Annotated in this window: 107 protein-coding genes and 1 tRNA gene (2 of these 108 running past the window's edge); 41 read left to right on the top strand and 67 right to left on the bottom strand. The window is 61.7% G+C overall.

Annotation, left to right across the window (positions count from 1 at the left end; genetic code table 11):
- On the top strand, positions 1–1,536 hold the 3' portion of the coding sequence (locus U873_RS0118225) for a TonB-dependent receptor (RefSeq protein WP_025129601.1). Its footprint begins 504 nt before the window's first position; the window shows 1,536 of its 2,040 coding nt (coding positions 505–2,040); its start codon lies off the left edge, out of view; the stop codon is at positions 1,534–1,536.
- Positions 1,537–1,600: 64 nt separating this feature from the next.
- On the opposite strand, the gene U873_RS0118220 is transcribed toward U873_RS0118225, so the two are convergent.
- Positions 1,601–2,989, bottom strand: a complete 1,389-nt coding sequence (locus U873_RS0118220) for a PLP-dependent aminotransferase family protein (protein ID WP_025129600.1) — start codon at positions 2,987–2,989, stop codon at positions 1,601–1,603.
- A 320-nt stretch (positions 2,990–3,309) separates the two neighbouring features.
- On the opposite strand from U873_RS0118220, the gene U873_RS0118215 reads away from it, so the two are divergent.
- The 6 genes from U873_RS0118215 (at position 3,310) to U873_RS0118190 (ending at position 10,604) form a co-directional block, all read left to right on the top strand.
- Positions 3,310–4,512: a benzoate/H(+) symporter BenE family transporter gene (locus U873_RS0118215; protein WP_025129599.1), complete on the top strand. Its 1,203-nt coding sequence runs from the start codon at positions 3,310–3,312 to the stop codon at positions 4,510–4,512.
- Between the two features lie 227 nt (positions 4,513–4,739).
- Positions 4,740–6,113 carry a carbohydrate porin gene (locus U873_RS0118210; RefSeq protein ID WP_025129598.1) on the top strand — a complete coding sequence of 458 codons (1,374 nt, stop codon included), beginning with the start codon at positions 4,740–4,742 and terminating at the stop codon, positions 6,111–6,113.
- A 117-nt stretch (positions 6,114–6,230) separates the two neighbouring features.
- Positions 6,231–8,651, top strand: coding sequence for a glucose/quinate/shikimate family membrane-bound PQQ-dependent dehydrogenase (locus U873_RS0118205; protein ID WP_025129597.1), 2,421 nt, complete (start codon positions 6,231–6,233; stop codon positions 8,649–8,651).
- A 383-nt stretch (positions 8,652–9,034) separates the two neighbouring features.
- A complete protein-coding gene (locus U873_RS0118200; RefSeq protein WP_029978483.1) occupies positions 9,035–9,334 on the top strand; it encodes a hypothetical protein in 300 nt (99 codons plus the stop codon).
- A 228-nt stretch (positions 9,335–9,562) separates the two neighbouring features.
- The gene (locus U873_RS0118195; protein WP_025129595.1) at positions 9,563–9,856 is read left to right on the top strand and encodes a hypothetical protein; all 294 of its coding nucleotides are present in this window, start codon (positions 9,563–9,565) and stop codon (positions 9,854–9,856) included.
- Between the two features lie 100 nt (positions 9,857–9,956).
- Positions 9,957–10,604 carry a carboxypeptidase-like regulatory domain-containing protein gene (locus tag U873_RS0118190; RefSeq protein ID WP_025129594.1) on the top strand — a complete coding sequence of 216 codons (648 nt, stop codon included), beginning with the start codon at positions 9,957–9,959 and terminating at the stop codon, positions 10,602–10,604.
- Here the strand turns inward: U873_RS0118190 and U873_RS0118185 are convergent.
- Positions 10,582–12,240: a hybrid sensor histidine kinase/response regulator gene (locus U873_RS0118185; protein WP_025129593.1), complete on the bottom strand. Its 1,659-nt coding sequence runs from the start codon at positions 12,238–12,240 to the stop codon at positions 10,582–10,584. The two genes, U873_RS0118190 and U873_RS0118185, sit on opposite strands and share 23 nt — an antisense overlap.
- A 146-nt stretch (positions 12,241–12,386) precedes the next feature.
- Here U873_RS0118185 and U873_RS0118180 point away from each other — a divergent pair, with 146 nt between their 5' ends.
- Positions 12,387–13,004, top strand: a complete 618-nt coding sequence (locus tag U873_RS0118180; RefSeq protein ID WP_025129592.1) for a response regulator transcription factor — start codon at positions 12,387–12,389, stop codon at positions 13,002–13,004.
- A gap of 205 nt (positions 13,005–13,209) precedes the next feature.
- Positions 13,210–13,641, top strand: a complete 432-nt coding sequence (locus tag U873_RS0118175) for a hypothetical protein (RefSeq protein WP_025129591.1) — start codon at positions 13,210–13,212, stop codon at positions 13,639–13,641.
- 51 nt (positions 13,642–13,692) lie between these two features.
- Here U873_RS0118175 and U873_RS0118170 read toward each other — a convergent pair whose 3' ends face one another.
- Entirely contained in the window at positions 13,693–16,035 is a 2,343-nt protein-coding gene (locus U873_RS0118170) for a bifunctional diguanylate cyclase/phosphodiesterase (RefSeq protein WP_025129590.1), read from the bottom strand.
- Between the two features lie 469 nt (positions 16,036–16,504).
- Between U873_RS0118170 and lon the strand changes: the two genes are divergently transcribed.
- From lon to cmoB, 5 genes are all read left to right on the top strand, one after another.
- Positions 16,505–18,925, top strand: a complete 2,421-nt coding sequence (gene lon / locus U873_RS0118165) for an endopeptidase La (protein WP_025129589.1) — start codon at positions 16,505–16,507, stop codon at positions 18,923–18,925.
- Between the two features lie 158 nt (positions 18,926–19,083).
- The gene (locus U873_RS0118160) at positions 19,084–19,476 is read left to right on the top strand and encodes a protease inhibitor I42 family protein (RefSeq protein ID WP_025129588.1); all 393 of its coding nucleotides are present in this window, start codon (positions 19,084–19,086) and stop codon (positions 19,474–19,476) included.
- Position 19,477: 1 nt separating this feature from the next.
- Entirely contained in the window at positions 19,478–20,113 is a 636-nt protein-coding gene (locus U873_RS0118155; RefSeq protein WP_025129587.1) for a lysoplasmalogenase, read from the top strand.
- Positions 20,114–20,283: 170 nt separating this feature from the next.
- Entirely contained in the window at positions 20,284–21,027 is a 744-nt protein-coding gene (gene cmoA / locus U873_RS0118150) for a carboxy-S-adenosyl-L-methionine synthase CmoA (protein ID WP_025129586.1), read from the top strand.
- On the top strand, positions 21,024–21,980 hold the full coding sequence (gene cmoB, locus U873_RS0118145; RefSeq protein WP_025129585.1) for a tRNA 5-methoxyuridine(34)/uridine 5-oxyacetic acid(34) synthase CmoB: 957 nt from the start codon (positions 21,024–21,026) through the stop codon (positions 21,978–21,980). The genes cmoA and cmoB overlap by 4 nt, the downstream gene beginning before the upstream one ends.
- Before the next feature lie 160 nt (positions 21,981–22,140).
- On the opposite strand, the gene tadA is transcribed toward cmoB, so the two are convergent.
- The 7 genes from tadA to treP form a co-directional block, all read right to left on the bottom strand.
- Entirely contained in the window at positions 22,141–22,629 is a 489-nt protein-coding gene (tadA, locus tag U873_RS0118140; RefSeq protein WP_025129584.1) for a tRNA adenosine(34) deaminase TadA, read from the bottom strand.
- Positions 22,629–24,005, bottom strand: coding sequence for a multicopper oxidase family protein (locus U873_RS0118135; RefSeq protein ID WP_025129583.1), 1,377 nt, complete (start codon positions 24,003–24,005; stop codon positions 22,629–22,631). The genes tadA and U873_RS0118135 overlap by 1 nt, the downstream gene beginning before the upstream one ends.
- 182 nt (positions 24,006–24,187) lie before the next feature.
- On the bottom strand, positions 24,188–24,484 hold the full coding sequence (locus tag U873_RS0118130) for a PTS transporter subunit EIIB (protein ID WP_025129582.1): 297 nt from the start codon (positions 24,482–24,484) through the stop codon (positions 24,188–24,190).
- Between the two features lie 2 nt (positions 24,485–24,486).
- Positions 24,487–27,030 carry a phosphoenolpyruvate--protein phosphotransferase gene (gene ptsP / locus U873_RS0118125; protein WP_025129581.1) on the bottom strand — a complete coding sequence of 848 codons (2,544 nt, stop codon included), beginning with the start codon at positions 27,028–27,030 and terminating at the stop codon, positions 24,487–24,489.
- A gap of 60 nt (positions 27,031–27,090) precedes the next feature.
- Positions 27,091–28,314 (bottom strand): carbohydrate porin, encoded by a 1,224-nt coding sequence (locus U873_RS0118120; protein WP_025129580.1) that lies wholly within the window; start codon positions 28,312–28,314, stop codon positions 27,091–27,093.
- A gap of 134 nt (positions 28,315–28,448) precedes the next feature.
- Positions 28,449–30,098 (bottom strand): alpha,alpha-phosphotrehalase, encoded by a 1,650-nt coding sequence (gene treC, locus U873_RS0118115; RefSeq protein ID WP_025129579.1) that lies wholly within the window; start codon positions 30,096–30,098, stop codon positions 28,449–28,451.
- 83 nt (positions 30,099–30,181) lie between these two features.
- Positions 30,182–31,624, bottom strand: a complete 1,443-nt coding sequence (gene treP / locus U873_RS0118110) for a PTS system trehalose-specific EIIBC component (RefSeq protein ID WP_025129578.1) — start codon at positions 31,622–31,624, stop codon at positions 30,182–30,184.
- Between the two features lie 229 nt (positions 31,625–31,853).
- Here treP and treR point away from each other — a divergent pair, with 229 nt between their 5' ends.
- Complete coding sequence (treR, locus tag U873_RS0118105) at positions 31,854–32,558, top strand: trehalose operon repressor (protein WP_015636868.1); 705 nt, start codon at positions 31,854–31,856, stop codon at positions 32,556–32,558.
- Between the two features lie 16 nt (positions 32,559–32,574).
- Here treR and U873_RS0118100 read toward each other — a convergent pair whose 3' ends face one another.
- The 7 genes from U873_RS0118100 to U873_RS0118070 all read right to left on the bottom strand — a co-directional run bounded on the left by U873_RS0118100 (position 32,575) and on the right by U873_RS0118070 (position 39,474).
- The gene (locus U873_RS0118100) at positions 32,575–33,096 is read right to left on the bottom strand and encodes an AlpA family transcriptional regulator (protein ID WP_025129577.1); all 522 of its coding nucleotides are present in this window, start codon (positions 33,094–33,096) and stop codon (positions 32,575–32,577) included.
- Between the two features lie 5 nt (positions 33,097–33,101).
- Complete coding sequence (locus U873_RS0118095; protein WP_025129576.1) at positions 33,102–33,380, bottom strand: hypothetical protein; 279 nt, start codon at positions 33,378–33,380, stop codon at positions 33,102–33,104.
- A 264-nt stretch (positions 33,381–33,644) separates the two neighbouring features.
- A complete protein-coding gene (locus tag U873_RS0118090) occupies positions 33,645–34,529 on the bottom strand; it encodes a M24 family metallopeptidase (protein WP_025129575.1) in 885 nt (294 codons plus the stop codon).
- Between the two features lie 148 nt (positions 34,530–34,677).
- Entirely contained in the window at positions 34,678–36,255 is a 1,578-nt protein-coding gene (gene guaA / locus U873_RS0118085; protein WP_025129574.1) for a glutamine-hydrolyzing GMP synthase, read from the bottom strand.
- A gap of 104 nt (positions 36,256–36,359) precedes the next feature.
- The gene (guaB, locus tag U873_RS0118080) at positions 36,360–37,829 is read right to left on the bottom strand and encodes an IMP dehydrogenase (RefSeq protein ID WP_025129573.1); all 1,470 of its coding nucleotides are present in this window, start codon (positions 37,827–37,829) and stop codon (positions 36,360–36,362) included.
- A gap of 192 nt (positions 37,830–38,021) precedes the next feature.
- Positions 38,022–38,570: a hypothetical protein gene (locus U873_RS0118075; RefSeq protein ID WP_025129572.1), complete on the bottom strand. Its 549-nt coding sequence runs from the start codon at positions 38,568–38,570 to the stop codon at positions 38,022–38,024.
- Between the two features lie 133 nt (positions 38,571–38,703).
- Positions 38,704–39,474 carry a sulfite exporter TauE/SafE family protein gene (locus U873_RS0118070; RefSeq protein WP_025129571.1) on the bottom strand — a complete coding sequence of 257 codons (771 nt, stop codon included), beginning with the start codon at positions 39,472–39,474 and terminating at the stop codon, positions 38,704–38,706.
- A gap of 102 nt (positions 39,475–39,576) precedes the next feature.
- Between U873_RS0118070 and U873_RS0118065 the strand changes: the two genes are divergently transcribed.
- The 4 genes from U873_RS0118065 to leuA all read left to right on the top strand — a co-directional run bounded on the left by U873_RS0118065 (position 39,577) and on the right by leuA (position 44,907).
- The gene (locus U873_RS0118065; protein ID WP_025129570.1) at positions 39,577–40,473 is read left to right on the top strand and encodes a LysR family transcriptional regulator; all 897 of its coding nucleotides are present in this window, start codon (positions 39,577–39,579) and stop codon (positions 40,471–40,473) included.
- Positions 40,474–40,623: 150 nt separating this feature from the next.
- On the top strand, positions 40,624–42,003 hold the full coding sequence (xseA, locus tag U873_RS0118060; protein WP_025129569.1) for an exodeoxyribonuclease VII large subunit: 1,380 nt from the start codon (positions 40,624–40,626) through the stop codon (positions 42,001–42,003).
- A 3-nt stretch (positions 42,004–42,006) separates the two neighbouring features.
- Positions 42,007–42,828, top strand: a complete 822-nt coding sequence (locus U873_RS0118055) for a M23 family metallopeptidase (RefSeq protein WP_025129568.1) — start codon at positions 42,007–42,009, stop codon at positions 42,826–42,828.
- A gap of 399 nt (positions 42,829–43,227) precedes the next feature.
- On the top strand, positions 43,228–44,907 hold the full coding sequence (leuA, locus tag U873_RS0118050; protein WP_025129567.1) for a 2-isopropylmalate synthase: 1,680 nt from the start codon (positions 43,228–43,230) through the stop codon (positions 44,905–44,907).
- Positions 44,908–45,022: 115 nt separating this feature from the next.
- On the opposite strand, the gene U873_RS0118045 is transcribed toward leuA, so the two are convergent.
- From U873_RS0118045 to trmJ, 22 genes are all read right to left on the bottom strand, one after another.
- Positions 45,023–45,433 (bottom strand): hypothetical protein, encoded by a 411-nt coding sequence (locus U873_RS0118045; RefSeq protein ID WP_025129566.1) that lies wholly within the window; start codon positions 45,431–45,433, stop codon positions 45,023–45,025.
- 95 nt (positions 45,434–45,528) lie between these two features.
- Positions 45,529–46,320: an amidohydrolase gene (locus tag U873_RS0118040; protein ID WP_029978492.1), complete on the bottom strand. Its 792-nt coding sequence runs from the start codon at positions 46,318–46,320 to the stop codon at positions 45,529–45,531.
- The gene (locus U873_RS0118035) at positions 46,308–47,456 is read right to left on the bottom strand and encodes a pyridoxal phosphate-dependent aminotransferase (RefSeq protein ID WP_025129565.1); all 1,149 of its coding nucleotides are present in this window, start codon (positions 47,454–47,456) and stop codon (positions 46,308–46,310) included. Before U873_RS0118035 ends, U873_RS0118040 begins: the two co-directional genes overlap by 13 nt.
- 186 nt (positions 47,457–47,642) lie before the next feature.
- Positions 47,643–49,115: a ribosome biogenesis GTPase Der gene (der, locus tag U873_RS0118030; RefSeq protein ID WP_025129564.1), complete on the bottom strand. Its 1,473-nt coding sequence runs from the start codon at positions 49,113–49,115 to the stop codon at positions 47,643–47,645.
- A 141-nt stretch (positions 49,116–49,256) separates the two neighbouring features.
- The gene (bamB, locus tag U873_RS0118025; RefSeq protein WP_025129563.1) at positions 49,257–50,408 is read right to left on the bottom strand and encodes an outer membrane protein assembly factor BamB; all 1,152 of its coding nucleotides are present in this window, start codon (positions 50,406–50,408) and stop codon (positions 49,257–49,259) included.
- Entirely contained in the window at positions 50,401–51,042 is a 642-nt protein-coding gene (locus U873_RS0118020; protein WP_025129562.1) for a tetratricopeptide repeat protein, read from the bottom strand. Before U873_RS0118020 ends, bamB begins: the two co-directional genes overlap by 8 nt.
- A gap of 40 nt (positions 51,043–51,082) precedes the next feature.
- On the bottom strand, positions 51,083–52,372 hold the full coding sequence (gene hisS / locus U873_RS0118015) for a histidine--tRNA ligase (RefSeq protein ID WP_025129561.1): 1,290 nt from the start codon (positions 52,370–52,372) through the stop codon (positions 51,083–51,085).
- A gap of 22 nt (positions 52,373–52,394) precedes the next feature.
- A complete protein-coding gene (gene ispG, locus U873_RS0118010; protein WP_025129560.1) occupies positions 52,395–53,504 on the bottom strand; it encodes a flavodoxin-dependent (E)-4-hydroxy-3-methylbut-2-enyl-diphosphate synthase in 1,110 nt (369 codons plus the stop codon).
- A 3-nt stretch (positions 53,505–53,507) separates the two neighbouring features.
- Positions 53,508–54,527, bottom strand: coding sequence for a RodZ domain-containing protein (locus tag U873_RS0118005; RefSeq protein ID WP_025129559.1), 1,020 nt, complete (start codon positions 54,525–54,527; stop codon positions 53,508–53,510).
- Positions 54,527–55,285, bottom strand: coding sequence for a type IV pilus biogenesis/stability protein PilW (gene pilW, locus U873_RS0118000; RefSeq protein ID WP_025129558.1), 759 nt, complete (start codon positions 55,283–55,285; stop codon positions 54,527–54,529). Before pilW ends, U873_RS0118005 begins: the two co-directional genes overlap by 1 nt.
- 12 nt (positions 55,286–55,297) lie before the next feature.
- A complete protein-coding gene (rlmN, locus tag U873_RS0117995) occupies positions 55,298–56,446 on the bottom strand; it encodes a 23S rRNA (adenine(2503)-C(2))-methyltransferase RlmN (protein WP_025129557.1) in 1,149 nt (382 codons plus the stop codon).
- Between the two features lie 27 nt (positions 56,447–56,473).
- The gene (ndk, locus tag U873_RS0117990; RefSeq protein WP_025129556.1) at positions 56,474–56,899 is read right to left on the bottom strand and encodes a nucleoside-diphosphate kinase; all 426 of its coding nucleotides are present in this window, start codon (positions 56,897–56,899) and stop codon (positions 56,474–56,476) included.
- A gap of 94 nt (positions 56,900–56,993) precedes the next feature.
- Positions 56,994–57,194 (bottom strand): Fe-S cluster assembly protein IscX, encoded by a 201-nt coding sequence (gene iscX, locus U873_RS0117985; RefSeq protein ID WP_025129555.1) that lies wholly within the window; start codon positions 57,192–57,194, stop codon positions 56,994–56,996.
- Between the two features lie 15 nt (positions 57,195–57,209).
- Complete coding sequence (gene fdx / locus U873_RS0117980; protein ID WP_025129554.1) at positions 57,210–57,551, bottom strand: ISC system 2Fe-2S type ferredoxin; 342 nt, start codon at positions 57,549–57,551, stop codon at positions 57,210–57,212.
- A 3-nt stretch (positions 57,552–57,554) separates the two neighbouring features.
- A complete protein-coding gene (gene hscA, locus U873_RS0117975; RefSeq protein ID WP_025129553.1) occupies positions 57,555–59,417 on the bottom strand; it encodes a Fe-S protein assembly chaperone HscA in 1,863 nt (620 codons plus the stop codon).
- Between the two features lie 51 nt (positions 59,418–59,468).
- Positions 59,469–59,990: a co-chaperone HscB gene (gene hscB / locus U873_RS0117970; protein WP_025129552.1), complete on the bottom strand. Its 522-nt coding sequence runs from the start codon at positions 59,988–59,990 to the stop codon at positions 59,469–59,471.
- Between the two features lie 8 nt (positions 59,991–59,998).
- Positions 59,999–60,322 carry an iron-sulfur cluster assembly protein IscA gene (gene iscA / locus U873_RS0117965; protein ID WP_020298469.1) on the bottom strand — a complete coding sequence of 108 codons (324 nt, stop codon included), beginning with the start codon at positions 60,320–60,322 and terminating at the stop codon, positions 59,999–60,001.
- Positions 60,323–60,364: 42 nt separating this feature from the next.
- Positions 60,365–60,751, bottom strand: a complete 387-nt coding sequence (iscU, locus tag U873_RS0117960; RefSeq protein ID WP_007929523.1) for a Fe-S cluster assembly scaffold IscU — start codon at positions 60,749–60,751, stop codon at positions 60,365–60,367.
- A 94-nt stretch (positions 60,752–60,845) separates the two neighbouring features.
- Complete coding sequence (locus U873_RS0117955; RefSeq protein WP_025129551.1) at positions 60,846–62,060, bottom strand: IscS subfamily cysteine desulfurase; 1,215 nt, start codon at positions 62,058–62,060, stop codon at positions 60,846–60,848.
- A gap of 50 nt (positions 62,061–62,110) precedes the next feature.
- A complete protein-coding gene (iscR, locus tag U873_RS0117950; protein WP_011063217.1) occupies positions 62,111–62,602 on the bottom strand; it encodes a Fe-S cluster assembly transcriptional regulator IscR in 492 nt (163 codons plus the stop codon).
- Positions 62,603–62,821: 219 nt separating this feature from the next.
- On the bottom strand, positions 62,822–63,598 hold the full coding sequence (cysE, locus tag U873_RS0117945) for a serine O-acetyltransferase (protein WP_025129550.1): 777 nt from the start codon (positions 63,596–63,598) through the stop codon (positions 62,822–62,824).
- On the bottom strand, positions 63,598–64,371 hold the full coding sequence (gene trmJ / locus U873_RS0117940; RefSeq protein WP_025129549.1) for a tRNA (cytosine(32)/uridine(32)-2'-O)-methyltransferase TrmJ: 774 nt from the start codon (positions 64,369–64,371) through the stop codon (positions 63,598–63,600). The genes cysE and trmJ overlap by 1 nt, the downstream gene beginning before the upstream one ends.
- 246 nt (positions 64,372–64,617) lie before the next feature.
- Here trmJ and suhB point away from each other — a divergent pair, with 246 nt between their 5' ends.
- A complete protein-coding gene (gene suhB / locus U873_RS0117935; RefSeq protein ID WP_007929514.1) occupies positions 64,618–65,433 on the top strand; it encodes an inositol-phosphate phosphatase in 816 nt (271 codons plus the stop codon).
- Between the two features lie 135 nt (positions 65,434–65,568).
- Here the strand turns inward: suhB and U873_RS0117930 are convergent, their stop codons facing one another.
- The 6 genes from U873_RS0117930 to queA all read right to left on the bottom strand — a co-directional run bounded on the left by U873_RS0117930 (position 65,569) and on the right by queA (position 71,680).
- On the bottom strand, positions 65,569–66,123 hold the full coding sequence (locus tag U873_RS0117930; protein ID WP_025129548.1) for a glycine zipper 2TM domain-containing protein: 555 nt from the start codon (positions 66,121–66,123) through the stop codon (positions 65,569–65,571).
- Positions 66,124–66,244: 121 nt separating this feature from the next.
- Positions 66,245–67,159: a protein translocase subunit SecF gene (gene secF / locus U873_RS0117925; protein WP_025129547.1), complete on the bottom strand. Its 915-nt coding sequence runs from the start codon at positions 67,157–67,159 to the stop codon at positions 66,245–66,247.
- A gap of 9 nt (positions 67,160–67,168) precedes the next feature.
- Entirely contained in the window at positions 67,169–69,037 is a 1,869-nt protein-coding gene (gene secD / locus U873_RS0117920; protein WP_025129546.1) for a protein translocase subunit SecD, read from the bottom strand.
- 62 nt (positions 69,038–69,099) lie between these two features.
- On the bottom strand, positions 69,100–69,438 hold the full coding sequence (gene yajC / locus U873_RS0117915; RefSeq protein WP_011063224.1) for a preprotein translocase subunit YajC: 339 nt from the start codon (positions 69,436–69,438) through the stop codon (positions 69,100–69,102).
- A gap of 47 nt (positions 69,439–69,485) precedes the next feature.
- A complete protein-coding gene (tgt, locus tag U873_RS0117910) occupies positions 69,486–70,601 on the bottom strand; it encodes a tRNA guanosine(34) transglycosylase Tgt (protein WP_177330287.1) in 1,116 nt (371 codons plus the stop codon).
- Between the two features lie 14 nt (positions 70,602–70,615).
- Positions 70,616–71,680, bottom strand: coding sequence for a tRNA preQ1(34) S-adenosylmethionine ribosyltransferase-isomerase QueA (gene queA / locus U873_RS0117905; protein WP_025129544.1), 1,065 nt, complete (start codon positions 71,678–71,680; stop codon positions 70,616–70,618).
- 108 nt (positions 71,681–71,788) lie between these two features.
- Here queA and U873_RS0117900 point away from each other — a divergent pair.
- From U873_RS0117900 to U873_RS34800, 3 genes are all read left to right on the top strand, one after another.
- A tRNA-Leu gene (locus tag U873_RS0117900) sits at positions 71,789–71,873 on the top strand.
- Between the two features lie 174 nt (positions 71,874–72,047).
- A protein-coding gene (locus tag U873_RS0117890; protein ID WP_371261318.1) for an IS3 family transposase occupies positions 72,048–73,204 on the top strand; the annotation gives its coding sequence in 2 pieces (ribosomal slippage) (positions 72,048–72,308 and positions 72,311–73,204; 1,155 coding nt in all).
- Between the two features lie 101 nt (positions 73,205–73,305).
- A complete protein-coding gene (locus U873_RS34800) occupies positions 73,306–74,232 on the top strand; it encodes a DUF4062 domain-containing protein (protein WP_051586093.1) in 927 nt (308 codons plus the stop codon).
- A gap of 1,486 nt (positions 74,233–75,718) precedes the next feature.
- Here U873_RS34800 and U873_RS36720 read toward each other — a convergent pair.
- From U873_RS36720 to U873_RS0117865, 5 genes are all read right to left on the bottom strand, one after another.
- Positions 75,719–75,862, bottom strand: coding sequence for a hypothetical protein (locus U873_RS36720; RefSeq protein WP_157838102.1), 144 nt, complete (start codon positions 75,860–75,862; stop codon positions 75,719–75,721).
- A gap of 1 nt (position 75,863) precedes the next feature.
- Positions 75,864–76,382, bottom strand: a complete 519-nt coding sequence (locus U873_RS36715; protein WP_157838101.1) for a hypothetical protein — start codon at positions 76,380–76,382, stop codon at positions 75,864–75,866.
- Between the two features lie 121 nt (positions 76,383–76,503).
- Positions 76,504–77,193, bottom strand: a complete 690-nt coding sequence (locus tag U873_RS36710; RefSeq protein WP_157838100.1) for a hypothetical protein — start codon at positions 77,191–77,193, stop codon at positions 76,504–76,506.
- Between the two features lie 1,209 nt (positions 77,194–78,402).
- The gene (locus U873_RS35300; protein WP_081818679.1) at positions 78,403–79,941 is read right to left on the bottom strand and encodes an RNA-directed DNA polymerase; all 1,539 of its coding nucleotides are present in this window, start codon (positions 79,939–79,941) and stop codon (positions 78,403–78,405) included.
- 353 nt (positions 79,942–80,294) lie between these two features.
- Positions 80,295–80,960 carry a M35 family metallo-endopeptidase gene (locus U873_RS0117865; protein ID WP_025129541.1) on the bottom strand — a complete coding sequence of 222 codons (666 nt, stop codon included), beginning with the start codon at positions 80,958–80,960 and terminating at the stop codon, positions 80,295–80,297.
- Positions 80,961–81,381: 421 nt separating this feature from the next.
- Here U873_RS0117865 and ppk2 point away from each other — a divergent pair, with 421 nt between their 5' ends.
- Positions 81,382–82,278, top strand: a complete 897-nt coding sequence (ppk2, locus tag U873_RS0117860; protein ID WP_177330286.1) for a polyphosphate kinase 2 — start codon at positions 81,382–81,384, stop codon at positions 82,276–82,278.
- Positions 82,279–82,360: 82 nt separating this feature from the next.
- Here ppk2 and U873_RS0117855 read toward each other — a convergent pair whose 3' ends face one another.
- The 4 genes from U873_RS0117855 to U873_RS0117840 all read right to left on the bottom strand — a co-directional run bounded on the left by U873_RS0117855 (position 82,361) and on the right by U873_RS0117840 (position 86,741).
- Positions 82,361–83,266 (bottom strand): DMT family transporter, encoded by a 906-nt coding sequence (locus tag U873_RS0117855; RefSeq protein ID WP_025129539.1) that lies wholly within the window; start codon positions 83,264–83,266, stop codon positions 82,361–82,363.
- Positions 83,256–84,578: a diaminobutyrate--2-oxoglutarate transaminase gene (gene ectB / locus U873_RS0117850; protein WP_025129538.1), complete on the bottom strand. Its 1,323-nt coding sequence runs from the start codon at positions 84,576–84,578 to the stop codon at positions 83,256–83,258. The genes U873_RS0117855 and ectB overlap by 11 nt, the downstream gene beginning before the upstream one ends.
- A 68-nt stretch (positions 84,579–84,646) precedes the next feature.
- A complete protein-coding gene (locus U873_RS0117845; RefSeq protein WP_025129537.1) occupies positions 84,647–85,990 on the bottom strand; it encodes a SidA/IucD/PvdA family monooxygenase in 1,344 nt (447 codons plus the stop codon).
- Positions 85,991–86,117: 127 nt separating this feature from the next.
- Positions 86,118–86,741, bottom strand: coding sequence for a glutathione S-transferase family protein (locus tag U873_RS0117840; protein WP_025129536.1), 624 nt, complete (start codon positions 86,739–86,741; stop codon positions 86,118–86,120).
- A gap of 84 nt (positions 86,742–86,825) precedes the next feature.
- Between U873_RS0117840 and U873_RS0117835 the strand changes: the two genes are divergently transcribed.
- Positions 86,826–87,671 (top strand): AraC family transcriptional regulator, encoded by an 846-nt coding sequence (locus U873_RS0117835; protein ID WP_025129535.1) that lies wholly within the window; start codon positions 86,826–86,828, stop codon positions 87,669–87,671.
- A 48-nt stretch (positions 87,672–87,719) separates the two neighbouring features.
- The gene (locus U873_RS0117830) at positions 87,720–88,457 is read left to right on the top strand and encodes a hypothetical protein (protein ID WP_025129534.1); all 738 of its coding nucleotides are present in this window, start codon (positions 87,720–87,722) and stop codon (positions 88,455–88,457) included.
- Between the two features lie 45 nt (positions 88,458–88,502).
- On the opposite strand, the gene U873_RS0117825 is transcribed toward U873_RS0117830, so the two are convergent.
- Positions 88,503–89,843: a cell wall metabolism sensor histidine kinase WalK gene (locus U873_RS0117825; protein WP_025129533.1), complete on the bottom strand. Its 1,341-nt coding sequence runs from the start codon at positions 89,841–89,843 to the stop codon at positions 88,503–88,505.
- Positions 89,840–90,550: a response regulator gene (locus U873_RS0117820; protein ID WP_025129532.1), complete on the bottom strand. Its 711-nt coding sequence runs from the start codon at positions 90,548–90,550 to the stop codon at positions 89,840–89,842. Before U873_RS0117820 ends, U873_RS0117825 begins: the two co-directional genes overlap by 4 nt.
- A gap of 166 nt (positions 90,551–90,716) precedes the next feature.
- Between U873_RS0117820 and U873_RS0117815 the strand changes: the two genes are divergently transcribed.
- From U873_RS0117815 to U873_RS36705, 3 genes are all read left to right on the top strand, one after another.
- Entirely contained in the window at positions 90,717–91,505 is a 789-nt protein-coding gene (locus U873_RS0117815; RefSeq protein ID WP_025129531.1) for a VacJ family lipoprotein, read from the top strand.
- Positions 91,492–91,767, top strand: coding sequence for a hypothetical protein (locus U873_RS0117810; protein ID WP_025129530.1), 276 nt, complete (start codon positions 91,492–91,494; stop codon positions 91,765–91,767). Before U873_RS0117815 ends, U873_RS0117810 begins: the two co-directional genes overlap by 14 nt.
- Positions 91,768–91,920: 153 nt before the next feature.
- Positions 91,921–92,088, top strand: coding sequence for a hypothetical protein (locus U873_RS36705; protein WP_157838099.1), 168 nt, complete (start codon positions 91,921–91,923; stop codon positions 92,086–92,088).
- A 109-nt stretch (positions 92,089–92,197) separates the two neighbouring features.
- Here U873_RS36705 and U873_RS0117805 read toward each other — a convergent pair whose 3' ends face one another.
- A complete protein-coding gene (locus tag U873_RS0117805; protein WP_025129529.1) occupies positions 92,198–92,875 on the bottom strand; it encodes a MarC family NAAT transporter in 678 nt (225 codons plus the stop codon).
- Positions 92,876–93,239: 364 nt separating this feature from the next.
- On the opposite strand from U873_RS0117805, the gene U873_RS0117800 reads away from it, so the two are divergent.
- Positions 93,240–93,725 (top strand): acyl-CoA thioesterase, encoded by a 486-nt coding sequence (locus tag U873_RS0117800; RefSeq protein ID WP_025129528.1) that lies wholly within the window; start codon positions 93,240–93,242, stop codon positions 93,723–93,725.
- A gap of 74 nt (positions 93,726–93,799) precedes the next feature.
- Positions 93,800–95,461: an FMN-binding glutamate synthase family protein gene (locus tag U873_RS0117795; RefSeq protein WP_025129527.1), complete on the top strand. Its 1,662-nt coding sequence runs from the start codon at positions 93,800–93,802 to the stop codon at positions 95,459–95,461.
- On the opposite strand, the gene U873_RS37600 is transcribed toward U873_RS0117795, so the two are convergent.
- A complete protein-coding gene (locus U873_RS37600; RefSeq protein WP_371261316.1) occupies positions 95,356–95,655 on the bottom strand; it encodes a DUF3077 domain-containing protein in 300 nt (99 codons plus the stop codon). The two genes, U873_RS0117795 and U873_RS37600, sit on opposite strands and share 106 nt — an antisense overlap.
- Positions 95,656–96,129: 474 nt before the next feature.
- Here U873_RS37600 and U873_RS0117785 point away from each other — a divergent pair, with 474 nt between their 5' ends.
- The 3 genes from U873_RS0117785 to U873_RS0117775 are packed head-to-tail and all read left to right on the top strand — an operon-like array spanning position 96,130 to position 98,939.
- Positions 96,130–98,055 (top strand): alkaline phosphatase D family protein, encoded by a 1,926-nt coding sequence (locus U873_RS0117785; RefSeq protein ID WP_025129526.1) that lies wholly within the window; start codon positions 96,130–96,132, stop codon positions 98,053–98,055.
- Between the two features lie 35 nt (positions 98,056–98,090).
- The gene (locus U873_RS0117780; RefSeq protein ID WP_025129525.1) at positions 98,091–98,549 is read left to right on the top strand and encodes a hypothetical protein; all 459 of its coding nucleotides are present in this window, start codon (positions 98,091–98,093) and stop codon (positions 98,547–98,549) included.
- A 24-nt stretch (positions 98,550–98,573) separates the two neighbouring features.
- The gene (locus U873_RS0117775; RefSeq protein WP_025129524.1) at positions 98,574–98,939 is read left to right on the top strand and encodes a hypothetical protein; all 366 of its coding nucleotides are present in this window, start codon (positions 98,574–98,576) and stop codon (positions 98,937–98,939) included.
- Positions 98,940–98,944: 5 nt separating this feature from the next.
- On the opposite strand, the gene U873_RS0117770 is transcribed toward U873_RS0117775, so the two are convergent.
- A complete protein-coding gene (locus tag U873_RS0117770) occupies positions 98,945–99,529 on the bottom strand; it encodes a hypothetical protein (RefSeq protein WP_025129523.1) in 585 nt (194 codons plus the stop codon).
- 127 nt (positions 99,530–99,656) lie between these two features.
- Here U873_RS0117770 and U873_RS0117765 point away from each other — a divergent pair, with 127 nt between their 5' ends.
- The gene (locus U873_RS0117765) at positions 99,657–100,061 is read left to right on the top strand and encodes a hypothetical protein (RefSeq protein WP_025129522.1); all 405 of its coding nucleotides are present in this window, start codon (positions 99,657–99,659) and stop codon (positions 100,059–100,061) included.
- Positions 100,062–100,210: 149 nt separating this feature from the next.
- Here U873_RS0117765 and U873_RS0117760 read toward each other — a convergent pair whose 3' ends face one another.
- Complete coding sequence (locus U873_RS0117760; protein WP_025129521.1) at positions 100,211–102,253, bottom strand: c-type cytochrome; 2,043 nt, start codon at positions 102,251–102,253, stop codon at positions 100,211–100,213.
- A gap of 215 nt (positions 102,254–102,468) precedes the next feature.
- Complete coding sequence (locus tag U873_RS0117755) at positions 102,469–103,134, bottom strand: metalloregulator ArsR/SmtB family transcription factor (protein ID WP_025129520.1); 666 nt, start codon at positions 103,132–103,134, stop codon at positions 102,469–102,471.
- Positions 103,135–103,242: 108 nt separating this feature from the next.
- Between U873_RS0117755 and U873_RS0117750 the strand changes: the two genes are divergently transcribed.
- From U873_RS0117750 to U873_RS0117740, 3 genes are all read left to right on the top strand, one after another.
- Positions 103,243–103,752: a DUF2938 domain-containing protein gene (locus tag U873_RS0117750; RefSeq protein WP_025129519.1), complete on the top strand. Its 510-nt coding sequence runs from the start codon at positions 103,243–103,245 to the stop codon at positions 103,750–103,752.
- A 226-nt stretch (positions 103,753–103,978) separates the two neighbouring features.
- Positions 103,979–104,569 carry a DedA family protein gene (locus U873_RS0117745; RefSeq protein WP_025129518.1) on the top strand — a complete coding sequence of 197 codons (591 nt, stop codon included), beginning with the start codon at positions 103,979–103,981 and terminating at the stop codon, positions 104,567–104,569.
- 135 nt (positions 104,570–104,704) lie between these two features.
- Positions 104,705–105,952 (top strand): aspartate aminotransferase family protein, encoded by a 1,248-nt coding sequence (locus U873_RS0117740; RefSeq protein WP_025129517.1) that lies wholly within the window; start codon positions 104,705–104,707, stop codon positions 105,950–105,952.
- Between the two features lie 24 nt (positions 105,953–105,976).
- Here the strand turns inward: U873_RS0117740 and U873_RS0117735 are convergent, their stop codons facing one another.
- Both U873_RS0117735 and U873_RS0117730 read right to left on the bottom strand, forming a co-directional pair.
- Positions 105,977–106,564 carry a hypothetical protein gene (locus U873_RS0117735; RefSeq protein WP_025129516.1) on the bottom strand — a complete coding sequence of 196 codons (588 nt, stop codon included), beginning with the start codon at positions 106,562–106,564 and terminating at the stop codon, positions 105,977–105,979.
- A gap of 3 nt (positions 106,565–106,567) precedes the next feature.
- A complete protein-coding gene (locus tag U873_RS0117730; RefSeq protein ID WP_025129515.1) occupies positions 106,568–107,008 on the bottom strand; it encodes a DUF3592 domain-containing protein in 441 nt (146 codons plus the stop codon).
- A 374-nt stretch (positions 107,009–107,382) separates the two neighbouring features.
- Between U873_RS0117730 and U873_RS0117725 the strand changes: the two genes are divergently transcribed.
- A complete protein-coding gene (locus U873_RS0117725; RefSeq protein ID WP_025129514.1) occupies positions 107,383–108,009 on the top strand; it encodes an SMI1/KNR4 family protein in 627 nt (208 codons plus the stop codon).
- A gap of 7 nt (positions 108,010–108,016) precedes the next feature.
- Here U873_RS0117725 and U873_RS0117720 read toward each other — a convergent pair whose 3' ends face one another.
- The 4 genes from U873_RS0117720 to msrB form a co-directional block, all read right to left on the bottom strand.
- On the bottom strand, positions 108,017–108,760 hold the full coding sequence (locus U873_RS0117720; RefSeq protein ID WP_157838098.1) for a hypothetical protein: 744 nt from the start codon (positions 108,758–108,760) through the stop codon (positions 108,017–108,019).
- Between the two features lie 90 nt (positions 108,761–108,850).
- A complete protein-coding gene (gene msrA, locus U873_RS0117715) occupies positions 108,851–109,549 on the bottom strand; it encodes a peptide-methionine (S)-S-oxide reductase MsrA (protein WP_025129512.1) in 699 nt (232 codons plus the stop codon).
- 114 nt (positions 109,550–109,663) lie between these two features.
- Entirely contained in the window at positions 109,664–111,469 is a 1,806-nt protein-coding gene (locus U873_RS0117710) for a cytochrome c biogenesis protein DipZ (protein ID WP_025129511.1), read from the bottom strand.
- Between the two features lie 44 nt (positions 111,470–111,513).
- Positions 111,514–112,032, bottom strand: coding sequence for a peptide-methionine (R)-S-oxide reductase MsrB (gene msrB, locus U873_RS0117705; RefSeq protein ID WP_025129510.1), 519 nt, complete (start codon positions 112,030–112,032; stop codon positions 111,514–111,516).
- 152 nt (positions 112,033–112,184) lie between these two features.
- Between msrB and U873_RS0117700 the strand changes: the two genes are divergently transcribed.
- Entirely contained in the window at positions 112,185–112,898 is a 714-nt protein-coding gene (locus U873_RS0117700; RefSeq protein WP_025129509.1) for a response regulator transcription factor, read from the top strand.
- A protein-coding gene (locus tag U873_RS0117695; protein WP_025129508.1) for a sensor histidine kinase KdpD crosses the window boundary here: on the top strand, positions 112,895–113,678 show its 5' portion. It continues 758 nt past the right edge of the window; the window shows 784 of its 1,542 coding nt (coding positions 1–784); it begins with the start codon at positions 112,895–112,897; its stop codon lies beyond the right edge, outside the window. The genes U873_RS0117700 and U873_RS0117695 overlap by 4 nt, the downstream gene beginning before the upstream one ends.

Raw genomic sequence — 113,678 nt, 5'->3', positions numbered from 1 at the left:
GGCGCTGGCGAACTACGCTATGGCGGCGCCGACACCACTCGCAGCAGTGCCGGCAAGCTGGAAGCCGGTGACGGCACCTTCGCCTTGCACCTGGATGCCAACTCACGGCAGTTCAACGACCTGAAGATCCCCGGCTACGCCCGCAGCCGCCACGCTCCGGAAAGCGAAGACGGCGCCGGCAAGAAAGGCCGCCTGGGCAACAGCGACGGACGCCAGGACGGCGGCGCCATTGGCGGCTCCTACACTTGGGACGACGGTTACGCCGGGCTGTCCTACAGCAACTACGACTCCAACTATGGCTCCCCGGCCGAAGAAGACGTCCGCATCCGCATGAAGCAGGATCACTACGCCTTCGCCTCGGAGCTGCGCAACCTGCAAGGCCCGTTCAGCTCGGTGAAATTCAACGCCGGCTACACCGACTACGAGCACCGTGAAATCGAAGGCGGCGAAACCGGCACCACCTTCAAGAACAAGGGATACGAAGCGCGCATCGAGGCCCGGCACCTGCCCATCGGCCCGCTGGAAGGGGTCGTCGGCGCCCAGGTCAATCGCAATGAGTTCTCTGCCCTGGGTGAAGAAGCCTTCGTCCCACAAACCGATACCAACAGCGGGGCCTTGTTCATCCTCGAAGAACTGCAAGCCACCGAGCGCCTGAAACTCAGCCTCGGCGGCCGCCTGGAACACACCACGGTGGACCCGGACGCCAAGGGCAACGAGCGTTTTGCCCAGGCCGACAAGTCCAGCAGCTTTACCGCCGGCAGCCTGTCTTCCGGTGCCGTCTACACCCTGACACCGGTCTGGTCCCTGGCCGCCACCCTGGGCTACACCGAACGCGCCCCGACCTTCTACGAGCTGTATGCCAACGGCGCCCACGTCGCCACCGGCACCTACGAAGTGGGCAACGCCAAGCTGTCCAAGGAAAAGGCCGTGTCCAGCGACCTGGCCCTGCGCTTCGACAACGGCACCCACAAAGGCAGCGTCGGCGTGTTCTACACCCATTTCTCCAACTACATCGGCCTGCTGGGCAGTGGTCGGACCCTGAACGACGAGGGTGATGAAGACGCCGATGGCATCCCGGAATACACCTACTCCGGCGTAAGGGCGCGTTTTACCGGGATCGAAGCCCAGGATCGCTGGACCCTGGGGGAAGGCGCCTACGGCAAGTTCGCCCTGGACCTGTCCGGCGACTACACCCGGGCCAAGAACCTCGACAACGGCCAGGCCCTGCCGCGCATCGCGCCACTGCGCCTGAACAGCGGCCTGCTGTGGGAACTGGACCGCTGGCAGGCACGCCTGGATGTGCAGCATGCCGCCAGCCAGGGCCGAGTACCGGACCACGAAAGCGGCACCGATGGCTATACCACCTTTGGCGCCAGTGCCGGCTATCGCTTCGATATCGGCCATAGCCAGTGGCTGGCCTTCGTCAAGGGCGAGAACCTGACCAACCAGACCGTGCGCTACGCCAGCTCGATCCTGCGGGACATCGCGCCGGCGGCCGGGCGCAGCGTGGAAGTGGGGTTGCGGACCACTTTCTAACCCTTCGCCGGCAAGCCGGCTCCTACAGATCCGTGTAGGAGCCGGCTTGCCGGCGAAAGCGGTCTCAGCGATAACGCCGCGGATCAGCCTCGATCAGGCTCGCCAGCTGGGTCAGGGCAAAGCGCAATTCGTCCTGGGTGGTGGGCGACATCAGCACCACCCGTACACAGCGGGAGTGGGCGTCGCGCTCCACCGCAAATTGCGTCCCGCTCATCACCAGCACCCCGTGGGCCCGGGCCAGGGTGGCGAACTCGTCGCCGGTCCAGGGCTCCGGCAAGGTCAGCCACAGGTGATAGCTGTGGGGCTGGGTCTTGACCTGCATCCCGGCGAACACCTGCCGGGCAATCGCCTGGCGCGCCGCCGCTTCCGTACGCTGGGTCTGCACCAGCTTGCGGTCCAACCCTTCGACAATCACATTGCTGGCCAACTGCGCGGTCAGGGGCGATGGCATCCACACGCTGCTGCGGACCATCGAGCTCAGGCGCGACAACAGTTTGGGCGGGCTGTAGAGATAGCCAATCCGCAACGCCGGCATGATCGCCTTGGATAGGCTGGTGAGGTACACCGAACGCTCCGGCGCGTAGGTCGACAACGGCTTGATGGCAGGATCGGTCGCGAGAAAGCCGTAGATATCGTCGTCGATGATCAGGAAGTCGAACTCTTCGGCAAGCGCCGCGATCTGTGCCCGACGCCGGGGCGACATGATCGCCGTGGTGGGGTTCTGACAGCTGGCGACACACACCAGCAACGCCGGCTTTTCCTTCAAGCACTGCTCGCGCAATGCCTCGGGAATCATCCCCTCCTCGTCCATCGCCACGCCCTGCAGGCGCCGCTCCAGGCCACGGGCCACGGAGATGATGCCCGGGTAGGCCAACGACTCGCAGAGCACCAGGTCACCGGCATTGCTCAAGGCGCTGATGGCCACCATCAGCCCGTGCTGGGCACCGCTGGTGATCACCACCTGCTGCCAATGAGCCTCGGGCAAGGCGTGGCGCAACCACTGCGCCCCGGCTTCGCGGTGGGCCGGATGCCCGCCATCGGGGGCGTAGTCCAGGGCCCGGCCGAAGTCGCTGCTGCGGGCCATGCCCACCAGGGCACCGCGCAGCCAGTATTCCAGGGTCTCGCTGTAGGGCTTGATGATCGACAGATCCAGGGTTTCGGACTGCCCCAGGGACAGCGAAGGCGCGCTGGAGCCTGGCGGCACCTCCATCGCGGGTTGCGCCAGGACGTAGGTGCCACGTCCCACTTCGCCCTGCACCAGGCCGCGCCGCTGGGCTTCGCTGTAGGCGCGGCTGATGGTGCCGGGCGTGACATTCAGGGTCACCGCCAGTTCGCGCAGGGTGGGCAGGCGATCACCGTCATTCAACAATCCGCTGCTGATATCCCGCGCCAGGGCGTCGGCGATGGACAGGTAGACCGGCTGGTTGAATTCGCTTAACTGGGGAACCCACATGGAGACTGATGACCGTCGGCTGCATTGAAGTGCACCGGAGCTTATCACAGGCCCGACGGGACCATTAACATCGACTCAATCCTGCCATTGCCTGGTTCAACAACAAGGTTAACGTCATGATATCGCTGCCTAAAAACTTCAAAAATAAACAATAAATACTTATAAATCAGACGCTTGATATTGAATTTCCAAGACTCTGAAAGTGCTTCGGCAATGACTGGGCGCAGAAAAAATTGAATCGATTCAATTTTCTGAAATACACTGAAACACCAGCAACTCAATCGACTCAATCCTTCCCACCCCTGCCCAGTCGAGATGCCATGCACAGTCTCAGAAAGGACCTGTCCCTCTCCGCCGTGATTGCCGGCCTGATCGCCGTGATCATTTCCTACGCCGGCCCGCTGATCATCGTGTTTCAAGCCGCCCGCGAAGCCCATCTGCCCAGTGCACAGGTGTCGTCCTGGATCTGGGCCATCTCCATTGGCAGCGGCCTCACCGGCCTGCTGCTCTCCTGGCGCCTGAAGGTTCCGGTGATCACCGCCTGGTCGACCCCCGGCGCGGCGCTGCTGGTGTCGATGCTGCCCACGGTGTCGCTGCCCCAGGCCATCGGTGCCTATATCGTCGCCTCGCTGATCATCGCCGTGATCGGGCTCTCCGGCCTGTTCGACAAGCTCATGGGCCACCTGCCCAAAGCCATCGCCGCCGCCATGCTGGCGGGCATCCTGTTCCGTTTCGGTGCCGGACTGTTTACCTCGGTGACCCTGCAACCGGCCCTGGTACTGGCAATGATCGGCGCCTACCTGCTGGGCAAGCGCCTGTCGCCGCGCTACGCGATTCTCGCGGTGCTGCTGGTGGGCTGCGGCGTCGCCGCTGGCCTGGGCGAGTTCAACAGCGGCGCCATCACCCTGGCCGTGGCCGAGCCGGTGTTCATCGCCCCGCAATGGAGCTGGCACGCCATCATCAACCTTGGCCTGCCCCTGGCCCTGGTGACCCTGACCGGGCAATACGTGCCGGGCATGGCGGTGATGCGCAGCGCCGGCTACAACACCCCAGCGCGCTCGATCATTTCCTGGACCGCCATCACCTCCGCGCTGCTGGCGCCCTTCGGCTCCCACGGGATCAACCTGGCGGCCATCACCGCGGCCATCTGCACCGGCCGTGAGGCTCACGAAGACCAGGGCAAGCGCTACATCGCCGGGATCGCCTGCGGCCTGTTCTACATCCTCATGGGCATCTTCGGCGCGACCCTGGCCTCGGTGTTCGCCGCGCTGCCCAAGGAGCTGATCGCAGCCCTGGCCGGCCTGGCCCTGTTCGGTGCCATCAGCGCCGGACTCAGTGGCGCCATGGCTGACGAGAAACAGCGGGAAGCGGCCCTGATCACTTTCCTGGTCACAGCCTCGGGCATGAGTTTCCTCGGCCTGGCCGCCGCGTTCTGGGGGCTGATCTTCGGCCTGGTGGCGCACTTCGCCCTCAGCTACACCCGGCACAAACCGGCCCTGGCCGAGGCCACAGCCCCGCGCTGAACCCGCTCCGGCCCGGTGACTGTTACCGAATCCGAAACTGTTCATGTCGATAAAAGCGCTTTCTCTTGATGAGACGGCGCTTTATCCTTAGCCCCCTAATAAAGCTGAACCGTTTCATCTTTCCCTTTGAAATCAGCGGCCTGCCGTCCTCGATCAACCTGCATCGATGCCTCGCGCCGTGCCCTTGCTTCTGCCTACTCCTAGAAAAAGACCTGACTCGAATGCCTATGCCCGTTTTCCAGCGTTTAAAAGACAGCGCTGTCCTGACTCCCGTCGCCTTGCCCAAGACCCTGAGCCTGCTCGGCGCCCTCGGGTTTGCCGCTTGCGCCCAGGCCGCGCCGGCCTTCGACAGTGATTCACCCTGGATGCTCGGCGACTGGAACGGTACGCGCACGGAACTGGCCAACAAGGGCTACGACTTCAAGATCGACTACGTCGGCGAGATGGGTGCCAACCTGCACGGTGGCTACGACCACGACCGTACTGCGCGCTACAGCGACCAGTTCGCCTTCGGCAGCCACCTGGACCTGCAGAAAATCCTCGGCTGGGACGACGCCGAATTCCAACTGACGGTGACCAAGCGCGACGGCGACAACATCAGCAATGACCGGATCAACGATCCGCGGGTCGGCGGCTTCACCTCGGCCCAGGAAGTCTGGGGCCGCGGCCAGACCTGGCGCCTGACCCAGATGTGGTACCAGCAGAAATTCTTCGACCAGAAACTCGACATCAAGGCCGGCCGTTTCGGCCAGGGCGAGGACTTCAACAGCTTCCCCTGCGACTTCCAGAACCTGGCGTTCTGCGGCTCCCAGGTGGGCAACTGGGCCGGCAGCGTCTGGTACAACTGGCCGGTCAGCCAGTGGGCCCTGCGGGTCAAATACCACCTGACGCCAGAGGTGTATGCGCAGATCGGCGCCTATGAGCAGAACCCCTCGAACCTGGACCGCGACAACGGCTTCAAGCTCAGCGGCAGCGGCACCCAGGGCACCCTGTTGCCGGTGGAACTGGTGTGGACGCCCAAGCTCAACGGCCTGGCCGGTGAGTACCGCGCCGGCTACTACTACAGCAGCGCCAAGGCCAGCGACGTGTACAAGGACAGCAACGGCCAGCCTGCCGCGCTCACGGGCGAGGCCTATCGCAGCAGTTCGAGCAAGCACGGCCTGTGGTTCGGCGCCCAGCAGCAGGTCACCAGCGTCGCCAGCGACCAGTCCCGCGGCCTGAGCCTGTTCGCCAACGTCACCGCCCATGACAAGAAGACCAACGCCATCGACAACTACGTCCAGGCCGGCCTGGTCTACAAGGGCCTGTTCGACGCCCGGGCCAAGGACGACATCGGCTTCGCCCTGGCGCGGGTTCACGTCAACCCGGCCTACCGCAAGAACGCCCAGGCCAGCAACCAGGCCCGGGCGCTCTACGATTACGACAACCCCGGCTACCTGCCGCCCCAGGACACCGAATACAGCGCCGAGTTGTACTACGGCGTGCACCTGGCCAACTGGCTGACGGTGCGCCCCAACCTGCAATACATCCGCCATCCCGGCGGCGTAAGCCAGGTGGATGACGCGCTGATCGGCGGGATCAAGCTCCAGAGTTCGTTCTGAGCCCCTGCGGCACAAACCCAGCCGATTCAGACTTTTTCGCTGAACCAAGCCCGCGCCTGATCGTCATCTACAGTGAACATGCGCGGGAACACTCTAAACGTCACGGAGAACCACACTATGAGCACTGAGGGTGCTTCAAGTCCGAGCCGCTTGCTGCCAAGCCTGCTCGGGATCTTGCTGCTGCTAATGGGCCTGGCCTTGCTGGCCGGGGGGATCAAGCTGAGCATGCTCGGCGGCTCGCTGTACTACGTCCTGGCCGGTATCGGCCTGACGCTGACGGGCCTTCTGCTGCTGGCCGGCAAGCGTTCAGCGCTGGGGTTGTATGCCCTGGTACTGTTTGCCAGCACCGTCTGGTCGCTGTGGGAAATCGGCCTGGACTGGTGGCAACTGGTGCCGCGCCTGTCACTGTGGTTCGCCCTCGGCGTGGTCCTGCTGCTGCCCTGGTTCCGCCGCCCGCTGCTGCGTGACGGTCCGGCACCAATGGGCACCGCCGCACTGAGCGTGGCCGTGGTCCTGGCCGGTGGTGCCGCCATTGGCAGCCAGTTCACCAACCCTGGGGAAATCTCCGGTGACCTGGGCCGCGACACCGCGGACATGGCCAGCACCGCCCCGGCCATGCCCGAGGGTGAATGGCAGGCCTATGGCCGCACCGAATTCGGCGATCGCTACTCGCCGCTGAAGCAGATCACCCCGTCCAACATCGGCAAGCTGCAGGAAGCCTGGCGCATCCGCACCGGCGACATGCCGACTGCCAAGGACCCGGTGGAAATCACCAACCAGAACACCCCGCTGAAGGTCAACGGCATGCTCTATGCCTGCACCGCCCACAGCAAGGTGCTGGCCCTTGACCCGGATACCGGCAAGGAAATCTGGCGCTTCGATCCGCAGATCCAGGGCCCCAACGGCGACGATTTCCGTGGCTGGGCGCACATGACCTGCCGTGGCGTGTCGTACTACGACGAAGCCAACTTCAAGAACACCGACGCCATCAGCCAGCCGGCCAGCCTGTCCCCTGCCGGCCAGGCCATCGCTACCAGCTGCCCGCGCCGGCTGTTCCTGCCGACCGCCGATGCGCGCCTGATCGCCATCAACGCCGACACCGGCAAGGTCTGTGAAGACTTCGGCAACAAAGGCGCCGTGGACCTCAAGGCCGGCATCGGCCCGTTCACTCCGGGCGGCTACTACTCCACCTCGCCGGCGGCCATCACCCGCAACCTGGTGATCATCGGCGGCCACGTCACTGACAACGAGTCGACCAACGAGCCGTCCGGGGTGATCCGCGCCTTCGACGTGCATGACGGTCACCTGGTATGGAACTGGGATTCGGGCAACCCCGACGAAACCACGCCGCTGCCGGAAGGCCAGACCTACACCCGCAACTCGCCGAACATGTGGTCCCTGGCCAGCGTCGACGAGAAACTGGGCATGGTCTACCTGCCCCTGGGCAACCAGATGCCTGACCAGTGGGGCGGCAACCGCACCGCAGGCGCCGAGAAATTCAGCGCCGGCACCGTGGCCCTGGACATCGACACCGGCAAGCTGCGCTGGAACTACCAGTTCACCCACCACGACCTGTGGGACATGGACGTGGGCAGCCAGCCGACCCTGATCGACATGAAGACCGCGGACGGCGTCAAGCCGGCGCTGATCCAGCCGACCAAGCAGGGCAGCCTGTATGTGCTGGACCGTCGCGACGGCACCCCGATCGTGCCGATCCGCGAAGTACCGGCCCCCACCGGCGCGGTCGAAGGCGACCACACTGCACCGACCCAGGCCCGCTCGGACCTGAACCTGCTGCCACCGCCACTGGACGAAAAAGCCATGTGGGGCGCGACCCCGTTCGACCAGATGCTGTGCCGCATCCAGTTCAAGGAACTGCGCTACGAAGGCCAGTACACCCCGCCGTCGGTGCAGGGCAGCCTGATCTACCCGGGTAACGTCGGCGTGTTCAACTGGGGCAGCGTCTCCGTGGACCCAGTCCGCCAGTTGCTGTTCACCAGCCCGAACTACATGGCCTTCGTGTCCAAGCTGGTGCCCCAGGCCGAAGTGGCGGCCGGCAGCAAGCGCGAAAGCGAGACCTCGGGCGTGCAGCCCAACAAGGGCGCCCCTTACGCGGTGATCATGCACCCCTTCATGTCGCCGCTCGGCGTGCCTTGCCAGGCCCCGGCCTGGGGCTACGTGGCCGGTATCGACCTGACTACCAACAAGGTGGTGTGGAAGCACAAGAACGGCACCAGCCGTGACAGCTCGCCGATCCCCATCGGCCTGCCGATGGGCGTGCCAAGCATGGGCGGCTCCATGGTCACCGGTGGTGGCGTGGGCTTCCTCAGCGGCACCCTGGACCAGTACATCCGCGGTTATGACGTGAAAAACGGCAAGGAACTGTGGAAATCCCGCCTGCCAGCGGGCGGCCAGGCCACGCCGATGAGCTACACCGGCAAGGACGGCAAGCAGTACGTCCTGGTGGTGGTGGGCGGCCACGGCTCCCTGGGCACCAAGATGGGCGACTACATCATTGCCTACAAACTGTCGGAATAAGCTTTACCGACGGATATAAAAAGGGCGGCTACCTTGGGGTAGCCGCCCTTTTTTATGCCGTTCGCACTCCCCGTAGGAGCTGGCTTGCCAGCGAAGGCGTCGGCCCGGGCACTGCATGGCTTGCGGACCTGTTCGCCGGCAAGCCGGCTCCTACAAGGTGCCAGGCGTTCGATCTTGTTCGACCGGCAGCCTCTCACATTGCGATCACCGAAAATTCCTACAACTCGCGTCGAATTGCATCACCTTGTCCATTCAGGACTCAGCCTTTAAGGTCTGACCTGTCACCGGCAAGACCGTGACAGGGTGTGGAAGCCCCTATCTCGTTAGGCGTAAACAACGCCACCTAGTGGCCAATCCGATTCCTGCGAGAGGGACCCACAGCAATGAACAACAACGCCGCTGACCCGCCCGAGCAACGCCATATGCCCCTCACCAGCAACGATTACAACATCCCCGCCCTGCTGGTGGACACCCAGGCCCCGCTGGACGCTCTCCACGAGGCCGCCGCGCACCGCATCCGCGCGGCCACCCAGTTGCTGGAGAACATCGCCAGCCACGACAACCTGCAGAGCAACCCGGCCCTGCTCCAGGATTTCGCCCAGCTGTGCGTCATCCCCCTGCGCGATGGCTGTGACCTGCTGGACGTGCTGGGCCGTCGCCTGCAGGAACAACTGCTGAGCTGAACTCCCGGACACGGCGCCATCCAGCCGGGCCCATCAAACCCCGGCCTCACCTCGCCATTCCCCGCCCCCGTAATTGCAAAAAGACACTAGCCCATTTGTGCTAATCGACCCTCCCTGTCCTGCGGCGATATAGTGCCCACCCACCACCCGTTCCTCTCGATACCGCCGTTTGCGGCGTGGGGAGCGGCTGCGCCGTAGAAAGCACAACAACACCAAGGAAGAGTCATCATGAAACTCCACTCCAGCATCCGCCCTCTCACCCTGCTCAGCATCCTGGCCCTGGCACTGGGCGGCTGCGCCATTGCCAAACCCAGCAACGACGACCTCAAGAACCGCGCCCAGACTACCCTCGGCAAGCCCGTGACCACAGTCTCCAATGTGCGTAGCGATGCTTCCCAGACCTACTTCACCGCCAGCACCAGCAATGGCGAATACAACTGCGTATTGCCCAGTGGCGGCATGGTCGCCTTAGCCAGTATGGGCGGAGTGGTTGCACTCCCAGCCGAGTGCAACAAACAGTAAATCGCTCCCGGCGACCCAGGTTCGCGCCTCGGACTGTCCGCTCTGACTGCCGGACAGCATCACCGCGGACAGGGCAAACACCTGTAAAGGCCCCGATGCTATGAAATCCCGCTTATACATGGCGACAGGCCTGGCCCTGCTCGCCTGCGCCCTGAGTGCCTGTGCACCACGTCAGGGGCGCACCCTGGACGAATACCCGCCGGTCAAGATTTCCACCGTGCAGTACCCCGACGCGCCCTTCGACACCCAGGCCGCGCGCGCCGCCCTGCAACCCGGCACCGCCACGCTCACCGGCAAGTTCTGCATCGTCGGCAACGACGGTATCGAGGACAGCCGCGACGTCAAGATCTATCTCTACCCGGTCACCCCGCACTTGCAGGCCTGGCATAAATTGCGCTCATCCCAGCCCGAAGGCGCGCCGGTGAGCATGCTTCCCGAGGCCGTGGCCGTGCACCGGGTAACCCGGACCAACGGCAACGGCATCTTCCAGTTCACAGGCTTGCAACCGGGCCGCTACTTCGTCCAGGGCCAGGACATGGTGTACGGCACCAGCCGCTGGAACGAGTACGTGGGCACCGGCCAGAGCAATACCAACTACGGACCGGTGACCACCCACTACTACACCGAGCGCAGTTCGACCTCTTCGTACTCGGGCATGCTGGACGACTTCGTCGACATCGCCAGTGGCGAGAACAAGAAGCTGACCATGACCAACTACCCCCTGCTTATCCCGTGCCGGACCTGGTAGCGGCCTCTGGCACCTGCGCCCTGTGAGCGGACGCCATTGGCGTCTCGCGCAGGGCTCGCAAGGTGCTGCGCAGTTCCACCGGCCGCACCGGCTTGGACAGGATCGCGATGTTGCGGTCGTGCAGGGCCGCGTGAATTTTCTCGATGTCGTGCCCGGTAATGATCAGCGCCGGCACTTCCCAGCCCCGCTGCCGGCGGATGCTGTCGATGCATTCGATACCCGAGGCCCGGGTGCCCAGGTCATAGTCGGCGACAATGATGTCGCAATCGGTCAACAGATCCTCCCCGCTCGATTCGGCCTGGACCACGCAGCCCCAGCGCTCCAGCAACGCCGAGGTGGCCAGCAGTACGTTGCGATCATCCTCCACCAGGCAAACCCGCAACCCGGTCAGCAAACCGCTCTGGATGGCCTCGTCACGGCTGCGCAAACGCTGCGGCGCCGCCAGTGACAAGCCATGGAGACTGACAGCGGTGCCGCGGTCGACCCGCGAACGGATGCTCACCTGCAGATCGATCAACTGCCCCAGGCGCTTGACGATGGACAGGCCCAGGCCAACGCCCTCGACGTCCTTGTCGCGCACCTGGCGGACCCGGTAGAACTCATCGAAGATCTTCGGCAGGTGCTCCTCGGCAATTCCCCGGCCCTGGTCATAGATAACGATGGCCAGCCCCTGGCCACGTCGCCGCACGCCAATCAGCACCGGCCGTTCCGCCGCGTACTTGAAGCAGTTGGACACTACGTTCTGCACCATGGTCGCCAACAGCCCCGGGTCGACCCGCACCCACTGGGCACAAGGCCGCAGCCGCAGCTCGACACCCGCCCAGCGCGCCGCTTCGGTGTTCTGGCGCACCAGATCACGCAAAAACTCGCCCAGGTGCACGGTTTCGTACTTGGGTTGCACCCGCCCGTTGTCCAGGGTGTAGAGGTCGAGGATGGAACGGAACAGCTGCGAGACGTTGAGCAGCGAGCGGTCGATGTTGTCCACCATGCGCCGCTCGTCGACGCCCAGGCTGGCTTCCCGCAGGCAGGCGGTGAACAGGCCGATGGAGTGGATCGGCTGGCGCAGGTCATGACTGGCCTGGGCCAGGAAGCGGGACTTTTCCAGGTTGGCGGCAATCGCCTCTTCCGAGGCCAGGCGGGTGCGCTTGAGCAGGATATGGGCATACACCGGAATCACCGTACTGGTGATCATCAGCATCAGCACCATGTAGGGCTGGGCCTGCCAATAGGGGGTCAGCAGGTAGACCATGAACAGCGCGAACAGCGCCAGAACAGTGGCAATGGCCAGGTAACGCGAGCCGAAGCGCATGCCATTGCCCAGGTTGACCCAGACCATCACGGCATAGATCGGCAGCGCGCCCTCCCCCCCTACCACCAGGCCGTAGCAGGTGCCGCTGTAGTCGTAGACCATGCCCAGGATGCGCCGCGCCGGGTAGTGCCCGGGCCAGCGGGCAATGGCCATGCGCAGGATGATCGAACCCAGCATGAACACGGAGATATAGATGATCACCGGCACATAGGTCGCCATATCCTGCCCCGGCAGAAAGCCGATCACGGCAAACCAGAGCAGGGCGCATCCGGCCACTATGATCCGCAGGGTGGCCTGGTCCAGCTCGCTGTCCTTCTCAACTTTCATGCCGTCACCTCCTTGTGCAATATGCGTTGGCGTGGTCTTTTGCCGTCCTGCACGGCTGCGTTCCGGACACGACCAGCGGGCAGTTACAACGCCACGCGCCAAGTTAGCATGCTCACAGGATTGGATGTTTCAAGGAGTTTCACCACATGACCTGCCGGATTATCGTCGCCGACGACCACCCGCTGTTTCGCGAGGGCATGCTGCGCACCATCCAGCGCCTGCTGCCCGAAGCCCTGCTTGAAGAGGCCGGCGACCTCCCGGCGGTGCTGGAGCTGGCCCGGACCGGCGAGGAGCCGGACTCGCTGATTCTCGACCTGCGCTTTCCCGGGCTGACCTCGGTGAGCATGATCGCCGACCTGCGCCGACAACTGCCTCGCACCTCGATCATCGTGGTGTCGATGATCGACAACCAGGAACTGATTGGTGAAGTCATGGCCGCCGGAGCGGACGGTTTCATTGGCAAGAGCATTGCCCCGGATGAAATCGGCCAGGCGATCCAGGCCATTCGCCAGGGCGAAGTGGTGGTCAAATACGCGCCCTCCGGCCTGCTGCTGACCCTGGATGCCTGCGCCGAAGTGAGCCAGCTGACCACGCGCCAGCAGGAGGTGCTGCGCCTGATCGCCCAGGGCAAGACCAACAAGGAAATCGCCCGGGAGCTGGATATCTCGCCATTCACCGTGCGTATCCATGTGTCCTCCCTGCTGCACACCCTCAAGGTGTCGTCACGGGCCGCCGCCGCGGTGAAATTCGCCGGGAACTGGTAAACCGGGACAAACCCTCTCCCGCGCTTCGGTGGCATCCCCGCGGATGTCCGCGTCCTGTTTCCCCCTGCGACACCAATAGCACTGGGAAGCCTGGGACAAATGAGGCAGCATCGGTCCTGGCACGCCTGTACAAACGCCATGGCATTGGGCGGCACGCCAGGAACAGCGTGCTGGCGCGACCGCCCCACGCAGGAGAAAAAACATCATGAATACGGATAAACGTGATGAGTTGTTTGATCGGTTGCACCACTGGTTCGGCGACTCGGAAGCCGCCAACTGGAACGAATACACCGCCGAACAGGTGGCCCTGGGCGTCTTGCACGGCTTTACGCCGACGCAATGGCAGCGGCTGGGCGAGACGCTCTTGTCACGCCCCGAATACTGGCAGCACCGCTGCGCGGTATCCCTGGGAGAATTGCGCAGCCCCCCGGCCATCGAGTTGCTCAAGCGCTTGCTGGCGGACTCGCCCTACCTAGATGTGCGGGTCATGGCGATCTATGAACTGGACTGGGCCGAAGCCGCGATCGAGCATCGCTATGCCCCGTGCATCCTGGAAATCATGGACAACCTGACGGAAGAAGGCATCGAACCGGAGTTGCAGAGCCTGCTGGCCAAGGCCGAAGCCGCCGCCCCCTGAAACCAGCCAGCCCCGGATGCCCGAGCCTCGCGGCCGGGCACCCAGGCACCTTCAGGTCGAAACCCGGGAGGTCATCATCCAGCGCTCAAATGCCTCGGTCGGCAAGGGCCGGCTGATCAGGTAACCCTGCACCGTGTCGCAGCGCCAGCTTTCCAGCAGCTTCAGGCAATGCTCGAACTCCACCCCTTCGGCCACCACCTTGAGCCCCAGCTTGTGGCTCATCTCGATGGTCGAGCGCACGATCACCGCATCACCGCTGGTCTCGTCCAGGTTGCGGATGAAGGACTGGTCGATCTTCAACTCCTGCACCGGCAGGCGCTGCAGTTGCGCCAGGGAGGAATAGCCGGTGCCGAAATCATCCACCGACAGGCTGATGCCACAACTGCGCAGGCGCTGCAGCACTGCCAGCGACTGCTCCGGATGGCGCATGATCGCGCTCTCGGTAATCTCGAACACCAACTGTTCGGCCGCCACCTGGTAGCGCTCCAGCCACTGGCTGACCCGGACTTCCAGGCTGTCGTCCTCCAGGTCGCTGGCGGAGATGTTGAGCGACAGGCGCACCGGCAGGGCCCGGCGATTCCACTCCGCCAATTGGCGGATGCAGGCCTCGATGACCCAGGACGTCAGGCTGTGCATGCTGCCGGTACGTTCGGCCAGGGGAATGAACTCCGCCGGCGACACCACGCCGAACACCGGGTGCTGCCAACGCAGCAGGGCTTCGGCCTGGTGCAGGTAATCCCGGCGCAGATCCAGCTTGGGCTGGTACAGCAGGAACAGCTCGCCTTCGGCGGCGGCGCGACGCAGGTCACGGATCAGGCTGATCTGTCGTTGATGGGCCAGATCGCGGTCCTGCTGGTAGACCTGCAGGTAGCCAGGCTGCAGCGAAGCATCATGGCGAGCGATGGCCGCACGGCTGATCAGCTCTTCGGCCGATTTGCCATCGGCCGGGTACACCGCCACCCCCATGCAGATCTGGCGCCGGACCTCATCCCCCTGGATCAGTTGCGGCCGGCTCAACAGGCCATGGAGCCGGTCGGCCATGGCGATGGCGCCCTCCAGCTCGGTGTTTTCCAGCAACAGCAGGAACTCGCTGGCGGTGATCCGCGCCGCGGTGTCCCCCTGGGACAGGACCTCGCGCAGCCGGCGACTGAGCTCGCCCATCATCTGCTCCAGCCCTTCCGTGCCGAAGCCTTCGTTGATCGCCCGGTAGTTGTCGATCCCCAGGTACAACAGCACCACGTTGCGCCGGGCCGCGATGGCCTTGCCCAGGCGCTCGATGGCCAGGGCACGATTGGGCAGGCCGGTCAGCGGATCATGCAGGGCGTTGTGGGCCAACTGGCGCTCGCGGGTGGCAATGGCGCTCTGCATGGCGTTGAAGGCATCGGCGAGCACCCCGAACTCGTCGCTGCGCTTGATGCTCACCGGGGCCTGATAGTTACCGGCACCAATGCGTCGGGCGGCCTGGGCCAGGTCCTCCAGGGGCCGCGAGACACGCCTGGCCATCAGCAGGGCAAAGGCCAGGGACACCACCAGCGCCACCAGGGCGATCCACAAAAACTCCCGATCCAGTGGGGTAAAGGCTTGCAGCGCCTGCTCCAGCGGGCTTTGCAACAGGGCCATGACCCGCGGATCTTCGGCGTCGCCGGTGTTGGCCAGTTGCAAGGCCTGGTTGAGGAACCGCTGGCCGTGGGTTTCGCTCAGCTGGGGCAGGGATTGCCACAGCGAATCACCCAAGACCTTGATGATCGGTGACCAGAAGAACTCCGGCTGGGTGCTGAACAACTCTCCCGGATCCTGGCCGTCGACCGTCAGGAATGACACCTCGAGGTTGCTCATGGAGCGCAGCTCCCGGGCAAACAGCTCGTCCATGGGAAAGCCCATCACCACCCGGGCAATGGGCAACGACTCCAGCACTTCGCCCTGGACCAGCAGGTAGGGGCGCCCCTTGATCGCGACAAACAGCATGTGGGTGTTGTGCCGCAGCGCCCGGCGCAAGGCCTGGTCATAGGGAAAGTGCTGGTCCCGGGCGATGTCCGCCAGGGTGCTGGCGATGACCCGGCCCTCGGGGCTGAGCACGAACATCTCGCTGGAACGGATACCGCCCCGGTGCTGCGCGAGGGCGGCGAGGATATCCACCGGCTTGCCGCTGACCACCGCGCGACGAAACTCCGAATCCACCACCAGCCAGTCGACCCCGTACTGCAAATTGCGGCCCCGCAGGTCCAGCAGGCGCTCGAACACCCGAGTGCCGATCTTCAACTGCAGTTGCGCCTGGCGTTCGACCGCCTGGGTAGTGGCGGTCTTGACCGCGAAATACACCGCCCCAATCAGTACCAACAGCAACAGCGCCAGCACCCCGACAATCCTTGCCTGAAAGGTTTGGCGCCACTTCACGAGGCCGCTCTCGCCAACTCCGATCGACCGGTGGACCCTGAAGACGCCAGCGCGACTGACGGCCGCCGAGAGCTGAAAAATCCGTTCCTCATACCCATCCCTCTGACAAGCTGAATGCGTGCGTCAAATAAATGCCAGATTCATTCCGACATTCCAGGCACTCAGATTAATCCTCAAATTACAGAAGATCACGCAATAAAACAGGTGATTGCGCAGTCATTTTATTGACAAAAAACAACAAAACAGCCTTAAAAGTACAGGGGTGAGCCTTGTTCCCACGACCTTGGCAGCGCCTGGAAACAGCCTGAGGAGCCGCTGGCTGCACGCTCGGCGGCATCAGGCCAGCCAACCTGAAACCGCACCGTACCCGCTGCCCTGGCACCTTGAAAAATGCTGAAACCAGTCGCCCATTGAAACCCGCCGCGACCTGCCCCATCTAACCTGCATAGCCCATCGTGCAGGAGCCTCCATGAGCGACCAGCAAGAATTTCCCGAAGACCTGCGTGACTACGTCGATCCGGAAAATACCGAACACCCGGCAGCCCAGGGCACCGGCCTGGCCCTGCCCGGGCAGAATCTGCCGGACAAGGTCTACATCATCCCGATTCACAATCGGCCGTTCTTCCCGGCACAGGTGCTGCCGGTCATCGTCAACGAAGAACCCTGGGCCGAAACCCTGGAGCTGGTGAGCAAATCCGATCATCACTCCCTCGCCCTGTTTTTCATGGACACCCCCCAGGAAGACCCACGGCACTTCGATACCTCCGCACTGCCGGAGTACGGCACCCTGGTCAAGGTCCATCACGCCAGCCGCGAGAACGGCAAGCTGCAATTCGTCGCCCAGGGCCTGACCCGGGTGCGCATCCGCACCTGGCTCAAGCATCATCGTCCGCCCTACCTGGTGGAAGTCGAATACCCGCACCAGCCCAACGAGCCCACCGACGAGGTCAAGGCCTACGGTATGGCGCTGATCAACGCGATCAAGGAACTGCTGCCGCTCAACCCGCTGTACAGCGAAGAGCTGAAGAACTACCTCAACCGCTTCAGCCCCAATGACCCGTCGCCCCTGACCGACTTCGCCGCAGCCCTGACCTCCGCCACCGGCAATGAACTGCAGGAAGTGCTGGACTGCGTGCCGATGCTCAAGCGCATGGTGAAAGTCCTGCCAATGCTGCGCAAGGAAGTGGAAGTCGCACGGCTGCAGAAAGAGATCTCCGCCGAGGTCAACCGCAAGATCGGCGAGCATCAGCGCGAGTTCTTCCTCAAGGAACAGCTCAAGGTGATCCAGCAGGAACTGGGGCTGACCAAGGACGACCGCAGCGCCGACCTGGAACAGTTCGAGCAGCGCCTGCAGGGCAAGGTCCTGCCGCCCCAGGCGCAAAAGCGCATCGAAGAGGAGATGAACAAGCTGTCGATCCTCGAGACGGGCTCCCCGGAATACGCCGTCACCCGCAATTACCTGGAATGGGCCACCGCGGTGCCCTGGGGCGTATTCGGCGAAGACAAGCTGGACCTCAAGCACGCGCGCAAGGTGCTGGACAAACACCACGCCGGCCTCGACGACATCAAGGACCGCATCCTCGAATTCCTCGCGGTGGGTGCCTACAAGGGCGAGATCAGCGGCTCCATCGTGCTGTTGGTGGGCCCGCCCGGCGTCGGCAAGACCAGCGTCGGCAAATCCATCGCCGAATCCCTCGGGCGGCCGTTCTATCGCTTCAGCCTCGGCGGCATGCGCGATGAAGCCGAGATCAAGGGCCACCGCCGCACCTACATCGGCGCCCAGCCGGGCAAGCTGGTGCAGGCGCTCAAGGATGTGGAGGTGATGAACCCGGTGATCATGCTCGACGAGATCGACAAGATGGGCCAGAGCTACCAGGGCGACCCGGCCTCGGCGCTCCTGGAAACCCTGGATCCGGAACAGAACGTCGATTTCCTCGACCACTACCTGGACCTGCGCATGGACCTGTCCAAGGTCCTGTTCGTGTGCACCGCCAACACCCTGGACTCGATTCCCGGGCCGTTGCTCGACCGCATGGAAGTGATTCGCCTGTCGGGTTACATCACCGAGGAAAAACTCGCCATCGCCAAGCGCCACCTGTGGCCCAAGCAGTTGGAGAAAGCCGGCGTGGCCAAGAGCAGCCTGAGCATCAGCGACAGCGCCCTGCGCACGGTGATCGACGGCTACGCCCGGGAAGCCGGGGTGCGCCAGTTGGAGAAGCAACTGGGCAAGCTGGTGCGCAAGGCCGTGGTCAAGCTGCTGGATGAACCGGACGCGACCCTCAAGATCGGCCCCAAGGACCTGGAAGCCTCCCTGGGCATGCCGGTGTTTCGCAACGAACAGGTGCTGAACGGCACCGGGGTCATCACCGGCCTGGCCTGGACCAGCATGGGTGGCGCCACGTTGCCCATCGAGGCGACACGCATCCACACCCTCAACCGTGGCTTCAAGCTCACCGGGCAGTTGGGTGACGTGATGAAGGAATCGGCGGAAATCGCCTACAGCTATGTCAGTTCCCACCTCAAGCAGTTCGGCGGTGACAGCGGTTTCTTCGATGAAGCCTTTGTCCACCTGCACGTGCCGGAAGGCGCCACGCCCAAGGACGGCCCCAGTGCCGGGGTGACCATGGCCAGCGCACTGCTGTCCCTGGCGCGCAACCAGCCACCGAAAAAAGGCGTGGCCATGACCGGCGAGCTGACCCTCACCGGCCACGTGCTGCCGATTGGCGGGGTGCGCGAGAAAGTCATTGCAGCGCGGCGGCAGAAGATCCACGAGCTGATTCTCCCGGAGCCCAACCGCGGGCATTTCGAAGAGCTGCCGGACTACCTCAAGGAAGGCATCACCGTGCACTTCGCCAAGCGCTTTGCCGACGTGGCCAAGGTGTTGTTCTAAATCCCGGCGTCGGCCAGCCGGCTCCTACCCTGAACTTCGGTAGGAGCCGGCTGGCCGGCGAACAGGCCATAACCGCCAACCTCCATCCCTCCCCTACACCGCCCATCATCTTCAGTTATGCTCGCCGTTCGTCACGAATGATCGGAGCTTCCTGACCCATGCCTGCACACCGCCTTCTTGCCCTGCTCAGCCTCGCCCTGCTTGGCGCCTGCGCCAGCCAGCCCAAGCAGAACGTCACCGTGGAAAACTCGAACCAGTGCCCCCTGCAACTGCACAACGGGCAAACCCTGACCCTGACCCTGCCGAGCAACCCCACCACCGGCTATCGCTGGGCCATCCAGGATTCGGCCGGCGGCATCCTGCGCAAGGTCAGCCCCGAGGTCTACAGCAACCCCGAAGACACCGGACTGGTGGGCAGCGGTGGGCAATCGACCTGGCGCTTCCAGGCCTTCGCCACTGGCACCGGGCGCCTGCTGCTGACCTATCAGCAACCCTGGGCACCGGAAGAAGCCCCGGTGAAGGCCTTCGACTGCTCGATCACGGTGAATTGACATGGGCTGGCTGATCCTCGCGCTGATGGGCGCCGCCACCTTCCTCTACGGGGTCAGCGTGCATGCCACCCTGCTCTGCCTGCTGGTCAAGCCACTGCCGGTGCTGGCCCTGCTGGGCTGGTTGCACGATGCGCCGCCCGGGGACTACCGGCGCTGGATCATCATCGGGCTGCTGTTTTCTGTGCTCGGCGACACCTTGCTGGCCTGGCCCACGGACCTCTTCGTGTTCGGCCTCGGGGCCTTCCTGGTGGCGCACCTGGCCTACCTCAAGGCCTACCTCAGCGACTGCCGGCGTATCGCCCTGCTGCCTCTGGTTGTGGCCCTGGCCATTGGCGCAGTGCTGCTGGGCATCCTGATCTCCCACGGCCTGGGGCCGTTGCTGATCCCGGTGATCGTCTATGCCCTGACCATCAGCGCGATGCTCTGGCGGGCCCTGGCGCGCCTGGGCAGTGAAGTGCCCAAGCGCTCTGCGCTGCTTGCGGCAGTGGGCGCCTTGAGCTTTGCCTTCTCCGACAGCCTGATCGGTATCAGCCGCTTCGTGGTGGCCTTCGATGCCGCGCCGTACCTGATCATCATTTTCTACTGGCTGGGCCAGTGGGGCATTGCCGCTTCGGCGTTCAGCCAGAAGCCGCGCTGAGGCGCCTGCGCCGGCAGGCCGGTCCCTGCAATCTGCAGGAGCCGGCTTGCCGGCGAACAGCAGCACACCTTGTGTCGCCCTGGCGCCCGTGAAGGCCCTGCGGGCCTTATCGTCGCCAGCGTCAGCGGCTACAATGCCGGCCTTTTTATTTCTCCACCGCCGGAACCGCCGTGAGCAAAGAACCCGACCGCCTTTTCGCCCAGCCCCTGGCCCAGGTGCCCGACTTCGCCTTCAACGAGGACGTGGTGCGGGTGTTCCCGGACATGATCAAGCGCTCGGTGCCGGGTTACCCGACCATTGTCGAAAACCTCGGGGTGCTGGCGGCGCAGTTCGCCCAGCCCCACAGCGTGCTCTACGACCTGGGCGCGTCCCTGGGCGCGGTGACCCAGGCCCTGCGTCGCCATGTGCGCACCGATGGCTGCCGGGTGATCGCCGTGGACAACTCGGCGGCCATGGTCGAGCGCTGCCGCGAGTACCTCAACGGCCAGGATTCGATGTTCCAGGAGTTGCTGCCGGTGCAAGTGATCGAGGGCGATATCCTCGCCCTGGAATTCCAACCGGCCTCGGTGGTGGCGCTGAACTTCACCTTGCAGTTCATCGCCCCGGAGCAGCGCCTGGCCTTGCTCGGGCGCATCCGCCAGTCGCTACTGCCCGGCGGCGCGCTGATCCTCTCGGAGAAGCTGCGCTTCAACGACAGTGAAGAACACGCGCTGCTCACCGACCTGCACATCGCCTTCAAGCGCGCCAACGGCTACAGCGAACTGGAAATTGCCCAGAAGCGCAGCGCCATCGAAAACGTCATGAAGCCCGACAGCCTCGAAGAACACCGTGAGCGCCTGCTGGCCGCCGGGTTCTCGAAAGTCGTGCCGTGGTTCCAGTGTCTTAACTTTGCCTCGTTGATTGCCTTGCCATGATTGATCTGTCCCCCCTCGCCCGCCGCCTGGCGGGCACGCCCCTGGCCGAATGGGCCGCCGGCCTGCAAGCCCAGCTCGATGCCAAGATGGAAAAAGGCCACGGCGATCTCGAACGCTGGCAGAGCGCCCTGGATGCGCTGCCGAAGATCCAGCCCAGCGAGGTCGACCTGATCAATGGCCTGCGCCTGGACACCGAGTGCGACGACGCCACCCGGGCACAGATGCATGACGCGCTGATGGGCCTGTCGCCGTGGCGCAAGGGGCCGTTCGATCTGTTCGGCGTGCACGTGGACACCGAATGGCGCTCGGACTGGAAATGGTCCCGGGTCGCCCCGCACCTGAATCTTGAAGGCAAGCGCATCCTCGATGTCGGTTGCGGCAATGGCTACTACATGTGGCGCATGCTCGGCGCCGGCGCCCACAGCGTGATCGGCGTCGACCCCAACTGGCTGTTCTTCTGCCAGTTCCAGGCGGTACAGCGCTACCTGTCGGAGCCCTCGGTGTGGCACCTGCCGTTCCCCTTCGAAGACCTGCCGGCCAACCTGGAAGGCTTCGACACGGTGTTTTCCATGGGCGTGTTCTACCACCGCCGTTCGCCCATCGAGCACTTGCTGGCGCTCAAGGACTGCCTGGTCAAGAGCGGCGAGCTGGTGCTGGAAACCCTGGTGGTAGAGGGCGACCAGCATCAGGTGCTGGTGCCGGAAGACCGTTACGCGCAGATGCGCAACGTGTGGTTCCTGCCGTCGGTGCCGGCCCTGGAACTGTGGCTGCGACGGGCCGGTTTCAGCGATGTGCGTTGCGTGGATGTCAGCGTGACCAGCATCGAGGAACAGCGCGGCACCGAGTGGATGAAGTATCAGTCCCTGAGCGACTTTCTCGACCCGAATGACCACAGCAAGACCATCGAAGGCCTGCCGGCACCGATGCGTGCCGTGATAGTCGCCAGAAAATAACCGCGCCACGCCCTGTAGGAGCTGGCCGGGCGGCGTTCCGTTTGCCAGCGAAGGCGCCCGCCAAAGCGGCAAGGCTCGAGGGCCTCTTCGCCGGCAAGCCGGCTCCTACGGTTCTTTGTAGGAGCGAGCTTGCTCGCGAAAACCGCAGACACGTTTGAGATCAGCGCGCCCTGCGCGCCTTGAAGAACTCGCTCAGCACCGCGCCGCACTCCTCGGCCAGCACTCCACCCTCGTACAGCACCCGATGGTTGAGAAAGCCCTGGGTGAAGAACTGGCCCTGGCTCTGCACGATGCCGGCCTTGGGCTCCAGGGCGCCGTACACCACCCGGGCAATGCGCGAATGCACAATCAGCCCGGCGCACATGCTGCAGGGCTCCAGGGTCACGTACAGGGTGCTGCCGGGCAGGCGGTAGTTGCTCACCGCCTGGGCAGCGGCACGGATCGCCACCATCTCGGCGTGGGCGCTGGGATCGCTGCCGCTGATGGGGCAGTTGTAACCGCGGCCGATGATCTCGCCGTCCAGCACCAGCACCGCCCCCACGGGCACTTCTCCCAGGGCGGCGCCTTCGGCGGCCAGGGCCAGGGCCTCGCGCATGAAGTCCTGGTCACGGCTGCGGTCGATGATCGACGCGGGGCGAATCTGGCGCATCACACCACCTCGATTGCGGCCATCAGGCCGGTTTCCATGTGGTCGATCACGTGGCAATGGAACATCCAGACCCCCGGGTTATCCGCCACCAATGCCACCCGGGCACGCTCGTTCTTGCCCAACAGGTAAGTGTCGGTGAAGTACGGGGTGACCTTGTGGCGGTTCGAGGCAATGACCTTGAAGCTCATGCCATGCAAGTGGATCGGGTGCTGGTACTGGGTCATGTTCTTCAATTCGAAAATGTAGCTCTTGCCCTTTTTCAGCGTGGCAATCGGGCGGTCGGCGCAGGTCTTGTCGGTGATGTCCCAGGCCTGGCCATTGATCTGCCACAGGCTCGGCGGCTTGCCATTGTCCACATTCACCGAGACCGAGCCCACCCACTCGAAATTGAAGTTGAGCTTCTCGGCGTTGTCGAGATCCGGCTCGGCCACCGGGTTGGCCGGCAACGCGGGCGGCCAGGTCGTGGGCGCGTCAGTATTGGCCACCGAGCGCAAGGTGCCCAGGCGCACCGGGCCGTTGCGCAGGGACAGCTCTTCGCCTGCCGCCGGGGCCTTGATCGCCAGGCAGATGCGCATGCCCGGGCCCAGCCAGTATTCCTTGCCCAGGGGCCGCGGTTCGATGGGGTTGCCGTCCAGGGCGTAGATCTGTGCCTCGACGTCGGGAATGTTGATGCGGTAGGTCAGGGTGTTGTCGAGGTTGAGCAGGCGCACCCGGGTGATCTGCCCGGCCGGCAGGTCGATCACCGCCTGGGGCACGCCATTGATGGTCGACAGGCGCCCGGCGGTGCCACCCCGCGCCGCTTCCCGGGGGATGCTGAAGGGCAGGAAGGCGCCCTCTTCGTCCACGTGCCAGTTCTTCAGGCTCAGGGTGCGCTCGTACTTGAACCCGGTAGGCTCGCGCTCTTCGACAATCAGCGGGCCCACCAGGCCACGGCCCAGCTCTTCGCTGCTGCTCACGTGGGGGTGATACCAATAGCTGCCGGCATCCGGCACCCGGAACTTGTAGTCGAAATACTCACCGGGCAGTACCGGCAACTGCGAGACGTAGGGCACGCCATCCATTTCCAGCGGCAAGCGGATACCGTGCCAGTGGATGGTGGTGGCCACCGGCAGGTGGTTGATGAAGCGCACCCGCAGCCATTCGCCCTGGCGCACCCGCAGCTCGGTGCCCGGAGCCGAGGGGCCGAAGGCCCAGGCCTCGGTCTTGTGGCCCGCTACCAGCTCCACATCCAGGGGCGCCGCAATCAGCTCGTAGTCATGCCCCGCCTCAGCGTCGGCCCTCTTTCCCAGCCAGTAGCGCGAGGCGCCTCCCGCGCCCACGCCAACCACCACCAGACCGGCCAGACCACCGAGTATTTGTCGACGGGTAAAGGACATGGACTCAACTACCTCACGTATCCGCGGCGGACCCAGGCCCGCAAAAGGCGAATACGATACACCTGCAGTTGGGAAACAGTAAGGCCGGCGCGGCGACGGGACGCAGCTGCGCGGCTAAGCAAAAGCCCAGGCCGCCGGCCAGCCAGCGCTGGCGCGGCTTGCCTGCAGGCACACTGGGCACCTCATTCCTGCAACCCCACCAGCAGGTGCAGCACCCCGCCCGAGAGTGTCATCAGCGCCGGCACTCCGGCCACCCGCAGGGCACTGGCGTCCAGCAACTGCGAATCGTGCAGCTCCACCCGTACCCGAGTCAGGGCCAGGCGTTGCTGGCTCTTGATGTTGGCCCTGCCCCCCAGCGCCGCAAGCTTGGCTTCGTCCAGCAGGTTGTCGCCAGCCCCGGCCTGGGGCGCTTTCGGCGAGTCGGGCACCAGGTCGGGAGTCAGGGCCTTCCAGAACGCACGCTGCAATTTCTCGAACATCTTCAGCTCTCCAGAACCGGTGAAGCGGTGGCCACAGCGGCCTGTTGTTGATGCAGGTATTCACGCACCTGCGCAGCGTCTTCCAGCTCGACAATACCGGCGGCCAAGGCCTGGCACTGGGCCAGATCCAGCTCGCGCACCCGTGCCTTGATGGCCGGGATCAGTGGCACGCTCACCGACAGCTCATCCACGCCCAGGCCCAGCAACAAGGGCACCGCCAGGACCTCCGAGGCCAGTGCGCCACAAACGCCGACCCATTTGCCGTGGGCATGGGCCGCCTGCACTGTGCTGGCGATCAGGCGCAGGACCGCCGGGTGGAAGCTGTCGGCCTGGCTGGCCAGGCGCGGATGGTCCCGGTCCATGGCCAGGGTGTACTGGGTCAGGTCGTTGGTGCCGATGGAGAAAAAGTCCACCTCCGGGGCAAAGCGATCCGCCATCAGGGCTGCCGAAGGCACCTCGATCATGATGCCCAGCTTCGGTCGCTCCGACAGCCCCAGGGCCAGGACCTCTTGATCAAGGATCTGCCGCGCCTGACGCAGCTCCGCGAGCTGGCTGACCATGGGCAACATGAGGTGCAGCCGTGCCTGCCCGGCGCTGGCGAGAATCGCCCGGAACTGCTCCCGCAGCAGTTCGGGACGCTCCAGGCACAGGCGGATACCACGCAGACCGAGGAAAGGATTGGCCTCACTGTCCATCGGCACATAGGCCAGGGGTTTATCGCCACCGACATCCAGGGTCCGTACCACCAGATTGCGCCCGGGGCCCAGGGCGCGGGCAATCGCCTGGTAAGTACCGGCCTGCTCTTCAAGGCTCGGGGCGTGACTACGGTCCTGGTAGAGGAACTCCGAACGCAACAGGCCGACGCCTTCGCCTCCCAGGCTCATTGCCTGTTCGGCCTCCGCCAGGGACGCGATGTTGGCCGTGACTTCCAGATGATGGCCATCACGGGTCACCGCGGGAAGCGTCGCCTGTGCCAGGTCCTGCTGCTGGCGCTGGCGTTGCTGCTGGCGCTGGGCATCGAGTTGCTGGAGCAATTGCGGGTCCGGATCGGTATGCAGCTCGCCACGCTCGGCATCCAGCAATACCCGGGTACCGTTGGCCAGGGCCAGAACCTGGGGCGACAGGCCGCAGATCGCCGGCAGGCCCAGGGCCCGGGCGAGGATCGCCACGTGGCTGGTGGCGCCCCCGCCGACGGTGGCAAACCCCAGCACCTTGGCCGTGTCCAGGCTGGCGGTCTGCGAGGGGGTCAGTTGCTCGGCAATCAGAATCGCCTGGTCCGGCAAGCTCAGGACATGCTCCTGCACCCCGAGAATCAGCTTGAGCACCCGTTGGCCGACGTCCGCCAGATCCACCGCGCGCTCAGCCAGCAGCGCACTGCCCAGGCCCTTGAACAGCTCGGCGGTGACTTCGATGGCACGGCTCCAGGCAAAGGCGGCGCTCTTGCCGGTGACAATCAGGGCTTCGGCCTGCTCCAACAGGCTCGGGTCGTCGAGGAGTTCCTGGTGGGCACGGAAGATTTCCTGCTGTGCTTCACCCGGGGCATTGTCCCGCAGCCGTTGCAGGCCCCGGACCGCCTCTCGCAAGGCCCGCTCGAGGATTTCGCGCTCCTGCTCCGGGTTCGCCGCCAACTCGCTTATCTGCAGGTGTTGCTCAGCCACCTGGACCACCTGGCCGACCGCCGAACCCGGTGACGCACAGACGCCCCGCAGAACCGTCTCCAGCGACTCATCCCGCGCCGCTACTGGCTCAGGACTCGGCGCCGCAGCACTGACTTTCTCGCCACAACCCGAGGCCAGCAGCGCCACCAGAACCTGGATCGCCTGCTCGGCATCCGCCCCCGCAGCACTGACCTGCAAGACATCGCCCTGCACCGTCTGCAACGCCATGATCGACACCAGGGACTTGGCATTGGCCGAGTCCTGGCGCCGGTGCAGGCAGATATTCGCGGTAAAGCCCTTGGCGGCCTGGGCCAGCAACGCCGCCGGACGTGCGTGCAGCCCCTGGGGGTTGCCCAGGATCAGCGGTTTGGAAAACAGCGCCTCTGCTTCAGCGCCTTCGGCCTTGGCCCCCTCCTCTGCGAAGGCGGGCTCGATCTGCAACACTGGCTGTCCCAGTTCCACCAGCAGGCTGCCGGACACCAGCCCCGTCACTGCCTCGCCACTGACCACCAGTATCAGGGTCAACAGGCTGCGCGCGTGCCGGGCCAGATAATCAGCATCGAACTCGATCAGCGGCTGGCCTGCCGAGACCTGCTGACCCTCCTCGACCAGACAGGTGAAGCCCTTGCCCGCGAGGTTCACTGTGTCCAGCCCGATGTGCATCAGCACCTGCTGGCCCTGTTCACCCGTGATGCTCACCGCATGGCCGCTGTGCTGCAGGTTGCTGACCACCCCGGACAGAGGTGCGCAGAGGGTCTGGGAAGTCGGGTCGATGCACACGCCGTCGCCGATCACCCGGCTGGAAAACACCGGGTCGGGCACCTGCTCCAGGGGCAGTAGCACCCCGGACAGGGGCGCGAGCAATTGCAAGGGTTGGGTTATGGCCATGACGTCACCTGCTAATGATTCCTTGAAGTGCCGATGGAGCGCGAGCCCCGACAGCATCGCTTATTTCCACCAGTACTCGACCTGCAAACCGACGTTCGCACCGTGCCGCGCGGTGCCGAAGACACCACTGTCAGACAGCGCGGAGCCGGCCGCCAGTTCGTTGGCCGCGCGTTTGGCGGCCTCGTTCCAACTGGCATAGGTGTAATACAGGCGCACCTCGGGCCGCGCCCAGAACTCCGGCCCCTTGGGTGACCAGGTGGGCGCGAAGGTGAACTTGCTGAGTTTGCGGGTGCCCCCGGGCGCCTCCACCTGATCATGACCAAACTCGGTCACCAGCTTGAACTGTTCGGTGATTGCATAGGCCGGGCGCACCCCCAGGGAGATCCAGTTCTGGTCCTGGCCGTCGGGGCGGATGTCCTTCTGATAGACCGCCTCTACCTGGCCGCCAAAGCGCGGGGTGACCTGCCAATCGAAGAACTCCACCAGGCGATAGCTCTTGTTGCCGTCATCCAGGTAGGGATTGCCGGTGTAGCCCAGGCCGGTACCGGGCCCCTCACCGTATTGCAGGGCCAGTTTGTTTTTGCCGCCGAAAAAGTCTTTCTGCACATGCTGGGTGGTGATCGCCCAGCCATTGTGGGCACCACGGCGATCGGGCTTTTCCAGGTAACTCAGGCCCAGCTCCAGCTCGCCGCCGGGGTTGGTCTGGAAACCGGCAACGTTGAAGTCATGACGGCTCACGGCCTGCTTCTGGTAGAGGTTGTCCTTGCGGGAAAAGGCGTAGCTGTATTTCAGATCGCCGATGCGCACGTCCTCGATGCCGCCGCCGGTGGCACTCTGGTTCCAGTAGTAGAAGTCAGAGATATGGATATCGTTACGCTTGTAGTAACGGCGCCCGGCCCACAGCGAGCCGCCATTGAGGCTGGGCAGGTTCGACCACTGGGCGTACATCTGCGGCATGCGCGCCGAGCCGTTCTCGCCCTGGAAAGTCAGGTTGCGGTCGTAGCGGTTGTAGAGCGAGGCCATGCCGTCGACGCTGAGTACCGAACCGTCCTCCAGGGTGTACAGGTCCTGGCGCAGCTCAAGCTCGGCGTACTGCTCGCACTCGTTGCCCAGGCGGTACTTGGAGGGCGCGCCAGGTAGCTGAAAGCAGGATTGCGGGCCGCTGTTGACCGAAGTGCCAAGGCCGCTGCGCAGGTAGCCGGCGAACTCCAGGGCCTGGGCCGGAAAGGGCAATGCCAGGCACAGGCAGGACGCCGCCAGGCCGCGATTTATTGTTGTTTTCATAAGCCACCCCATTATTTTTATTGTGATATTTCGATCCGCAGAAGCCGGCTGGCCGACGAACGAAGCCCTGCGCTGTATCTGCAACAGCGCATTCACGGCAGACGGAAACCGCCCGGCAGCTTCTGCGAGGATTGTCAGCAGTCGGTCAGGTGCAGGACGAAGGACTCATAAGGCCGCAGCAGCAAATGCCGGCTGCGGGCGCCATCACCCGGGTAGTTGCTGATCAGCAGACGCTGCTGCATGCCCGGGTCGATGACCTCCTGCGGCAATTCAACCTCGCACGGCGAACCGTAGAAGTTGTTCACCACCAGCAGTCGCTCGCCCTGCCCTTCCCGTACGTAGGCCCAGATCTGCGGATGCTCGGGCAGCAATTGGCGATAGACGCCGTGCTGGATCAAACCCTGCTCACGGCGCAACGCGATCAATTGGCGATAGTGGTGCAGCACTGATTGCGGGTCGTCGAGCTGTGCCTGGACATTGATCTGGCCAGCGTTGGCCGCGACCTCGATCCAGGGGGTGCCGCTGCTGAAACCGGCATTGGCCCCGGCATTCCACTGCATTGGCGTACGCCCGTTGTCCCGGGACTTCTGCTGGATTGCCGCCATGATGGCCTGCGGCTCTTCACCGGCCTCGCGCTTGAGGCGGTAGATGTTCAGGGTCTCGACGTCGCGGTATTGCTCGATGCGTTCGAAGTGAGGATTGGTCATGCCCAACTCTTCGCCCTGATAGACAAAGGGCGTGCCCTGCAGCAGGTGCAATGCGGTGGCCAGCATCTTCGCCGACACCACCCGGTGTTCGCCGTCATCGCCAAAGCGCGATACCACCCGCGGCTGGTCGTGGTTACACCAGAACAGTGCATTCCAGCCGCCGCCGGCCTGCATGCCGCACTGCCAGTCGGAGAGGATGCGCTTGAGTTCAAGGAAGTCGAAATCGGCCCGCAACCACTTCTGCTGATTGGGGTAATCCACCTTCAGGTGATGGAAGTTGAAGGTCATGGACAGCTCCTTCGACTCCGGGTTCGAGTAGCGGATGCAGTGTTCCAGGCGGGTGGACGACATCTCGCCGACATTCACCAGGTCATGGCCGGCGAACACTTCCCGATGCATTTCCTGCAAGTACTCATGAACGTTCGGGCCGTCGGTATAGAAGCGCCGGCCATCACTCTGGTCCTCGGGAAAATCCGCCGGCTTGGAGATCAGGTTGATCACATCGAGACGGAATCCGCCCACCCCCTTGTCCCGCCAGAAGCGCATCATCTTGAACACTTCGGCGCGCACCCGGGGGTTGTCCCAGTTGAGGTCGGCCTGGGTGTGGTCGAACAGGTGCAGGTAGTACTGGCCGGTCTGCGCTTCGTACTCCCAGGCCGAGCCGCCGAACTTGGACTCCCAGTTGTTGGGCTCATCGCGCCAGATGTAGAAGTCCCGATAAGGGTTGTCCAGGCTGCTGCGGGCCTGCTGGAACCACTCGTGCTCGATGGAAGTGTGATTGACCACGATGTCCAGCATCAGCTTGATGCCGCGCTTGCCGGCTTCCTCGATCAGCCGTTCGCAGTCGGCCATGCTGCCGTAACTGGGGTCGATGGCGTAGTAGTCGCTGATGTCATAGCCGTTGTCCCGCTGCGGCGAGCGCAGGAATGGGGTCAGCCACAGGCAGTCGACCCCGAGCCACTCCAGGTAGTCGAGCTTGTCCACCACCCCCAGCAAATCGCCGGTGGCCTGGCCTGAATGGCTGTGAAAACTCTTGGGGTAGATCTGGTAGATCACCGAACGCTGCCAGTCTTGCATTGCAAATTCCTTTGAAAATGACGCGGCCTTGGCTAACACCCCGCCTCCGGGCGACGAGCCCGGAAGCCGAAGGCCCAGGGACTTCAGGCCACGCGGTAGCCAGGACGGATGATCTTCATGCTCAAGCCGCAGGTCAGGACGAAGGGCACGACCAGGGCGATGACCATGCCGATCACGAACATCGGGATGTACTGCGGGATGATCGAGATGAACCCCGGTAACCCGCCGACGCCGATCGCCGAGGCCTGGACCTTGTTCAGCGAGAGGAAGATGCTGCCCAGCGCCGAGCCGATCAGGGCCGCGTAGAACGGGAACTTGTAGCGCAGGTTGACGCCGAACATCGCCGGCTCGGTGATGCCGAAATAGGCCGAAATGGCCGAGGTCGAGGCCATGCTGCGGTCCCGTGCGTTGCGGCTCATGGTGAACACCGCCAGGGCCGCGCTGCCCTGGGCCAGGTTGGACATGACGATCATCGGCCAGATGAAGGTGCCGCCCTGGGTCGAGATCAACTGCAGGTCGACCGCCAGGAACATGTGGTGCATGCCGGTGATCACCAGCGGTGCATAGAGCAGGCCGAAGATCGCGCCGCCGATCATCGGCGCCAGGTCGAACAGGTTGACCACGCCTTCGGTGATGAGGATGCCCAGGTGGCGGGTTACCGGGCCGATGATCGCCAGGGCCAGCACCCCGGTGACCACGATGGTGGTGATGGGCACCACCAGCAGGGTGATGGCATTGGGCACCCGGGCCCGCAGCCATTTCTCGATCACGCTCATCACATAGGCGGCCAGCAGGATCGGCAGGATCTGCCCCTGATAGCCGACCTTCTCGATCTGGAACAGGCCGAGGATGTCGAAGTACGGCAGGCGCTGGCCGTCCAGCCCGGCCACCGCCTTGCCGTAGTTCCAGGCATTGAGCAGGTCCGGGTGCACCAGCATCAGGCCGAGGACGATACCGAGGATTTCACTGCCACCAAAACGCTTGGCCGCCGACCAGCCCACCAGGGCCGGCAGGAACACAAAAGAGGTGTTGGCCATCAGGTTGATCAGGCTCCAGAGCCCGTCCAGATCCGGGTAGGCCTCGAGCAGGGTCTGGCCCTGGATGAACATGCCCTTGGCGCCCAGCAGGTTGTTCACCCCCATCAGCAGGCCGGCAATGATCAGGGCTGGCAGGATGGGCATGAACACATCGGAGAACACCCGCACCAGACGCTGCATCGCATGAGCCTTCTGTGCGCCCTTGTGCTTCACGTCGGCAATGGTCGAGGCCGCGAGGCCGGTCTGCTGGCGCAACGCCGCATAGACCTTTTCCACCTCGCCGGGGCCGATCACTACCTGATACAGCCCGCCAGTGAAGAACGAGCCCTTGACCAGGTCGATCTGGTTCAGGGTGGCGCTGTCGACCCGGCTCGGGTCCTTGAGGGCCAGGCGCAGGCGGGTCACGCAGTGGGCGGCCTGTTCGAGGTTGTCAGCGCCACCGAGGCTGTGCAGCAACTCGCTGGCGATCGTTGAATAGTCGTGGCTCATGCTCGTTCTTCCACCTGAGTTTTTTGTTATTGGCAGCACGCCGAGGGAGGAAACTACTCGTCTGTACGAGTTAAATCAACAACTCGTACAGACGAGTTAGGATTTTTCTTCCGCCAACGCCCTGCCCCGCCCTTTTCAACTTGCGAACCACACGCCTGCCGCATGGACAAATGCACCGTCCAGCCCTTAAGGTGCCTGCCTTGAGCACAGTCCGGCACAGAGCCATTCCATGAGCAAATACAACCAGATCTACAGCGATCTGCTTGCCAGCATCACCACCGAACGCCTGGAGCGCGGTGCCCGCCTGCCTTCGGAAAGCGAGCTGATGGACAGTTACCAGGCCAGCCGCGGCACTGTGCGCAAGGCCATCGAACTGCTCCAGGAGCGCGGCTTTGCGCAGAAGATCCACGGCAAGGGCACCTTCGTCCTCTCGCCCAACCCCATCGAGTTCCAGCTGGGCGGCATCGTCAGCTTCCAGGAAACCTACCCACGGCTGGGGGATGACGTCAGCACCGAAGTGGTGGAGTTCAGCCAGTTCCCCCTGCAAGGCGCATTGAGAAACCACCTGCAGGCAGAGGAAGGCAGCCTGGTCACCCGGATCAAGCGGGTGCGGCGCATCGATGGCAAGCGGGTGATTCTCGACATCAACCACTTCGTTGCCGAACTGATCCCGGGGCTGGACCGGCAGATCGCCGAGCACTCGATCTACGCCTACATCGAACAGACCCTGCAACTGAACATCAGCTATGCCCAGCGCACCATCGAGGCTAGCCCGCGGAGCAAGGACGACCAGCAACTGCTCGACCTGGACGGCCAGAGCCATGTGATCGTGGTGAGCAACCAGACCTTTCTCCAGGATGGCCGGCAGTTCGAATACACCGAATCACGGCACACCCTGGACAAGTTCTACTTCTCGGACGTGGCCCGGCGCTAAGCCCCGTCCCTCCCCGTCAGCCCAACAGGGCCACCAGTTCGCCGCTCAAGGGGCCGATGCGCTTCGACTCCTTGGCGGTGTTCACCTGCTGTGCCACCCGCGCCACCTCGATCACCGGGTGCTTGAGGGCGTAGCCGCCCTTGCTGTCCAGCCAGCTCAGAACCTCCGCCAGATGCCACAGCGAGGTACTGCCCTCATGGATCGCCAGGGGAAAGCTCTCGGTGTGGGCGAGCATCAGCTTGCGCATGTTCTGCCGCGACACGCCGACTATTTCGGCAATCTCGCTGAGGCCGACGACATCCGGGCTGGCCTCCACCAGCCGCGCTTCGGGGATGATCCGCTTGATATCCGCCAGGGCACTGAGCAGCGCCGCCTCGGCGCTCTCGGCTTCGCGGCTGAACTCCAGGGCCAGGCGCCCGGCCAGGCCGGTGCCCACCAGGGCGTCGGTGCACCCCGCCGCACCGAGGCGCTCCACCAGTTGCAGCGGATCACAGCCCTCCAGCGGCAGCAGGTAGTTGAGGGTGAACAGGTATTCCATGGTGCTTACTCCTTGCGGGCTGCCGGCGCCTTGGCCCCACGCAGCTGGTTCAGGGTGCAGTTGTCGATCACCCGACATAGCGCCCGGGCGTGCTGGGTCGAATTCTTCGGCGTGCGCCAGACACTGGTGATGCAGAACTCGCCACAGCGGCACACTTCGTTGTTGTACGGGCAGTAGATCCGGCCCCAGGCATGACCACCGCCAACCTCGATGCGCCAGCCCTGCCATTCGGCGTAGCGCAGGGCCATTTCAATGTCCTTCTTGGGATGAATTGCACGAGCCATCCATAGCCTCCAGTATCACCAGCCAAACAAGGTTGTCAATCGACAACCAAGAACAATCCGATCAACGCCGCTCAGCAGATATTGCGCTGCAAGGACAAAACACTGAGATGCAAACGAAGGGTACACGGCGCCCCCGAGGCTAAACGGGGCAATGTCTTTCCCGGTATTGCCTGAGCGCGAAAAAGCCGGGGTTTCCAATACCTGGACATACAAATGGCGATCCACCCCAGGTGCGATCGCCATTTGTATTGCCACGCAGAGACATCAATCGACAAATCGGCTGAGACGCTCCGCTCCCTCCTCCGTCACTCGGACCATGGCACTGACCACCACCCCGTCGCACCGATCGTGAGCGACCACATTCCAGCCATTGGGCATCACCCGGACCTGTGGGGTTCCGGCCTTGGCCAACACTTGAACATTCAATACCTGGCCGGCCACCATGGGTTCGCAATGCCCCTCAACGCGGTAACCCAATACCTGAGGCGCCTGGATCCGCTGCCTGCCCATACCATGACCGCAGTATTCAACCACTGCACTGAATCCCTGGGCATCCAATACCTCCTGGATCGCACTGCCGATGGCCCCCAGCGACTCACCACCGCGTACCTGTCGCAAGCCCTGCTCCAGAGCACTCTTGGCAGCGCTCAGCAAACGCCGTTGTTGCTCATTGGCACCCGGCGTGGCAAAGGTCCAGGACTGCGCACCATAGCCCTTGCGGGATGACACCATGACTTCGACCTTGACCAACGCACTGGCCGGCAAGAGCTTCTCCGAGGGCAGGCAACTGATCAGCTCTGCATTCACCGAAACAGGAACGGCCGCGGGGTATCCCTTATAGCCCACCAGCGCAGGCAGCAACTGACGGCTATCGAGTTGCTGGAGCACATGTTCCTGAATCTCCAGACGCGACACCCCCTCCACGATAAGCGGCTTGAGCGACAGCAGAATCTCCGTCACCTCGCCAGCAAGACGCCTCTCTTCAGCCACAAGCTCCTGCTCCGGCAAGGCACCGATCAGCGCAAAAGCCTCGCGATTGTCCGCGGCAAAGCGATCAAAACGCGACAATGGCGGTGTCTTCACGCTCGGCAGTTCCGGCGTTTCTGCCGCCAACCCAAAGGTTCGCAGCAACTTGCTAAACACACTCATCTCAACCTCCCTATTCGATGACCGCCTCATAGGGCCGCCCGCTTTCTTTAACAAAAAGGCCCCTGATCTTGCGATCAGAGGCCTTCTTAACGGACTAGAAAACGCCCGTCCGTTTCACCACAGCTTCACAAACGTAAGGCTGCGCGAATCATTCCCACTCGATGGTCGCCGGCGGCTTGCTCGACACGTCGTAGGTGACGCGGGAGATGCCTTCGATCTCGTTGATGATGCGGCCGCTGACGGTTTCCAGCAGCTCGTAAGGCAGGTGCGCCCAACGTGCGGTCATGAAGTCGATGGTTTCCACGGCGCGCAGGGCCACGACCCAGGCGTAACGACGGCCATCACCTACCACGCCCACGGATTTCACCGGCTGGAACACCACGAATGCCTGGCTGACCTTGTGGTACCAGTCGGCCTTGCGCAGCTCTTCGATGAAGATGTGGTCGGCGCGACGCAGCAGGTCGGCGTATTCCTTCTTCACTTCACCGAGGATCCGCACGCCCAGGCCCGGGCCCGGGAACGGGTGACGGTAGACCATGTCGTACGGTAGGCCCAGTTCCAGGCCCAGACGACGGACTTCGTCCTTGAACAGCTCGCGCAGTGGCTCGACCAGCTTGAGGTTCATTTCTTCCGGTAGGCCGCCCACGTTGTGGTGCGACTTGATCACGTGGGCCTTGCCGCTTTTCGCGCCAGCCGACTCGATCACGTCCGGGTAGATGGTGCCCTGGGCCAGGTACTTGATGTTTTCCAGCTTGCAGGATTCGGCATCGAACACGTCGATGAAGGTACGGCCGATGATCTTGCGCTTCTTCTCCGGGTCGGCTTCGCCGGCCAGGTTACCCAGGAACTGCTCCTCGGCGTTGGCGCGGATCACCTTGACGCCCATGTTCTCGGCGAACATGGCCATCACTTGCTCGCCTTCGTGCAGGCGCAGCAGGCCGTTGTCGACGAAGACGCAGGTCAGTTGGTCGCCGATGGCCTTGTGCAGCAGGGCTGCTACCACCGAGGAGTCAACGCCGCCGGACAGGCCCAGCAGGACGTTGTCGGTGCCGACCTGGGCGCGGATCTGGGCAATCGCGTCTTCGGCGATCTTCGACGGCGTCCACAGTGCTTCACAGCCGCAGATGTCGAGGATGAAGCGCGACAGGATGCGGCCGCCCTGCTTGGTGTGGGTCACTTCCGGGTGGAACTGCACGCCGTAGTAGCGCAGGTCGTCGTTGAACATGCCGGCAATCGGGCAGCTCGGGGTGCTGGCCAGGATGTGGAAGTCTTCCGGCATCTTGGTGACCTTGTCACCGTGGCTCATCCAAACGTCGAGGCCGAACAGGCCGTCGGCGTCGACGTGATCCTCGATGCCGTCCAGCAGGCGGCTCTTGCCGACCACATCAACCCGGGCATAACCGAATTCACGCAGCTCGGAACCTTCAACCTTGCCACCCAGTTGCTCGGCCATGGTCTGCATGCCGTAGCAGATGCCGAAGACCGGAACGCCCAGGTCGAACACCGCTTGCGGGCAGCGAGGGCTGTTGGCTTCGTGCACGGACTCGGGGCCGCCGGCGAGGATGACGCCTTTGGGAGCGAATTCGCGGATCGCTTCGTCGTCCATGTCGAACGGATGCAGTTCGCAGTACACGCCGATCTCGCGCACGCGGCGAGCGATCAGCTGGGTGTACTGGGAACCGAAGTCGAGGATCAGGATACGGTGAGCGTGAATGTCGAGGGCCATGGTCAGTCTCGTCTAATTTCAGAAACGACACGGGGCTGAAAAACACAGCCCCGGTTACTAAATTCGTCAATCGCCTCCGGGCCTGGGCCTGGAGGCGATCACTATCAACCTACGCGATAGTTTGGCGCTTCCTTGGTGATCTGCACGTCGTGGACGTGGGATTCAGCCATGCCAGCGCCGGTGATGCGGACAAACTCCGGCTTGGTGCGCATTTCTTCGATGTTGGCGCTACCGGTGTAGCCCATGGAAGAACGCAGGCCACCCATCAGTTGATGGATGATCGCGGTCAGGGTGCCCTTGTACGGCACACGACCTTCGATACCTTCCGGCACCAGCTTCTCGGCACCCGCGGAGGAGTCCTGGAAGTAGCGGTCGGAAGAGCCCTGGGCCTGGGACATGGCGCCCAGGGAACCCATGCCGCGGTAAGCCTTGTAGGAGCGGCCCTGGAACAGCTCGATCTCGCCCGGAGCCTCTTCGGTACCGGCGAACATCGAGCCCATCATCACGCAGGAAGCACCGGCGACGATGGCCTTGGACAGGTCACCGGAGAAGCGGATGCCACCGTCGGCGATCAGCGGCACGCCAGTACCGACCAACGCCGCTGCAACATTGGCGATGGCGCTGATTTGCGGCACGCCAACACCTGCAACGATACGGGTGGTGCAGATCGAGCCTGGGCCGATACCGACCTTGACGGCGTCGGCGCCGGCTTCAGCCAGGGCCTTGGCAGCAGCGCCGGTGGCGATGTTGCCGCCGATCACCTGCACTTCTGGGAAGTTCTCCTTGACCCAGCGAACGCGGTCGATCACGCCTTTGGAGTGACCGTGGGCAGTGTCCACCACCACCACGTCGACACCGGCATTGACCAGTGCAGCAACACGATCGCCCGTGTCCTTGCCAGTACCGACCGCCGCGCCGACGCGCAGGCGACCCTGGTCGTCCTTGCTGGCCAGTGGGTAGGCCTTGGCTTTTTCGATGTCGTTGACGGTCATCATGCCCTTGAGGGCGAAGGCGTCGTCGACGATCAGTACGCGCTCGATGCGGTGCTTGTGCAGCAACTCGCGGACGGCGGTCTTGTCGGCGCCTTCCTTGACCGTGACCAGACGCTCTTTAGGCGTCATCACTTCGCGGACGCTGACTTCCAGGCGGCTTTCGAAACGCACGTCGCGGGAAGTCACGATGCCCACCAGATCGCCGTTGTGCAGTACTGGCACACCGGAGATGTTGTGCATGCTGGTCAGTTCCAGCAGGTCACGCACGGTGGCGTCGGCTTCGATGGTGATGGGGTCTTTGACCACACCGGCTTCGAAACGCTTGACCTTACGCACTTCGGCAGCCTGCTGCTCGATGGTCATGTTCTTGTGGATGATGCCGATGCCGCCTTCCTGAGCCATGGCGATGGCCAGACGGGCTTCAGTGACGGTGTCCATGGCGGCGGAAACCAGTGGAATATTCAGCTCGATGCCACGGGTCAAACGGGTCTTTAGACTGACTTCATTGGGCAGTACTTCGGAATAACCGGGCACTAGGAGAATGTCGTCGAAGGTGAGGGCTTCTTGGCTGATACGCAGCATCGCGGGGGCTCCCGGGCGGGAAAATGGAAGCGCGCCATTATACTCAGACACCTACCCGGGCTCAATGTAAAACTCGGCCTAATCGCGCTTGAGTGATAGATGGATATCTCACTGCTATCTATAGCAGTCCACTTGCCAGCGAAATGCGCGCCTGAGGCCACTGCTCGGGGGCTTTCGCCGACACGCTGACTCCTAGAGTTCGACCTTGACCCAACTCACCGGCTGATCCAGCCAGTCGGCGAACTCATCGATAAAGCTCTGCTTGAAGCCCGCCTCAGCCCAGTTGTTGAAGATGAACCCCAAGTTGGAAAAACCACACGCCTGCAGGAACAGAAACCCATTGATGTCGTCTTCATGACCGCATTCGGGACAGGTGAAGTTGTCGGTACGTCCTGGCATCCAGTCTTCCAGGCTCTCGAACAGCGCTTCGCCCACTTCCTGGCGGCACTCGGCGCAACCGGCCTCTTCGAGAAAGCCTTTGGCCGGGGTATAGATGCAGCGCTTGGTGATGATCTCCAGGCCATTGATCGGCTCGCCAAAAGGCAGCGCCTCCGGGCGCAGCACCACGTCCCGGGCACCGGCGGCAATGGCATGCCCCATGCGATTGCCGGTACGTCCGCAGGTGCTCAGGGTTTCCTCGACGATGTTCTTGCGCACCAGCCAACGCACAATGGCCCGAGCCCGGGGCTCGTGCACCGGCAAGGTGGAAATTTTCGGGACGAGGATGCTTTGCGAATTCATGGATAGGCCTGGAACCTGTGGGGACAGTACGAACGCTTTCGCCGGCAAGCGGGCGCCTACAGTCAATTGTAGGAGCCGGCTTGCCGGCGAATGGATTTAAAAGGCCCGCAGCTTAATCCCTGAACCTCGCAGGTCAAGTGCTCAGGTAGCGCCCGATCAAGGCAACACCACTGGCCAGCACCAACCAGGTCACCAGGCGCACGAAAGCTTCCCGAGACAGCCTCATGGTCAAGCGCCGCCCCACCCACAACCCCAGCGCCATCGCCGGCAACAGGCACACCGCCAACAGCAACAGCGGTAGCTCGGCATAAACCCCAGCCAGGGCGAACAAGCTCAGGCGCACCACGGTGCTGCAACTGATCAAGGCACTCTGGGTGGCTCGCGCCGGGTCCTTGGGCAAACGGCTGTTCAGGTAAATGGCATATAGAAAGCCGCCACTGCCGAACAAGGCGCCAAACATCCCGCCGACAATCCCCATGGGCACCGACCACCCCACTGCCAAGCGGGTGGGACGCGCCTTAACCCACAAGCTGTAAACAGCGTAAGCGCTGATGAACAGCCCCATTAACAGCAACAACAGGTCGGACTTGAGGTTGAGCAGAAAGATCACCCCCAAGGTACAACCCAGCGCCATGCACGGCAGCAAGCGCAACAGCTCGGGCTTGGCCACGTCCTTGCGCGACGGCAGCAGGTTGCCGAAAGCGGCGACGAAATCCAGCAATACCAGCAGTGGCACTATCTTCGACAACGGCATGAACAGAATCAGGACAGGCCCGGCCACCAGTGCCGTGCCGAAACCGGCAATGCCAAACACGATATAGGCCAACACGATGCCCAGGCCGATTGCCAGCCAAGCGCCGGCTCCGAAAGACCACTGGTTCAAGCCTTCGATAAACACACTCATCAGCGCGACATCCTCGATCCAATACGCGATGACTTTAGCCAGCCGCGAGCCTTGCGACTAATATCGTCAAAGCCGTCAACTCATCTCAAAAAGGCATACCTAGTGATTTCGACCCGCCAACTGCGCTACTTCGTGGAGATCGCCGAGTGCGGCAGTTTCAGTGCAGCCGCAGAACGCTTGTTCGTCGCCCAGTCAGCCCTCAGCCGGCAGATCAAGGAACTGGAAAGCCAACTGCAAACCCCACTGTTCGAGCGCACCGCGCGCCTGCCCCGGTTGACTGCCGCCGGTGAGGCGTTTTTCCCCAAGGCGCGCAACCTGCTGAACGAGTTGCACAAGGCCAGTGAGCAGGCGACCCAGGTCGGCCAGGGGCAACTGGGCACCTTGCGCCTCAGCCACTCCAGCACCGTGCCCATGAGCGGCCGCCTGCTCAGCGGCATCAGCGAATACCTGCAGCGCTGCCCCGGGGCCTCGATGGACATCGCCAAGCTCTCTTCCGAGGCGCAATTGGCCGACCTTGCCGAGGGCCGTCTGGATGTCGGCCTGCTGCGCCTGCCGGTTCTGCGCCAACGCGAAGGGGTGCAGATCGTGCCGCTGTTCAACGAGCCCCTGCTGCTGGCAGTGCCACCGAAACATCCACTGGCACTGGACCCACCGCCCCGGGGGGTCGACCTGTCCCGGCTCAGGGAAGAAGCCTTTATCTCGATCCCGCACCCACAACGGGGCGGCTTGAGCTACCTGTCTGCGGAGCTGTGCATGCGCCAGGGATTCTTTCCCAAGGCCGCACGGGTGATGTCGCGCAAGACCACCCAATTGCAGTTGATCCAGGCCGGCTTCGGTATCGCTCTGCTGCCCGAGTCGATGCAGGACATCGCTCCGCCCAGCATCCGCTTCCTGCCCCTGGCCGACGGTGATTGCCAGAGTACTGTGGCGCTTGCCTGCCGGCAGGACCCGACGCCGCTGGTGGCACAGTTCGTCGAGCATTTCTGCAATGCCCTGTAGCCAGCGCAACAGCTCAGGAACCTGGTACCGGGCGTGCACGCTCTTGGCCTCACAGAGCCATTTCACCCGAGCCAGCGACGAGGGCGGCGGCCACAAGCTTTTACCAATTTGCGTTGTTCCATTCAGAGACAGGCCTTTAAACTGCGCCCCATGATTAAAGATCCCTTTGCACGACTCGGCCTGGATCGCGAGGTCCTCACCGTCACCCAGCTCAACGGCCGCGCCCGGGTGCTGCTCGAGGACGTGTTCAGCAATATCTGGGTCGAAGGCGAGATCTCCAACCTCGCCCGCCCGGCTTCCGGCCATGTGTACTTCACCCTCAAGGACAGCGGCGCCCAGGTACGCTGTGCGCTGTTCCGACAGAACGCCGCGCGGGTCCGCCAGGCGCTGAAGGACGGCCTGGCGGTCAAGGTCCGGGGCAAGGTCTCGCTGTTCGAGGGCCGCGGCGACTATCAGCTGATTCTCGACACTGTGGAGCCCGCCGGTGACGGCGCCCTGCGTCTGGCCTTCGACGCACTGAAGGAAAAGCTCAGCGCCGAAGGGCTGTTCAGTGCCGAACGCAAAGTACCGTTACCGGCCCATCCGCAACGCATCGGCATTATCAGCTCGCCCACCGGCGCGGTGATCCGCGACATCATCAGCGTATTCCGCCGCCGGGCGCCCCAGGTCTGCCTGACCCTGATTCCCACTGCGGTACAAGGCCGCGAGGCCACGGCACAGATCGTCCGCGCCTTGCAACTGGCCGATGCCCGGGGCTTCGATGCCTTGATCCTGGCCCGAGGTGGCGGCTCTCTGGAGGACCTCTGGTGCTTCAACGAAGAAGCCGTGGCCCGTGCCGTGGATGCGTGCGTGACGCCTATCGTCAGTGCGGTCGGGCACGAAACCGACGTTTCCATCAGTGATTTCGTCGCCGACGTCCGCGCACCTACGCCCTCCGCCGCTGCCGAATTGCTGGCCCCGGATTCCAGCGACCTGCAACGCCGGGTCGACAGCCTGCATCGGCGCCTGGTCATGCGCATCCGTGATCGGTTGATGCGCGAGCGCCTGCGCCTGGATGGCCTGGCCCGGCGCCTGCGCCATCCCGGTGAGCGGCTGCGCCAGCAAGCACAACGCCTGGATGATCTGGACATGCGCCTGCGCCGGGCTTTCGAGCGCAACCTGAACACCCGCCGCGAACGCCTGATCCGTCTGGAAACCCGCCTCGGCGCCCAGCATCCGGGACGACAGCTGGCGCTGCTGCGCCAACGCCTCGACAGCCTCGCCGAGCGCTTGCCCCGAGCCATGGGCGAAGGTTTGAAAGCCCGACGCATGCAGTTGCAGGCACAGATGCAGACCCTGCACGTGGTCAGCCCCCTGGCCACCCTGGGCCGGGGCTACAGCATTCTGCTGGATGACCGTGGCCAGGCCATCCGCTCGGCCGGGCAGACCCGCAACGGTCAACGCCTCACCGCGCGCCTGGGCGAAGGCGAGCTGCAAGTCCGGGTCGAAGACAACCACCTGACGCCTGTCACCCTTTCTCTACTGGATTGATCCATGCCACGTTTTCTCTGTTCCCTGCTGTTGCTGTGCCTGGCCTGCAACGCCAATGCCGACAGCTACATCACCCGCCAACTGAACAAACCCGTGCCCGGGGGCGTAGCGGTCGTGGATCTGGGCAGCGCCGCCCAGGCACCCAAGGCCAGCTACCTGGGCAAGCCGGTACTGGTGGTGAAAGAACAGAACAACTGGCTGGCGATTGTCGGCATTCCCTTGACGGTCAAGCCCGGAGCCCAGCAGATCAGCGCTGGGGCGCGCAACCTCGGCTTCACGGTCGGCAACAAGAAGTACCCCGAACAGCGCATCACCCTGAAGAACCAGCGCCAGGTCAACCCGAACCCGGCCGACCTCAAGCGCATCGACGGTGAACTGGCAGAGCAACTGCGCGCCTATCGCAGTTTCAGCGCCAACACGCCCAGCAACCTGCTGCTGGACAAGCCGGTGAACGGCCCGCTGTCGAGCAAGTTCGGGGTGCGTCGCTTCTTCAATGGAGAAGAGCGCAACCCTCATTCAGGCCTGGACTTCGCCGTGCCGGCAGGCACCCCGATCAAGACTCCGGCCGCAGGCAAGGTGATCCTGACCGGCAACTACTTCTTCAACGGCAACACCGTGTTCGTCGATCATGGCCAAGGTTTCATCAGCATGTTCTGCCATATGTCGAAGATCGACGTGAAGGTCGGCCAGTCCCTGGCTCGCGGCGCCGTGGTGGGCAAGGTGGGCTCCACCGGACGCGCCACCGGCCCCCACATGCACTGGAACGTCAGCCTGAATGATGCACGGGTCGATCCGGCGATCTTCATCGGTGCCTTTCAGCCCTGACCCGCCGGCACCCGCCCCTCAATAAGCCCCTCACCGACAGGTCGCCCGGGTAGCTCTTGGCTACCTCCCGGCTCTTGACCGGATTGCGCAGGCCATCACGACTGCGCAATCGCTGATATTCTTTCGGGTAATACCCAGCATAAAATCTCGATATGGTTTCCATTTCGAGTATTCCTCTCAATTTTTTTCGACTGCTTGCCATCTCCGACCTCAGTGGTTAGGGTTGAGCACATGAAAACCTCTCACACCCTCATTCAGCGTCGTCAACACCGGAGCCTCTGCCTCGTCAGCGCACGACTGCCAGGCTGAATCGCGGTGCCTCATCCCCCTGCGTCAACACCTCACTCTTGACACACCGGCAGGCCGCCTCTTTTCGGCCCGGACAATAAGGATTTCTCCATGACCATGCTCAAAGACCCCTCGTCCAAGTACCGCGCGTTCCCGACCATCAACTTGCCGGACCGGACCTGGCCGTCGAAAACCATCACCAGCGCGCCGATCTGGTGCAGCTCGGACTTGCGTGATGGCAACCAGTCGCTGATCGAACCAATGGACGCGGTGAAGAAGCTGCGCTTCTGGAAAACCCTGGTCGCCGTGGGCGTGAAAGAAATCGAGGCCTCGTTCCCAGCCGCCTCACAGACCGACTTCGACTTCGTGCGCACCTTGATCGAAGAAGGCCACATCCCGGACGACACCACCATCCAGGTGTTGACCCAGGCCCGTGAAGACCTGATTGCCCGTACCTTCGAATCCCTGCGCGGGGCGAAGAAAGCCATCGTGCACCTGTACAACGCCACCAGCCCGTCGTTCCGTCGCATTGTCTTCAACCAGGACAAGGCCGGTGTGAAAGAGATCGCGGTGAATGCGGCCAAGCTGTTCGTCAAATACGCCGCCCAGCAGCCGGAAACCCAGTGGCAGTTCGAGTACTCGCCAGAAACCTTCAGCGCCACGGAGCTGGAGTTCGCCAAGGAAGTCTGCGACGCCGTGGTGGAAGTCTGGAACGCCACGCCGGCCAACAAGGTGATCCTCAACTTGCCGGCCACCGTTGAAGTGGCAACACCGAACATCTACGCCGACCAAATCGAGTGGTTCTGCCGCAACATCAACCGTCGTGACAGCGTGCTCATCAGCCTGCACACCCACAACGACCGTGGCACCGGCGTGGCCGCCACCGAACTGGGCCTGATGGCCGGTGCTGACCGTGTCGAAGGCTGCCTGTTCGGCAACGGCGAGCGTACCGGCAACGTCGACCTGGTCACCGTGGCCTTGAACCTCTACACCCAGGGCGTGAATCCGGAACTGGATTTCTCCGACATCGACGGTGTGCGCAAAGTCGTGGAAGAGTGCAACCAGATTGCCGTGCATCCGCGTCACCCTTATGTCGGCGACCTGGTCCACACCGCCTTCTCCGGCTCCCACCAGGACGCGATCCGCAAGGGCTTTGCCCAGCAGAAATCCGACGGCCTCTGGGAAGTACCGTACCTGCCGATCGACCCGGCCGACATCGGCCGCAGCTATGAGGCGGTGATCCGCGTCAACAGCCAGTCGGGCAAGGGCGGTATCGCCTACCTGCTGGAACAGGAATACGGCATCAGCTTGCCGCGCCGCATGCAGATCGAATTCAGCCAGGTCGTACAGCGCGAAACCGATCGACTGGGCCTGGAGATGACTGCCCAGCAGATTCACGCCTTGCTCCACAGCGAGTACTTGCAGGCCAACACCCCGTACGCGCTGGTCAGCCATCGCCTGCAGGAAGAAAACGGCCACAGCGCCGTGGAAGTGGAAGTCTCGAGCAAGGGCCAGGGCGAGACCAACCTGCATTGGCGCGGCAAGGGCAACGGTGCTTTGGAAGCCCTGGTGGCCGGCCTGCCGATCCCGGTGGAGATCATGGACTACAACGAACACGCCATCGGCGCCGGGACCAACGCCAAGGCGGCGGCCTACATCGAACTGCGGGTCAATGGTGAGCGTGCTGTGCACGGCGTGGGCATCGACGAAAACATCACCACCGCCAGCTTCAAGGCTCTGTTCAGCGCCCTGAACCGCTCCCTGAGCGAACAGGAAGCCAAAGCAGCCTAACGGCAACGGTGCAAAAAAAGGCCCCGAGGTGTGAAAACCTCGGGGCCTTTTTGCATTCAAGCTATAAGCGCTGCGATTGGCTTGCAGCTAGCAACCTGCCGCTCACCTCTGCCCTTCAAGCATGTACATCGACGCTGAACATCGCCTGCAACAGGGCCGCCTGCAACACCTGCAAAGTGGTGCTGGTGGTGGTGATCTGTGCCTGCATCTCCATCACTTGCTGGGCTTTCTGCTCATCAGTGGCTTGCTGGCCCTTCTCGATACTCGCCAATTGCTGCTGTTGTTGGGCGAGGAGCTTCTGGGTCTGCTCGATCTGCTTTTGCAGCGCCTTGACCGGGTCGCCTCCGGACTTCACCGCATCGATACTGGCGTCTGCTGAGTTGACACGCAGCTCCTTGCTGTCCTTGTCCTTGCTCTCGCTCACCGGCGCCAGCGGACTGCTGTCGGTGTCGTCGGCAGCTGCGGTAGCGGCTTTCGGCGTGGCAAGCGGATAAGGGTTGATGGCAACGGCGTTGATGGTGGTCATCGGATATTCCTCCTGAACTGTTTGTCCTATCGGCCCTCAACGCCAGACCTTGATATGGCTGAACTGTAAAAAAGTGTAGGGGGTCGCGGCCGCTCTCAAGTGAACATGAAGGTATCGGCGTCAAGGTTGGCCGGGAAACGAGCCCTGTAAGCCGCCAACTCTCCCGCATTCAGGCACACCTGGAAAACACCATCCGCCTCTCCGGCGCTGAGCAGGGTTTCCCCCTGGAAATCCAGTACCTGGCTGTCACCGGTATAGGCAAAGCCCTTGCCATCGGTCCCTACCCGGTTCACCGCCGCGACGTAGCACAGGTTTTCAATGGCCCGGGCCGGCAGCAGACGGTTCCAGTGCAGGCGCCGGGCACCTGGCCAATTGGCGGTGTACAGCAGCAGGTCAGTGTCCTGGGCGTCACGGCTCCACACCGGGAAACGCAGGTCGTAGCAGATCAACGGACGAATACGCCAGCCCTTGAGCTCGAACTGAACCTGGCGCTCGCCCGGTGTGTAGTGGTTATGTTCACCAGCCATGCGAAACAGATGACGCTTGTCGTAGTGCCAGACTTCACCGTCGGGGCGGGCCCACAGCAGACGGTTGCGATGGCTGCCATCCGCCGCCTGGATGATCACGCTACCGGTGATCACCGCATCGAACTTCTTCGCCTGGATCCGCAGCCATTTGCTGGTAGGGCCATTCTCCGGCTCCGCCAGGGTCGCAGATTCCATGGAGAACCCGGTGGTGAACATTTCCGGGAGGATCATCAGATCGGCCCCACGAGACTGCTCCAGCAACTGCTCGAAATGCTCGAAGTTGGCCTGGCGATCGTGCCAGGCCAGGGTGGTCTGAATCAGTGCCAGATTCAGATCGGGTAGTGCACTCAGATCACGCATAGTTTCTCCGCTGCCTGACGCAACGTCTCCTCGCGCTTGGCAAAACACAGGCGTACCAGGCGCTGTCCCTCGGGCGGGTGCTGATAGAACACCGACACCGGGATCGCCGCCACGCCATGTTCACGGGTCATCCAGATCGCCATGTCGACGTCATTCAGGTCCGGACGAATCCGCGAATAGTCCACCAGTTGAAAGTAAGTGCCGGCCACCCGGGTGAAACTGAAGCGTGAAGCGCTCAACAGGTCGCAGAACAGGTCACGCTTGGCCTGGTAAAAACCAGGCAACTCCTCGACATGCTCCGGGTGCTCGGCCATGAAGTCGGCCAGAGCGTACTGCAAAGGGGTCACTCCGCAGAAGCTGACATATTGATGCACCTTGCGCAGCTCCGCGCTCAGGGCGGGCGGCGCCACCACGTAGCCGGTCTTCCACCCGGTGACGTGGTAGGTCTTGCCAAAGGAGCTGACCACGAAAGCCTTCTGGTACAGCTCTTCATGGGCCAGCAGGCTGACATGGGCCACACCATCGAACACCAGGTGTTCGTAGACTTCGTCACTGACCAGGTAGATGTCGCGATCACGGATCAGGGCGGCCAACTGGTCCAGCTCGGCACGGCTGATCAGGGCTCCACTGGGGTTGTGCGGGGCATTGAGGATGATCATCCGCGTGCGCGGACTCAGGGCGTCACCGAGTTTCTGCCAATCGATGGCAAAGCCCTGCCCTGCCAACGGCACATGCACACAACGCCCACCGGCCAGCTCCACCGACGGCTCATAGCTGTCGTAACTGGGGTCGAACACAATGACTTCGTCACCGCGCTGGATCACCGCCTGGATGGCACAGAAGATGGCCTGGGTCGCACCGGGAGTGATGGTCACCTCAGCGTCCGCATCAACCTGGACACCATAGCTGCGGGCGATTTTCGCGGCGACCTGCTGGCGCAGTGCCGGTAAACCGGTCATGGGTGCGTACTGGTTATGGCCATTGGCGGTATGCCAGCCAAGCGCATCACGCAGGGCTTGCGGGCCATCGAAATCAGGAAAGCCCTGGGACAGGTTGAGCGCTCCGGTTTCCACCGCGAGCTGGGACATTTGCGTGAAGATGGTGGTGCCGACATTCGGCAACTTACTGATGATCATGAGGATTCCCTGCTGAGCAGTCCGCACTACGGCGGCGCGGAGGTCCCCGAGAATAGCCCAAACGCCAGGCATGAAAAAGGGCGCCCGGGGGCGCCCTCTTATCCACACAAACCCGCTAGGAACTGGCTTGCCAGCAAAGCACTGAAGCAGATCCAGCGCTTCGCCAGCACGCCGGCCCCAAGCCGATCAGCGCTTGTCGCGGCGCTTCTTGTCGGCCTTCTTGTGGTGCGACATCAAGCGACGCTTCTTGTTGACCTGGCGGTCGGTCAGGGTGTTCTTGTTGCCTTCGTACGGGTTGTCGCCGCCCTTGAACTCGATGCGGATCGGCGTACCCACCAGCTTCAGCACCCGGCGGTAGGTGTTCTCCAGGTAGCGCACATAGGACTTGGGCACCTTCTCCACCTGGTTGCCGTGAATCACGATCAGCGGCGGGTTGGCCCCACCCAAGTGGGCGTAGCGCAGTTTGATCCGGCGGTTGTTGACCATCGGCGGCGCATGCTCGCCCACGGCGTCTTCGAGGATCTGCGTCAGGCGGCTGGTCGGCCAGCGGGTGACCGCCGACTTGAAGGAGTTCTGCACCGACTGGTAGAGGTTGCCCACGCCGGTACCGTGCAGTGCCGAGATGAAGTGGATGTCGGCGAAGTCGACGAAGAACAACCGGCGTTGCAGCTCGGTCTTCACGTAGTCGCGCTCGCTCGGCTGCATGCCGTCCCACTTGTTCAGGGCAATCACCAGGGCCCGGCCGGCTTCCAGGGCAAAGCCCAGCAGGTTCAGGTCGTGATCCACCACGCCTTCCCGGGCGTCCATGACGAAGATCACCACGTTGGCATCCTTGATCGCCTGCAGGGTCTTGACCACCGAGAACTTTTCGACTTCCTCGTGGATCTTGCCGCGCTTGCGCACACCGGCGGTGTCGATCAGCGTGTACTTCTCGTCGTTACGCTCGAACGGGATGTAGATGCTGTCGCGGGTCGTACCGGGCTGGTCATAGACGATCACCCGGTCTTCACCGAGCATGCGGTTGACCAGGGTCGACTTGCCGACGTTCGGACGGCCGATGATGGCGATCTTGATCCCGTCCTTTTCGCTCGGGCCCGGAATGCGCTTGGCTTCCTCGCCTTCGGCAACGATCTCTTCTTCACCTTCTTCCGGCTCGTCGGCGTCATCCTTGGGGAATTCGCGCAGGGCGATTTCCAGCATCTGGGTGATGCCACGACCGTGGGCACCGGCGATCGGGATCGCGTCGCCCATGCCCAGCGGGGCGAACTCGGCGCGAGCCATGTCCGGGTCGATGTTGTCGACCTTGTTGGCCACCACGTAGGAAGTCTTGTTACGTTTGCGCAGGTGTTCGCCGATCATCTGGTCGGCTGCGGTAAAGCCAGCCTTGGCGTCTACCAGGAACAACACCACATCGGCTTCTTCAATGGCCAGCAGCGACTGCTCGGCCATCTTCTCGTCCATGCCATGCTCGTCACCGGAGATACCGCCAGTGTCGATGAGAATATAGGTACGCCCTTGCCACTTGGCCTCACCGTATTGGCGATCACGGGTCAGACCGGACAGGTCGCCGACGATGGCGTCGCGAGTCCGAGTCAGGCGGTTGAACAAGGTGGACTTGCCGACGTTAGGTCGGCCCACCAGGGCGATTACGGGAACCATGCGGCTCTCCACTGCGTTAATTGCGAAAATACAAAAGCCGCTGCGAGGCAGCGGCTGGTGCTCGGGGCAGCACCTTGAAGTGCTGCGAACCTTGTCGAGACAAGGCCGCTTGGGGAATCAACCCCAAGCATAGTCAAAGCCTTACTTGATGGTCAGGGCGACCAGTTTGCCGCTGTTGCCATACACGTAGATCATGTCACCCACCACCAGCGGACGGGCCCGCAGGCCATCGCTGTCGATGCGCTCACGACCGACGAAACGACCATCGACCTGGCTCAGCAGGTGCAGATAACCTTCCAGGTCACCCACGGCCACGTAGCTGGAGAAGACTTCCGGTGCCGACAGTTGACGGCGAGCCAGGGAATCATTGCTCCACAAGGCGGTGGTCGAACGCTCGTCCACGCCTTCCACGGTGCCCGAGGACAGGCTCACGTAGACGCTGCCGAAACCCTGGGCCACACCGGCGTAGCTGGAAGCATCACGCTGCCACAGTGGACGACCGCTCTCCAGGTCCAGGGCCACGACACGCCCCTGGTAGCTGGCGACATACAAGGTACCACCGGACAGCAGCAGGCCACCGTCGATGTCCACCACCCGATCCAGCTCGGAACGGCCTTGCGGAATCGCTACACGCTGCTCCCACACTGGCACGCCGTTGCGGATATCCAGCGCCACCACCTTGCCGGTGGAGAGACCGGCCAGGGCCAGACGATTGGTCGCCAGCGGTGCACTGGTGCCCCGCAGGGTCAGGACCGCCGGAGTGCTGTCGTAGAGCCAGAGCTGGTTACCAGTGCTGGCATCCAGGCCAATCACCCGATCATCCTGAGTCTGCACCACCACCACGTCACCGTTGGTGGCCGGCGGAGCCAGCACTTCACTGGTGACGCGGGCACGCCATTTCTCTTCGCCGCTGGAGGCGTCGAGGGCAACCACTTCGCCCTTCAGGGTGCCAATCATGACCAGCCCGTAACCCACGCCAACGGCGCCGGAAACAGGCAGCTCGAGATCTTTCTTCCATTTGACGTCGCCATTCATGCGGTCCATGGAAACCACCACACCGGTGACATCGGCCGCGTAGATGGTGTCACCATCGATGGCCGGGACCAGCATGTTGTAGGTTTCGCCCTGACCGTCACCGATCGAACGACTCCACTGCTTCTGCAGGACCACTTCCTCTTTGAAGTCGACCAGCTCAGCCGGTGGCAGTTCTTTCTTGCTGTTGCTGCTGCAACCCGCGGCCAACAAGGCCAGAGCCAGCAATGCTGCATGTTTCCAACGGATCACGTCATGCATCCCCTTTGGCCAGGTCGTCCAGCTTGATTTGTAAGCCACCAACCGCCGCTTCATCCGACAGCGCCGCCTTGGCTTTTTGGTATGCAGCATGGGCCTCATCCACACGGCCCAGCTGGACCAGCAGATCACCCTTGAGCTCTTCACGGGTTGCCAGGAAGGCCTTGTCGGCATCGCCGTCCAGCAGCTTCAGGGCTTCATCGGCCTTGTTCTGCGCCGCCAGCACCTGAGCCAGACGCTGACGCGCCACTTCACCCAAGGTTGCGTTTGCCGGCTTGTCAGCCACCGCTTTGAGCTGCGCCGCAGCGTCGTCCAGCTTGCCAGTGTCCACGGCCACCTTGGCCACGAACAGGCTACCGTACTGGGCGTAGGCAGTGCCGCCGAACTCGCTGTTGAGCTTGCCCGCCAGGTCCGCGACACGCGCGGCATCCGGCTTGCCATCCGGCGTCAGGGTTGTTTCCAGCAGTTGCTGATAGAGCACCGAAGCGCCTTGCGACTGGTTGTTCTGATACTTGTGCCAGGCTTGCCAGCCGAACACGATAACCAGGGCCAGCAGGCCGCCAGTCACCAGGGGTTTGCCGTTACGCTGCCACCAGTCTTTCAATTCCGCCAGCTGTTCATCTTCGGTACTCGACACCCCAATACTCCTTATTCGCTAAATCGGCTGTTTGACAGCTTCAACCCTGCACGACGCAGGTGGCCAGGTGCGCAGCGAGCGCATCCCAGGCAATGCTTTGTTGTTCGCCCTGGCCACGCAGGGGTTTGAAACCTACCACTTGCTGGGCCAGTTCGTCGTCACCGAGGATCAGTGCGTACAGTGCACCGCTCTTGTCGGCCTTCTTGAATTGGCTCTTGAAGCTGCCAGCGCCGGCGTTGATTTGCAGGCGCAGGTTCGGCAATTGATCACGAACACGTTCGCTGAGGGCCAATGCGGCCAGCTCGGCGGCCTCACCGAAGGCACACAGGTACACGTCCACCTGGCGGGAAATCTCTTCCGGGACCTGCTCCAGGGTTTCCAGCAGCAGGACCAGGCGCTCGATACCCATGGCGAAACCAACGCCCGGGGTCGGCTTGCCGCCCATTTGCTCGACCAGACCGTCGTAACGGCCACCGGCACACACGGTGCCCTGGGCTCCGAGCTTGTCGGTGACCCACTCGAATACCGTCTTGCTGTAGTAGTCCAGGCCGCGAACCAGCTTGGGATTGATCACGTACGGAATACCCGCGGCGTCCAGGCGCGCCTTCAGGCCCTCGAAGTGCACGCGGGACTCTTCATCGAGATAGTCGGCCAGCTTCGGCGCATCCACCAGCACGGCTTGGGTTTCGGGGTGCTTGGTATCGAGCACTCGCAGCGGGTTGGTCTTCAAACGACGCTGGCTGTCTTCATCCAGCTGGTCCAGGCGGGCGGAGAGGAACTCCACCAGCGCCTCGCGATAGCGCGCGCGCGCTTCACTGGTGCCCAGGCTGTTGAGTTCGAGCTTGACTGCATCACGGATGCCCAGCTCGCCCCACAGGCGCCAGGTCAGCACGATCAGCTCGGCATCGATGTCGGGACCGTCGAGGTTGAACACCTCGCAACCGATCTGGTGGAACTGGCGATAGCGGCCCTTCTGCGGGCGCTCGTGGCGGAACATCGGGCCGATGTACCAGAGCTTCTGCACCTGGCCACCACCCGTGATGCCGTGCTCCAGGGCTGCGCGTACGCAGGCCGCGGTGCCTTCCGGACGCAGGGTCAGGGAATCGCCGTTGCGGTCCTCGAAGGTGTACATCTCTTTTTCGACGATGTCGGTCACTTCACCGATGGAGCGCTTGAATAGCTCGGTGAACTCGACGATCGGCATGCGGATCTGCTTGTAACCGTAGTTATCCAGCAGGCGCGCCACGGTGCCCTCGAAATAACGCCACAGGGGCGTCTGCTCGGGCAGGATGTCATTCATGCCACGAATGGCTTGCAGAGACTTGCTCACAAAAAATCCTTAATACGTTCGGTTAGCCGCGAGCGATCAGCGCTGCGTCGGCTTCGACCTTTTCGGCCGCCTTCTGCCGGATCAGCCTTTCGAGCTCTTCCACCAGATTGTCATTGGTCAGTTTCTGCGCTGGCTTGCCGTCGATGTAGATCAGGTTCGGCGTGCCGCCGGTCAGTCCGATGTGGGCCTCTTTGGCTTCACCCGGGCCGTTGACCACGCAACCGATCACCGCGACATCCATCGGTACCAGCAGGTCTTCAAGGCGCCCTTCCAGTTCGTTCATGGTTTTCACCACATCGAAATTCTGCCGCGAACAGCTCGGGCAGGCGATGAAGTTGATGCCACGGGAACGCAGGTGCAGGGACTTGAGAATGTCGTAGCCGACCTTCACTTCCTCGACCGGGTCGGCCGCCAACGAGATGCGAATAGTATCGCCAATCCCTTCGGCCAGCAGCATACCGAGGCCGACGGCGGATTTCACCGTGCCTGAACGCAATCCGCCGGCTTCAGTGATGCCCAGGTGCAGGGGCTGGATGATTTCCTTGGCCAGCAAACGGTAGGCTTCGACCGCCATGAACACGTCCGAGGCCTTCACGCTGACCTTGAAGTCCTTGAAATTAAGGCGCTCCAGGTGCTCCACGTGACGCAGCGCCGACTCGACCAGTGCGGCAGGGGTCGGTTCGCCGTATTTTTTCTGCAGGTCCTTTTCCAGGGAACCGGCGTTGACCCCGATGCGGATCGGGATCCCGCGATCACGGGCCGCATCCACCACCGCACGCACCCGGTCTTCACGACCGATGTTGCCCGGGTTGATCCGCAGGCAATCGACACCCAGCTCGGCCACACGCAGGGCGATCTTGTAGTCGAAGTGAATGTCGGCCACCAGCGGCACCTTGACCTGCTGCTTGATCCGGCCGAACGCCTCGGCGGCGTCCATGTCCGGCACCGATACCCGCACGATGTCGACGCCGGCTGCTTCCAGGCGGTTGATCTGGGCCACGGTGGCGGCCACATCGTTGGTGTCGCTGTTGGTCATGCTCTGCACCGCGATCGGGGCATCGCCGCCGACCGGTACCGAGCCGACCCAGATTTTGCGGGACTCGCGACGCTTGATTGGAGATTCACCGTGCATGACTTATTGACCTAACTTCAGGCGAGCAGTCTCGCCACTGGTGAACGGGGCGATATCCACCGCCTGCCCGTTGTACGTGATTTGTGCGCCACGGGCGTAGCCCAGACGCACGGCAAAAGGTGGCTTGCCGCTGACATCGACGACTTCGCCCTTGCGCTTGAGGGCGCTGAGCAGAATCTTGCCGTTGCCGTCAGTCACCTGGGTCCAGCAATCGGCGCTGAACTGGATCTGTACCTGGGCTGCGCCCGCTACAGGGGCGACGGTGGCCGAGTTGGCCGCAGCATTCGCCGCAGGAACAGGTACCTGGGCCGCAGGCGCCACCGGAGCGACGGCCACAGGCGCGGTCACTGCAGTGCCATGGGCAGGAGCCGCGGGTACCACAGGCGCTACAGCGGGAGCCGGAGCGGGTGCCGCAGGCGTCGCCGGGATGGCCGGCGCCTCGGCAGCTGCCTGCTCTTCGACCTGAGCGGCGTTGGCCTGGGCTTCACTCTGGCCTTCGGCGACGGCCTGGTCTTCAGGCTCGTCGATCGGATGAATCTGCGTAGTACCGTCGGCGCCCTCGACCTCGACGTGCTCGGGAGTCAGCGACATCGGTTCCTTGCCTCGCTGGGAGGACTGATCCTGCCACCAGATGAAGCCGCCACCGACCACCGCCACCAGCAGCAGCAAGCTGACGATGCGCAGGATGGTGTGGGAGACGCGTACCGGCTCTTCGATACGGCCCAGGGCGTGAACGTTGCTGCCCTGGGAGTCGGTACCGGTGTACTGGTCGAATTCCTGGACCAGTACCGCCTGGTCCATGCCCAGCAACTTGGCATAGGCACGGATATAGCCACGGGAAAAGGTATGCCCCGGCAGCTTGTCGAAGGCGCCGGCTTCCAGGTTGCTCAGGGAGCTCACCGTGAGATTGAGCTTGTGGGCCACTTCAGCCAGCGACCAACCATTGCTTTCGCGGGCCTGACGCAGGGTCTCTCCGGGGTTTACGCGAGTCACTGCTTGAACTTCGGGATGCGCCGCTTTCATCATTGCTCCGACAGGTATTGCTGATATTCCGGCGTACCGGGATAAAGTCGTTTTAGTTGCAGACCGTAACTGGCGGCCTTGTCGCGATCTTCGAACACCGTTGCCAGGCGAACACCGAGCAATAGACTACGTGCATTTTGCTCGCCGAGCAGGCTAAAACGATCGTAATAATCACGCGCGGGCACATAATGCCTGTCTTCGTAAGACAACTCAGCCATTTCCAGCAACGCGCGGGGCTGTTGGTGATTCAGACGCAGGGCTTTTTCCAGTTGCAACTGGGCCAGCTCACGCTGGCCCAGCTTCGAAGCGGTCATCCCGAGGCTTTCAAAGACCCGGGAACGTTCGGGGTACAGAGTATCAGCAGCGGCTTGCTCAAAACGCTGATAGGCCTCTTTGTAACGTTTTTCTTCGAACAGGAAGCTGCCGTAGTTATTGAGGATCCGCGCACTGTCCGGACGCGCCGCCAGGGCCTGGCGAAAATGCTCGTCGGCCAGCGCCGGCTCCCTCTCGGCCTGGAACACCAGCGCCAGGGCAGCGTTGGCATCGGCATCGGCCGGGGCCAGTTCCAGGGCCTTTTTCAACGGCACCTTGGCCCGCTCGCTCATGCCCTGCTGCAGGTAGCCCAGGCCCAACTGCACATAAGCCTCACGCGCTTCGTCACGCCCCTTGCTGGTGCTCATCGGGTTGGCATCACCCGAAAGAACACAGCCAGCACCTAGGCTGGCAACAAGCAGGAGCAGCGCGAAGCGCAAGATCATGGAGATCCTCTCTCAGGTACGGGTCGCGGCGCTTTGCGGCATATCGGCGTCGGCGCTCAACTCGCGCACCGCGATATAGCGTTCGCTGCGACGGGTGCGGTCCAGCACCTGCCCTACCAACTGACCACAAGCGGCATCGATGTCTTCACCGCGAGTGGTGCGCACGGTGACATTGAAACCGGCGTGATGCAGTTGGTCCTGGAAACGTCGGATGGCGTTGTTGCTCGGGCGCTCGTATCCGGAATGCGGGAACGGGTTGAAGGGGATCAGGTTGATCTTGCAAGGAATGTCCTTGAGCAACTCGATCATTTCGACCGCATGTTCCAGCTTGTCGTTGATGTCCTTGAGCAAGGTGTACTCGATGGTCAGCACACGCTTTTCGCCCAGGGAGGACATGTAGCGCTGGCAGGACTCGAGCAGCATCTTCAACGGGTACTTCTTGTTGATCGGTACCAGCTGGTTGCGCAGCGCATCGTTGGGTGCGTGCAGGGACAACGCCAGGGAGACGTCGATGTGCTTGGCCAGCTCATCGATCATCGGCACCACGCCGGAGGTCGACAGGGTCACTCGGCGCTTGGAGATGCCGTAGCCCAGGTCGTCCATCATCAGGTGCATGGCCGCGATGACGTTGTCGAAGTTCAGCAGCGGCTCACCCATGCCCATCATCACCACGTTGGTGATGGCACGGTCGACGGTCGCCGGGACGCTGCCAAAGGATTTGTTGGCAATCCACACCTGGCCGATGACTTCGGCGGCGGTGAGGTTGCTATTGAAGCCTTGCTTGCCGGTGGAGCAGAAACTGCAGTCCAGGGCACAGCCTGCCTGGGACGAAACGCACAGAGTGCCGCGTTTGCCCTGGGGGATGTAAACGGTCTCGACGCAGCTGCCGGACGCCACGCGCACCACCCACTTACGGGTGCCATCGCTGGAGATGTCCTCGCTGACCACTTCCGGACCACGAATCTCGGCAACAGCCTTGAGCTTCTCGCGCAAGGCCTTGCCGACATTCGTCATGGCGTCGAAATCATCGACGCCAAAGTGGTGAATCCATTTCATTACCTGACCGGCACGGAAACGCTTCTCCCCGATTGAGTCGAAGAATTTCTCCATTTCCGGTTGAGTCAGACCCAACAGGTTAGTTTTGCCGATCGATGCAGTCATGATTCACCCCTCACTCGCAAGCCTTACTCAGCGAGCGGTTACTTCAGTTGCGGCGAAGAAGTAAGCGATTTCGCGAGCAGCGGCAGCTTCGGAGTCCGAACCGTGAACGGCGTTGGCGTCGATGGACTCGGCGAAATCAGCACGGATGGTGCCAGCAGCAGCTTCTTTAGGGTTGGTAGCGCCCATCAGCTCACGGTTGCGAGCGATGGCGTTTTCGCCTTCCAGAACCTGAACAACAACAGGACCCGAAGTCATGAAGGCAACCAGTTCGCCGAAGAAGCCACGCTCGCTGTGCTCAGCGTAGAAGCCTTCAGCTTCAGCCTTGGACAGTTGCTTCATTTTCGAAGCTACAACGCGCAGGCCGGCTTCTTCGAAACGGGAAACGATCTTGCCGATAACGTTTTTTGCAACAGCGTCAGGCTTGATGATGGAGAAAGTGCGTTGAACAGCCATGGTGTAACTCCAGAAACGGTGATTAAAGCGAAAAATTAAACCCGCGAATTATACGCGGGTTTATAGGGATTGCCTAACTGCGTAGCCCGCGGATTCAGTCAGTTTCGTCGATCCAGGCAGCCTGAATTGCTTCAAGAACCTTCTCGCCTCCGCGAGCCGGATCGTCGCTGAACTCCGGCAGCGCCAGAACCCATTGGTGCAGATCGACAAAGTTCACATAACGCGGATCCACATCCGGCTTGGAATCAGCCAGCTGGATCGCGATTTCCAGTACATCAACCCACTTGAGGCTCATGCCAGTTCCTTGAAATCAGTGCGGCGCTTCGGCTGCATGGTTGAGCGAGTATTTGGGAATCTCGACGGTCAAATCTTCATCACCGACGATCGCCTGGCACGACAGGCGCGATTGCGCTTCCAAACCCCAGGCCTTGTCCAGCAAGTCTTCTTCCAGCTCGTCAGCCTCGTTCAGCGAGTCGAAGCCTTCACGGATGATGCAGTGGCAGGTGGTACAGGCGCAGACGCCACCACAGGCACTCTCGATCTCGATGTGGTTGTCATGGGCGACGTCGAGTACCGAAACGCCGGGCTCGACCTCTACAACCAAGCCGTCCGGACAAAACACGGCATGTGGCAGAAAAATGATCTGCGGCATCAGTTATTCCTCGATTTCATTCAGGTTGCGCCCCGCCAACGCGGCTTTCACCGTTGAATCCAGGCGGCGGGCAGCAAAGGCGTCGGTCACTTGCGACAGACGCTTGGTCTGCTGCTCGATGGCATAACCATCGGTGCCACGCATCAATTCACTCAGTTCCTGCATCTGCAGCTCGATGACCATGCGCTCCTCGGCATCCAGCAGACGGTCACCGTCAGCGTCCAGGGCACCCTGAACCGCCTCGATCAGACGCTGGGCGTCGACCTGCTGCTCACGCAGCACGCGAGCCACCTTGTCGTCGCCGGCATACTGGAAGGAGTCCTTGAGCATCTTGGCGATCTCGCCATCAGTCAGGCCGTAGGACGGCTTGACCTGGATACTGGCCTCGACTCCCGAGCCCAGCTCCCGCGCGGAAACGCTGAGCAGGCCATCGGCATCGACCTGGAAGGTCACACGAATCTTCGCCGCACCGGCCACCATCGGCGGAATGCCACGCAATTCGAAGCGCGCCAGGGAGCGACAGTCACTGATCAGTTCGCGCTCACCCTGCAGCACATGAATCATCATGGCCGACTGGCCATCTTTGTAGGTGGTGAAATCCTGGGCACGGGCCACCGGGATCGTGGTGTTGCGCGGGATCACCTTCTCCATCAGGCCCCCCATGGTTTCCAGCCCCAGGGACAGCGGAATCACGTCCAGCAGCAGCAACTCGCCGCCTTCGCGCTTGTTGCCGGCCAGGGTATCGGCCTGGATCGCAGCCCCAATGGCCACCACTTGATCCGGATCGATTTCAGTCAGCGGCTGGCGACCGAACATCTCGGCAACGGCTTCGCGCACCCGCGGAACCCGGGTCGAACCACCGACCATGACCACGGCCCGCACTTCGTCGAGCTCGACATTGGAATCACGCACGGCGCGACGGCAAGCCTTGAGGCTACGGGCCACCATGGGTTCGATCAGCGCATCGAAGGTTGCGCGGGTCAGCGCTGCGCGCCAACTGCCGTACACCACTTCCACCGAATCGAGGTTGGTCAGGGCTTCCTTGGCCGCACAGGCGGTTTGCAGCAGATTGCGCTGAGCGCCCGGATCCAGGTCGGCAGACAAGCCCGCGCCCTCAATGATCCAGTTGGCGATCGCATGGTCGAAATCGTCGCCACCCAGCGCAGTGTCGCCGCCGGTGGCCAGCACTTCGAACACGCCACCGGTCAGGCGCAGAATGGAAATATCGAACGTACCGCCACCCAGGTCATAGATCGCCACCACGCCTTCGGCGTGCTGATCCAGACCATAGGCCACGGCGGCCGCGGTCGGCTCGTTGAGCAGGCGCAGCACATTGAGGCCAGCCAGCTTGGCCGCATCCTTGGTAGCTTGACGCTGTGCATCATCAAAATAGGCCGGAACAGTGATCACCGCGCCGACCAGCTCGCCACCCAGGGTCGCCTCGGCCCGCTGACGCAGCACCTTGAGCACTTCGGCAGAGACTTCCACCGGGCTTTTTGGTCCCTGGATCGTCTCGATGAACGGCATGTGCGACTCGCCATCGACAAAGCGGTAGGGGAGCTGCTCACCCAACTGCTTGACGTCGGACAGGCCACGCCCCATCAGGCGCTTGACCGAGAGCACGGTATTCAGAGGGTCGGTAGGGGCCGCCAGGCGGGCAGATTCGCCGACCTCGACGTGATCGGCGTGATAGCGCACGGCAGACGGCAGAATCACCTGACCCTGCGCGTCGGCCAAAGGTTCGGAAAGACCACTGCGCAAGGCAGCGACCAGCGAATTGGTAGTGCCCAAGTCGATCCCCACAGCCAGGCGACGCTGGTGCGGTTGAGGACTTTGGCCGGGTTCGGCGATCTGCAGTAGGGCCATGCTTATCTGGACTTATCTGTATATCAGGCGTGCGACCGGAGCGGCACTGGGTTAATCGTCGAGGCGCTCTTCTAACTGGCGCACTTCGTAGGTGAGCTTGTCGAGGAACTGCATGCGTCGCATCAGGCGCTCGGCCTGCTCACGTTGCGCTGCATCATCCCAACAGGCTGCGAAGCTTTCGTTCAGTTCATCCTGGGCTACCTTGAGCCGGCGCTTGAAGGCCGCCACTCCAGCCAGGTCGGCGCTGTCCTGCAGGTCTTCGAGCTCTTCGCGCCATTGCATCTGCTGCAGAAGAAACTCCGGATCATGCACCGTGACTTCCAGGGGCAACTCGCCACCTTTCAAAGCCAACAGGTAACGGGCGCGTTTGGGCGGGCTCTTGAGGGTCTGGTAAGCCTCGTTGAGGCTCGCCGACTGCTCCAGGGCCAGACGCTGCTCGCGCTCGGAAGCATCGGCAAAACGGTCTGGATGAACCCCACGCGCCAACTCACGGTAGCGCGCGGCCAACTGCTCGAGATCCAGGCGGAAGCTCGGTTGCAGCTCAAATAAAGCGAAATGACAAGGAGTACCCACAAGAAGCCTCAGATGTTGAAGCTTTCGCCGCAGCCACATTCACCGCGCACGTTGGGGTTGTTGAACTTGAAGCCTTCGTTCAACCCTTCCTTGACGAAATCAAGCTCGGTGCCGTCCAGATAGGTCAGGCTTTTCGGGTCGATGATCACTTTCTCGCCGTGACTCTCGAACACCTGATCGTCCTCGCCGACCTCGTCGACGAACTCCAGCACATAGGCAAGGCCGGAACAGCCTGTGGTGCGAACACCCAGACGAATCCCATCACCCTTGCCGCGCCCGTTGAGGGAGCGTCGCACGTGTTGAGCAGCCGCTTCTGTCATGCTGATAGCCATCGTGACTCCTTACTTGTCGCCAAATCTGTGAAAGCCGATCGATCAGATCAGGCCTTTCTTCTGCTTGTAGTCGCGAACGGCGGCCTTGATGGCGTCTTCGGCGAGTACCGAGCAGTGGATCTTCACTGGAGGCAGGGCCAGCTCTTCAGCCAGCTGGGTGTTCTTGATGGTTTCGGCCTCGTCCAGGGTCTTGCCCTTCATCCACTCGGTGGCGAGGGAGCTGGAGGCGATTGCCGAACCGCAACCATAGGTCTTGAACTTGGCGTCTTCGATGATGCCCTGCTCGTTGACCTTGATCTGCAGGCGCATGACGTCGCCGCACGCCGGAGCGCCGACCATGCCGGTGCCGACATCAGGGTCTTCCGCGTTCATCTTGCCGACGTTGCGCGGGTTCTCGTAGTGGTCGATGACCTTTTCGCTGTAAGCCATGATTCTTAATCCTCACTCATCAGAGAGTCGCTCTGGGGTTCTGCAAATCGCCGTTATCGGTACGCTCTACAGAACCCTGTGCGGCGACTTATATTCAGTGCGCCGCCCACTCGATTTTCGAGATATCGACACCGTCTTTGTACATGTCCCACAGCGGCGACAGAGCGCGCAGCTTGGTGACGGCTTCGCAAACTTTCTGCGCCGCGTAATCGATTTCTTCTTCGGTGGTGAAGCGACCAAAGGTGAAGCGGATCGAGCTGTGGGCCAACTCATCGTTGCGACCCAGGGCACGCAGGACGTACGAAGGCTCAAGCGAAGCCGAAGTACAGGCCGAACCGGAAGACACCGCCAGGTCCTTGAGGGCCATGATCAGCGACTCGCCTTCAACGTAGTTGAAGCTCAGGTTCAGGTTGTGCGGTACACGGGCGGTCATGCTGCCGTTGATGTACAGCTCTTCCAGGTGCTCGACCTGCTTGTAGAAGCGATCGCTCAGGGCCTTGATGCGTGCATTTTCGGCGACCATGTCTTCCTTGGCGACGCGGAAGGCTTCGCCCATGCCGACAATCTGGTGAGTGGCCAGGGTGCCGGAACGCATGCCGCGTTCATGGCCGCCACCGTGCATGGTGGCTTCCAGGCGCACACGAGGCTTGCGGCTGACGTACAGCGCGCCAATGCCTTTAGGGCCGTAGGTCTTGTGGGCAGAGAAGGACATCAGGTCGACTTTCAGGGCCTGCAGGTCGATTTCGACCTTACCGGTGGACTGAGCGCCGTCGACGTGGAACAGGATGCCCTTGGAGCGAGTCAGCTCGCCGATGGCGGCGATATCGTTGACGGTACCGATTTCGTTGTTCACGTGCATGATCGACACCAGGATGGTGTCGTCACGCAGGGCAGCTTCCACCATGGCCGGGGTGATCAGGCCGTCTTCACCGGGCTCGATGTAGGTCACTTCGAAGCCTTCACGCTCGAGTTGGCGCATGGTGTCCAGGACAGCCTTGTGCTCGATCTTCGAGGTGATCAGGTGCTTGCCCTTGGTGTGGTAGAAATGCGCGACACCCTTGATGGCCAGGTTGTCGGACTCGGTAGCACCTGAGGTCCAGACGATTTCACGCGGGTCGGCGTTGACCAGGTCAGCCACTTGGCGACGGGCGTTTTCCACCGACTCTTCGGCCTTCCAGCCAAACACGTGGGAGCGGGACGCCGGGTTACCGAAGTTTCCGTCGACCAGCAGGCATTCACTCATCTTTTGCGCAACACGCGGATCGACCGGTGTGGTCGCTGAGTAATCAAGGTAAATCGGCAATTTCATGGACTCTCTCCTAAATCAGGCTGGCTGGCGTGCCGCTAGCTCTTTGGCTGTCATTCGACGGCGGACGCTTCAATCTTGTCCAGGCGCGGCGCCTTGCCATTACAACGGCGCTGGTCCTGACGCTGGGCTACTTCTTGCACCTCACGGCGAGTCACAAGGTCAGCCAAGCTGATACCGCTTAGAAATTCGTGGATCTGCAGGCTCAAGTCGCACCACAGGTGATGGGTCAGACAGGTATCGCCGGCGTGACAGTCACCCAGCCCCTGGCATTTGGTGGCGTCGACCGATTCGTTCACCGCATCGATCACCTGGGCTACCTGGATCCCCTGCATGTCGCGGGAAAGCTGATAGCCACCACCAGGCCCCCGCACGCTGGACACCAGATTGCTGCGGCGCAGCTTGGCGAAAAGCTGCTCGAGATAAGACAGGGAAATGCCTTGGCGCTCAGAGATATCGGCCAGGGAGACCGGGCCATGTTGTGCGTGCAACGCCAGATCGAGCATGGCGGTCACCGCGTATCGGCCTTTAGTAGTCAGTCGCATGGACAAGTACCACGGAGTTTCGGAATGGAGGCGAGTATGCAATACCCGAGTAATCGAGTCAACTATAAGACCAACTACTTTAGTCGGGTTTACCCGCAAAAGAGCGCGCGAATCATAGCAAAGTCTGCGACGTAATGGCACAGCGGATGGCAATAACTGACCTACGGACAGCTTGCTCCAGCAAGCCGCCTCCCCTACCAAGGAGCCGGCTGCCGGATATCAACCGACCTGACTGTCGCCCTTGCCCTTGACCTCGGCAAAGTCCTCTTCGCGCAGTACAGGCAGATCCTTGGCACAGTAATCGCTGCCCAGATCCTTCAGCGCGCCACACATATCTTCAAGACGACCATCGACCGCCTGCAAATGATCCAGTAGCTGGCCAATGGCCCGGGCGACCGGATCCGGCATGTCCTCGCTGACGCCGTAGGCATCGAAACCGAGCTTTTCCGCCATCGCCTTGCGCTTGGCTTCCTGCTCGTCGTTGGACTTCATGATGATCCGCCCCGGAATCCCGACCACCGTGGCGCCGGCCGGCACCGCCTTGGTCACCACGGCATTGGAGCCAACCTTGGCCCCCGCCCCCACCGTGAAGGGCCCCAGCACCTTGGCGCCAGCCCCCACCACCACACCATCCTCCAGGGTCGGATGGCGCTTGCCCTTGTTCCAACTGGTACCGCCCAGGGTCACCCCCTGGTAGAGGGTGACGTCATCACCGATCTCGGCAGTCTCGCCAATGACGATGCCCATGCCGTGATCAATAAAGAAACGACGCCCCACCTTGGCCCCAGGATGAATCTCGATCCCGGTCAACCAGCGCCCGAAGTTCGACACCAGGCGCGCCAGCCACTTCCAACCCATGCCCCACAGGGCACCGGACAGACGATGAATCCAGATCGCATGCATGCCCGGGTAGCAGGTCAGCACCTCGAAGGCATTGCGCGCCGCCGGGTCACGATGGAAAACGCTTTGGATATCTTCACGCAGACGCTCGAACATCATTGATCCTTCCGCTTCTGCAGCTCCCCACGGGCCGCTTTCTGGGTTTCCGTGAGGATGCCACGCAATATATTCATTTCCGCCCGGCTGACCGAGCTGCGACCGTACAACCGACGCAAGCGCGCCATCAAGTGCCGCGGCTTTTCGGGATCGAGGAAGTCGATGGCCACCAGGGTCTGCTGCAGATGCTCGTAGAACCGCTCCAGCTCATCCATGGTGGCCAGCTCTTCGCTGCGTGGCGAAGCCACTTCGTCCTTCTCTACCTTGCTCGGCCGACCCTGGGCTGCCAGCCAGGACATGCGCACCTCATAGGTCAACACCTGCACCGCCGTCGCCAGGTTCAGCGAGCTGAACTCCGGGTCCGAGGGGATATGCACATGGAAATGACATCGCTGCAGCTCATCATTGGTCAGGCCGGAATCTTCACGACCGAACACCAGGGCGATCTGCGCGCCCTGCCCGGCCTCCTCCACCACTTTCAACCCCGACTCACGGGGATCGAGCAGTGGCCAGGGAATCCGTCGATCGCGGGCACTGGTGCCGAACACCAGGGTACAGCCTGCCAACGCCTCTTCCAGCATGGCCACGACCTGGGCGCTTTCCAGGATATCGGTAGCACCGGAAGCCCGCGCATCCGCCTCATGGGAGGGGAACACCCGCGGCTCCACCAGCACCAGCCGCGACAAGCCCATGTTCTTCATGGCACGCGCAGCCCCGCCGATATTGCCCGGATGACTGGTATTGACCAGGACGACACGAATGTTCTGCAGCAAGGGAGGCGCTCTCGGACACAGGAAAGGGGAGCAAATCTTACAGAACGGACACCGCTCACGCCTTAAAAATAACCGCCAGAGGATTTCGGCACTTTATATAGAGGCGCTCCAGCACCCTTACAAACACTGCCGCTCAAGGAGCGCCGCACAGCGGATCGATGCAATCAAAGCGAACGCCGTCCTTCATCTGCAAAAGTTTTCTGCTAGAATGCTCGGCTTTCTTTAACAACCTTAGGTGACCTATCCATGCAGCCAATGCTGAATATCGCGCTGCGCGCCGCCCGCAGCGCCAGTGAATTGATTTTCCGCTCCATCGAGCGCCTGGATACCATCAAGGTCGACGAAAAAGACGCCAAAGACTACGTATCCGAAGTTGATCGCGCTGCCGAGCAGAAGATCATCGACGCGCTGCGCAAGGCCTACCCGACCCACGGCATTCTCGGTGAAGAAACCGGCCTGCACGCAGGCAGCGGCGAAGGCGAAGACTACCTGTGGATCATCGACCCACTGGATGGCACCACCAACTTCCTGCGTGGCATCCCGCACTTTGCCGTGAGCATCGCCTGCAAATACCGTGGCCGCCTGGAGCACGCCGTGGTCCTGGACCCAGTGCGCCAGGAAGAATTCACCGCCAGCCGTGGCCGAGGCGCCCAGCTGAACGGTCGTCGCCTGCGCGTCAGCGGTCGCACCAGCCTGGACGGCGCCCTGCTGGGCACCGGCTTCCCGTTCCGTGACGACCAGATGGACAACCTCGACAACTACCTGGGCATGTTCCGCGCCCTGGTCGGCCAGACCGCCGGCATCCGCCGCGCCGGCGCTGCCAGCCTGGACCTAGCCTACGTGGCCGCCGGTCGTTTCGATGCATTCTGGGAGTCGGGCCTGTCCGAATGGGACATGGCCGCAGGCGCCCTGCTGATCCAAGAAGCCGGCGGCCTGGTGAGCGACTTCACCGGCGGTCACGACTTCCTGGAAAAAGGCCACGTGGTAGCCGGCAACACCAAATGCTTCAAGGCGGTACTGACCGCCATCCAGCCGCACCTGCCGGCCTCGCTGAAGCGCTAAGCAGCAGCGACAAAAAAAGCACCCCACGGGTGCTTTTTTTATGCCTGGGGATTGCCCCGTCTCTGAGCAACCTCAAAAAAGGCTGTCCCCAGCAAAAAAGCCGCCCTGAGGGGCGGCTTTTCATGCACATCGGGCTTATTGACCCGGCTGGTTCTGGTTCTGACCGAGGATCAGGCGACCCTCTTTATCCACCGGAATCTGATTGCCCGGATCGCGATCCATGCGCACCTGGCCCTGCTTGCCACCCAGGTCGTACTTCACGTCGTAACCCACGATCTTGTCGCTGATGTCATTGACCGTGTTACAGCGAGTCTGGGTCGTGGTGTAGGTATCACGCTCCTGCATGCCTTCCTGCACCTTGTTACCCGCATAACCGCCACCTACAGCGCCGGCCACAGTGGCAATCTTCTTGCCATTGCCATTACCGATCATGCTGCCCAGCAGACCGCCGCCCACCGCACCGGCCACGGTCCCCAGGATCTGATGCTCATCCTTGACCGGACGCTGGCGGGTCACGGCGACATCCTTGCAGACTTCCCGCGGCGTCTTGATCTGTTGTTTCACCGGCTGCACAGCCAGCACTTGCGCATACTCAGGGCCGCTTTTAACCAGGCTGTAGGTGGCAACAGCACCCCCGGCGGTGACACCGACAGCACCCAATACCGCACCAACCAGCAACGACTTGTTCACGTGAACCTCCTGACCATACATGCGGGTCAAAGCCCGCGCTTCTCCCAGCCTTGGAGCAAAAAAAAAGGCGCGAGTTCAACACTCGCGCCTTTTTTACTGACAGCCGGAAGAGATCAGATCCTCAAGGACGGTCGTCCACTTCCTTCTCGGTATTGGCCGGAGGAATCAGGTCTTCACTGTTCAGGTTCAGCCAGATCAGCACCACGTTGGCGATGTAGATCGACGAGTAGGTACCCGCCAGAACACCGACGAACAAGGCGATAGAGAACCCCCACAGGTTGTCGCCACCAAAGAACAGCAGCGCAATGATCGCCAGCAAGGTGGAAATCGAGGTCGCCATGGTCCGCAGCAGGGTCTGGGTAGTCGAGATGTTGATGTTCTCGATCAGGCTGGCCTTGCGCAGCACACGGAAGTTCTCACGCACCCGGTCGAATACCACGATGGTGTCGTTGAGCGAGTAGCCGATGATCGCCAGTACCGCCGCCAGCACCGTCAGGTCGAAGGTGATCTGGAAGAACGACAGGATACCCACGGTCACGATCACGTCGTGGATCAGCGAGACAATCGCACCGACTGCGAACTTCCACTGGAAGCGGAACGCCAGGTAGATGAGGATGCCGCCCAGGGCCATGAGCATGCCGAGGCCGCCCTGGTCGCGCAGCTCTTCACCCACTTGCGGGCCGACGAACTCGACGCGCTTGACCTGCGCCGGGTTGTCGCCGCCGACCTTCTGCAACGCAGCCGCCACCTGATGGCCCAGCTGCGGGTCTTCGCCCGGCATCCGCACCAGCAGGTCGGTGGTTGCACCGAAGCTCTGCACGATGGCTTCGTGATAACCGGCGTCGTTCAGTTGCGAACGCACCTTCATCACATCCGCCGGACGCTCGTAGGTCAGCTCGATGAGCGTACCGCCGGTAAAGTCCAGACCATAGTTCAAGCCCTTATGGAACCAGCTGAACAACGCCAGGACGGTAAGGAGCACAGTGACGCCGAACGCAACGTTGCGCACGCCCATGAAGTTAATAGTACGTAACATGGCAGCCCCTTAAATCCACAACTTCTTGAAGTCACGACCGCCGAAGATCAGGTTGACCATCGCGCGGGTCAGCCAGATGGCCGTGAACATCGAGGTAAAGATCCCGAGGGACATGGTCACCGCAAAACCCTTGACCGGGCCGGTGCCCATGGCAAAGAGGATGCCACCCACCAGCAACGTGGTCAGGTTGGAGTCCAGAATCGCAGTGAATGCCCGGCCGAAGCCTTCGTTGATTGCTCGCTGCACGGTCATGCCGGCGGCGATTTCCTCACGTATCCGCGAGAAGATCAGCACGTTGGCGTCCACCGCCATACCCATGGTCAGCACGATACCGGCGATACCCGGCAGGGTCAGCGTAGCCCCCAGCAAGGACATCAGGGCCAGCAGCAGGACCATGTTCAATGCCAGCGCCACGGTGGCGATGAGGCCGAAGAAGCGGTAGATGGCAATGATGAACAGCGACACGAACAGCATGCCCCACAGGGAAGCATCGATACCCTTGGTGATGTTGTCAGCACCCAGGCTTGGACCGATTGTGCGCTCTTCAGCGAAGTACATCGGTGCCGCCAGACCACCGGCACGCAGCAGCAGCGCCAGCTCGGAGGACTCGCCCTGGCCGTTCAGGCCGGTGATGCGGAACTGGCTGCCCAGTGGCGACTGGATGGTCGCCAGGCTGATGATTTTCTTCTCTTCCTTGAAGGTCTGCACCGCCACGTCTTTCTCGACACCGTCCACCATTTGCTTGGTGTAGGTGGTGGTCGGCTTCTGCTCGATGAAGATCACCGCCATGCTGCGACCGACGTTGGTCCGGGTCGAACGGTTCATCAGCTCGCCACCGTGACCATCCAGCTTGATGTTCACCTGGGGACGGCCGTGCTCGTCGTAACCGGCCTGGGCATCGGTCACCTGGTCACCGGTGATGATCAGGCCACGCTCGATCTGCGCAGGAGGACGGTTGCCCTCACGGAATTCGAAGGACTCGGAAGTCGCCTTGGAAGCACCCGGCTCGGCGGCCAGACGGAATTCCAGGTTGGCGGTCTTGCCCAGGATCCGCTTGGCTTCAGCGGTGTCCTGCACGCCTGGCAGTTCAACCACGATGCGGTTGGCGCCCTGGCGCTGAACCAGAGGCTCGGCCACACCCAGCTCGTTGACCCGGTTACGCACGGTGGTCAAGTTCTGCTTGATGGAGTATTCGCGGATTTCCGCCAGCTTGGCCGGGGTCATCGCCAGACGCAGCACCGGTTGGCCATTGAGGTCGGCCGGTACGATGTCGAAATCATTGAAGTTCTTGCGGATCAGCGAACGGGCCTGTTCACGGCTGTCTTCGTCGCTGAAGCCCAGCTGGATGGCACCATTGAGCTGCGGCAGGCTGCGATAGCGCAGGCGCTCTTTGCGCAGCAGGCTCTTGACGTCGCCTTCATAGACTTTCAGGCGGGCGTCGAGGGCTTTGTCCATGTCCACTTCCAGCAGGAAGTGCACACCACCGGACAAGTCCAGACCCAGTTTCATCGGGTGCGCACCGAGGTTGCGCAGCCATTGCGGGGTGGTTTGCGCCAGGTTCAACGCCACCACATAGTCATCGCCCAGCGCCTTGCGCACTACATCCTTGGCCGGAAGCTGGTCTTCCTTGTTGATCAAGCGCAGCAGGCCGCCCTTGCCGTTGGCGGCAATGGAAGCAGCCTTGACGTTGATGCCGGCGTCGGTGAGCGCTTTGCTCGCACGATCCAGATCCGCCTGAGTGACCTGCAACGCGGTACTCGCGCCGCTGACCTGAATGGCCGGATCATCAGGGTATAGATTGGGAGCGGAATAAATAAAACCGATCGCCAGCACCGCCAGGATCAGTAGGTACTTCCACAGAGGATATTTGTTCAGCATCACGCCGCCCGTTTATGACGCGGGGCGCCTTGCGCGCCCCGTCGATTGGTAAAAGATGAAACTTAGATGGCTTTCAGCGTGCCTTTTGGCAGCGTGGCAGCGATCGCGCCCTTCTGGAACTTCAGTTCAACGGAGTCCGACACTTCCAGTACCACGAAGTCGTCGGTCACTTTGTTGATCTTGCCGGCGATACCACCGGTGGTCACAACTTCGTCGCCCTTCTGCAGGCTGCCCAGCAGGTTCTTCTGCTCTTTGGCGCGCTTGGCCTGTGGACGCCAGATCATCAGGTAGAAGATGACCAGGAAGCCGACCAGGAAAATCCACTCGAAACCAGTGCCAGCAGGACCGGCAGCAGCAGGTGCAGCGGCGTCCGCATACGCGGCAGGGATCAAAAAGCTCATATAACACTCCGATAATTTCAGAATTAGTGTCTTAACGTCTTTAGAACTTATTCTAAAGGCGGCACGGGTAACCCGCGTTTGGCATAGAAGGAATCGACAAAGGCGGCCAATGTACCTTGTTGAATAGCCTCGCGCAAACCAGCCATAAGACGCTGGTAATGGCGCAAATTATGGATGGTATTGAGCATACTCCCGAGCATTTCCCCGCACTTGTCCAAGTGATGCAGATAGGCACGGGAGAAGTTCTGGCAGGTATAGCAATCACAAGTCGGATCCAGCGGCGAATCATCATGGCGATGGAACGCGTTACGGATCTTCAGCACGCCGGTATCGATGAACAGATGCCCATTGCGGGCATTGCGGGTTGGCATCACGCAATCGAACATGTCCACACCGCGGCGCACACCCTCAACCAGATCCTCTGGCTTGCCAACTCCCATAAGGTAACGAGGTTTGTCGGCCGGCATCTGGCCTGGCAGGTAGTCCAGGACCTTGATCATTTCATGCTTGGGCTCGCCCACCGACAGGCCGCCGATGGCCAGGCCGTCGAAGCCGATCTTGTCCAGGCCTTCCAGGGAACGCATGCGCAGATCCTGGTGCATGCCACCCTGGACGATACCGAACAGCGCCGCCGTGTTGTCGCCATGGGCGTTCTTCGAGCGCTGGGCCCAGCGCAGGGACAGCTCCATGGAGATCCGCGCCACGTCCTCATCAGCCGGGTACGGGGTGCATTCATCGAAGATCATCACGATGTCCGAACCCAGGTCGCGCTGCACTTGCATCGACTCTTCCGGGCCCATGAACACCTTAGCGCCATCCACCGGCGAGGCGAAGGTCACCCCCTCTTCCTTGATCTTGCGCATGGCCCCCAGGCTGAACACCTGGAAACCGCCGGAGTCGGTAAGAATCGGGCCGTTCCACTGCATGAAGTCATGCAGGTCGCCGTGCTTCTTGATCACTTCGGTGCCCGGACGCAGCCACAGGTGGAAGGTGTTGCCGAGGATGATCTCGGCGCCCGTGGCGACGATATCCCGCGGCAGCATGCCCTTGACCGTGCCGTAGGTGCCCACCGGCATGAAGGCCGGGGTTTCCACCGTACCGCGGGGGAAGGTCAGGCGACCGCGACGAGCCTTGCCATCAGTGGCCAGCAGCTCGAACGACATACGACAGGTGCGACTCATACAGTTTCCTCTGGGGCCGATTCCCGGGGACCGGTGGGCGCCGGATTACGGGTGATGAACATCGCATCACCGTAGCTGAAAAAGCGGTATCCATTTTCCACCGCGGCGCGATAGGCGGCCATGGTCTCGGGATAACCGGCGAACGCCGAAACCAGCATCAACAGCGTGGATTCCGGCAAGTGGAAGTTGGTCACCAGGGCATCGACCACATGGAAGGGCCGCCCCGGGTAAATAAAGATATCGGTGTCGCCGCTGAACGGCTTGAGCACGCCATCGCGGGCCGCGCTTTCCAGAGAGCGCACGCTGGTGGTGCCCACCGCCACTACCCGGCCACCACGGGCCCGGCACGCGGCCACGGCATCCACCACGTCCTGGCCGACTTCCAGCCATTCGTTGTGCATATGGTGGTCTTCGATGCGCTCCACCCGCACCGGCTGGAAGGTTCCGGCACCGACGTGCAGGGTCACGAAAGCGGTCTCGACGCCCTTGGCAGCGATCGCCTCCAGCAGCGGCTGGTCGAAATGCAGGCCGGCGGTTGGCGCTGCCACCGCGCCCAGGCGCTGGGCGTACACGGTCTGATAGCGCTCGCGATCCGCGCCTTCGTCCGGGCGGTCTATATAAGGAGGCAACGGCATATGCCCGACCCGGTCCAGCAGCGGCAGCACCTCTTCGGCAAAACCCAGCTCGAACAGGGTGTCGTGGCGGGCCAGCATCTCGGCCTCGCCGCCGCCCTCGATGAGGATCTTCGACCCCGGCTTGGGCGACTTGCTGGAACGCACATGGGCCAGCACGCGATGGCTGTCCAGCACCCGCTCGATGAGGATTTCCAGCTTGCCGCCGGAGGCCTTCTGGCCGAACAGACGGGCCGGAATCACCCGGGTATTGTTGAACACCATCAAATCGCCCGGGCGCAAATGCTCAAGCAAATCAGTGAATTGACGGTGGGCCAAGGCGCCGGTTGGCCCATCCAGGGTCAACAGACGGCTGCCGCGACGCTCGGCCAATGGATGGCGGGCGATCAGCGAATCAGGAAGCTCGAAGGTAAAGTCAGCAACGCGCATGATGGGGTTCGTCTAGCAGGGCCGGAAAGTTTAGCGGAATAAGTAAAAATTGACCATGAAAGCCGATTGACCAACGGTAACCGCCTCTCTATACTTCGCCGCCATTGAGCCCTGATGGCGGAATTGGTAGACGCGGCGGATTCAAAATCCGTTTTCGCAAGAAGTGGGAGTTCGAGTCTCCCTCGGGGCACCATATAGCAGTATCTGAAAGTCTCCATAAGGCTCTCAGGACCAGGGAAACCGGCCACTTGAGCCGGTTTTTTTGTGTCTGGCTATCTACCCCTATCTCCCCTTATCCGTTGTTGGTCTGTCCCGAGCTGAGTGGACACTGACTTAAGGTGGACAATGTCCACCGCAAGGAGTGTTCATGACCCAGACCAGACGACGTTTTCCCGAATCCTTCAAACGCGAGGCGGTAGACCTGGTACTTGCCGGCACGCCGCTTCGTCATGTAGCCGAGACGCTCGGCATCGCTGAAAGCCTGCTGGGCAAATGGAAGCGCCAGTACGAGCAGCAAGGTGACGATGCCTTTCCGGGCAACGGCAAGCAGCGTGGTGAGAGCGCGGAGTTGCGTCGTCTACGCCAGCAACTGGCTCAGGTCACCATGGAGCGCGATGTTTTAAAAAAGGCGCTCGCCATCTTCTCGCAGCCCACGAAGTGAAGTTCCGCGCCATCGAGGCGTTGGCTGGTCGCTATCCCATAGCGCCAATGTGCCGGCTGCTGCGGGTATCCCGCAGCGGCTTCTATGCCTGGCAGCAGCGGCCACCTTCGGCGAGAGAGATGGCGAATCTGCGTCTGAGCAAGGAGATCCGCACCATTCACCACGAGGTGAATGGGATCTATGGCCATCGCCGAATCAAGTCCGAGTTGGCGGCCATGGGGCATGCTTGTGGTCGACACCGGGTTGCTCGACTGATGCGCGAAGCCGGTCTGCGCGTTCGCTCGCGCAAGCGCTGGCGGCTGGTTTCCAGCAGTCGTCATACTCTGCCGATTGCCCCGAACCACCTGGATCGCCAGTTCGCCTCGGATCGCGCCAATCGGCACTGGGTCTCGGACATGACCTACGTGCGGACGGCCCAAGGTTGGCTGTATCTGGCAGTCGTGCTCGATCTCTATTCACGAGCCGTCGTCGGTTGGGCGATGCACCACCGCATGCAGCAGGCCTTGGTACACGCCGCGCTGGAGATGGCCATCGCACGCCGACAGCCGAAAGAAGAAGTGCTGCTGCACTCGGATCGAGGCAGCCAATACTGCGCGTACGACTACCAGGCCTTACTTCGACGACATCGAATCGTGCCCAGCCATTCACGTCCCGGGAACTGCTGGGACAACGCCGTGATGGAGAGCTTCTTCCGTTCGCTGAAGGCTGAGCGGGTGTACCTGACGCGCTATGCCAGCTACCACGAGGCGAAAACCGACCTGTTCGACTACATCCGCTTTTACAATAACCGTCGCCGCCACTCGACGCTGGGCTATCTCAGCCCGATGGAGTTTGAGCGGCGCTATGCGAGCAGTAACTCTTAACTACCTGTCCACCAGCTCCGGGACAGACCAGCATTAATCGACTGCGGAATGGCTTTTTGATATCGTCGAGCCAGAATTTTAGCAAAATGGAATGGAACGCCATGGCCAAACCGCGTGTTTTCGTATCTTCTACTTATTACGATCTAAAGCATATTCGAAATAGTCTTGAGATTTTTATTGATGGATTAGGGTATGAATCTGTTTTGTATGAGCAGGGAGATATTCCTTTTCATCACGACTCCCCGTTAGATGCTTCTTGCTATGAAGAAATAAAAAGCTGTCACATATTGGTACTAATAATCGGCGGAAGGTATGGAAGCCCGTCGTCGGATACTGACGTCGAGTCAGGTCTAGAGCACTTCAATTCCGTGACAAAAAAAGAGTATGAGACCGCTCGATTTAATGACATTCCAATTTATATTTTTATCGAGAAAAATGTCCACTCCGAGTACCATACTTATAAAAAAAATAGACATAACAAAGATATTTCCTACGCTCATGTCGATAATGTTAATATTTTCAAACTCATCGATGATATATACTCCCAAAAAAGAAATAATTTAGTCCGTGATTTTGAGAAGTTCGATGATTTATCATCGTGGTTACGAGATCAATGGGCTGGCCTGTTTGCCGATTTACTTGCAACCAAAAAGCGCGATCATGAACTCGAAGACCTTTCTTCTCAAGTCGCGGGCCTGAAGGATCTGAGTTCGGTGCTCAAAAGTTACACCGAATCAATCATGTCTAAACTTCAGCCTGACAATTTTGAGCAGATCATAAAGGCATCTAATAAAAACTTAAGAACCCGAGCTTTGCGGGTTTTCGAAAAGCATCCATTGGTAATATACCTTCTTAAGAAGTCGCCAAAAGGTATCGGACTTGCTTCGCTCTTTGAGGCATTTTTGAGCTCCGAATCAATTCGAAATTTATTGGAAAAATGTAATTATCCCAAAGAGTTTATCGAAGATATACTTCAGCATCCGGCTGCCTTTGAAGACTTTAGCAATCTCAAAAGAGAGGTGGGATAAAGGCTGTTAAGCAGGATGAAGTTTAATATATTAAATAGTTTGGCTGTCGGGGCGTTCAAAATCGTTTATGTTGAGTAGCCTCCCACCTCGTGAACCGGTGGGAAGGGCTCTTTTTTTCTGCATGGAAACTGCCGTTCTTGGGCTGGCCTGCCATGTTCCTGCTATCTGTTTAACGGCATTGACCAGGCTCCCCATACCACGTTCTGATCCCACGTTCTGATCACGACAAAGTGCGCCCTGATAGCTCTGCACAAAATCGATTGCAAACGACGAGCAGCTTCGCATTAAACGGTTTTACATCGAACGTCGGTTGATGACCGAGGTCGTTTGCCAGCGGCTGCAAACGGCCAATAGCAGTCATTGCGCATATGCTAAATGGGATGCAATGGCGCCTGAAGTGATGCGGGTTCGAATCTATCCTTCACCGCCACATTTAGTAATCACAATCCCCTGGTTTTCCTAGACAAAGTCGGTGGTTTTGTTTTTTTTGCGTCTGAAAAGTGCCCATTTGGGACTGATATGGGACTGGCGTGTCTTTTTTCGGCTTAGAGAGGGGAGCATGCACGTCGGTAGTTGCTGTGCATACAATCAGCGTTTACGACGCTCGACTCACGTCGAGGCAACTATGGATTCAGGGAATGTTTCAGCAATCATTTCGGCTGTTGCGGGTATCAGCGGCGTTCTGTTCGGTAACACGTTCGCCTGATTAAAGAGTGGTGGACTAAGCGGAAAACGGCCAAACAGGACACGACTTACCTTGGGATTATTGTCGTCTCTCATCTGGATCGATTCGCCACTGGCTGCTTGCATGTTGCATTGGACGATGGAACCCAGTACGGCCGGCCGGCTGGTGAGCGCGGTGAATACGCGACAGTTGTAACTCACCCTGATTTTCGGCCGTTAGACGTAGACGTTGAGTGGAAGCTGTTACCAATGGATCTGATGTATTCGATTCTTCGACTGCCAGATCAACAAGATCAATTGCAAGGAAACCTTGCTGGAATCCATGAGTTCAATTATGACCCGCCTGAACATGTCGAATATTTTCAGGTAAGACGGCGGGGATGTGCTGTACTTGGGCTACAGGCATCTGACCTAGCCAAAAAACTTCGTTCATATGTCGGGCTTCCTGCTGAGGAGCTGGAACCGGGAGAGTGGAGCCGAGAGCAAAGCATGAAAGACGTGATATTTGTTATCGACTCGAGACACAGCGAAAGTCTCTAGCGGAACGCGGCTCTGCAGTAGCAATAAGGGCTTACCGATAACGAACAGAAAGAACCTCGCCTACATAATCAATGCGCTACGCTGGCCGGGCCATCACGGCGCAATCACGAGGAGCAAGACAAATGCAAATGAGCGAAGCGGCAGTAGAGGTGCCACTTCCTGAAGTCTCTTTGCTGTAACCCTTGATTATAACATTTGGCTAAGGGGCGGGCTTTAGCCCGCCCCAGTGAGCGAAGCGAACGATTTTAAGCAGTTGTTAGATCTATTTCGGATCTTTGGGGTTATTAATTTTTTGGATCGGAGGCTGATAGCTTTCAGTTGCGACTACCAGTGGTGGTGCTGGAACCTCAATTGGCTTTTGAGGCTTTTCTGGTTTAGGTGACTGGTTTTTTTCATTGCTGCTCATTTTAATTGCTCCATCGGCTTGCAGAGATTAGCGCTACAGAAACAGTTAGCGACCATGCGGTAAATGTTATTTCCGAGTACGTTTTAATTACAAGGTAAAGTTTGTCTCTATATATTTTTTCAATTTCAATTATTGCTTCCGAGTACCTCCTGGATAGGCCAAGCAGTACAGTTCCCCTCAGATTGTCAGAGAAATAATCGATAAGCGCTGTGTCAGATGGCATTCTTATGATGTCTGATAATTTGGTTGCCCTGAAAGAAAAGCTCCATGAAGACATAAAAGACACAAATGTTAGAATTATTGAAAAAATAACAAGCCAACCTATTAGGTTTTTCGGTGGAAGTAGACTTTCGACAGCCCACCTCACCAAAAATAGGTAGGCACCTACAGCAATTGTCATAGAGCCAAAATATTTGGTCGCTTTTTCTTCAAGGCGCCGAAAACGCTCAACTTCTTTTTCGAATTGATTTTTCTGATGCTCGTATAAAATTTTATATTTTTCCAGATCGACTTCATCCATGAGCAAGCTTCCAGTTTAGAAAAAAATTATTATGAGTTTACGCATTTTCTGCTTGCGATATAACGTTTGCTTGAGCGGTGGACGTTAGCCCGCCCAGTGAGCGGAGCGAAAGATACACTTGTTAGATTTTTGGGCTAAACATCTTAAGGGTTCGATCCTCGTTTCCTGTCCAGTATCGTCGGCACGCACAACCTTGACGGCAGGCACGGCGCTCAATCGGGATATTAAGCCCCGCATCTTGCATTGCAAGTCGAAGAGCTCCTACAGCCATACTATATGTGTCTATTCCATCGCCATCTTCGTGACGCGGATCATCTAATATAATTTTTCTCAAGTGCCCTTTGAATGGAAGCTCTCCGCCACTGTGACGAGCTATAATCATTTGATCGAACTGCCCTAGCACAAAATTATTATTTAGATCTTCTTTACTTTGAAACCATCGCTGTTTTTCTGATTTACCAGCCCACTTTGTCGGATTTAGTTTAGTTACCCATAGTCGCCCAGTTCCTGTTCTATCTATGAAGCCGATATCGAAAACGAAAAGCACAGGACCATATACATTTGCGCGGCGCGCACGATGATGGATGTCAACAGAATCCATAAATACATCGAACCAGATACTATACCGGCGATCAATATCATCGGACTCCTGAGGCGTTTGGGTTATACCCAAACGCTCAACTGTGCCTCTGGATAGAAGCGCGCGTGACCTTAGGAACTGACATGCGGTCGCGACACTGTTTGCATGGTGCAGTTGGTCAACGCCCTTCTCTGCAAGGGCTTCAAATACGTGACCAGATGGTATATGCATAGAAAAATCCAACTATAAATAGGCACCAAATGGTGCATAACTAACCGGACGGGTGTGGTGTATAACACTTCTTGTCATCTGGCTATCCGTGTCTAGGGTAAGGCTTTCAGCGTTCCAATGACCGTATGAGGGAGTTATACACCATTTTAACTACAGACCAACCGGCAGATTTTAGCCGATAGCTGTCTATCGCTTTGCTCTTAAGTTATGTGACGATTCGCTCGCCCCGGAGGGTAAAGCTTTACGATGTCGAGTGAGTCTTTCGCAGTTGCTCAATTATCTTTGACATGAAATACGATAACTGTAGCTCTGAGAACGATTGGGCGCGACGCCGATACACTCGCCATTTCTCAGGATTGGGATCTGCAACCGAAGCCAATCACGCTGGTGATTTTCTGCCTGCCACGAACGTCCGGAAATGGCCGACAGCGGTCGCTTGCCGATGTCCGCTTCTGGCCGACAGCAGACCTAAGCGAACCGCATTCCTCGGAACCTTTGGCGCAATGCGTCTAAATTTAGGAAGGCTCGGGCAAAAAGCGTTACACAGTTCACTATCGTTACACCGCACACCTTGTGCGATACAAAACGGTGAAACCTTAATTTTATAAAATAAAATCAATTACTTACTAAGATCCGTCACACCTGAAACACCAGTTACACTTCTTTTTTAGTATCCACCCCACCCCCATCGGCAATGCGAACCACCAGCGAAGAGATTCCAGCAGGAACCGGGGGGACCCTGAGCAAATGAGACACATACGGGGTCGGAAACCCGCAGGACTGTGTTAGCGACAAGGTGCACAGCTTAGTGAACTGGTGAACCGGGTGAATACACAGTTCACCAGTGCAAATGCACAAGGTCCTGAGAGGTTGCCGGGGACCTTGAGCAAATCTGAAAGGCACGGGGCAGAGAACCCGCCGCACCTGGTTAGCGGCTGAGTTTTCTACGTTGGTTGACAGATTGACGTATTTGACACCATCCCCAAGGTTGACCGGGCTCAACCGTTCGCTATTAACCACACAATGGCCCACCTTTACCGTTGCGGTAACGATGCCCTTTTCTCTTCAATATCCTTTCAATTTCAACGTCGAAATTTCAGTAAGCTGGGGGAACTGTCGCTACCAAGATCTCGCGGGTTTCCGACCCCGTATCACTCAACAACTCACAGGGTCCCCAGCCCCCCCTAATGAGGACTGGGATTATTAGAATCAATAACCTCCATCAGCACCATCGCTTGTGGCGCGTACTGGCTTATATGTGTGAGGAGCATCAATATCAAGAAATGTCACACCAAGACCTTTGAACAAGATCGCAACAGGATCAGCAACTATGTTAGATACGTTAACTAAATGTAGTAGCCAATCACGGCGATAGCACTCATACGCAAATAGCCAATGATCTTGCTCGAAGCAGTCATCAACCAACCACCCTTCCCACAACACAGAAGTAAAGCCAGGATCAAAAACCCCCACCACTTTAGCTTGCATTGTAGCTGTAGCAACACATCCATCATCCATACGAGCGATAACCGCTTGCGAAGCGTCGCTTAAGGTTAGACCTAACAGCATACATGTCCAAATGCTCCATACGACCTCACTTCCATGACCTACTGGAGCGCTAACTTGTACCAATGCGTTAATTGCTCGAGACGCTATTTCTTTATCAAGAGCATGCCCGCCGCCTTCTTGGTTCAACAACAAAACATCAATAACAAGACGCAAACAGCCTGGATCCAGTGCAATGCACTGCCATAATAGATTTTGAACCAAACCCCACTGAACCTTGGAAGCTGTCACGCTTTTTAATGCGGCGATACTATATCTAAGCACACCTTCAGTTGGATGTTTTCGCGCGAGCCCAAAAGCACGATTAAAATAATCAATCCACTCAGGCGCAGATGCACCATCAGAAGGAATTATTGGCCTGAGCTTACTAACATAAATAGACTCAAGCTCACTAGGCAATTCAAAAATTGCTGTTTTATTTCCATTTAATTGCAACTCCCGCTCATATAGCTGAGCCTCCAGCATAATAAGGGCATGCTCCGCATCCGACAATGTCGCGAAAGAAAACTCGATATCATCGATAAATCTTACACCTCCAACTATTTTGCACTCAGCGGCTAAACTTGCATCAATTGAACTCAGTAAAAGTTCGGAAATTCCAAGTGAAGTGTCCGGTCCAATCGCAATTCCTTTAGTCTGACCTGACTGACATGCTTGAAGCTCTTTATCGATCACGTTACCGCAAAGTGTAAGGTCTCTAAATTTTGCTTTAGCAACAGATTTAGTATGCAACGCCCATGGAATCGTGTGCGTATAGATCGATGAGTAGAATTGCGAGATATCTGCACGCAGAATGTACCTTGCCCCAACACGGGAGTGAGCACGCGCAGTTGCTCTATCCGCCAAGCTGGATGCGATGGCTCTCGCTCCCTGGGGGTCATAATGTGGTCGGGTATGAGAAAAAGGTGATTTTGCCCACTCAGCTGTCAACTGAGCATTATTAACGGCAAAAACATTCGCGAGCCGAAAATAATTGGCAGGATTGGGGATAGTTAAACGCCGACGTAGTCCGCCAACCCTTGACAGATTATGGTGCATCGGCTGCGTCCAATTTGTCTGAGCCTTCGTCAAGCTGTCCGGCAATTTGCCTGTTACTCGCGCTACGTCGCCTAGGGTTTTTGAGGTGAACAAAGGCGGTAACTCTCGAGGCAAAAATCCTTTTTCCAACAGCGCTTCTAGCATGACGGTTATCCTTGAGAACTCATTTCAGACGTTTAGCCGATGATGGCAATGCGAAACTACCAGCTAGCTAACAGATCGGATACAGTTCGGCTGAGTAGGGCTTCGATTGGCTGAGGCTTGAGGAAAAACCTGATTTCTTCTTATAGCCAGTACCCAACAGAAGAAAGCTTGTATCCCACTGTGTATCCCCGAGGATATAATCTGGCTGCAAGCCACGTAATATATGGAACCCTCGAGTCTCCCTCGGGGCACCAAACATAAAAAAAGACCTTGAATTTCAAGGTCTTTTTTTTCGTCCACAGAAAAGTGCCGGCACCACGCCCCACTCCAGGCCTGGCCGCTCCCCCTCCTGATCAGTCGTACAGATCTTCCGCGTAATACTCGTAATTATCAGCATTCTCCACCGCGTCGCTCGGACGATTGGCTGCCAGGTTCTGCGCGCCAGCCACGCCATAGCCGCCGGCAATATCGTCCGTATGGCCAATGGAGTGGGTCAGCTCATGCACCACGCTGCCCGCCTGGGTGTCGAACCCCACCCGCGGCGGCAAGGCAAAGAACGCGGTGCAGAACCAGGCCTCCACGTCCCCGCGAACATTGACGAAGGTGGCCGCGATATCCCCAGCCGCATCGCATGGATCATTCGGGTTGACCCGGCAATAAGCGGTCAGGGTGCTGCCGCTGTTGAGCTTGAAGCGCACGCCGTCGAGCACCGCACGCACTCGCTGGTAGCGGTCCTGATTGAAGGTGCCGAACCAGGTCCGGTAGGCCAGGTTCTGATTGTTGCGAAAGGCCGCCTCATTGTTGTTGACCTGGTTGTAGGCATTGCTCGACCAGGTGGTGGCGACGGCCACGGCATTGCTCACAGCGGTGCGATCGGCCTGGGTGGCGCAGGACCCGTCAAACGCCACATTGATCGCCAGCGCCGATTGCGCCAGCGCGCCCAGCCCCAGCAGCAACAGCAGGCTTTGCAGCCGAAGCGCCAGGCGGCGGGTTGAACGGACAACAGTATCAGTATCCATATTCAGCATCCTTCCATGCAGGTTCCGAGGAATGTCGCTCCCCCTGCCAGGGGCGACACCTGCATTGGAGTCCCGAGTTCTCCGGCACATCAGCAGGAATTGCTTCCGTGGCCCAGGCCCTGGAGCCCGCGCGCCCGATACAAGCTTCTCTCGGGCACAACCTTGACGGAGGTCAAAGACCCGACGTTTGAGGGCCATACACTTGTAAACGAACATTTGAACAAGACGCATAGGCCCTCCTTATATGAGTGAAGAATCCACCCTCCGCCCCCAACCCAAAGCCTTGCCGGAGGCCACCACCAGCCCCACCAAGAGCACCCCGCGCAAACCTGCAACACCCCGTCCGCGCCGCCCACGTACCGCCAAGGCGGCCCCGGTAAAGGCCGCCGAAGCCGAGATCAGCGCCATCAGCCAGAAGCCCATGGCCCTGCAGGTGGCCAGCGCGCCCCGCGGCTCCAACGAAGACAGCGTGTCGGCCGTGCTGCCGGGCAACTACCCGTACCGCAGCCGGATGCGCCGCGCCGAATACGAAAAAGCCAAGAACGAATTGCAGATCGAACTGCTCAAGGTGCAAAGCTGGGTCAAGGAAACCGGCCAGCGCATCGTGGTGCTGTTCGAAGGCCGTGACGCCGCCGGCAAGGGCGGCACCATCAAGCGCTTCATGGAGCACCTCAACCCTCGCGGCGCGCGGATCGTGGCCCTGGAAAAACCCTCGGAACAGGAAAAGGGCCAGTGGTACTTCCAGCGCTATATCCAGCACCTGCCCACTGCCGGGGAAATGGTCTTCTTCGACCGCTCCTGGTACAACCGCGCCGGGGTGGAACGGGTGATGGAGTTCTGCTCGCCCCTGCAATACCTGGAGTTCATGCGCCAGACCCCAGAGCTGGAACGCATGCTGTGCAACAGCGGCATCCTGATGTTCAAGTTCTGGTTCTCGGTGAACCGGGAAGAGCAGCTGCGACGCTTCATCTCCCGTCGGGACGATCCGCTCAAGCACTGGAAGCTCTCGCCCATCGACATCAAGTCCCTGGACAAGTGGGACGAGTACACCGCCGCCAAGCAGGCGATGTTCTTCCACACCGACACCGCCGATGCGCCGTGGACGGTGATCAAGTCCGACGACAAGAAACGCGCACGGATCAACTGCATCCGGCACTTCCTGCACGAGCTGGACTACCCGGGCAAGGACTTGAAAGTCGCCCATGCACCGGACCCGCTGCTGGTGGGCCGCGCTTCGCGGGTGGTGGAAGAGGATGATCGGACCCAGGCCCAGGCCGCGGCCGATGCCGGGGCGACGAGGCTGGCCTTGTCCGCCTGATTTACCGGCAAAAAAAACTGCGCGCAGGCCAGGCGGGTCTACGCGCAGAAAGTGGAGCGGAACAATAGCTTTGGCCGGGGCCTCAGGCGGCCTCGGTCACTGGCGCGACCTTCTCCGGCGGCTTGATCGAGCCGATGTACACCGCAAAGATGGTCAACAGCGCGCCGCTGATCTGCATCACCGAGCTGGCCTTGCCGAGGAACGCCACGTCGACGAAGTAGGTGATCACCGGCTCCAGCAACAGGATCAACCCCGCCAGCCCGAGGCTGATGGCGCCGATGGAACGGTTGACCAGCAACCAGCCGACAAACTGCACCATCACCCCATAGATGATCAGCATCACCAGGGTCTGGCCGTCGACGATCGCCAGGCTTTCACCCATGGCCAGGGCGTACACCAGCAGCACCAGCGCGGCCCACAGGCTCAGGTTGAGCATCTGTGCGATTTTGTCACCTCCGCCATCAGGCAACTGCGTGTTGACCTTGAGGAAGTACACACAGATGGCATAGGCCAGGCCCGACAGCACACCGTACACCACGCCCTTGATGCCTATCGCACTGGTCATTTCCGGCAGCAGCAACAGGTACAGGCCGACAAATGCCAGGGTGATGGAGATCAGGAAGTAGATCGACGGCTTCTCCTTGAGCAGGTACAGGCCCAGCAGGGTCATGAAGAACACCTGGCAGTTGGTCAGGATCGAGCCGATGCCCGGGCCGACGATGTAGATGCTCTGGTGCCAGAGCACCAGGTCGATGGCCAGGAACACCCCGGCCAGGGCCGTGTACAGCTGCGCCTTGGTGCTCTTGAGCAGCACCGGGATACGCCGCACCTTGAGCAGCAGGAAGAACAGGATCGAAGCAAACAGCATCCGGTAGAAGCCGGCACCGCCGGCACCGATGTTGGCAAAGGCCACGGCCAGCGCCGACAGGCTGAGCATCAGCCCGCCGATGGTCAGCTCGATGATGGCGCGGTTGGTATTAGTCGACATGCGCGACTCCATTAATGAACACCAGAGGATCGACGTCCTGGACCGGGTCACTCAAGGTGCCCTGCTCCAGCACTTGTTGCATGGCATCGAAGATGCTCGCCAGACCGGCCTGCAGCGTTTCACTGCTGATGGTCAGCGCCGGCATCAGCTTGAGCACCTGGTCCACCGGGCCGCAGCGCTCGATGATCAGGCGCCGGGCGAAACAGGCACGCATCACCCCGGCGGCCAGGGCCGGGTCATGGAACTCGATCCCGTAGAACAACCCACGCCCGCGCACATCCTTGATGTGCCCGCCAAAGCGCTCAGTGACCTCGCTTAACCATTCCCTGAGCTGCGCCTCGTTGGCCTGGATGTGCTTGACCAGGCGGTCATCGCTCCAGAACTCCTGCACCGTCTTGGTGGCGGCGACAAACGCCAGGCTGTTGCCGCGGAAGGTGCCGTTGTCCTCGCCAGGGGCCCACTGATCCAGCTCCGGGCGATGCAGCAACAGAGCGAACGGCAGGCCATAGCCGCTGAGGGACTTGGACAGGCAGACCATGTCCGGGGTGATGCCCGAGGGCTCGAAGCTGAAGAAGGTCCCGGTACGGCCACAGCCGGCCTGGATGTCATCGACGATCAGCAGAATGCCGTGCTCGGCGGTCAGTTGACGCAGGCGCTGCAGGAACTCTGCCGAGGCCACGTTGATTCCGCCTTCACCCTGGATGGTTTCCAGGATCACCGCCGCCGGAATGTCCATCCCCGAGCTGTTGTCCTTGAGCAGGCGCTCGAAGTACTCGATGGAATCGAGCCCCGAAAGGTAGCCATCGAAGGGCAGGCGAAACACATAAGGGTCGACCCCGGGCTGGCGGTTGTCACGATTGCCGGTCAGGCCCAGGGAGGTGTTGGACATCCCGTGGAAACCGTTGGTGAACGCCACGATGTGTCGGCGCCCGGTGATCTTGCGCGCCAGCTTGACCGCCGACTCCACCACGCTGGTGCCGGTGGGCGAGGTGAACTGCATTTTGTAGGACAGAGCCCGTGGCGCCAGGATGATCTTGCGGAAGTTGTAGATGAACTCCTGCTTGGCCCGGCTGTGCATGTCCAGGGCGGCCTGGATGCCGTCCCGTTGCAGGTAGTCGATGACCGCAGCCTTGACCGCCTTGGGATTGTGCCCGTAATTCACCGACCCGGCACAGCTGAGGAAGTCGATGTAGGCCTGGCCTTTCAGGTCATAGAGATAACTGCCCTGGGCCTGGTCGAAGACCACCGGAAAACTGCGGCAATAGCTGCGCGCCGAGGATTCCACATCAGCAAATACGCCCAACTCATCCATTTCTGAAATATCCATTACTGCCTGCTCACATAAAGGGGTCGAGGTTCAGGATTCGAGGTGACCGTGGTTCAGGCGATCTTTTCCGCCGCCTGGGCCAGGCCCAGTTGCTGGTTCAGCGAGTTGAAGATCTCCCTTGAGCGCAGCGACAGCAGGCTGAAAGAGCCGGCGTCACCGTAGCCATGGGAGGATTCGCACAGGCCATTGAGGTACAGCGCCGGCAAGTGACTGCCCTTGGCCGCTGCCAGGCTGTAGTCACGGCCGATGCGGATCACGCCCTGGGCATCGCAGTCCAGGTGCTCGGCCAGGTCCTTGAGGATCGCCGGGTAGCGCTCCTCCTGAGGGCCGGTGCCGAGGTTGCGGAAACCGGTGGCCAGGACAATGGCGTCCAGCCCGCCCAGTTCCTCGGTGATCTGGGTATGGGTGTTGAGCAGCGTCAGGCGATAGCCCTCGCCCTCCGGCGTACAGCCCTGGATATCGTTGAGGCCCTTGATGACCACCCGCTCACGGCCCTGCAACTTGTCCTCATACATGCCCACGTAGAGTTCCTTGATCACGTCGGCATCGGCAGCGGAATAGTTGGTGTAGTGCAAGTGGCGGTTGATGTTCTTCTTCGCCTCGGCGGAGCTGTTGTAGTACTGGTCGACAAAGGATGGGAAGTACACGTGCTCGCTGAACTGGCTGGTGTCCTTGAGGCGGAAACCGTAGCCGCGCTGCAGGTTGACGATTTCCAGGGTCGGGTAGGTGTGGCGCAGGTGCAGGATGATCTCGATGGCGCTCTGGCTGCCGCCGACCACCGCCACGCGCTTGAGCTCGCCCTTTTGCGCCAGCTGGGCCAGGCGCCCCAGGTATTGGGTGAGGTGGAACACCCGGTCCGGTGCGGCGTTGGCGAACACCTGCGGAATCACCGGGGTACGGCCCGGGGCCAGGACCACGGCACGCGCCTGGTACTGCACACCGGCCTGGGTGGTGATGGTGTAGAGGTTGCTCAGCGGGTCGACCTGGATCTGCGCCACGCTCTGGTTGTAGGCCACGTCCCGGGCGAAGAACCCGGCCACCCAGCGCACGTACTCGGCGAACTCGCTGCGCAGCGGGAACTCCAGGCCCAGGTTCAGGTGTTCGAACAGGCGATCGTTTTCGAACAGGAAATTGGTGAAGGTGTAGCGGCTGCGCGGGTTGCGCGGGGTCACCAGGTCGCGGCTCGGGTGATTCTGGATATCACTGCCGGACAGCATCATCTCCGGCTGCCATTGAGTGCTCGGGTGACGTTCGAGAAACAGCCGGGTTCCGGCAAACTCCATTTCTTCCATGGCGATGGCCAGGGCGATGTTTGCCGGGCCAAAACCAATGCCAATCACGTCGTAGATTTGCCCGTCACGGCCAACATCCTTGGCAGTCACTTTATGAACACTCATAAACTCCCCTCCCTGAAACAAAAGTCAGACTCGAAAAAGCAGAAAAAACACCAGGGTCTTTTCTGCCTTCAGTCAAAGATTCATTAATTTTTAGTTAGCGTTATTCGTTATAAGTAACTGGCTCTTTTCAAACTTCCGCTGCGGCCAACTTCAGCCACTTCTGCACGGGCGGATAAGCCAGAACTTGTTCGACATAAGCTTGCAGTTGCGCCGGTACTGCCACGCCATAACGGCGGAAGCGGAACACCACCGGTACGAACATCGCGTCGACAATGCCGAAGTCGCCGCACAGGAACTGCTTGGAGCCGCTGGCCTGGCGCAGGTTGTTCCAGATGGCGAAGATCCGCTGGATCTCTTCCTGGGTATCGGCGGTCAGCGGCTCGGGGGTATCGCCAGTGTTCAAGCCGAAGGACATCTGCGTGCGCAGGTTGACGAAACCCGAGTGCATCTCGGCCGCAGCGGCGCGGGCCTGAGCCTTGACCAGTGGGTCCTGGGGCCACAGGTTGGCCGACGGATAGGCCCCGGCAACGTACTCGCAGATGGCCAGACTGTCGTTGATCACCACCTTGTCCAGCAGCAGCGCCGGCACCTTGCCCGAGGGCGAATGGCGCAGGATCTGCTGACGGGTATCGTCCTGTTCCAGCTTGACCTGAATGGTCTCGAAGGAAACGTCTGCCGATACAAGAACCAGCCATGCACGCAATGACCATGAAGACTTTTTGTAATCGCCAATAACTAGTTTTGTAGGCATCACTTTCCCTAGCTTGCGTAATGAAATGGGTGCTAAATTTAGCGGCTCTGTTTTCCACCGTATTGCACAAAACTGGACAAACTCATGGATGAGCACGGACGCGGTAAAGTCCCCCAGAAAGACAAGGACTTCGTTCAGTTCTGGCGAATACCCGAAGGCGATTGCGAGTTGTTGTCCGCGCGTTACAGCAACCAGTCTTTCGGCAGGCACTCCCATGATCGTTATGCAGTCGGGGTTATAAGCAGCGGGGTGGAAAAACTGTTTTATCGCGGTGACTACTACTTGGGCAGTGCCGGTAGCGTGGTCACCATCACCCCTGGGGAAATTCATGACGGCTTGCCCGGGCATGACCAGGGCTGGATGTACCGCATGCTTTACCTGGACCCTGGCTGGGTCAACCGCACGATCTTCCAGGGACGCTTCGGCGCCGAGCACATCCATCTGTTCCAGAGTGCGTTGAACCTGGATCCGGGTTTTGCCCTGACATTCCTCCAGCAGCACCAGATCATCGAGAACTCCCCGCCCAGCCTGGAGCGCGAATCCATCCTCCTGGACCTGGTGACCCAGCTTTTCGAGCGCAGCGGCGCGCCCATTGCCGCCATTGCCAGCGCCGAACGCAGCGCGATCAAGTTCATCAAGAAAAAACTCGAAGACGAATACGCCCGGCACATTCCCCTGGAGGAACTGGCGCAGCTGGTGGACATGGACCCGCTGTACCTGATCCGTGTGTTCAAGAAGACCGTGGGCGTGTCGCCCCACAGCTATCAGATCCAGAAACGCGTGGCCCAGGTGCAGAACCTGCTGCGCACCGGATCCAGCCTGGCCGAAGCGTCCTTCAGCTGTGGCTTTTTCGACCAGAGCCACATGACCCGCGCCTTCAAGAAGGTGGTGGGCATCACCCCTGGCAGCTTCCGCAACAGCCGCGCTTGAATCGCGCGCCCCGCCTCCCCCTTTGAGCCTCAACCCAAGGACCGCTTCATGCCTACCGTTGCAACCCCGGAACTCACCCAACTGCCCGCTGGCGCCGTGGCTTTTCCCGACGCCCGTGACCTGTTCGTCGCCGATCAGCAGGAACTGGCCGAACACCTGCTGCCGCTGCTGTCCATCGATGCCAGCCTGATCAATCCCGAATGGTCCGGGCGCCTGCACCTGCTGAGCCCCATCGAGCCGTCCGAAGGGCTGGTGGGTCAGCTGACGGAAAACTGCGGCTTCGACACCGAGCTGCTCAAGACCAACTGGATCGGCCTGAAGCTCGAAGACGGCCGCTACCGCCTGTGCGGCGACCCACGCTACTTCTTCCTGCACCCGGACAATGCCCAACTGCCCGAGCCACCCTATAACGGGCGCGCCGACCTGCAGCGCCATTACGCCGAAGAACGCGCGGCCTATCAGGCAGCGCGCCAGCGCTATCAGGAACGCGGTTACCTGAGCTGGGCGCAGGATGCCGAGCAGCGCCTGACCTTTATCGATGAGATGGGTGGCGTGGCCGAAGGCTACGGCAACTGGGTGGAAACCGTAGAGTTCCCCATGGACATCGTCGAAGCCACCGACGACAGCGGCGACATCGATATCTGGCCCCTGAGCCCGGCGGGCCGGCGTTTCCAGCACGCCCTCAGCGTGCCGGCCAGCCACTACGGCATCAGCGGTGCCGACCTGATCGTGATGTTCTACGAGCCCGTGGAAGGGCTGGTGCTGTTCTGCTTCGACTGGTCCTGAGGCCAGGCTCCTGCTGAACCCCGCCTTGGCCGTTGCCGGCGGGGTCTACAGCGGCAACTCCACCCGGGCCTCCAGCCCCCCGCCTGCGCGGTTGAACAGGCGCAACTCACCGCCATGCTCACGCACGATCGCCCGGGCCGATGACAGCCCCAGGCCCACACCGCCTGTGCTCTTGTTGCGTGAGCTCTCCAGGCGGAAGAACGGCGTGAACACCTGTTCCAATGCCTGCGATGGAATGCCCGGTCCACGATCCAGCACCCGCACCCGCAGTTGATCCGGGCCCTGCTCCAGCAGGATCACCGGCTCGGCACCGTACTTGAGTGCGTTATCCAGCAGGTTGGTCATCACCCGCTTCAGTCCCAGGGGCCGGCCGCAATACACCAGGCGCGGCGGGCCGCTGAAAACGATCGGAATCGACTGGTCGCGGTAGTCGTCCACCAGGGTCTGCAGCAGCTCCGCCAGATCGAACTGGGTGGCCTGCTCCAGCCGCGCATCGTCGCGAAAGAACTCCAGGGCCGAGTTGATCATCGCCTGCATCTCATCGACATCGCGAAACAGCCGTTGCTGCTGATCCTCGTCCTCGATGAACTCCCCGCGCAAGCGCATGCGAGTCAAGGGCGTGCGCAGGTCATGGGAAATCGCCGCGAGCATCTGCGTGCGGTCCTTGATGAAGTGCTGCAACTGCGCCTGCATGGCGTTGAAGGCGAGGATCGCCTGGCGGATTTCATGGGGCCCCACCGGTTCGATGGGCGGTGCGCGAAAGTCCACGGCAAAGCGTCGGGCTCCCTGGGCGAACTGCTGCAGCGGCTTGGCCAGGCGCCGGGTGGCGATCAACGCCACCAGGCCGGTGGAGATCAGCACCAGGACAATCACGATCAGGTTCCGCGTGCCTTCCTCCAGCCCCCAACTGCGGGAAGCCGAGGAAAACATCAGCCAGGACTGATCGGTCAATTGCACCAGCAACGCGTAACGCCCGTCTGGGCCTGGCCAGTCGCTGGGCTGGTAGGCCTCGATGTGCCGCATGGGGGGTTGCAGCAAGGCACGAATGGCCTCCGATCCAGTGCCGTATTCCGGATCGTCCACCGGCGGCAGATAGAGCCCCTGGCGCTCCTGCTGCCAGGTGACGCCCAGGCGCTCGCTGCTGACCGCCGCCGCCAGCCGCGGGCGCTGCGCCGGCTCCGAGGCCTCGATCATGTGCACGATGGCGGAAGATTTTTCCAGCAGCCCGGTTTCCGCCAGCGGCGGATAGGCCCAGACCCCGGCCAACTGCACGAACAGCGCGTTGAAGGCCAGGGCGGTGAGCATCGCCATGATGATGGTCAGGGCGATCCAGCGCGCCACCGTGTCCCGCAGGCGGTAGCGCCACAAGGGCCTGATCAGTTTCATTGACGGCTCACGCTGGGGGTGAACAGGTAGCCGCCATTGCGCACGGTGCGAATCATCGCCGGGCGCTTGGTGTCGAACTCCAGCTTGCGCCGCAGGCGGCTGACCTGCACATCGATGCTGCGATCGAAGGCGTCATGGGCCTGGCCACGAGCCAGGTCGAGCAACTGCTCGCGAGTGAGGATGCGCTGCGGGTGCTCGACAAACACCAGCAGCAGGTCGAACTCCCCCGCCGACAACGGAATCATCACCTGGTCCGGGGAGCGCAATTCGCGGCGGGTCAGGTCCAGCTGCCAGTCGGCAAAGCGAATCAGCGGCCTGGGCAGCTCGCCGCTCACCGGCCGGTTTTCACCCGCACGGCGCAGCACTGCCCGCACCCGCGCCAGCAGCTCACGGGCATCGAACGGCTTGCTCAGGTAATCGTCGGCGCCCATCTCCAGGCCCACCACCCGGTCGCTCAACTCGCCCATGGCGGTCAGCATGATCACCGGTGTGGCGTAGCGCTGGCGCAAGCGCTGGCACAGGGTCAGGCCGTTGTCGCCGGGAAGCATCAGGTCAAGGATGATCAAGTCCGGCGCTTCGCGCTCCATGGCCGCCCACAGTGAAGCACCATCAGTGGCCACCGTGACCTGATAGCCCTGTTGGACAAAAAATTTCTTCAGCAGCGCGAGGACTTCAAGGTCGTCGTCCACGATCAAAAGACTGCTCACCAGAGGCATCACTTAAGAGGTTCAGGACAGGTTATTCAAAACCATTCGACGCACCCCGTCATTTATTTCAATACCGCAACAAACCTTCAACCACGCAATAAAGAGGAAATCTTTGCGCAAAATGCGCATGCCAGCATCGGCCTCCCCCTTTGGAGCCCTGCCGTTCATGCCCGTCCTCAACCGTCGCGCCGCCCTTGTCCGTCACACTGCCCTGCTGCTGAGTGCAGCCTATCTGGCGGGCTGCAGCAGCCCTCCCCCGCGCGAGGCCAGCCTCTGTGCCCCGGTCAGCGATGCGGTGCACGACCCGGCGCAATCCTTCAACCGCAGCGTGTTCGCCTTCAACCGCACCGTCGACGACTACGCCCTGGCCCCGGTTGCACGCGGCTACCGCCACCTGCCGGACTTCATGCAACAGGGCGTACACAACTTCGCGAGCAACTTCGGCGAGCCCAAGGTCTTCATCAACGATGTGCTGCAAGGTAATGCGCAGCGCTCGGTCAACACCCTCGGGCGCTTTGCCCTCAATACCACGGTGGGCGTGCTGGGGTTGATCAACGTGTCCGACCCGGCGGGCATCCCGCGCCACACCTCCGACTTCGGCCAGACCTTCGGCGTCTGGGGTATCGGCGACGGCCCCATCGTCGAACTGCCGCTGCTGGGCAACGGCAACAGCCGTGACTCGGTGGGCAAGGTGCTGAACCTGGTGGTCGACCCGTTCGGCGACCACAGCGACACCCTGCGCACCCTGAACACCGTGGCCCTGGTCGGCGGCACCATCGATGGCCGCGCCACCCTGCTGCCGCTCACCGACAGTTTGCAGCAACTGCCCGACTACTACGGCGCGATGCGCAGCGTCATTGCCGAACACCGCGCGGCCTTCGTGCGTGAAGGCCAGTTGGGCCTCACCGAACCCGCCAAACACCACTGCGAGGGCTCCACCCATGATGACTTCTGAACACCCGGCGCTGATCCTGCTGCAACGCGTGGCCAAACAGGGCGACAACGCCCTGCACTGCCGCGAAGTCAGCCTGCAGTTGTCGATCGATCAGCAGCACCTGATCCTCAGCCGCTACACCGAACGCTACAGCCCCGAAGGCCGGCACTGGGTGGAACGCAAGCACCGGGTCAGTGTGACGGAGCTGATGCGCTGGGTAATCGAGCAGGGAGAACCGCAGGCACTGATGCAGAGTACAGAACCGCGAAAGGCAATGGCCTAGGGATCAGCGTATCCAGGACGCCACCTGAATCCTGGCTTTCGAGCGGATAACTCTGAAAAAGCCACGATGAATCTGACCTGTATTGTTTTACGAAAATGCAGCGCCATGTCCTTTCTGTCACTCATTTCGGTGACCTGCCAAAGGAGATTCACAATGACTGCAATCACAGCAAAAGTGGGTGAAAAATGCCCGCAAGGTGGTACCTGGCATCCTGTTGGCAATACCCACGACACCCGCTCGATCGGCGTTAATAACATCATGCCTCCCACGCCTAATGGTGAAGCCCACTGGGTACTGCAAAAGGCCACTGGCGATCATTGATATCGAGTAGCTCCATCATGCTTTGCGCGCAAGCCCTCCCCCAGTTTCTGGCGGAGGGCTTTTTACCTGGCGAGGAATGTCCCGGTACGACGCTTCATTGCACGGGCACTCAATGCACCGTCGCCCCGGCCACCAGTTCCAGACCGCCGTTGATGACGAACTGCACGCCCATGCCCACCAGCAGAAAACCCACGACCCTGGAGATCGCATCGATCCCCGATTCGCCGAGCACCTTCATGATCTGCCCCGAGCAGCGCAGGGCCACCCAGAAGATCAGCGCCGTCAACAGGGTCACGGTGACCACCGCGCCGTGGATCACCCAGGGAATTTCACCGTAGGTCGATTGCAGGGTCGAGGCCGAACTGACAATCAAGGCAATGGTCCCGGGCCCGGCGGTGCCCGGCAGAGCCAGGGGCACGAAGGACAGGTCGCGGTAGTTGGGCAGGACCTTGTCCTGGTCCGACAGCAGGTCATGCTGCAGTGCGGTTTCATCAAGGTTGTTCTTGGGGAACAGCATGGTGAAGCCCAGGTAGGTCACGATCAGCCCACCGGCAATCCGCAACCCGGGAATGGAGATGCCGAACACCTTCATCACCAGGCTGCCACCGTAGAAACTCACCAGCATGATCAGCGCGACATACAGGCTGGCCTTGAAGATCTGCCGGTTGCGCTCTGCCACCGACAGGCTGGAACCCAGCCCCAGCAGCAGGGAAATGCTGGTCAGCGGGTTGGCCACCGGCAACACGGCCACCAGGCCGATTGCCACGTTATGCAGGTACTCATTCATCAACACACCCCAAGGCTCATGACGATCGAGCGCAGGTCGCCGTCGTCGTTCCAGTGTTTGCCCGTGCCCCGGCCGGACCTTGCAGGCGCAGCCGCAAGGCAGTCAGGACACGGCTGCGTTGCCGAATCCTAACTGAGACATTCTGTCGCATTGTTGCAAAAGCGGAGAAAGACTCTCACAAATCGTTAGCTAGCTAACGAAAAAACCGATTGTTAGACTCAGCGCCACGGCCTGACCACTGGCGCAAAGTATCAGGCTAGAGCCATTCCTGCGGTACTGCGAGGAAACCGGTGCAAACCGCTCCCGCATGCCCGAAGGGGCGACAGACCACCCACAACGCTCCACTGATGGCATGAGGAACACCATGGAACCTGGCAGCTATCAATTGACCATGAGCGTGCTCATGACCCCGGACAAGGCCAACTTCTCCGGCAATGTCCATGGCGGCGCCCTGCTCAAGATGCTCGACGAAGTGGCCTTTGCCTGCGCCAAGCGCTATGCCGGGCGCTACGTGGTGACCCTCTCGGTGGACCAGGTGATGTTCCGCGAACCGATCCGCATCGGCGAACTGGTGACCTTCCTCGCCTCGGTCAACTACACCGGACGCAGCTCCATGGAAGTCGGGCTCAAGGTGATGACCGAGAACATCCACGAACGCAGCGTGCGCCACACCAACAGCTGCTACTTCACCATGGTCGCGGTGGATGAAAACGGCACGCCGGTGCCGGTTCGCCCATTGACCCCGGAAACCGCCGTGGAAAAACGCCGCCATGCCAAGGCCCAGCAGCGGCGCCTGCAACGCCAGGAACTGCAGGCCCGCTACGACGCCCTGAAAACCCTTCCCGCCTGACATCCGCACCCGCCTGCGCGCCGCAGCCGCTCTGAACATGGCCCACCCACGCCACCGTGATAAGGAAACCCTGCATGAAACTGTCGTTATTGAGCCGTTACTCATGCTTCACCCTGTGCATTGTCCTGGCCCTCGGCGGCCTGCTGCTGGCCTCGCGTGTTCCCGGTTGGTGGCCGCTGACCCTGGTGGCCTCTGCCCTCAGCCTGCTGGGCCTGTATGACCTGCGCCAGACCCGGCACGCGGTGCGCCGCAACTACCCGGTGATCGGCAACATCCGCTACCTGGTGGAACGGGTGCGCCCGGAGCTGCGCCAGTACCTGCTCGAAGGCGATGACGAACAACTGCCCTTTTCCCGCACCCAGCGTTCACTGGTGTATGCCCGGGCCAAGAACCAGAGCGCGGAAAAAGCCTTCGGCACCCTGCGCGACGTGTACCAGACCGGCTTCGAATTCATCGGCCACTCCATGACCCCGGCCGAACCCCGCGACCCCATGGAGTTTCGCATCACCGTCGGCGGCCCGCAGTGCAGCCAGCCCTACAGCGCTTCGATCTTCAATATCTCGGCGATGAGCTTCGGCGCCCTCAGCGCCAACGCCATCCGCGCCCTGAACAAGGGCGCCAAGCTCGGCGGCTTCGCCCATGACACCGGCGAAGGCAGTATCAGCCCCTACCACCGCGAGCACGCCGGCGACCTGATCTGGGAACTGGGCAGCGGCTACTTCGGCTGCCGTGATGAGCAGGGGCGGTTTGATCCCGAACGCTTCACCACCCAGGCCCAGAGCCCCCAGGTGCGGATGATCGAGATCAAGCTCAGCCAAGGTGCCAAGCCCGGCCACGGCGGGATTCTGCCCAAGCACAAGGTCACCGCCGAAATCGCCAGCACCCGCGGCGTGTCCATGGACCAGGACTGTGTCTCGCCGGCTCGCCACAGCGAGTTCTCCACGCCCTTGGAACTGCTGCGCTTCGTCGCCCGGCTGCGCGAACTGTCCAGCGGCAAGCCGGTGGGCTTCAAGTTGTGCCTGGGCCAGCCCTGGGAATTCATGGCCATCGCCAAGGCCATGCTGCAGAGCGGGATCCTGCCGGACTTCATCGTGGTCGACGGCAGCGAAGGCGGTACCGGCGCCGCGCCCCGCGAATTCAGCGACAACATCGGCATGCCCCTGCGCGAAGGCTTGCTGTTTGTCCACAACACCCTGGTGGGCCTGAACCTGCGGGACAAGATTCGCCTGGGGGCCAGCGGCAAGATCATCAGCGCCTTCGACATCGCTGCGGTGCTGGCCCTGGGCGCCGACTGGGCCAACTCGGCGCGTGGCTTCATGTTCGCGGTGGGCTGCATCCAGTCCCAGTCCTGCCACACCAACAAATGCCCCACCGGGGTTGCCACCCAGGACCCGCTGCGCCAACAGGCACTGGTGGTGCCGGACAAGGCGGCGCGGGTCTACAACTTCCACCGCAACACCCTGATCGCCCTCTCGGAAATGATCGCCGCCGCCGGCCTGCAGCACCCTTGGCAACTGAATGCCGAACACCTGGTACGGCGAGTGAGCGACACCCAAGTGCGCCTCTACTCGCAGACCCACGTGTTCCTCAAGACCGGTGAATTGCTCAACGGCCGCTGCAGCAGCGAGTTCTACCTGCGCATGTGGGCAACAGCCCAGGCCGAAAGCTTCGAAGCCGCGCGGCCGGAGCAGCAACGGCAATTGCTGATTGAACCTGCAGAGACTGAAGTGGCGTGAGAGGTCGCGGGCAGCGCTGCGTGTAGGGTCAGGAGCCCAGGCACAGATCGTCCCACCACGGCCTTGCCCATCTCGCTGAAACAATGTGCGGACCCGGTATAACGATCATCCCGCTCCAGCGCCGCCTGCCGAGCCAGGTGCTTGGCCTGGAACAGCAACTGCAACACCTGCTCCAGAGCCTCGCGCAGCGGCACACCCGGATTGACCCGGAACAGTGGATGCGGGGCTTCGCCACAAGGCACGAAGCTGAGTCCTGATGGTCATTGCCCACCTGCGACGTGGGCCCGGGTGCAAAGGGTGGCGGGGTGAAGATACTGAGTCGAAACGTCCATGGAACAGCTCCTGTGCGAATCCGCCGGCAATCGGCAAGCGCCCCGCGAAGGGGCTTGCCGATCTTCTCGGGCTCGTCCTCAACGATGCGCTCGCGTATCACCTTGAGGATTCATCTCGCCTCTGCCGCTCCCAACGGCTTGAGATCTTGCTCGACTTCGGGGTGAAACCGGACACTCCAGAGCCAATACACGATTCTGTCAGTGGCGGCGATGACGGCCAGCGCCAATAAACAATCGGATACAAAAGCCCTGATCCAATGCTCACCGCCGACATTTCTTCAACATCGACCGCGCTACTATTGCGCCCCTTTCGAACCGCTAGAGTCCCCATTGCACATGCCCCTGACCACACCCGATGCCGCCCTGCCCGCTGTTCTCGCCGGTCCGCTGCTGCGCCGCCTGGAACCGACGCGGCTGGTGTTGTGGCTGGTGGGCTCGCGGCCGTTGGCGCTGACTCTGCGGCTGCAGCCTGCCGCTAGCCCGGCGCTGGACATCCCCCTCGACAGCCAGCAGTGCCAGGTCATCCCCGTGGGGCTGCAGGCCTTTGTCCACCTGATCGACGTGCCCCTGGACCACGCCCTGCCCCAGGACGTGGCGATTGCCTATGACCTGCTGCTCAGCGAGGCCGATGGGCGTGCCTGCGCCATGGCCGAGTGGGCGCCACACCTGCTCTACAACGGCAAGCGCCAGCCAGAGTTCGTGCTCCATAGCCGTATCGACAACCTGCTCCACGGTTCCTGCCGCAAGCCCCATCACCCGGCCAATGACGGCCTGCTCTGCGCCGACCGCCTGCTGGCGCAAACCGCCGAGCCTACGGCCCGCCCGGCATTGCTGATGATGAGCGGCGACCAGGTGTATGCCGATGACGTGGCCGGGCCGATGCTGCGGGCGATTCATGCCTTGATCGAGCGCCTGGGCCTGTTCGACGAACACCTGGAAGGCGCGGTGGTGGACAACAGCGCCGCGCTCTATCGGCATCGCGCCAGCTACTACCAGCGCGCCGAATTGCTCCCGGCCCTCAAGAGCAACGAAACCCTGCGCGAGCGGTTTTTTGGCGGGGTGAAAAAACCGATCTTCACCAGCAGCAATGCCGACAACCACCTGGTGACCTTCGCCGAAGTGCTGGCCATGTACCTGCTGGTCTGGTCGCCGCTGCCCTGGACCCTGATCACCCCCACACCGCCGCAACTGTCGCCGGAACAACAGGCACGCTACCGCAAGGAACAAGGGCATATCGACGCCTTCGTCAGCGGCCTGGGAGGTGTGGCCCGGGTCTGCGCGCACCTGTCATGCCTGATGATCTTCGACGACCACGACATCACCGATGACTGGAACCTCAGTGCCCAATGGGAGGAAACCGCCTACGGCCATCCGTTTTCCAAGCGCATCATCGGCAACGCCCTGCTGGCCTACCTGCTGTGCCAGGGCTGGGGCAACAACCCGGATGCCTTCGGCCCGCTGCTGGAACAGACCCGGGCCTTGAGCGCCACCGCGCACCACCGACAACAACTGGACTGCCGCGCCCAGGATGAATTGATCGACCAGCTACTGCGCTTCCAGCAATGGCACTACGTACTGCCCAGCACCCCGGCGCTGGTGGTACTGGACACCCGCACCCGACGCTGGCGCAGCGAGTTCAACCTGTCCCAGCCCTCGGGCCTGCTGGACTGGGAAGCCCTGAGCGAGTTGCAGCACGAACTGCTGGACCATCCCTCGGCGATCATCGTCTCCCCGGCGCCGATCTTCGGCGTCAAGCTGATCGAGACGGTGCAGAAAGTCTTCAGCTGGTGCGGCTACCCGCTGCTGGTGGACGCGGAAAACTGGATGGCCCACCGCGGTTCGGCCCAGGTGATCCTGAATATTTTCCGCCACTCGCGCACCCCGGGCAGCTACGTGATTCTCTCCGGCGATGTGCACTATTCCTTCGTCTACGAAGTACTGATCCGCCATCGCCAGGGCGGCCCGCGGATCTGGCAGATCACCAGCAGCGGCATCAAGAACGAGTTTCCCGCGGCGCTGCTGGAATGGTTCGACCGCCTCAACCGCTGGCTCTACTCGCCACGTTCGCCATTGAACTGGTTCACCAAGCGCCGGCGCATGAAGGTGATCCCCCATGTGCCCGAGCACGCGGAGGCCGGGGAGCGATTGTGGAACTCGGCGGGGATCGGTCAGGTGTTTTTCACCCCACAGGGTCAACCGGAAGCGATCTACCAACACAATGCCAATGGCACCCAGCCCACGCGGATGATTGCCCCGAGATAGAATCCACGGTCACCGGCAATCAGGAAGATGAGCCCATGGCAAAGCAACCACTGTTTCGCAAGGTCAACACTCGAACCCGAGGCGTATGGCACAAGCTTCACCCGCCCTACGCCCGGCAGCGCCACAGCAAATCCCTGGCCGCCAGCGAACACCTGCGCGCCAGCATGCACTCGGGAAAGCACTTGGGGCTGGACTACACGCCACTGTTTCGCTTTCTGCTGAGCCGGGTAGGCCAACCGTGGGATGCCGTATTCAGCGAAACAAAAAGCCGACTGGATCGGGAGGATCCGATTTTCTGGCTGGTCGCCCTGCATGAGCACCAACAGAAGGACTATGTGAGGATCGGCGGCTACAGTTTCTTCAGCGGCTTGTACGTCGATGCCCAGGGCCGACTGCAGAAGGTCGACCCCGATCTGCACGCAGCGACCATGAGTCCTGATTGCCGCTGCTGCACCCATACCTTGAATGGGATCCCGTTCGGCCAACCCTGTTAGCCTCCTCAAGGAGCCCAGCCCGCCATGCCTTGCAGCCCGATCACTGGGCAACAGCTTGCCGATATCCGCTACGCGCTGTCGGACGCCTTTGTCGATAACGAGGTGGACTACGCCCATATTGCCCGGCAAACCCAGGCCTACGACCGGGCGCTAGTGCAGCGCATCCTGTACGACGAAGTGGCGCCGGTGTGCTACGGCAACCTGATGGCGGTGATCCCGGAGGTCTGGATGGGCTTCGATCGCGACTCGTTGCTGGAAGACATCGAGCAGCGCCTGGAGCGCCGACGCAACAGCCGTGTGCAAGCGTTGCGCGACCGTCTGTTCATCCGCTGGATCCGCTTTCGTGGCGCCTATATCTGGGAGCAGATCTGCCGGCACTACGAGCGCTGAACAGCTTACCTTGAGTCGTTCAACCGGGCATCGGCGGAACAGTAGTCACTGGGCTTGAGGCCCACCTGCCCCGGCTGCATTCGTCCCTGGTCGTCGATCTTGCGCAGCAGCGCCGTGCACATGCCGTCCTGGAGAAACACCATCTGATAGGTAGCGCCAGGCTCAGGGATGAAGGTCACGCTCTGTTCGCACACGGCCCTGTAGTCCCGGTTCATTCCCGGCTCGGTGTTGTAGAACTGGAAAGCAAAGGGACGATTGGCCGGGAGCCGCAGTTCGTTGGCGCCAAAACCCTCCTGGCGACGCATGCGGTCGGTCTCGGCCGTCATCGCAATGCCCAGGTTGCGAAAGTTGGGGTTAGCGATGCCTCGGTGAGGCCTGACCATCAGCCCCGAGCCGGGCTTGCGCCAGTCGATGCAGTCGCTGTCGGGCACGCCACGCACCAGCCCCTGGGCAACGATACGGATAAGCGCGGTATCCGCAGCAGCGGCCGGCCCCCGGTAACTCACGGCGGTGGCCTTGAGAGTCGAGAAGTAGGTGCAACCACCCAGCCCCAGGGTCAGGCCCAGCAACAAAAGCGAGTGAAACCTCATGATTCATCCTTGATGGGTCGACTGCGAAGGGAGTCGGGACAATGCAAAAAATGGCAATCTTACAGCAGCCCAACAGGACGACCGGAGATTTTTCTCCACCCCTTTACCCGGCCCGCAAGGAGCACTGATGCAAACCGACTGGCAGCAAATCCGCGACATGATGAACACGGTGATCGACAGCTGCGAACAGATCGAAAACTCCGGCTATGGCGAGGCATATCGCTCGGCCAGGGTCTCGATCGACGGGCGCGACTATTCAGTCCATGAGTTCCTGATCAGCGCCTGGACCCTGCCGGAAAACATTCGCTACCAGATCATCCAGGAACGCCACGATCAGGGCGCCTCACTGCCCTATGTACCCGAGTCTGCACGGGCGCTGGTGGCCATGGCCCAGGCCTGCGCCGAGTTGATCGGTGCCGGTGAGAAGGCACCGGCGCAACAGGCGATCAAGGGGATGAACCATTGGTACCGCCAGTACGCCGTCCCCCATATCAGGTCAGCGCTCGAGCAGGCAAAAAAACACGGCGCCTGATCACTGGCAGCCTGGGCTCGCTCTACCTTCATAACCCCAGGCCATGTTTCCGACAGCCATCTCCCAAGAACCTTCTCAGGTCCTTGGGAGCGGTGAACGCCGGGCTCGCTCACGCCGCCGACAGTGGCTAGCGGCGGCAGTGAAGCCCCTCAGTAGCGCGCATCCACCGGACGCCCGCCGTTAGGCCAGTCCTTGACCTTGTCGGGGAAGTCCGGACGCGGTTGGTGGGAGAAGTACTCGGCCACATCCAGGGCTTCCTGGTCCGAGAGGCCGCCCTGGCCCAGGGGGAATTTTTCGTGGAAGCCAATGGGCATGTTGCGTTTGACGAAGGCTGCCGCGGTGTAGGTGCGGGCCATGCCGGCGCCGATGTTGAACGACTGGTCGCCCCACAGCGGCGGGAAGATCAGGCTGCCGTCGGCGCGCTTGAGGCCTTCGCCATCGGCACCGTGGCACACCGCGCATTGCTTGGCGTACACCTGCTTGCCGTTGTCGGCATTGGGCTTGAGGGCCGGGTCGATCTTGCCCACGCCGCGTCCGGCGACCTTGTCTTCGGGGCGGGTGTTCATCTTCATCCACTCGAAGTAGGCGACCATGGCTTGCATGTCGGCACCGTTCACCGGCAGCGGCTTGCCGTGCATGGAGCGGCGGAAGCAGCCGTTGATGCGCTCTTCCAGGGTGATGGTCTTGCCCGCCCGCGGCGCGTAGCCGGGGAAGAACGCCGAGACACCGACAAAGGGTGAGCCGTCGGCCACGGTGCCGGCGTTGAGGTGGCAGCTGGTGCAATTCAGCGAGTTGCCGACGTTGTCCGGCAGCAGGGCCTTGGTCTCCAGGTGCAGGCGCATGCCGCGCACCACCTGTTCGGCGTTCGGCGCGGCCAGCAGGTTGGCCAGGCGCGGGGTTTCGAACAGGGTGCTTTCCACTTGCGGGCTCAGCTGCGCACGCATTTTCTTCACCTGCGCGGCAGTGATGGCCGAACCGTTGTTGCCCCAGCTGCTGCGCACAAAACTGAGGATCTCGGCGATCTCGCCATCCGCCAGTTGGGCGAAGCCGGGCATGGTGTAGACCCGTGGATGGGCAGCGGTCTGAGCGGTCTGCCAGCCGGTCAGGGTAATGTGCAGCAACGAGGTCGGGTTGGCCGAGGCCACGCTGGGGTTGCCCGCCAGGGACGGGAACATCTGCGGCACACCGGCACCGTCCTGGCGATGGCAGTCGGAGCAGAACTGCGCATAACCCAGGCCGCCACGGGAGGTGAACAGGTTGTTCGGTGGCGCCGTCGGGGTCAGGGCCACGGCGGGCATGGGCAGGTCATCCTTGCCCGCCGGCAGCGACTTGAGATAGGCGGCGATGGCGGTCAGGTCGGCATCGGTGAAGTGCTGGGTGCTGTGGTGGATCACATCGGCCATGTTGCCGGACACCGTGGCAAAGCGGTTCTGCCCGGTCTTGAGCAGTTGTACCGTGTCTTCCACAGTCCACAGGTTACGCAGGCTCAGGGCCCGCCACTCTTCCACGGTCTCGCCGGCCAGGTAGTGCTGACCGCCGGACTCGGTGTCGCTCATGGCCTTCTCCTGGAAGGCAATGCCCCGCGGGGTATGGCAGGAGCCACAGTGGCCCAGGCCCTGGACCAGGTAGGCACCGCGATTGAGCTGCTCATCCTTGTTCGGGTCGGCCTTGAACGGCTGCTTGTCGACGAACACCAGGTTCCAGAACCACAGGCCCCAGCGCTGGTTGAAGGGGAACCCCATGTCGGCTTCCAGGTTGCCCTGGGCCACGGGCTCCACGCCGTGCATCAGGTAGGCGTAGAGCGCGCGCATGTCTTCTTCGGTCATCTTGGCGTAGGACGGATACGGCATGGCCGGGTACAAATGGCTGCCGTTCGGGGTCACGCCTTCACGCATCGCACGATCGAATGCGTCGAAGCTGTAGTTGCCGATACCGGTGTCCTTATCCGGCGTGATGTTGCTGGAGTAGATGGTGCCCATGGGCGTCTTCAACTCCAGACCACCGGCCATGGTGGCTCCGCCCTTGGCGGTGTGACAGGCAATGCAGTCGCCGAGCTGGGCCACATACTGGCCACGCTGGATCAAGTCGGAATCAGGGCTGGCAGTTGCCGGGGTCGGCTCACTGCCTTGGGCGGGATGTATGCAAAGCAACGCGGCGCCCAGCAGGCACAGGCGGGACAAAGATAAAGCCATCAGGTTATTCCTTTAAAATCCGCCTGGGGTGGTCCCCTCGGCCGATGTCCACAAAGGTTTTTATTAATTGTCTCGGGCCTTCACGGTGCAGGCCCGGGCCCCGATACCTTGTGAGTTCGAGGCTGCTTCCCTTATAGCGGATTTTTCTGAAAAGCCCGTTGATATGGATCATGGCCCTGTGGGCAATGTCCTGTATGTCGGGTTCTGCGACACTTTTACTCGGTACTCTCCACCCCCAGCCCCGCCGCTTGCCAGTCGCTGAATCCATCATCCAGCCGACGCACCTTGAAGCCCTTGGTGCGCAGCAAGGCCGCGGCATGCTGCGACAGCACGCAATAGGGCCCGCGGCAGTACGCCACCAGCTCCTGGCCGGCAGGCAGTTCCGCCAGGCGCTGCTCGAGTTCCTCCACGGGAATGTTGATCGCCCCCGGCAAATGCCCCCGGGCGAACTCTTCAGGCGCACGCACGTCCAGCAGGGTCATGCCGCCCTCTTGCAGACGCTGACGCAGCTCATCCCGGGAAATGCCTTCCAGTCGCGTCGGTTGCTGCGCGCTGTCGGCCAGCAGTTCACGGATCTGCCCGTGGTTGTGGTCGACGTACTGGCGCAAGGCACCGAGCAGCGGCGCCAGCGGGCCCTGGGCCAGGCTGTAGAGCACGCGCTTGCCATCACGCCGGGTCTGCACAAAGCCACCTCGGCGCAGTTGCTGCAAGTGCTGGGACGTATTGGCCACTGAAAGGCCTGAGGCCTCCACCAGGCGCTCCACCGGCTGCTCACCGCGAGCGATGTGCTCCAGCAGGATCAAGCGGTGATGGTGCCCGAGAATACGTGCCAGCTCGGCCATGTCGGCCAGGGGCAATTGAGGGGACAGCGAATCGCTCATTGACAGCTCCTGCTGATTTATTGATCATTCAATCATTAAATTGAATGAAAGCTTAACACGGCAATACACTCAACAGAACCGCAGTGCATCACACTTGAAGGAGTTCTTATGCAAGACCTCATGAGGTTGATTTTACCGGCCGTGCTGATCGGCGCCGGTGCCACCCTGATCCTCGACCTTTGGACACTGTTTCTGGCGCGAGCCTTGAACATCCCCGGGCTCAACTGGGCCATGGTCGGACGCTGGATCGGCCATTTTCCCAAGGGACAGTTCATGCACCAGAACATCGCCGCAGCCGCACCGGTGGCAGGGGAAAAGGCCTTGGGCTGGCTGGCCCACTACCTGATCGGCGTAATCTTTGCGGCACTGTTGCTGCTGATCTGTGGCCCTGGCTGGGCCCACCAGCCGACGTTGGCTCCGGCCCTGATCATTGGCGTACTGACGGTAGCGGCGCCGTTCTTGCTGATGCAACCGGGCATGGGTCTGGGGGTAGCTGCGAGCAACACGCCCAAGCCCCATACCGCCCGGCTGCGCAGCCTGCTGTCCCATTCGGTGTTCGGGCTGGGACTGTATGGCGCAGGAATGTTCTGGGCGTGGCTGCCGGGGCAGACTGTATGACTTCGGCGCAATGAGACCACGCGTTCAAATACGCAGGAAGTGATCAGCTGCTGAAGCAGGCAAACTGCCCCATTGTCTACGCTGGGTGCCGATGACATGACCTCGCTCCATGGTTCTACCTCCCGATGAATATTCTGGGCACTTGTGCCTGCGGATGGAATCAGAGCTCTTTGTCGCATCATTGTCGCGCTGCTTGCTTTCGCGCCCAGTCCAGAAGGCCCTGCCCATGCTCGAACACCTCGATCTCAACGCGCTGATCGCCGCCTACGGCTACTGGGTGATCTTCATCGGTTGCCTGCTGGAGGGCGAAACCGTATTGATCCTCGGCGGCATGGCCGCGCACCAGGGCGCCCTGCAGTGGGCTCAAGTGGTGGGCTGGGCCACCCTCGGCGGAATCCTCGGTGACCAGTTGCTGTTCTGGACCGGGCGCTATTGCGGCGCGCGCCTGCTGCCCCGGCTCAAGCGCCATCAGGCAGCCATCGAACGGGTCCAGGGGCTGATCCAGCGCTACCCCTCGACCTCGGTGTTCGCCGTACGCTTTCTCTACGGCATGCGCCTGGTGGGCCCGATGGTGATCGGTGCCAGTGGCCTGGCGCCCTGGCGCTTTGCTTTGCTCAATGTGCTGGGCGCTGCGGTCTGGGCGAGCCTGTTCGTCGGCGCCGGGTACTGGGCCGGTGAGGCCTTGCAGCAGTTGTTCGGCGACCTGAAGCCCTATCGCCTGCCGATCGTGATCGCGGTGGTGGCGCTGGTGGCTGTGGCCGCACTGATCCGCCATTGGCGGGCCCGGCGCAAGGCGCCCCCGTCACAGGGGCACTGAGTCGCACTCGGCCGGTGCTTGCCGGGCTGCACATCGGGAATTTTCATACTGACCCGGCGACTTTATTTCGTTTGTCGCCAGCCTGCCGGGCCGGCTTAGATAGGCGCTCGTTTCCGGCAGACAGAGCCCGTCCCCATGAACCACGAGAACATCAGCCGCTCGATCTCCACCGTTCACCCGATCTGCCTCAGCCACGGCCGCAATGCCGAAGTCTGGGACAGCGACGGCAAGCGCTATATCGACTTTGTCGGCGGCATCGGCGTGCTCAATCTCGGGCACTGTCACCCGCGCATCGTCGCCGCGATCCAGGAACAGGCAACCCGCCTCACCCACTACGCCTTCAATGCCGCGCCCCACGCTCCCTACATCGAATTCATGCAACGCCTGGCGGCCTTCATCCCGGTCAGCTACCCGGTCAGCGGCATGCTCACCAACAGCGGCGCCGAGGCTGCGGAGAATGCCCTGAAGATCGTCCGCGGCGCCACCGGGCGCAGTGCCGTGGTCGCCTTTGACGGCGGCTTCCACGGTCGCACCCTGGCCACCCTCAACCTCAACGGCAAGGTCGCGCCCTACAAGCAGAAGGTCGGTGTCTTGCCCGGCCCGGTGTACCACCTGCCCTACCCCAGTGCCGACAACGGGGTCAGCTGCGACGAAGCCTTGAAGGCCATGCAACGGTTGTTCAGCGTGGAGATCGATGTCGAGGAGGTGGCCTGCTTCATCCTCGAACCGGTGCAGGGCGAAGGCGGTTTCCTGGCCCTGGACGCCTCGTTCGCCCGGGCCTTGCGCCAGTTCTGCGATGCGCATGGAATCCTGTTGATCGCCGACGAGATCCAGTCCGGCTTCGGTCGTACCGGGCAGCGCTTCGCCTTCTCGCGACTGGGCATCGAGCCGGACCTGATCCTGCTGGGCAAGAGCATTGGCGGCGGGGTGCCGCTGGGCGCCGTGGTTGGTCGCCAGGCCCTGCTCGACGTGTTGCCCAAGGGTGGCCTGGGCGGCACCTATTCGGGCAATCCGATGGCCTGCGCGGCCGCCCTGGCGACCCTGGAAGAGATGACCGACGAGCACCTGCAACAGTGGGGCGAGCTTCAGGAGCGGATGATTGTCGAGCGTTATCAGGCGTGGAAAGAGCGCGGACTCACAGCTGCTCTCGGCCGCCTGACCGGGGTCGGCGCCATGCGCGGCATCGAGTTGGTGAATGCCCAGGGCGAACCGGCACCGGAACACCTCGGCAGCCTGCTGAACAGCGCCCGGGAAGCCGGCCTGCTGCTGATGCCCAGCGGCAAGTCGCGGCATATCATTCGCCTGCTCGCCCCCCTGACCACCGAGCCTGAGGTGTTCGAAGAGGGGTTGGATATTCTGCAGGAGTGCCTGGCGCGCCTGTGACCCCAGGCACGCCGGAAGGGACGGCTAGAACAGATAGCCCATGTAGACGGCTGCACCACCGCCCGCCTGTACGCCGGCATTCATGCCGGCCATCACCAGTGCGCCCTTGGCCGAGCGCAGCAGTTGCTCGTTGACCCGGGACGACGCAAAGGCCGAAGCCAGCGGGTTGCTACTGAGGGCTACCGACAGCGCCAACAGCTTGGGGTCCAGGCCGAACAGCAGGGCCGTGGCCGAACCGCCCACCACCAGCCCGGCTCCGACTTCGGTGTACAGGCAAGGACCGGTAACGTCGTCTTCGGTCAGGTCGCGGCTGACCAGGGCATCGCTGACAAACACCTTGCCAGTGCTGGGAAAGGCCTCAGCCGCGCCGGCGCCAGCAACGCTCTTGCCCTTGACCTGGATATTGACCTTGCCGAAACGCGGCAAGCGCGCGCCAAAACCGACGCCCACGCCCAGGCCGCCATAGCGATAGCTGATGTCCTTGCCCTGGGGCGAGCGCAGGATGATCGAACCGCCGCTGCCGGCCACCAGGGCCACGGTCAGGCCACCGCCGCTGGCGGTCTGGTACAGCCATTTACTTTCGTTGACCGGAATCGGAATGCTCAGGGTCATGGTTCAAAGTCCTTTTGCGCGTTGCGAGGTTCGCCCACGCTGGCTGATGACACCCAGCAGGCCGGCGATGGTGAATATCAGGCCGATGAAACCCAGGACGCCCGAGGTGCCCCAGAGTGCCGCCGGATCATCGATGATGGCGCTGTTGGCCGGTTGCTGGGGCAGGTAGTACACCCGCACCGGCTGGTCCTTCTGATAGCCGAAGATAAAGCCGCCCTGAGGGTAGGAAATCTTCTCGCCAGTGCCGGTGGTAAAGGCGATCTCGGGGTGCGAGCCTCCGGCGTTCAGGTCGCTGACGATGCCGTCGGCGGTCTGCGCGCTGGCGAGGAATTCGCGGCGGTCGAGGCTGAGGTTGACGGCGATGACCAGCAGGCCGATGCCGATCAGGGCGAACAGCAGGCCCTGGAAGACCTTGCCGAGGCGTGACGGGGTGGAGTTAGCCATGGGCTGTCTCGATATTCGTCCGTGAAAGAGGGAGGCCACGATAGCAAGAAACCTCCGCCTGGAAAAACCATTGCCAGGGTGTGGATACCCGCCGGCAACAGCGTTCAGGTCCCCCATGACTGCCGGCAAGCGCTTGTTGAAGCACGAGCGGGTCAATCACTAGACGGGCGATACCTTGGTGAGATTTGTCTGCCATAGTCGACGGAAGTTCCTAAACCAGCGCCGGATTCAGCTGTTTTTTTTCAGCACGCACTGGGGAGGGCCACAGGCGAACAGCGTGCAGCAGCACAAACAATCCACACAACTACTGTTGACCCGGGCCCAGGGGCGATGGATAAGATTGCCCCGCACAAAACACACCGCAAGGACGCTGCATGACCGACCTCCCCCCTTCCGAGCAATGGCCCCCTGCCGGCTGCCCGCCCCTGGCCTGGCCGGCTCTGCCCGATCAGGCCGCACGACTGAGTTGGTATCTGGCGGTGATCGGCGCCTACGGCGCCTTGTGGGAAGGCCACGTCAACGAGCCGCAATTGACCCCTGTCAGCGAAGCGGCCTTGTTGGCACTGGAGCAGCGCCTGGGCTGTCGGTTGCCGGCGTCACTGCGCGACTACCACCGGCAACTGGGGGTCCTGTCCCTGGCGGAAACCCTGTGCAGCGTCGAACCCGGCAGCGTTGCGATCCAGCCACTGCTGGAGGCCTACCCCGGGATTGTCGATATCTCCGGGGACGATCTGGACCTGCCACTGGCTCGACGGTTGATCGCATTCGGCGACTACCTGGGCAACGGCAACCTGTTCTGCTTTGAACGGGATAGCGGCGCGGTCTACTACTTCGACCACGACACGGGCATAGCGCTGACACGCTTCTTCGAATCTCCCGAAGACTACCTGGACGCGTTGATGCTGCTGACACTGGGCGAGGTCTACGACGACGATGACGGCGTCGAGGCGCTGATCAGCCAGCGCTATGGCGAGGAGCTGATACGCAAGTGGCGCTATTGAACGCGCATCAGTAGCCTCTTTTCTGAAGCTCCTGCTCCCGCATCCTCTCGCAGGCGCCTGCGTCACCCTTGGCGGTATTGATGTTGATGCAGGGGCCTGCCCATCCACCCACGGCCACCGCCGCGACCACCACGACAGCCAGCACGACCCCAACAGCCACGATCACCACCACGTCCCCCACCGAGGAATGGGCAGCCTCGACCTTGCCCGGCGAACCTGGCTCAGCCTCCGGGGCTTGGGTTTGCATGGTGGCCCACAGGGTATAGCGCAAGGCCTCAGCCTCCGGACCTGGCCCTCCCATACGCTGGCAGGCCTGCAACGCCTGGCCGACGTAGACATCGCCCTCTTGGCGCGGCGCGCCGTCAGCACGCGCCTGCCGGGCATTGAACTCATCGATCAGGGTCTTGAGCTGCATTTCGTCTGCCTGCTGGGCAGCCAGGCACTCGCTCTGGGTGTCGAACCCCCGGCTGGTTCTGCTCAGCGCCTCCAGCCATTGGCCGGCATCCAGGTAGAAGCCGAACTGACTGCCATCCGGCAAGACCTGCTGATACAGCCTGAGGCTGCCGTCAAAGTGCTTTCCGGAGTAGCTCAGCCGCCGCATCTGCGCCTCGGGCAGCGGTTGATTGAGGGGATAGCCATACACCTGAGGCCCGGTGACTGTCGGTCTGGGTTTGACCGGCGTCGCGGTACAACCGTCGAGCAATGAAACCACCATCACCAGACTCAAGACACTGCACAGCATCCTTTGCATGAAATGCCCCGGGCACGGCGGACGGCTCAACAGCCAGGCGCGAGATTACGCCTTGTTCCTGTCGCTGTTTCGGCCACCTGGGGCAAAGCCTTAGCGCCCGGTTTTCACCAATACCGGCTGCTGCTGATATCGCTCTGGAAACAGCTGTTTGAGGTGCGCGACCTTGGGCAGGTCGTTGATCACGATGTAAGGATAAGTGGGGTGTTCAGTTAGAAAGTCCTGGTGATAATCCTCTGCCGGGTAAAACGTCTGGCCAGTTTCCAAACGGGTGACAATGGGTTTGTCGAACCCATGGGCCGCATCCAGCTGGGCGATATAGGCCTGGGCCACCCGCTGTTGCTCGGCCGATTGAGGGAACAGCGCCGAGCGATACTGGGTGCCGCTGTCCGGCCCCTGGCGGTTGAGCTCGGTGGGGTTGTGGGCCACCGAGAAATAGATCTGCAGCAAGCTGCCGTAGCTGACCTGGGCCGGATCGAAGGTCACCTGCACCGATTCGGCATGGCCAGTGTCACCGTCGCTGACCCGCTCGTATTGCGCGCTGTCTGCCGAACCTCCGGCGTAACCTGAAACCGCGCGCTGCACACCCTTGACGTGGGCGAACACGCCTTGCACGCCCCAGAAACAGCCTCCGGCAAACACCGCCGTTTCACTGCTGGCCTGATTGGTTTCATCCAGCACCGGAGGGGCGAGCGCCACGGCCTCTTCGGAGCCGCCGAAGGAGAAAGCCTGGCTCTGCCCTGCTCCGCCCAGCGCCATCACTGTCATCAGTACCGCCCAGAAACGCTTCATGCCTGCGTGCTCCTGTTGTCGCTGTCGCAGGTTCTGGGGGCGCCCGGGTATCCAGGCCCGCGAGGGTTTCGCGGTGAGTCCGGACGCCACCAGCCTGCCTGGCTCTAGGGTTTTTCAACCAAAGGTAAAGGCGTAAGCCGCCACGCCCGGGTCGAGAAATTCGATGCTGAAGCTGTGATCGGTGATGTCCCCCGACTGACGCACCAGTTGATACAAACGTTGCTCGGTGACCTGGCCGCTGCCGTCGGGAGCCACATCCACACCGTGGGCCGGGCCCGGCGCCTGGCCATCGATCAGCACCTTGAAGCGCACCGGCTTGCCATCGGCCCCCGGCCCCAGCACCAGGTGCAGGTCACGGGCATGGAAGCGATACACCACCGCGGCTCCCGGCGCCGTGGCGAGGGCGCTCTCGGCCCCGACCTTCCATTGCCCACGCAAGCCCCAGTCGTTCAACGCCAGATCGCGGGGTACGCTGTACGCGGCCACGGTGTCCGGGGCCAGGCTAGCCTGGGGCACGAAGTTCTCCGCGCGTTGGTAACCCAGGTAGGTTTCCGGCGATTGCACCTCGCCCATGTCCGCCGCCTGTTGCACGCCCTGGGCGTCGGCCTGGATCAGGCCGCCGGCCACCTTGGCATTGCCGGCCTCGCGCAGCAGTTGCTGGATCACCCGCTCCGACTCGGCGTACTGCCCCTCGCCGAAGTGGTGATAGCGAATCCGCCCCTGGGCATCGGCGAAGTAGTGCGCCGGCCAGTACTGATTGTTGAAGGCGCGCCAGATCCGGTAGTCATTGTCGATCGCCACCGGGTAGCTGATGCCCAGGTCCTCCATGGCCTTGGTGACATTGGCCACGTCCCGTTCGAAGGCGAACTCCGGTGCGTGCACGCCGATCACCACCAGCCCCTGGTCGCGGTACTTCTCGGCCCAGGCCTTGACGTAGGGCAGGCTGCGCAGGCAATTGATGCAGGAGTAGGTCCAGAAATCCACCAGCACCACCTTGCCCTTGAGTGCCTCGGCGCTCAGGGGCGGCGAGTTCAACCATTGCACCGCGCCGTCCAGGGCTGGTAGTTGGCCTTGCACCGGTAACTGCGAAGCTCCCGCGGCCCTGTTCATCGCGCCGCCAGCCGCCAGCATTGCGGCATCTGGCTGATCGGCGGCAGGCAGGTTCTGCGCCATCATCGCTCCACCCTGATCTTGTGGAGCACCCAGCAGGCGCCCCACCAGGGCCTGCTCCAGGCCACCGGTGGACGCCGTGGAGACTCGCGCCAGAATTCCCGTGTCCCAGCCCATGGCAATCGCCACCACGCCCGCCAGCATCGCCGCCCCCAGGCCCTTGCGCAGCCATTCACCGGCGCCGAGGGAACGCTTCATGGCGGTCAATAGCTTGCCGCCCAGCAGCAGGGCCATGGCCAGCGAGGAAGCAGCCCCGGCGGCGTAGGCCAGAAGCAGCAGGCTGGTACCGATGTTGGCCCCCTGCAGCGCGGCGCCGGTCAGCAGCAAGCCGAGAATCGGCCCGGCGCAGGGTGCCCACAGCAGGCCCGTGGCGACGCCGATCAATAACGAAGCGCCGGGCCGCGGCCGTGGGTCGTGGCCGGCAGCCTCCGACAGCCTTGCGCCCATGGCCACCAGGGGCCGGGTCAGCCTTTCGGCCAGCCGCGGCAGCAGCAGCGTCAGCGCGAATAGCGCAACGAACAGCAACGCGAGCCAGCGACCGTACTGATTGACTCGCACCACCCAGCCGCCGCCCACTGCCGCCAGGGTGGCGACCACGGCAAAGGTCAGGGCCATCCCCAGCAGCAGCGGCAAGCCACTGCGCAAAAACGGCTGCCCGGTGCGAGCGAAGACAAAGGGCAATACCGGCAGAATGCACGGGCTGAGAATGGTCAGTACACCGCCCAGATAAGCGAGTAGCAGTAGCCACATGACGTCGTCCTTAAGTAATTGAAAAACAAGCCTGGGACCCGGCCTCAGGCCGCTTGCGCGATGAAGTTCATGGCCAGCCCGTTCATGCAGTAGCGCAGGCCGGTGGGCGCCGGGCCATCGTCGAACACATGCCCCAGGTGGCCGCCACAGCGCCGGCAATGCACCTCGGTGCGCTGCAGGCCGAAGGCCCGGTCGGAACGCTCGGCCACCGCGTGTTCCAGGGGGGCCCAGAAACTCGGCCAGCCGGTGTGGCTGTCGAACTTGTTGGCAGATGGAAACAACGCTAGCTGGCAACCGGCACAACTGAAGGTGCCGGCGCGATGCTCATCGTTCAGCGGGCTGCTGTAGGCCCGTTCGGTGCCTTGCTTGCGCAGTACCTGGTACTGCTCGGCGCTGAGCAGGTCGCGCCACTCGCGGTCGCTGTGGCTGACCTCGAAGGCCTCCTCGGCAACCGCCGGCTCGCTCAGCAGGGCATCGCCCCCCAGGCGTGGCAGAACCTCAAGGGCCAGGGCGGCGACCCCGAGGCTGCCCCCTGCCAGCAGAAACTGTCGCCGTGTGAACATCAGCGTCTCCCGAAATCGACGTCGTGGGTTTGAACAGAGCCTAAGCTTCGGGTGATCGCCAAATCCTCACGCGCAGTTAAACAATTCGTGATAACTGGCCGCGGTAAAACACCGCACAATGCGCCCATTGCCCCCTGTGAGGCCGAGTGTCGATGGAACAAGCCAAACGCGTGCTGGTGGTCGAGGACGACCAGCACATTGCCGACCTGATTGCCCTGCACCTGCGGGACGAGCAACTGGATGTGGTGCACAGCGCCGACGGCAACGAAGGCCTGCGCCTGCTGGAACAGGGCGGCTGGGATGCGCTGATCCTCGACCTGATGCTGCCCGGGGTCGACGGCCTGGAGATCTGCCGCCGGGCCCGGGCCATGGCCCGCTACACGCCGATCATCATCACCAGCGCGCGCTCCAGCGAGATGCACCGCATCCTCGGCCTGGAGCTGGGGGCCGACGACTACCTGGCCAAGCCGTTCTCCGTGCTCGAGCTGGTCGCCCGGGTCAAGGCCCTGCTGCGCCGGGTCGACGCCCTGGCGCGCAACCTGAAGCTGGACAGCGGCAGCCTGGACATCGACGGTCTGGCCATCGATCCCCTGACCCGCGACGTCGCCCTTGAGGGACGGCGCCTGGAGCTCACGCCGCGGGAGTTCGACCTGCTGTACTTCTTCGCCCGCCAGCCGGGCAAGGTGTTCTCGCGCATGGACCTGCTCAACGCCGTATGGGGCTACAACCACGAAGGCTACGAGCACACGGTCAACACCCACATCAATCGCCTGCGGGCCAAGATCGAGCACGACCCGACGCAACCGGCGCGGATCCTCACGGTCTGGGGTCGCGGCTACAAGTTCGCCGTCCAGGAGCCGACATGAGGCTGACCCTGACCCAGCGCCTGTCCCTGGTGTTCGCCCTGCTGTTGCTGGTGTGCTGCTCCACCTCGGCCTGGCTGCAGGTACGCGCCAGCCGCATGCACGAACTGGAAGTGGTGCAGGGCCTGTCCCGGGACCTGGCGGCGCACATTGCCCAGGACACCCAATTGATGGACGCCAACGGCCTGATGCCCAACGCCCTGCGGGAGCTGTTCAGCCAGCTGATGCTGGTCAACCCCAGTGTCGAGGTGTACCTGCTCGATCCCCAGGGGCGGATCGTCGGCAACGCCGCCCCGGCCGGGCGCCTGCGCCGCCAGCAGGTGGACCTGGCCCCGGTACAGCGCCTGCTCAAGGGCGACCCGTTGCCGATCCTCGGCGACGACCCGCGCAGCCCGGACGGACGCAAGGTGTTCAGCGCAGCGCCCTTGATGGTGGGCGGCCAGCAGGCCGGCTACCTGTACGTGGTGCTGCTCAGTGAAGCGCACGACCGCTTCGCCGAGCGTGGCGCCACCAGCGCGGCGCTGAACATTGCCCTGTGGTCCATTGCCCTGGTGGCCCTGCTGTGCCTGATCGCCGGCCTGACCGCCTTTGCCCTGATCACCCGGCCATTGCGCACCCTCACCGAGCGGGTCAGCGGTTTCGATATCGACGGTGCCCCGGCCATCGATGGTCCGCTCCCGACACAGACCCTGTCCGAGGCGCCGAAGGACAGCAGCAGCCACGACGAGATCGCCGTGCTCGACGCCACCTTCCGCCAGATGCAGGCCCGCCTCAATCAGCAAT

This window comes from Pseudomonas sp. PH1b (assembly GCF_000633395.1).
In the GTDB taxonomy this organism is placed as follows: Bacteria; Pseudomonadota; Gammaproteobacteria; order Pseudomonadales; family Pseudomonadaceae; genus Aquipseudomonas.
This window is presented reverse-complemented; position numbering and strand designations above follow the sequence as displayed.

What these genes read in the sequence shown, in the direction of transcription:
- U873_RS0118185 (WP_025129593.1), bottom strand. Translation starts at nt 12,240, where the DNA reads ATGAAAGTTGAGAAGGACAGCGAGCTGGACCAGGCCACCCTGCGGATC.
- U873_RS0117785 (WP_025129526.1), top strand. Translation starts at nt 96,130, where the DNA reads ATGCCCCTGACCACACCCGATGCCGCCCTGCCCGCTGTTCTCGCCGGT.
- msrB (WP_025129510.1), bottom strand. Translation starts at nt 112,032, where the DNA reads ATGTTCACACGGCGACAGTTTCTGCTGGCAGGGGGCAGCCTCGGGGTC.
- U873_RS0118055 (WP_025129568.1), top strand. Translation starts at nt 42,007, where the DNA reads ATGCCACGTTTTCTCTGTTCCCTGCTGTTGCTGTGCCTGGCCTGCAAC.
- ectB (WP_025129538.1), bottom strand. Translation starts at nt 84,578, where the DNA reads ATGGATGAGTTGGGCGTATTTGCTGATGTGGAATCCTCGGCGCGCAGC.
- U873_RS0118045 (WP_025129566.1), bottom strand. Translation starts at nt 45,433, where the DNA reads ATGACCACCATCAACGCCGTTGCCATCAACCCTTATCCGCTTGCCACG.
- U873_RS0117725 (WP_025129514.1), top strand. Translation starts at nt 107,383, where the DNA reads ATGACCGACCTCCCCCCTTCCGAGCAATGGCCCCCTGCCGGCTGCCCG.
- U873_RS0118100 (WP_025129577.1), bottom strand. Translation starts at nt 33,096, where the DNA reads ATGGAATACCTGTTCACCCTCAACTACCTGCTGCCGCTGGAGGGCTGT.
- yajC (WP_011063224.1), bottom strand. Translation starts at nt 69,438, where the DNA reads ATGAGCTTTTTGATCCCTGCCGCGTATGCGGACGCCGCTGCACCTGCT.
- U873_RS0118095 (WP_025129576.1), bottom strand. Translation starts at nt 33,380, where the DNA reads ATGGCTCGTGCAATTCATCCCAAGAAGGACATTGAAATGGCCCTGCGC.
- iscA (WP_020298469.1), bottom strand. Translation starts at nt 60,322, where the DNA reads ATGGCTATCAGCATGACAGAAGCGGCTGCTCAACACGTGCGACGCTCC.
- U873_RS0117840 (WP_025129536.1), bottom strand. Translation starts at nt 86,741, where the DNA reads ATGCCTACAAAACTAGTTATTGGCGATTACAAAAAGTCTTCATGGTCA.
- treC (WP_025129579.1), bottom strand. Translation starts at nt 30,098, where the DNA reads ATGCAAGACTGGCAGCGTTCGGTGATCTACCAGATCTACCCCAAGAGT.
- pilW (WP_025129558.1), bottom strand. Translation starts at nt 55,285, where the DNA reads ATGATCTTGCGCTTCGCGCTGCTCCTGCTTGTTGCCAGCCTAGGTGCT.
- U873_RS0118035 (WP_025129565.1), bottom strand. Translation starts at nt 47,456, where the DNA reads ATGATCATCAGTAAGTTGCCGAATGTCGGCACCACCATCTTCACGCAA.
- U873_RS0117825 (WP_025129533.1), bottom strand. Translation starts at nt 89,843, where the DNA reads ATGAAACTGATCAGGCCCTTGTGGCGCTACCGCCTGCGGGACACGGTG.
- U873_RS0117720 (WP_157838098.1), bottom strand. Translation starts at nt 108,760, where the DNA reads ATGCAAAGGATGCTGTGCAGTGTCTTGAGTCTGGTGATGGTGGTTTCA.
- U873_RS0118190 (WP_025129594.1), top strand. Translation starts at nt 9,957, where the DNA reads ATGAAATCCCGCTTATACATGGCGACAGGCCTGGCCCTGCTCGCCTGC.
- treR (WP_015636868.1), top strand. Translation starts at nt 31,854, where the DNA reads ATGAGCAAATACAACCAGATCTACAGCGATCTGCTTGCCAGCATCACC.
- U873_RS0118005 (WP_025129559.1), bottom strand. Translation starts at nt 54,527, where the DNA reads ATGAAAGCGGCGCATCCCGAAGTTCAAGCAGTGACTCGCGTAAACCCC.
- U873_RS0117810 (WP_025129530.1), top strand. Translation starts at nt 91,492, where the DNA reads ATGATGACTTCTGAACACCCGGCGCTGATCCTGCTGCAACGCGTGGCC.
- ptsP (WP_025129581.1), bottom strand. Translation starts at nt 27,030, where the DNA reads ATGGCCATAACCCAACCCTTGCAATTGCTCGCGCCCCTGTCCGGGGTG.
- U873_RS0118160 (WP_025129588.1), top strand. Translation starts at nt 19,084, where the DNA reads ATGCCTGCACACCGCCTTCTTGCCCTGCTCAGCCTCGCCCTGCTTGGC.
- bamB (WP_025129563.1), bottom strand. Translation starts at nt 50,408, where the DNA reads ATGCATGACGTGATCCGTTGGAAACATGCAGCATTGCTGGCTCTGGCC.
- U873_RS0118135 (WP_025129583.1), bottom strand. Translation starts at nt 24,005, where the DNA reads ATGTCCTTTACCCGTCGACAAATACTCGGTGGTCTGGCCGGTCTGGTG.
- rlmN (WP_025129557.1), bottom strand. Translation starts at nt 56,446, where the DNA reads ATGACTGCATCGATCGGCAAAACTAACCTGTTGGGTCTGACTCAACCG.
- U873_RS0118040 (WP_029978492.1), bottom strand. Translation starts at nt 46,320, where the DNA reads ATGCGTGATCTGAGTGCACTACCCGATCTGAATCTGGCACTGATTCAG.
- U873_RS0118120 (WP_025129580.1), bottom strand. Translation starts at nt 28,314, where the DNA reads ATGAAAACAACAATAAATCGCGGCCTGGCGGCGTCCTGCCTGTGCCTG.
- U873_RS0117815 (WP_025129531.1), top strand. Translation starts at nt 90,717, where the DNA reads ATGCCCGTCCTCAACCGTCGCGCCGCCCTTGTCCGTCACACTGCCCTG.
- U873_RS0117745 (WP_025129518.1), top strand. Translation starts at nt 103,979, where the DNA reads ATGCTCGAACACCTCGATCTCAACGCGCTGATCGCCGCCTACGGCTAC.
- U873_RS0117855 (WP_025129539.1), bottom strand. Translation starts at nt 83,266, where the DNA reads ATGTCGACTAATACCAACCGCGCCATCATCGAGCTGACCATCGGCGGG.
- guaB (WP_025129573.1), bottom strand. Translation starts at nt 37,829, where the DNA reads ATGCTGCGTATCAGCCAAGAAGCCCTCACCTTCGACGACATTCTCCTA.
- iscU (WP_007929523.1), bottom strand. Translation starts at nt 60,751, where the DNA reads ATGGCTTACAGCGAAAAGGTCATCGACCACTACGAGAACCCGCGCAAC.
- U873_RS0118075 (WP_025129572.1), bottom strand. Translation starts at nt 38,570, where the DNA reads ATGAATTCGCAAAGCATCCTCGTCCCGAAAATTTCCACCTTGCCGGTG.
- treP (WP_025129578.1), bottom strand. Translation starts at nt 31,624, where the DNA reads ATGAGCCACGACTATTCAACGATCGCCAGCGAGTTGCTGCACAGCCTC.
- msrA (WP_025129512.1), bottom strand. Translation starts at nt 109,549, where the DNA reads ATGAAGCGTTTCTGGGCGGTACTGATGACAGTGATGGCGCTGGGCGGA.
- U873_RS0118070 (WP_025129571.1), bottom strand. Translation starts at nt 39,474, where the DNA reads ATGAGTGTGTTTATCGAAGGCTTGAACCAGTGGTCTTTCGGAGCCGGC.
- U873_RS0118200 (WP_029978483.1), top strand. Translation starts at nt 9,035, where the DNA reads ATGAACAACAACGCCGCTGACCCGCCCGAGCAACGCCATATGCCCCTC.
- U873_RS0117845 (WP_025129537.1), bottom strand. Translation starts at nt 85,990, where the DNA reads ATGAGTGTTCATAAAGTGACTGCCAAGGATGTTGGCCGTGACGGGCAA.
- U873_RS0117750 (WP_025129519.1), top strand. Translation starts at nt 103,243, where the DNA reads ATGCAAGACCTCATGAGGTTGATTTTACCGGCCGTGCTGATCGGCGCC.
- U873_RS0117770 (WP_025129523.1), bottom strand. Translation starts at nt 99,529, where the DNA reads ATGAGGTTTCACTCGCTTTTGTTGCTGGGCCTGACCCTGGGGCTGGGT.
- der (WP_025129564.1), bottom strand. Translation starts at nt 49,115, where the DNA reads ATGGTTCCCGTAATCGCCCTGGTGGGCCGACCTAACGTCGGCAAGTCC.
- U873_RS36720 (WP_157838102.1), bottom strand. Translation starts at nt 75,862, where the DNA reads ATGAGCAGCAATGAAAAAAACCAGTCACCTAAACCAGAAAAGCCTCAA.
- U873_RS0118155 (WP_025129587.1), top strand. Translation starts at nt 19,478, where the DNA reads ATGGGCTGGCTGATCCTCGCGCTGATGGGCGCCGCCACCTTCCTCTAC.
- U873_RS0117760 (WP_025129521.1), bottom strand. Translation starts at nt 102,253, where the DNA reads ATGGCTTTATCTTTGTCCCGCCTGTGCCTGCTGGGCGCCGCGTTGCTT.
- U873_RS35300 (WP_081818679.1), bottom strand. Translation starts at nt 79,941, where the DNA reads ATGCTAGAAGCGCTGTTGGAAAAAGGATTTTTGCCTCGAGAGTTACCG.
- U873_RS0117865 (WP_025129541.1), bottom strand. Translation starts at nt 80,960, where the DNA reads ATGGATACTGATACTGTTGTCCGTTCAACCCGCCGCCTGGCGCTTCGG.
- U873_RS0117740 (WP_025129517.1), top strand. Translation starts at nt 104,705, where the DNA reads ATGAACCACGAGAACATCAGCCGCTCGATCTCCACCGTTCACCCGATC.
- iscR (WP_011063217.1), bottom strand. Translation starts at nt 62,602, where the DNA reads ATGCGACTGACTACTAAAGGCCGATACGCGGTGACCGCCATGCTCGAT.
- U873_RS0117795 (WP_025129527.1), top strand. Translation starts at nt 93,800, where the DNA reads ATGAAACTGTCGTTATTGAGCCGTTACTCATGCTTCACCCTGTGCATT.
- fdx (WP_025129554.1), bottom strand. Translation starts at nt 57,551, where the DNA reads ATGCCGCAGATCATTTTTCTGCCACATGCCGTGTTTTGTCCGGACGGC.
- xseA (WP_025129569.1), top strand. Translation starts at nt 40,624, where the DNA reads ATGATTAAAGATCCCTTTGCACGACTCGGCCTGGATCGCGAGGTCCTC.
- cysE (WP_025129550.1), bottom strand. Translation starts at nt 63,598, where the DNA reads ATGTTCGAGCGTCTGCGTGAAGATATCCAAAGCGTTTTCCATCGTGAC.
- U873_RS0117955 (WP_025129551.1), bottom strand. Translation starts at nt 62,060, where the DNA reads ATGAAATTGCCGATTTACCTTGATTACTCAGCGACCACACCGGTCGAT.
- U873_RS36705 (WP_157838099.1), top strand. Translation starts at nt 91,921, where the DNA reads ATGACTGCAATCACAGCAAAAGTGGGTGAAAAATGCCCGCAAGGTGGT.
- U873_RS0117755 (WP_025129520.1), bottom strand. Translation starts at nt 103,134, where the DNA reads ATGAGCGATTCGCTGTCCCCTCAATTGCCCCTGGCCGACATGGCCGAG.
- U873_RS36710 (WP_157838100.1), bottom strand. Translation starts at nt 77,193, where the DNA reads ATGCATATACCATCTGGTCACGTATTTGAAGCCCTTGCAGAGAAGGGC.
- cmoB (WP_025129585.1), top strand. Translation starts at nt 21,024, where the DNA reads ATGATTGATCTGTCCCCCCTCGCCCGCCGCCTGGCGGGCACGCCCCTG.
- hscA (WP_025129553.1), bottom strand. Translation starts at nt 59,417, where the DNA reads ATGGCCCTACTGCAGATCGCCGAACCCGGCCAAAGTCCTCAACCGCAC.
- U873_RS0117835 (WP_025129535.1), top strand. Translation starts at nt 86,826, where the DNA reads ATGGATGAGCACGGACGCGGTAAAGTCCCCCAGAAAGACAAGGACTTC.
- leuA (WP_025129567.1), top strand. Translation starts at nt 43,228, where the DNA reads ATGACCATGCTCAAAGACCCCTCGTCCAAGTACCGCGCGTTCCCGACC.
- U873_RS0117765 (WP_025129522.1), top strand. Translation starts at nt 99,657, where the DNA reads ATGCAAACCGACTGGCAGCAAATCCGCGACATGATGAACACGGTGATC.
- guaA (WP_025129574.1), bottom strand. Translation starts at nt 36,255, where the DNA reads ATGGCCCTCGACATTCACGCTCACCGTATCCTGATCCTCGACTTCGGT.
- U873_RS0117830 (WP_025129534.1), top strand. Translation starts at nt 87,720, where the DNA reads ATGCCTACCGTTGCAACCCCGGAACTCACCCAACTGCCCGCTGGCGCC.
- ispG (WP_025129560.1), bottom strand. Translation starts at nt 53,504, where the DNA reads ATGCACGGTGAATCTCCAATCAAGCGTCGCGAGTCCCGCAAAATCTGG.
- U873_RS0117735 (WP_025129516.1), bottom strand. Translation starts at nt 106,564, where the DNA reads ATGACCCTGAGCATTCCGATTCCGGTCAACGAAAGTAAATGGCTGTAC.
- secD (WP_025129546.1), bottom strand. Translation starts at nt 69,037, where the DNA reads ATGCTGAACAAATATCCTCTGTGGAAGTACCTACTGATCCTGGCGGTG.
- U873_RS0118090 (WP_025129575.1), bottom strand. Translation starts at nt 34,529, where the DNA reads ATGAGTGTGTTTAGCAAGTTGCTGCGAACCTTTGGGTTGGCGGCAGAA.
- ndk (WP_025129556.1), bottom strand. Translation starts at nt 56,899, where the DNA reads ATGGCTGTTCAACGCACTTTCTCCATCATCAAGCCTGACGCTGTTGCA.
- U873_RS0118175 (WP_025129591.1), top strand. Translation starts at nt 13,210, where the DNA reads ATGAATACGGATAAACGTGATGAGTTGTTTGATCGGTTGCACCACTGG.
- tgt (WP_177330287.1), bottom strand. Translation starts at nt 70,601, where the DNA reads ATGTCGTTCGAGCTGCTGGCCACTGATGGCAAGGCTCGTCGCGGTCGC.
- U873_RS0117710 (WP_025129511.1), bottom strand. Translation starts at nt 111,469, where the DNA reads ATGTGGCTACTGCTACTCGCTTATCTGGGCGGTGTACTGACCATTCTC.
- U873_RS0118130 (WP_025129582.1), bottom strand. Translation starts at nt 24,484, where the DNA reads ATGTTCGAGAAATTGCAGCGTGCGTTCTGGAAGGCCCTGACTCCCGAC.
- lon (WP_025129589.1), top strand. Translation starts at nt 16,505, where the DNA reads ATGAGCGACCAGCAAGAATTTCCCGAAGACCTGCGTGACTACGTCGAT.
- U873_RS0118210 (WP_025129598.1), top strand. Translation starts at nt 4,740, where the DNA reads ATGCCCGTTTTCCAGCGTTTAAAAGACAGCGCTGTCCTGACTCCCGTC.
- U873_RS36715 (WP_157838101.1), bottom strand. Translation starts at nt 76,382, where the DNA reads ATGGATGAAGTCGATCTGGAAAAATATAAAATTTTATACGAGCATCAG.
- queA (WP_025129544.1), bottom strand. Translation starts at nt 71,680, where the DNA reads ATGCGCGTTGCTGACTTTACCTTCGAGCTTCCTGATTCGCTGATCGCC.
- U873_RS0118220 (WP_025129600.1), bottom strand. Translation starts at nt 2,989, where the DNA reads ATGTGGGTTCCCCAGTTAAGCGAATTCAACCAGCCGGTCTACCTGTCC.
- U873_RS0117775 (WP_025129524.1), top strand. Translation starts at nt 98,574, where the DNA reads ATGCCTTGCAGCCCGATCACTGGGCAACAGCTTGCCGATATCCGCTAC.
- U873_RS0117805 (WP_025129529.1), bottom strand. Translation starts at nt 92,875, where the DNA reads ATGAATGAGTACCTGCATAACGTGGCAATCGGCCTGGTGGCCGTGTTG.
- tadA (WP_025129584.1), bottom strand. Translation starts at nt 22,629, where the DNA reads ATGCGCCAGATTCGCCCCGCGTCGATCATCGACCGCAGCCGTGACCAG.
- U873_RS0117780 (WP_025129525.1), top strand. Translation starts at nt 98,091, where the DNA reads ATGGCAAAGCAACCACTGTTTCGCAAGGTCAACACTCGAACCCGAGGC.
- iscX (WP_025129555.1), bottom strand. Translation starts at nt 57,194, where the DNA reads ATGAGCCTCAAGTGGGTTGATGTACTGGAAATCGCGATCCAGCTGGCT.
- U873_RS0117800 (WP_025129528.1), top strand. Translation starts at nt 93,240, where the DNA reads ATGGAACCTGGCAGCTATCAATTGACCATGAGCGTGCTCATGACCCCG.
- U873_RS0118215 (WP_025129599.1), top strand. Translation starts at nt 3,310, where the DNA reads ATGCACAGTCTCAGAAAGGACCTGTCCCTCTCCGCCGTGATTGCCGGC.
- U873_RS0118180 (WP_025129592.1), top strand. Translation starts at nt 12,387, where the DNA reads ATGACCTGCCGGATTATCGTCGCCGACGACCACCCGCTGTTTCGCGAG.
- U873_RS0117700 (WP_025129509.1), top strand. Translation starts at nt 112,185, where the DNA reads ATGGAACAAGCCAAACGCGTGCTGGTGGTCGAGGACGACCAGCACATT.
- U873_RS0117730 (WP_025129515.1), bottom strand. Translation starts at nt 107,008, where the DNA reads ATGGCTAACTCCACCCCGTCACGCCTCGGCAAGGTCTTCCAGGGCCTG.
- U873_RS34800 (WP_051586093.1), top strand. Translation starts at nt 73,306, where the DNA reads ATGGCCAAACCGCGTGTTTTCGTATCTTCTACTTATTACGATCTAAAG.
- ppk2 (WP_177330286.1), top strand. Translation starts at nt 81,382, where the DNA reads ATGGCCCTGCAGGTGGCCAGCGCGCCCCGCGGCTCCAACGAAGACAGC.
- secF (WP_025129547.1), bottom strand. Translation starts at nt 67,159, where the DNA reads ATGTTACGTACTATTAACTTCATGGGCGTGCGCAACGTTGCGTTCGGC.
- U873_RS0118195 (WP_025129595.1), top strand. Translation starts at nt 9,563, where the DNA reads ATGAAACTCCACTCCAGCATCCGCCCTCTCACCCTGCTCAGCATCCTG.
- suhB (WP_007929514.1), top strand. Translation starts at nt 64,618, where the DNA reads ATGCAGCCAATGCTGAATATCGCGCTGCGCGCCGCCCGCAGCGCCAGT.
- U873_RS0118205 (WP_025129597.1), top strand. Translation starts at nt 6,231, where the DNA reads ATGAGCACTGAGGGTGCTTCAAGTCCGAGCCGCTTGCTGCCAAGCCTG.